The organism is Streptomyces sp. 7-21 (genome assembly GCF_016741785.1).
GTDB lineage: Bacteria > Actinomycetota > Actinomycetes > Streptomycetales > Streptomycetaceae > Streptomyces.
Genome location: NZ_JAERRL010000001.1, coordinates 1 through 114,295 on the forward strand (window position 1 = coordinate 1; position 114,295 = coordinate 114,295).

The 114,295-nt window shown below is 73.6% G+C and carries 93 protein-coding genes, 4 pseudogenes and 1 riboswitch (1 of these 98 cut by a window edge); of the genes and pseudogenes, 48 read left to right on the forward strand and 49 right to left on the reverse strand.

Annotated features, from left to right (window positions below):
* Positions 1-115 precede the first annotated feature (115 nt).
* From JK356_RS00005 to JK356_RS00015, 3 genes are all read left to right on the forward strand, one after another.
* Positions 116-1,120 carry a hypothetical protein gene (locus tag JK356_RS00005; RefSeq protein WP_201865303.1) on the forward strand — a complete coding sequence of 335 codons (1,005 nt, stop codon included), beginning with the start codon at positions 116-118 and terminating at the stop codon, positions 1,118-1,120.
* 82 nt (positions 1,121-1,202) lie between these two features.
* Positions 1,203-1,832, forward strand: coding sequence for a peptide deformylase (gene def, locus JK356_RS00010; protein WP_201865304.1), 630 nt, complete (start codon positions 1,203-1,205; stop codon positions 1,830-1,832).
* Positions 1,833-1,965: 133 nt separating this feature from the next.
* Positions 1,966-2,700, forward strand: a complete 735-nt coding sequence (locus JK356_RS00015; RefSeq protein ID WP_201865310.1) for a D-Ala-D-Ala carboxypeptidase family metallohydrolase — start codon at positions 1,966-1,968, stop codon at positions 2,698-2,700.
* A gap of 72 nt (positions 2,701-2,772) precedes the next feature.
* Here the strand turns inward: JK356_RS00015 and JK356_RS00020 are convergent, their stop codons facing one another.
* The 6 genes from JK356_RS00020 to JK356_RS00045 all read right to left on the reverse strand — a co-directional run bounded on the left by JK356_RS00020 (position 2,773) and on the right by JK356_RS00045 (position 10,323).
* Positions 2,773-3,729 (reverse strand): ribonucleotide-diphosphate reductase subunit beta, encoded by a 957-nt coding sequence (locus tag JK356_RS00020; protein WP_201865687.1) that lies wholly within the window; start codon positions 3,727-3,729, stop codon positions 2,773-2,775.
* A gap of 89 nt (positions 3,730-3,818) precedes the next feature.
* Positions 3,819-6,188 carry a ribonucleoside-diphosphate reductase subunit alpha gene (locus JK356_RS00025; protein ID WP_201865312.1) on the reverse strand — a complete coding sequence of 790 codons (2,370 nt, stop codon included), beginning with the start codon at positions 6,186-6,188 and terminating at the stop codon, positions 3,819-3,821.
* A 104-nt stretch (positions 6,189-6,292) separates the two neighbouring features.
* Positions 6,293-6,455, reverse strand: a riboswitch (cobalamin riboswitch).
* Positions 6,450-6,989 (reverse strand): N-acetyltransferase, encoded by a 540-nt coding sequence (locus JK356_RS00030; RefSeq protein ID WP_201865314.1) that lies wholly within the window; start codon positions 6,987-6,989, stop codon positions 6,450-6,452. It overlaps the preceding riboswitch by 6 nt.
* A 64-nt stretch (positions 6,990-7,053) precedes the next feature.
* On the reverse strand, positions 7,054-7,254 hold the full coding sequence (locus JK356_RS00035) for a YbdD/YjiX family protein (protein WP_201865316.1): 201 nt from the start codon (positions 7,252-7,254) through the stop codon (positions 7,054-7,056).
* On the reverse strand, positions 7,251-9,482 hold the full coding sequence (locus tag JK356_RS00040) for a carbon starvation CstA family protein (RefSeq protein WP_201865318.1): 2,232 nt from the start codon (positions 9,480-9,482) through the stop codon (positions 7,251-7,253). The genes JK356_RS00035 and JK356_RS00040 overlap by 4 nt, the downstream gene beginning before the upstream one ends.
* 46 nt (positions 9,483-9,528) lie before the next feature.
* Complete coding sequence (locus tag JK356_RS00045) at positions 9,529-10,323, reverse strand: GntR family transcriptional regulator (RefSeq protein WP_201865326.1); 795 nt, start codon at positions 10,321-10,323, stop codon at positions 9,529-9,531.
* Between the two features lie 245 nt (positions 10,324-10,568).
* Between JK356_RS00045 and JK356_RS00050 the strand changes: the two genes are divergently transcribed.
* From JK356_RS00050 to JK356_RS00070, 5 genes are all read left to right on the forward strand, one after another.
* Positions 10,569-11,849: an extracellular solute-binding protein gene (locus JK356_RS00050; RefSeq protein WP_201865333.1), complete on the forward strand. Its 1,281-nt coding sequence runs from the start codon at positions 10,569-10,571 to the stop codon at positions 11,847-11,849.
* Between the two features lie 3 nt (positions 11,850-11,852).
* Positions 11,853-12,833 carry a sugar ABC transporter permease gene (locus JK356_RS00055; protein WP_307815323.1) on the forward strand — a complete coding sequence of 327 codons (981 nt, stop codon included), beginning with the start codon at positions 11,853-11,855 and terminating at the stop codon, positions 12,831-12,833.
* On the forward strand, positions 12,830-13,648 hold the full coding sequence (locus JK356_RS00060; RefSeq protein ID WP_307815324.1) for a carbohydrate ABC transporter permease: 819 nt from the start codon (positions 12,830-12,832) through the stop codon (positions 13,646-13,648). Before JK356_RS00055 ends, JK356_RS00060 begins: the two co-directional genes overlap by 4 nt.
* A 35-nt stretch (positions 13,649-13,683) precedes the next feature.
* Positions 13,684-15,198: a glycoside hydrolase family 3 protein gene (locus tag JK356_RS00065; RefSeq protein ID WP_201865335.1), complete on the forward strand. Its 1,515-nt coding sequence runs from the start codon at positions 13,684-13,686 to the stop codon at positions 15,196-15,198.
* Positions 15,199-15,274: 76 nt separating this feature from the next.
* On the forward strand, positions 15,275-16,333 hold the full coding sequence (locus JK356_RS00070; RefSeq protein ID WP_201865336.1) for an SIS domain-containing protein: 1,059 nt from the start codon (positions 15,275-15,277) through the stop codon (positions 16,331-16,333).
* 21 nt (positions 16,334-16,354) lie between these two features.
* Here the strand turns inward: JK356_RS00070 and JK356_RS00075 are convergent, their stop codons facing one another.
* Entirely contained in the window at positions 16,355-17,110 is a 756-nt protein-coding gene (locus JK356_RS00075) for an SDR family oxidoreductase (protein ID WP_201865337.1), read from the reverse strand.
* 100 nt (positions 17,111-17,210) lie between these two features.
* Between JK356_RS00075 and JK356_RS00080 the strand changes: the two genes are divergently transcribed.
* On the forward strand, positions 17,211-17,813 hold the full coding sequence (locus JK356_RS00080; RefSeq protein WP_201865338.1) for a TetR/AcrR family transcriptional regulator: 603 nt from the start codon (positions 17,211-17,213) through the stop codon (positions 17,811-17,813).
* A 273-nt stretch (positions 17,814-18,086) separates the two neighbouring features.
* Positions 18,087-19,574 (forward strand): sensor histidine kinase, encoded by a 1,488-nt coding sequence (locus JK356_RS00085; protein ID WP_201865339.1) that lies wholly within the window; start codon positions 18,087-18,089, stop codon positions 19,572-19,574.
* Between the two features lie 158 nt (positions 19,575-19,732).
* Here JK356_RS00085 and JK356_RS00090 read toward each other — a convergent pair whose 3' ends face one another.
* Complete coding sequence (locus JK356_RS00090) at positions 19,733-19,990, reverse strand: WhiB family transcriptional regulator (RefSeq protein WP_059012246.1); 258 nt, start codon at positions 19,988-19,990, stop codon at positions 19,733-19,735.
* A gap of 332 nt (positions 19,991-20,322) precedes the next feature.
* The gene (locus JK356_RS00095) at positions 20,323-21,294 is read right to left on the reverse strand and encodes a diacylglycerol kinase family protein (protein ID WP_201865340.1); all 972 of its coding nucleotides are present in this window, start codon (positions 21,292-21,294) and stop codon (positions 20,323-20,325) included.
* Positions 21,295-21,378: 84 nt separating this feature from the next.
* Between JK356_RS00095 and JK356_RS00100 the strand changes: the two genes are divergently transcribed.
* Positions 21,379-21,864 carry a hypothetical protein gene (locus tag JK356_RS00100; protein ID WP_236670523.1) on the forward strand — a complete coding sequence of 162 codons (486 nt, stop codon included), beginning with the start codon at positions 21,379-21,381 and terminating at the stop codon, positions 21,862-21,864.
* 36 nt (positions 21,865-21,900) lie between these two features.
* Here JK356_RS00100 and JK356_RS00105 read toward each other — a convergent pair whose 3' ends face one another.
* Positions 21,901-22,821 carry an RNA polymerase sigma factor SigF gene (locus JK356_RS00105; RefSeq protein ID WP_374100574.1) on the reverse strand — a complete coding sequence of 307 codons (921 nt, stop codon included), beginning with the start codon at positions 22,819-22,821 and terminating at the stop codon, positions 21,901-21,903.
* The gene (locus JK356_RS00110) at positions 22,818-23,231 is read right to left on the reverse strand and encodes an anti-sigma regulatory factor (protein WP_201865341.1); all 414 of its coding nucleotides are present in this window, start codon (positions 23,229-23,231) and stop codon (positions 22,818-22,820) included. Before JK356_RS00110 ends, JK356_RS00105 begins: the two co-directional genes overlap by 4 nt.
* Before the next feature lie 507 nt (positions 23,232-23,738).
* Here JK356_RS00110 and JK356_RS00115 point away from each other — a divergent pair.
* Complete coding sequence (locus tag JK356_RS00115) at positions 23,739-26,039, forward strand: UvrD-helicase domain-containing protein (protein ID WP_201865343.1); 2,301 nt, start codon at positions 23,739-23,741, stop codon at positions 26,037-26,039.
* Between the two features lie 18 nt (positions 26,040-26,057).
* Here JK356_RS00115 and JK356_RS00120 read toward each other — a convergent pair whose 3' ends face one another.
* Positions 26,058-26,648, reverse strand: a complete 591-nt coding sequence (locus JK356_RS00120; protein ID WP_201865692.1) for a DedA family protein — start codon at positions 26,646-26,648, stop codon at positions 26,058-26,060.
* A 210-nt stretch (positions 26,649-26,858) separates the two neighbouring features.
* Between JK356_RS00120 and JK356_RS00125 the strand changes: the two genes are divergently transcribed.
* A complete protein-coding gene (locus JK356_RS00125; RefSeq protein WP_201865344.1) occupies positions 26,859-27,266 on the forward strand; it encodes a four-helix bundle copper-binding protein in 408 nt (135 codons plus the stop codon).
* 116 nt (positions 27,267-27,382) lie between these two features.
* Here the strand turns inward: JK356_RS00125 and sodN are convergent, their stop codons facing one another.
* The gene (gene sodN / locus JK356_RS00130; RefSeq protein WP_201865353.1) at positions 27,383-27,778 is read right to left on the reverse strand and encodes a superoxide dismutase, Ni; all 396 of its coding nucleotides are present in this window, start codon (positions 27,776-27,778) and stop codon (positions 27,383-27,385) included.
* A gap of 151 nt (positions 27,779-27,929) precedes the next feature.
* On the opposite strand from sodN, the gene sodX reads away from it, so the two are divergent.
* Positions 27,930-28,346 (forward strand): nickel-type superoxide dismutase maturation protease, encoded by a 417-nt coding sequence (gene sodX / locus JK356_RS00135; RefSeq protein WP_236670524.1) that lies wholly within the window; start codon positions 27,930-27,932, stop codon positions 28,344-28,346.
* Here sodX and JK356_RS00140 read toward each other — a convergent pair.
* Positions 28,253-28,879: an ABATE domain-containing protein gene (locus JK356_RS00140; RefSeq protein ID WP_201865357.1), complete on the reverse strand. Its 627-nt coding sequence runs from the start codon at positions 28,877-28,879 to the stop codon at positions 28,253-28,255. The genes sodX and JK356_RS00140 overlap by 94 nt on opposite strands.
* Positions 28,880-28,955: 76 nt before the next feature.
* On the opposite strand from JK356_RS00140, the gene JK356_RS00145 reads away from it, so the two are divergent.
* Positions 28,956-29,735, forward strand: coding sequence for a trans-aconitate 2-methyltransferase (locus JK356_RS00145; protein WP_201865359.1), 780 nt, complete (start codon positions 28,956-28,958; stop codon positions 29,733-29,735).
* A gap of 60 nt (positions 29,736-29,795) precedes the next feature.
* On the opposite strand, the gene JK356_RS00150 is transcribed toward JK356_RS00145, so the two are convergent.
* A complete protein-coding gene (locus JK356_RS00150; RefSeq protein WP_307815325.1) occupies positions 29,796-30,998 on the reverse strand; it encodes an NADP-dependent malic enzyme in 1,203 nt (400 codons plus the stop codon).
* 587 nt (positions 30,999-31,585) lie between these two features.
* Between JK356_RS00150 and JK356_RS00155 the strand changes: the two genes are divergently transcribed.
* From JK356_RS00155 to JK356_RS00165, 3 genes are all read left to right on the forward strand, one after another.
* Positions 31,586-32,524, forward strand: a complete 939-nt coding sequence (locus tag JK356_RS00155; protein WP_201865360.1) for an ABC transporter substrate-binding protein — start codon at positions 31,586-31,588, stop codon at positions 32,522-32,524.
* A gap of 93 nt (positions 32,525-32,617) precedes the next feature.
* Positions 32,618-33,601, forward strand: coding sequence for an amino acid ABC transporter permease (locus JK356_RS00160; RefSeq protein ID WP_201865362.1), 984 nt, complete (start codon positions 32,618-32,620; stop codon positions 33,599-33,601).
* Between the two features lie 11 nt (positions 33,602-33,612).
* Entirely contained in the window at positions 33,613-34,365 is a 753-nt protein-coding gene (locus JK356_RS00165; RefSeq protein ID WP_201865694.1) for an amino acid ABC transporter ATP-binding protein, read from the forward strand.
* 228 nt (positions 34,366-34,593) lie between these two features.
* Here the strand turns inward: JK356_RS00165 and JK356_RS00170 are convergent, their stop codons facing one another.
* Entirely contained in the window at positions 34,594-35,136 is a 543-nt protein-coding gene (locus JK356_RS00170; protein WP_201865364.1) for a GNAT family N-acetyltransferase, read from the reverse strand.
* 133 nt (positions 35,137-35,269) lie between these two features.
* On the opposite strand from JK356_RS00170, the gene JK356_RS00175 reads away from it, so the two are divergent.
* The gene (locus JK356_RS00175; protein WP_201865366.1) at positions 35,270-36,232 is read left to right on the forward strand and encodes a zinc-binding dehydrogenase; all 963 of its coding nucleotides are present in this window, start codon (positions 35,270-35,272) and stop codon (positions 36,230-36,232) included.
* Between the two features lie 38 nt (positions 36,233-36,270).
* On the opposite strand, the gene JK356_RS00180 is transcribed toward JK356_RS00175, so the two are convergent.
* Together JK356_RS00180 and JK356_RS00185 are read right to left on the reverse strand one after the other, a co-directional pair.
* Entirely contained in the window at positions 36,271-37,200 is a 930-nt protein-coding gene (locus tag JK356_RS00180; protein WP_201865368.1) for a PadR family transcriptional regulator, read from the reverse strand.
* Between the two features lie 445 nt (positions 37,201-37,645).
* Positions 37,646-37,825: a DUF6104 family protein gene (locus JK356_RS00185; RefSeq protein ID WP_201865370.1), complete on the reverse strand. Its 180-nt coding sequence runs from the start codon at positions 37,823-37,825 to the stop codon at positions 37,646-37,648.
* A 162-nt stretch (positions 37,826-37,987) separates the two neighbouring features.
* On the opposite strand from JK356_RS00185, the pseudogene JK356_RS00190 reads away from it, so the two are divergent.
* From JK356_RS00190 to fxsA, 5 genes and pseudogenes are all read left to right on the forward strand, one after another.
* Positions 37,988-38,377: pseudogene (locus tag JK356_RS00190) on the forward strand (CU044_2847 family protein); the annotation flags it as partial.
* Between the two features lie 56 nt (positions 38,378-38,433).
* A complete protein-coding gene (locus tag JK356_RS00195) occupies positions 38,434-40,599 on the forward strand; it encodes a trypsin-like peptidase domain-containing protein (protein WP_201865372.1) in 2,166 nt (721 codons plus the stop codon).
* 114 nt (positions 40,600-40,713) lie between these two features.
* The gene (locus tag JK356_RS00200) at positions 40,714-41,796 is read left to right on the forward strand and encodes a MoxR family ATPase (RefSeq protein ID WP_201865374.1); all 1,083 of its coding nucleotides are present in this window, start codon (positions 40,714-40,716) and stop codon (positions 41,794-41,796) included.
* Positions 41,797-41,802: 6 nt separating this feature from the next.
* Positions 41,803-45,108 carry an SAV_2336 N-terminal domain-related protein gene (locus JK356_RS00205; protein ID WP_201865376.1) on the forward strand — a complete coding sequence of 1,102 codons (3,306 nt, stop codon included), beginning with the start codon at positions 41,803-41,805 and terminating at the stop codon, positions 45,106-45,108.
* Between the two features lie 73 nt (positions 45,109-45,181).
* A complete protein-coding gene (gene fxsA, locus JK356_RS00210) occupies positions 45,182-45,415 on the forward strand; it encodes an FxSxx-COOH cyclophane-containing RiPP peptide (RefSeq protein WP_236670526.1) in 234 nt (77 codons plus the stop codon).
* A gap of 32 nt (positions 45,416-45,447) precedes the next feature.
* Here fxsA and JK356_RS22280 read toward each other — a convergent pair whose 3' ends face one another.
* Complete coding sequence (locus tag JK356_RS22280; protein WP_201865383.1) at positions 45,448-46,827, reverse strand: HEXXH motif-containing putative peptide modification protein; 1,380 nt, start codon at positions 46,825-46,827, stop codon at positions 45,448-45,450.
* The gene (locus JK356_RS00220; protein ID WP_307815326.1) at positions 46,824-47,960 is read right to left on the reverse strand and encodes an FxsB family cyclophane-forming radical SAM/SPASM peptide maturase; all 1,137 of its coding nucleotides are present in this window, start codon (positions 47,958-47,960) and stop codon (positions 46,824-46,826) included. The genes JK356_RS22280 and JK356_RS00220 overlap by 4 nt, the downstream gene beginning before the upstream one ends.
* A gap of 119 nt (positions 47,961-48,079) precedes the next feature.
* Here JK356_RS00220 and fxsT point away from each other — a divergent pair, with 119 nt between their 5' ends.
* The gene (fxsT, locus tag JK356_RS00225) at positions 48,080-51,148 is read left to right on the forward strand and encodes an FxSxx-COOH system tetratricopeptide repeat protein (RefSeq protein WP_201865385.1); all 3,069 of its coding nucleotides are present in this window, start codon (positions 48,080-48,082) and stop codon (positions 51,146-51,148) included.
* Between the two features lie 118 nt (positions 51,149-51,266).
* Here fxsT and JK356_RS00230 read toward each other — a convergent pair whose 3' ends face one another.
* The 6 genes from JK356_RS00230 to JK356_RS00255 form a co-directional block, all read right to left on the reverse strand.
* On the reverse strand, positions 51,267-55,106 hold the full coding sequence (locus tag JK356_RS00230) for a multifunctional oxoglutarate decarboxylase/oxoglutarate dehydrogenase thiamine pyrophosphate-binding subunit/dihydrolipoyllysine-residue succinyltransferase subunit (RefSeq protein ID WP_201865386.1): 3,840 nt from the start codon (positions 55,104-55,106) through the stop codon (positions 51,267-51,269).
* A gap of 278 nt (positions 55,107-55,384) precedes the next feature.
* Entirely contained in the window at positions 55,385-56,461 is a 1,077-nt protein-coding gene (locus JK356_RS00235) for a HAMP domain-containing sensor histidine kinase (RefSeq protein WP_201865387.1), read from the reverse strand.
* Between the two features lie 3 nt (positions 56,462-56,464).
* Positions 56,465-57,331 (reverse strand): response regulator transcription factor, encoded by an 867-nt coding sequence (locus JK356_RS00240; RefSeq protein WP_201865388.1) that lies wholly within the window; start codon positions 57,329-57,331, stop codon positions 56,465-56,467.
* Positions 57,332-57,455: 124 nt separating this feature from the next.
* Positions 57,456-58,196 (reverse strand): spermidine synthase, encoded by a 741-nt coding sequence (locus JK356_RS00245; RefSeq protein ID WP_236670527.1) that lies wholly within the window; start codon positions 58,194-58,196, stop codon positions 57,456-57,458.
* Between the two features lie 92 nt (positions 58,197-58,288).
* On the reverse strand, positions 58,289-59,161 hold the full coding sequence (locus JK356_RS00250; RefSeq protein ID WP_201865389.1) for a lysozyme: 873 nt from the start codon (positions 59,159-59,161) through the stop codon (positions 58,289-58,291).
* Between the two features lie 239 nt (positions 59,162-59,400).
* Positions 59,401-60,210 carry a protein phosphatase 2C domain-containing protein gene (locus tag JK356_RS00255; RefSeq protein ID WP_201865390.1) on the reverse strand — a complete coding sequence of 270 codons (810 nt, stop codon included), beginning with the start codon at positions 60,208-60,210 and terminating at the stop codon, positions 59,401-59,403.
* Positions 60,211-60,678: 468 nt separating this feature from the next.
* Between JK356_RS00255 and JK356_RS00260 the strand changes: the two genes are divergently transcribed.
* Both JK356_RS00260 and JK356_RS00265 read left to right on the forward strand, forming a co-directional pair.
* Positions 60,679-62,889 (forward strand): sensor histidine kinase, encoded by a 2,211-nt coding sequence (locus tag JK356_RS00260; protein WP_201865391.1) that lies wholly within the window; start codon positions 60,679-60,681, stop codon positions 62,887-62,889.
* A gap of 77 nt (positions 62,890-62,966) precedes the next feature.
* Positions 62,967-63,386, forward strand: a complete 420-nt coding sequence (locus JK356_RS00265) for a roadblock/LC7 domain-containing protein (RefSeq protein ID WP_236670554.1) — start codon at positions 62,967-62,969, stop codon at positions 63,384-63,386.
* 388 nt (positions 63,387-63,774) lie between these two features.
* On the opposite strand, the gene JK356_RS00270 is transcribed toward JK356_RS00265, so the two are convergent.
* Positions 63,775-64,524, reverse strand: a complete 750-nt coding sequence (locus JK356_RS00270; RefSeq protein ID WP_201865393.1) for a TetR/AcrR family transcriptional regulator — start codon at positions 64,522-64,524, stop codon at positions 63,775-63,777.
* A 771-nt stretch (positions 64,525-65,295) separates the two neighbouring features.
* Here JK356_RS00270 and JK356_RS00275 point away from each other — a divergent pair.
* Positions 65,296-66,306 carry a glycoside hydrolase family 5 protein gene (locus tag JK356_RS00275; RefSeq protein ID WP_201865394.1) on the forward strand — a complete coding sequence of 337 codons (1,011 nt, stop codon included), beginning with the start codon at positions 65,296-65,298 and terminating at the stop codon, positions 66,304-66,306.
* A gap of 99 nt (positions 66,307-66,405) precedes the next feature.
* Here the strand turns inward: JK356_RS00275 and JK356_RS00280 are convergent, their stop codons facing one another.
* Positions 66,406-67,494 carry a site-2 protease family protein gene (locus JK356_RS00280; protein ID WP_307815329.1) on the reverse strand — a complete coding sequence of 363 codons (1,089 nt, stop codon included), beginning with the start codon at positions 67,492-67,494 and terminating at the stop codon, positions 66,406-66,408.
* 113 nt (positions 67,495-67,607) lie between these two features.
* Between JK356_RS00280 and polX the strand changes: the two genes are divergently transcribed.
* The 3 genes from polX (at position 67,608) to JK356_RS00295 (ending at position 71,422) form a co-directional block, all read left to right on the forward strand.
* Positions 67,608-69,443: a DNA polymerase/3'-5' exonuclease PolX gene (gene polX, locus JK356_RS00285; RefSeq protein ID WP_201865396.1), complete on the forward strand. Its 1,836-nt coding sequence runs from the start codon at positions 67,608-67,610 to the stop codon at positions 69,441-69,443.
* A gap of 82 nt (positions 69,444-69,525) precedes the next feature.
* Positions 69,526-70,803 carry a phosphoribosyltransferase family protein gene (locus tag JK356_RS00290; RefSeq protein WP_201865697.1) on the forward strand — a complete coding sequence of 426 codons (1,278 nt, stop codon included), beginning with the start codon at positions 69,526-69,528 and terminating at the stop codon, positions 70,801-70,803.
* A 109-nt stretch (positions 70,804-70,912) separates the two neighbouring features.
* Positions 70,913-71,422 carry a hypothetical protein gene (locus JK356_RS00295; RefSeq protein WP_201865397.1) on the forward strand — a complete coding sequence of 170 codons (510 nt, stop codon included), beginning with the start codon at positions 70,913-70,915 and terminating at the stop codon, positions 71,420-71,422.
* 44 nt (positions 71,423-71,466) lie between these two features.
* Here the strand turns inward: JK356_RS00295 and JK356_RS00300 are convergent, their stop codons facing one another.
* The 7 genes from JK356_RS00300 to JK356_RS00330 all read right to left on the reverse strand — a co-directional run bounded on the left by JK356_RS00300 (position 71,467) and on the right by JK356_RS00330 (position 80,882).
* Entirely contained in the window at positions 71,467-72,726 is a 1,260-nt protein-coding gene (locus JK356_RS00300; protein WP_201865398.1) for an exo-alpha-sialidase, read from the reverse strand.
* Positions 72,723-74,294 (reverse strand): sulfatase-like hydrolase/transferase, encoded by a 1,572-nt coding sequence (locus tag JK356_RS00305; RefSeq protein WP_307815330.1) that lies wholly within the window; start codon positions 74,292-74,294, stop codon positions 72,723-72,725. Before JK356_RS00305 ends, JK356_RS00300 begins: the two co-directional genes overlap by 4 nt.
* Positions 74,291-75,274 carry a dihydrodipicolinate synthase family protein gene (locus JK356_RS00310; protein ID WP_201865399.1) on the reverse strand — a complete coding sequence of 328 codons (984 nt, stop codon included), beginning with the start codon at positions 75,272-75,274 and terminating at the stop codon, positions 74,291-74,293. The genes JK356_RS00305 and JK356_RS00310 overlap by 4 nt, the downstream gene beginning before the upstream one ends.
* Positions 75,275-75,310: 36 nt before the next feature.
* On the reverse strand, positions 75,311-76,834 hold the full coding sequence (locus tag JK356_RS00315) for an ABC transporter substrate-binding protein (protein ID WP_201865400.1): 1,524 nt from the start codon (positions 76,832-76,834) through the stop codon (positions 75,311-75,313).
* 90 nt (positions 76,835-76,924) lie between these two features.
* Complete coding sequence (locus JK356_RS00320) at positions 76,925-77,872, reverse strand: ABC transporter permease (RefSeq protein ID WP_201865401.1); 948 nt, start codon at positions 77,870-77,872, stop codon at positions 76,925-76,927.
* Positions 77,872-78,807, reverse strand: coding sequence for an ABC transporter permease (locus tag JK356_RS00325; RefSeq protein ID WP_307815331.1), 936 nt, complete (start codon positions 78,805-78,807; stop codon positions 77,872-77,874). The genes JK356_RS00320 and JK356_RS00325 overlap by 1 nt, the downstream gene beginning before the upstream one ends.
* A complete protein-coding gene (locus tag JK356_RS00330; RefSeq protein WP_201865402.1) occupies positions 78,804-80,882 on the reverse strand; it encodes an ABC transporter ATP-binding protein in 2,079 nt (692 codons plus the stop codon). The genes JK356_RS00325 and JK356_RS00330 overlap by 4 nt, the downstream gene beginning before the upstream one ends.
* An 81-nt stretch (positions 80,883-80,963) precedes the next feature.
* Here JK356_RS00330 and JK356_RS00335 point away from each other — a divergent pair, with 81 nt between their 5' ends.
* Positions 80,964-81,689: a FadR/GntR family transcriptional regulator gene (locus tag JK356_RS00335; RefSeq protein WP_307815332.1), complete on the forward strand. Its 726-nt coding sequence runs from the start codon at positions 80,964-80,966 to the stop codon at positions 81,687-81,689.
* Here the strand turns inward: JK356_RS00335 and JK356_RS00340 are convergent.
* Positions 81,670-82,716 (reverse strand): formylglycine-generating enzyme family protein, encoded by a 1,047-nt coding sequence (locus JK356_RS00340; RefSeq protein ID WP_201865403.1) that lies wholly within the window; start codon positions 82,714-82,716, stop codon positions 81,670-81,672. The two genes, JK356_RS00335 and JK356_RS00340, sit on opposite strands and share 20 nt — an antisense overlap.
* A 230-nt stretch (positions 82,717-82,946) precedes the next feature.
* Here JK356_RS00340 and JK356_RS00345 point away from each other — a divergent pair, with 230 nt between their 5' ends.
* The 4 genes from JK356_RS00345 to rhaS are packed head-to-tail and all read left to right on the forward strand — an operon-like array spanning position 82,947 to position 87,635.
* Positions 82,947-84,509, forward strand: coding sequence for a sugar ABC transporter ATP-binding protein (locus JK356_RS00345; protein WP_201865404.1), 1,563 nt, complete (start codon positions 82,947-82,949; stop codon positions 84,507-84,509).
* Positions 84,506-85,519, forward strand: coding sequence for an ABC transporter permease (locus JK356_RS00350; protein ID WP_201865405.1), 1,014 nt, complete (start codon positions 84,506-84,508; stop codon positions 85,517-85,519). The genes JK356_RS00345 and JK356_RS00350 overlap by 4 nt, the downstream gene beginning before the upstream one ends.
* Entirely contained in the window at positions 85,512-86,552 is a 1,041-nt protein-coding gene (locus JK356_RS00355) for an ABC transporter permease (RefSeq protein ID WP_201865406.1), read from the forward strand. Before JK356_RS00350 ends, JK356_RS00355 begins: the two co-directional genes overlap by 8 nt.
* Positions 86,553-86,555: 3 nt before the next feature.
* Positions 86,556-87,635 carry a rhamnose ABC transporter substrate-binding protein gene (rhaS, locus tag JK356_RS00360; protein WP_201865407.1) on the forward strand — a complete coding sequence of 360 codons (1,080 nt, stop codon included), beginning with the start codon at positions 86,556-86,558 and terminating at the stop codon, positions 87,633-87,635.
* Here rhaS and JK356_RS00365 read toward each other — a convergent pair.
* The 4 genes and pseudogenes from JK356_RS00365 to JK356_RS00380 all read right to left on the reverse strand — a co-directional run bounded on the left by JK356_RS00365 (position 87,623) and on the right by JK356_RS00380 (position 93,565).
* Positions 87,623-89,101, reverse strand: a complete 1,479-nt coding sequence (locus JK356_RS00365; protein ID WP_307815333.1) for a protein kinase — start codon at positions 89,099-89,101, stop codon at positions 87,623-87,625. The two genes, rhaS and JK356_RS00365, sit on opposite strands and share 13 nt — an antisense overlap.
* Positions 89,102-89,178: 77 nt before the next feature.
* The gene (locus JK356_RS00370; protein WP_236670530.1) at positions 89,179-90,558 is read right to left on the reverse strand and encodes an acetamidase/formamidase family protein; all 1,380 of its coding nucleotides are present in this window, start codon (positions 90,556-90,558) and stop codon (positions 89,179-89,181) included.
* Positions 90,559-90,737: 179 nt separating this feature from the next.
* Positions 90,738-91,592: pseudogene (locus JK356_RS00375) on the reverse strand (SAM-dependent methyltransferase).
* Positions 91,593-91,699: 107 nt separating this feature from the next.
* Positions 91,700-93,565: a transketolase gene (locus JK356_RS00380; protein ID WP_201865408.1), complete on the reverse strand. Its 1,866-nt coding sequence runs from the start codon at positions 93,563-93,565 to the stop codon at positions 91,700-91,702.
* Positions 93,566-93,687: 122 nt separating this feature from the next.
* Between JK356_RS00380 and JK356_RS00385 the strand changes: the two genes are divergently transcribed.
* The gene (locus JK356_RS00385; protein ID WP_201865409.1) at positions 93,688-94,419 is read left to right on the forward strand and encodes an ANTAR domain-containing response regulator; all 732 of its coding nucleotides are present in this window, start codon (positions 93,688-93,690) and stop codon (positions 94,417-94,419) included.
* Here JK356_RS00385 and JK356_RS00390 read toward each other — a convergent pair.
* Together JK356_RS00390 and JK356_RS00395 are read right to left on the reverse strand one after the other, a co-directional pair.
* On the reverse strand, positions 94,409-94,606 hold the full coding sequence (locus tag JK356_RS00390; RefSeq protein WP_201865410.1) for a DUF397 domain-containing protein: 198 nt from the start codon (positions 94,604-94,606) through the stop codon (positions 94,409-94,411). The genes JK356_RS00385 and JK356_RS00390 overlap by 11 nt on opposite strands.
* A 5-nt stretch (positions 94,607-94,611) precedes the next feature.
* On the reverse strand, positions 94,612-95,442 hold the full coding sequence (locus JK356_RS00395; RefSeq protein ID WP_201865411.1) for a helix-turn-helix transcriptional regulator: 831 nt from the start codon (positions 95,440-95,442) through the stop codon (positions 94,612-94,614).
* Positions 95,443-95,566: 124 nt separating this feature from the next.
* On the opposite strand from JK356_RS00395, the gene JK356_RS00400 reads away from it, so the two are divergent.
* Both JK356_RS00400 and JK356_RS00405 read left to right on the forward strand, forming a co-directional pair.
* Positions 95,567-95,791, forward strand: a complete 225-nt coding sequence (locus tag JK356_RS00400) for a hypothetical protein (RefSeq protein WP_201865412.1) — start codon at positions 95,567-95,569, stop codon at positions 95,789-95,791.
* Positions 95,788-95,943: a hypothetical protein gene (locus tag JK356_RS00405; RefSeq protein WP_201865413.1), complete on the forward strand. Its 156-nt coding sequence runs from the start codon at positions 95,788-95,790 to the stop codon at positions 95,941-95,943. The genes JK356_RS00400 and JK356_RS00405 overlap by 4 nt, the downstream gene beginning before the upstream one ends.
* Positions 95,944-96,154: 211 nt before the next feature.
* Here JK356_RS00405 and JK356_RS00410 read toward each other — a convergent pair whose 3' ends face one another.
* Both JK356_RS00410 and JK356_RS00415 read right to left on the reverse strand, forming a co-directional pair.
* Positions 96,155-97,174 (reverse strand): hypothetical protein, encoded by a 1,020-nt coding sequence (locus JK356_RS00410; protein ID WP_201865414.1) that lies wholly within the window; start codon positions 97,172-97,174, stop codon positions 96,155-96,157.
* Positions 97,175-97,274: 100 nt separating this feature from the next.
* Positions 97,275-98,339, reverse strand: a complete 1,065-nt coding sequence (locus tag JK356_RS00415; RefSeq protein ID WP_201865415.1) for a hypothetical protein — start codon at positions 98,337-98,339, stop codon at positions 97,275-97,277.
* Positions 98,340-98,589: 250 nt separating this feature from the next.
* Between JK356_RS00415 and JK356_RS00420 the strand changes: the two are divergent.
* Positions 98,590-99,690 (forward strand): annotated as a pseudogene (locus JK356_RS00420) (polysaccharide lyase family 1 protein); the annotation flags it as partial.
* Between the two features lie 88 nt (positions 99,691-99,778).
* Here the strand turns inward: JK356_RS00420 and JK356_RS00425 are convergent.
* From JK356_RS00425 to JK356_RS00435, 3 genes are all read right to left on the reverse strand, one after another.
* Positions 99,779-100,735 (reverse strand): NAD(P)-dependent oxidoreductase, encoded by a 957-nt coding sequence (locus JK356_RS00425; protein WP_201865417.1) that lies wholly within the window; start codon positions 100,733-100,735, stop codon positions 99,779-99,781.
* 371 nt (positions 100,736-101,106) lie between these two features.
* Complete coding sequence (locus JK356_RS00430) at positions 101,107-102,660, reverse strand: MFS transporter (RefSeq protein WP_307815334.1); 1,554 nt, start codon at positions 102,658-102,660, stop codon at positions 101,107-101,109.
* Between the two features lie 9 nt (positions 102,661-102,669).
* Positions 102,670-103,299 carry a TetR/AcrR family transcriptional regulator gene (locus JK356_RS00435; protein ID WP_201865418.1) on the reverse strand — a complete coding sequence of 210 codons (630 nt, stop codon included), beginning with the start codon at positions 103,297-103,299 and terminating at the stop codon, positions 102,670-102,672.
* 155 nt (positions 103,300-103,454) lie between these two features.
* Between JK356_RS00435 and JK356_RS00440 the strand changes: the two genes are divergently transcribed.
* The 4 genes from JK356_RS00440 to JK356_RS00455 all read left to right on the forward strand — a co-directional run bounded on the left by JK356_RS00440 (position 103,455) and on the right by JK356_RS00455 (position 108,209).
* Positions 103,455-104,345 carry a hypothetical protein gene (locus tag JK356_RS00440; RefSeq protein WP_201865419.1) on the forward strand — a complete coding sequence of 297 codons (891 nt, stop codon included), beginning with the start codon at positions 103,455-103,457 and terminating at the stop codon, positions 104,343-104,345.
* A 69-nt stretch (positions 104,346-104,414) separates the two neighbouring features.
* A complete protein-coding gene (locus JK356_RS00445) occupies positions 104,415-105,731 on the forward strand; it encodes an NAD(P)/FAD-dependent oxidoreductase (protein WP_201865420.1) in 1,317 nt (438 codons plus the stop codon).
* A gap of 105 nt (positions 105,732-105,836) precedes the next feature.
* On the forward strand, positions 105,837-106,937 hold the full coding sequence (tal, locus tag JK356_RS00450; RefSeq protein ID WP_201865421.1) for a transaldolase: 1,101 nt from the start codon (positions 105,837-105,839) through the stop codon (positions 106,935-106,937).
* Positions 106,938-107,045: 108 nt separating this feature from the next.
* Positions 107,046-108,209 (forward strand): PAS domain-containing protein, encoded by a 1,164-nt coding sequence (locus JK356_RS00455; RefSeq protein WP_201865422.1) that lies wholly within the window; start codon positions 107,046-107,048, stop codon positions 108,207-108,209.
* Here JK356_RS00455 and JK356_RS00460 read toward each other — a convergent pair.
* A pseudogene (locus JK356_RS00460) lies at positions 108,172-108,667 on the reverse strand (DUF6328 family protein). The gene JK356_RS00455 and the pseudogene JK356_RS00460 overlap by 38 nt on opposite strands.
* Positions 108,657-109,463 (reverse strand): SigB/SigF/SigG family RNA polymerase sigma factor, encoded by an 807-nt coding sequence (locus JK356_RS00465; protein WP_201865423.1) that lies wholly within the window; start codon positions 109,461-109,463, stop codon positions 108,657-108,659. Before JK356_RS00465 ends, JK356_RS00460 begins: the two are co-directional and overlap by 11 nt.
* Positions 109,464-109,654: 191 nt before the next feature.
* Between JK356_RS00465 and JK356_RS00470 the strand changes: the two genes are divergently transcribed.
* The 4 genes from JK356_RS00470 to JK356_RS00485 form a co-directional block, all read left to right on the forward strand.
* Positions 109,655-111,481, forward strand: coding sequence for a thiamine pyrophosphate-requiring protein (locus JK356_RS00470; protein ID WP_201865424.1), 1,827 nt, complete (start codon positions 109,655-109,657; stop codon positions 111,479-111,481).
* A gap of 62 nt (positions 111,482-111,543) precedes the next feature.
* The gene (locus tag JK356_RS00475; RefSeq protein ID WP_201865425.1) at positions 111,544-112,092 is read left to right on the forward strand and encodes a type 1 glutamine amidotransferase domain-containing protein; all 549 of its coding nucleotides are present in this window, start codon (positions 111,544-111,546) and stop codon (positions 112,090-112,092) included.
* A gap of 16 nt (positions 112,093-112,108) precedes the next feature.
* Entirely contained in the window at positions 112,109-113,584 is a 1,476-nt protein-coding gene (locus tag JK356_RS00480) for an MFS transporter (RefSeq protein ID WP_201865426.1), read from the forward strand.
* Positions 113,585-113,630: 46 nt separating this feature from the next.
* Positions 113,631-114,295 carry the 5' portion of a Vms1/Ankzf1 family peptidyl-tRNA hydrolase gene (locus JK356_RS00485; RefSeq protein ID WP_201865427.1) on the forward strand. The gene runs 496 nt beyond the window's last position, so the window shows 665 of its 1,161 coding nt (coding positions 1-665); its start codon is at positions 113,631-113,633; the stop codon falls past the right edge of the window.

Sequence of the window (114,295 nt, forward strand, 5' to 3'; positions counted from 1 at the left end):
ATGCTGTGAGCAGGGGACCGTACCCGCATGGTTGGATGCCCTGCGGGACGGACAGGAGAACCCTGACACGACCGTGGAAGCCTGAGCGCGTGAGTCGGGAAACGGACAGGACATCGTGAGGATCTTCGGCAGGATCCGGCAGCGGCCGTCCACGGACTGGCGGCTCGCTACCAACCGGGCCTTCACCCTCATCGACGACGGCCGCTACGAGGACGCGGGCGCGCTGCTGACCCGCGCCGCCGACCTGGAGCCCTGGCTGTCGCAGTCCTGGTTCAACCTCGCGCTGCTGCACAAGTTCCGCCACGACTGGGAGGCCGCCCGCATGGCCGGGCTGCGCGCCGTCGCCCTGCTGGAGAAGGACGCGGGCGCGCCCGACTGGTGGAACCTCGGGATCGCCGCCACCGCGCTCCAGGACTGGACGCTGGCGCGCCGCGCCTGGCAGGCGTACGGCCTCAACGTGCCCGGCGCCGCCTCCGCCGCCGCCGAGCCGCTGGGCATGAACCTGGGCGGCGCCGCCGTCCGGCTGTCGCCCGAGGGCGAGGCGGAGGTCGTCTGGGGCCGCCGGATCGACCCGGCACGCATCGAGGTGCAGAGCATCCCGCTGCCCTCCTCGGGCCGCCGCTGGGGCGAGGTCGTGCTCCACGACGGGGTACCGCGCGGGGAACGCACGACCGTCGCGGGCGGCCTCACCGGCGGCACGCCCTCGGTCTTCCCGGTCTTCGACGAGATTGAGCTGTGGGCGCCCAGCTCCGTGCCGACGTGGGTGGTGCTGATCGAGGCGGCCACGCCCGCCGACCGGGACGCCCTGGAACGCCTGGCGGCCGACGCCGGATACGCCGCCGAGGACTGGTCGGCCTCGGTGCGGCTGCTGTGCCGCTCCTGCTCCGAGAGCCGCATGCCGACGGAGGAGGGCGACGGCCTCGCACTGCACGACCCGCACGACCACAGCGTCCCCGGGCATCCGGGCCCGCTGGGGCACACCGGGGCGGGCGCGCTGTGGACGCCGGAGCGGGAGTGCGGCATCGCCGCGCCCGCCGCCCTGGTGCGCGGCCTGCTGGACGGCTGGGTGGCTGACAGCCCCGACACCCGGGAGTGGCGGGATCTGGAAGAGGTCTGCTGACGGCCCGGCCGGGCGGCTGCACGGGGGCCGTAAGCTGTACGGGTCCCCCTCAAGACCGTGACCGGAAGGCGAGCGGCCGACCATGGCGCAGCATGACACCGATGTCCCGCTCAGCGGCGAGTTCATTGACGACACCATCGACTGTGCGGAGCGTGAGCGCGCGCACCGGGAGCGTGGCACGGTCCGGCCGATCACCGTCGTCGGGCACCCGATGCTGCACCGTGAGTGCCGGGACGTCACGGAGTTCGACGACAAGCTGGCCGCGCTGATCGACGACATGTTCGCCAGCCAGCGCGCCGCCGAGGGCGTGGGCCTGGCCGCCAACCAGATCGGTGTGGACCTGAAGGTCTTCGTCTACGACTGCATGGACGACGACGGTGTCCGCCACGTCGGGGTGGTCTGCAACCCCGTGCTGGAGGAGCTGCCCGCCGAGTCGCGCGTGCTCGACGACAACAACGAGGGCTGCCTGTCCGTGCCGACGGCGTACGCCGAGCTGGCACGTCCCGACGTCGCGGTCGTCCGGGGCCAGGACGCCACGGGCAAGCCGATCCGGGTGCGCGGCACCGGCTACTTCGCCCGCTGCCTCCAGCACGAGACGGACCACCTGTACGGCTACCTGTACATCGACCGCCTCTCCAAGCGGGAGCGGAAGAAGGCGCTGAAGATGATGGCCGAGGGCACGCCGCGCTACGAGACGGTGCCCAACGACTGAAGCCGTGAGCCGCGCGGGCGGCGCCATTGGCATGGGCCGGTGGCGCCGCCCGCCGCGTCATTGACGCGCGTTGAACGATCCGACACGCTCGTTGGGACCAAGCTCTTCCCCGTAACTCCCCATCGGAGGAAGCATGTTCAGACGGCTGCTGCGCGTCGTTCTCACCGTGGCCATGGTCGCCTCCGCCTCGCTGGCGGTCACCGTCACCACCGCGGGCACCGCCCGCGCCGACGGCTGCTACACCTGGAACCGCACGCTCTCCCAGGGCGCGTCGGGCGAGGACGTCAGGCAGCTCCAGATCCGCGTGTCCGGTTATCCCGGCTACGGCAACGTCCTCGCCATCGACGGCGAGTACGGTCCGGCGACGGCCGCCGCCGTCACCCGCTTCCAGGAGGCGTACGGCCTCAGCGCGGACGGGATCGCCGGGCCGGAGACGTTCAACCAGATCTACGCGCTCCAGGACGACGACTGCACGCCGGTCCACTTCACGTACCCGGAGCTCAACACCTGCAACTCCGACTGGTCTGGCGGCGCGGTCTCGGCCGCCGCGGCGCGCGAGAACGCGCTGATCAACATGTGGAAGCTGGAGGCGCTCCGGCACGCCCTCGGCGACAGCCCCATCAACGTCAGCAGCGCCTTCCGCTCCTACTCGTGCAACAGCGCGGTCGGCGGGGCGAGCGACAGCCGGCACCTGTACGGCGCTGCCGTGGACCTCGTGGGCTCGCACTCGTTCTGCACGCTGGCGCTCCAGGCCCGCTACCACGGCTTCAACGGCATTCTGGGGCCGGGCTACCCGGGGCACGACGACCACACCCACGTGGACACCCGGGCCAGCCGCTACTGGTCGGCACCGACCTGCGGCATCTGACCGGCGCCCGCCTGCGGCCCGGGTGTCCCGGCGGCTCCGCACCGCCGGGACACCCGGGCCCGGCCTCCCGTGCTAGAACTCGTCGTCGAAGGAGACGCTGCCTTCGACCGCCACCTGGTAGGCGGAGGGGCGGCGTTCGAAGAAGTTCGTCAGCTCCTGCACGTCCTGGAGCTCCATGAACGGGAACGGGTTGGACGCGCCGAAGACCGGCTCAAGCCCGAGCCGCACCAGCCGCTGGTCGGCGACACACTCCAGGTACTGCCGCATCGACTCAGTGTTCATCCCCGGCAGGCCGTCGCCGCACAGGTCGCGCGCGAACTGGAGCTCGGCCGCCACCGCCTCCTTGACCATCCCGGTGATCTGGCGGCCCATCTCCGCGTCGAACAGGCCGGGCTCCTCCTCGCGGACGGTGTCCACCACGTGGAAGGCGAAGGCCATGTGGCAGCTCTCGTCGCGGAACACCCAGTTGGTGCCGGTCGCCAGGCCGTGCAGCAGGCCCCGGGAACGGAACCAGTACACGTAGGCGAACGCGCCGTAGAAGAACAGCCCCTCGATGCAGGCGGCGAAGCAGATCAGGTTCAGCAGGAAGCGGCGCCTGTCCTCCTTGGTGACCAGGGTGTCGATGTCCTCCACCGAGTCCATCCACCGGAAGCAGAACCGCGCCTTCTCTCGGATCGAGGGGATGTTCTCGATGGCGGCGAACGCCTCGGCGCGCTCGTCGTGATCGGGCAGGTAGGTGTCCAGCAGCGTCAGGTAGAACTGGACGTGGACCGCCTCCTCGAACAGCTGCCGCGACAGATAGAGCCTGGCCTCCGGGGAGTTGATGTGGCGGTAGAGCGTGAGGACCAGATTGTTGGCGACGATGGAGTCGCCGGTCGCGAAGAACGCTACGAGCCGGCTGATGAGGTGCTGCTCGCCGGGGGAGAGCTTCGCCAGGTCGGCCACGTCGGAGTGCAGGTCCACCTCCTCCACGGTCCAGGTGTTCTTGATGGCGTCGCGGTACCGCTCGTAGAACCCCGGGTAGCGCATCGGGCGGAGCGTCAGCTCGAAGCCGGGGTCGAGGAGGTTCCGTTCGCCGGCGGCGGGCGGCTGGGGCAGGGTCTGGGGCTGGGACGTGTTCACTGGCAGGCCTCGCAGATCTCGGGGTTCTCGAGCGAGCAGGCGGCCGCCTGCCCGGGTACGGGGGTGCTCGCGCCGTGGGGTGCGGCGGTGCGGGCCGCGGTGCCGCGTGCCGCGCGCGCGATCCGGGTCGCCGGGCGCGACCGCAGGTAGTAGGTGGTCTTCAGGCCGCTCCGCCAGGCGTAGGCGTACATCGAGCTGAGCTTTCCGATGGTCGGCGCGGCCAGGAAGAGGTTCAGCGACTGGCTCTGGTCCAGGAAGGGGGTGCGGGCCGCGGCCATGTCGATCAGCGCGCGCTGCGGGATCTCCCACGCCGTGCGGTACAGCTCGCGCAGCTCCTCGGGCAGGCCCGGCAGGCCGAGCACGGAACCGTTCGCCTCGCGCAGCGCCTCCCTGGTGCCCTCGTGCCACAGCCCGTGCCGCTTCAGGTCCTCCACCAGGTAGGTGTTGACCTGGAGGAACTCCCCGCTGAGCGTCTCGCGCTTGAACAGGTTCGACACCTGCGGCTCGATGCACTCGTACACGCCCGCGATCGCGGCGATGGTGGCCGTCGGTGCGATGGCGAGCAGCAGCGCGTTGCGCATGCCGGAGCGGGCGATCCGGGCGCGCAGCGCGGCCCAGCGGTCCGGCCAGCGGAACGTGACGTCCTGGTAGTGGTCCGGGTGCAGCACGCCGCGCGCCGTCCGCGTGTCCAGCCAGGCGGGGTGCGGGCCGTGGCGTTCGGCGAGGTGGGCGGAGGTCTCGTAGGCGGCGAGCATGAGGCGCTCGGCGATGGCGGTGGACAGCTCGCGGGCCTGCGGGGAGCCGAACGGCAGCCGCTTGCGGAAGAACACGTCCTGCAGGCCCATCACCCCCAGGCCCACCGGCCGCCAGCGGGAGTTGGAGGCGGCGGCCTGCCGGGTCGGGTAGTAGGTGAGGTCCACGGCCCGGTCGAGGAACAGCACGGCGGTGCGCACGGTGGCGTCCAGCCGCTCCCAGTCCATCTCGCCGTCGTCGCCCAGGTGGGCCGCGAGGTTGACGGAGCCGAGGTTGCACACCGCGGTCTCCCCGTCGTCGGAGACCTCGATGATCTCGGTGCACAGGTTGGAGGAGTGCACGACCGAGCCGGGCCTGGCGGTCTGGTTGGCGGTCCGGTTCGCGGTGTCCTTGAACGTCATCCAGCCGTTGCCGGTCTGCGCGAGCGTGCGCATCATCCGGGCGTACAGCTGCCGCGCGGGGACGGTCCGCACGGCCAGCCCGGCCGCCTCGGCGCGGCGGTAGGCAGCGTCGAACTCCTCGCCCCACAGGTCCGGCAGTTCGGGCACGTCGGCCGGTGAGAACAGCGACCACTCAGCGTCGGCTTCGACGCGGCGCATGAACTCGTCGGGGATCCAGTGCGCGAGGTTCAGGTTGTGGGTGCGGCGGGCGTCCTCCCCGGTGTTGTCCCGCAGCTCAAGGAACTCCTCGATGTCGGCGTGCCAGGTCTCCAGGTAGACGCAGGCCGCGCCCTTGCGCCGCCCGCCCTGGTTGACGGCGGCCACCGAGGCGTCCAGCGTCCGCAGGAACGGCACGATGCCGTTGGAGGTGCCGTTGGTGCCGCGGATCAGTGAGCCCCGGGCGCGCACCCGGGAGTACGGCAGGCCGATGCCGCCGGCGTGCTTCGACAGCCGCGCCACCTGGTGGTAGCGCTCGTAGATCGAGTCCAGGTCGTCCCGGGGGGAGTCCAGCAGGTAGCAGGACGACAGCTGGGGGTGGCGCGTGCCGGAGTTGAACAGCGTGGGGGAGGAGGGCAGGTAGGCCAGGCGGCTGGTGAGCCGGTACAGCTCGGCGACCTCTGCCAGCGCCGTCTCGTCCTCGCCGCCCGCCAGGCCGCAGGCGACGCGCAGCAGGAAGTACTGCGGGGTCTCGATGACCCGGCGCGTCACCGGGTGGCGCAGCAGGTACCGCGACTCGACGGTCCGCAGGCCGAAGTAGCCGAACCGGTCGTCGGCTCCCTCCCCGGCCGCCCGCTCGGCCAGGCCGTCCAGGGCGGCGGCATGCCGGCGGACGAACGCGGCGGTGGTGTCGGCGATCAGGCCCTCGCGGTGGCCCACGGCGATGGCGGACGTGAACGAGCCGGCGCCCTGTTCCGCCGCCTCCTCCCGGATCGCCAGCGTCAGCAGCCGCGCCGCCAGCCGTGAGTAGGCGGGTTCCTCGGCGATGAGCCCGGCCGCCGCCTCGGTGGCCAGCGCGCGCAGCTCCGCCGGCGTGGACCCGGCGTGGCGGCCGCGCAAGGCCGCCTCGGCCACCCGGCCCGGATCGGCGCCGGGCAGATCCGCGGCGAGGCCGTGCAGCGTCCGCAGCAGCCCGGCTGTCGCCGGCTCCGCGGGGGCTTGGGGTGCGGTGGTCACGGCAGTCGTTCTCCCTCGTGCTCCGTGGGGCGCCCCGTGGGCAGGGGCGACGGACGCAGGAGAGGAGAAGCGTGCGCGTCGGCGAGCCCAACCCACGAGGCCCGGACGTGGTCAACGCCACCGGCAGGCATTCGGACTCGCGACAAGCAGCACGGAACGGCTTATCGCACACCGTTGCGGGACAGTTCCGGACTCACACCGGATTCCCCTGGTCGGCAGCGAGTATGAGCATACATGTTGTGCCGCACAGGGGAAGAGGCCCTATATGTTGTGTCTCTGCTCGGAGGGGGGCGTGAGGTCGATCGCGAACGCCCGCAGCCTGATGCCGGGACGGGGCTCCCAGTCGCGCTGCGGCTCTCTGGCGAAGCCCAGCCGCTGGTAGAGCCGGTGCGCCGTTCGCATCTGCGAGAGGCTGGAGATCACCACCCGCCGGCACCCCAGCGCTGTGGCCCGGTCCAGGCACGCGCGCACCAGCGCCTCGCCGACGCCCCTGCCCCGCGCGGCGGGGGAGACGGCCAGCATCCGGAACTCGGCCTCGTGCGCCCCGGCCGCCACCTCGGTGAGCGCGCTGCCCGGCGGCGCGAACGTCACCGTCCCCAGCGGGGGCGCCCCGGGCGCCGCCGGACCGGCGGCCACCAGCACCTCGCCGTGGGCCGCGCGCCCCCGCGCGTCGCGCAGCTCCGCCAGGTACGGGTCCCGCTCGCCGTGCGTGAGCAGCCCGTCGCGCAGGTACACGGCCGCGGCCAGCTCCCCGGCGGCGTCCAGCTCGCCGGGGAGCGCGGTCCTGATCTCAGTGTCCATGCCGCCAGTGTGAGGGCACCCACTGACAGTCCGGCCCGGCGGCGGCTGCCGGACCGGCGCGCCTTCAGCAGCAGCCGCGGCGGGGAGCGGCGCCGTCGCCGTAGCGCTCGGCGACGCGCCGCCGCTCGAACTCGCGCCGGCTGAGCACCGGTGCGTGCGGGTCCTGGGTCCTGGCGCGCTCGACGTACCGCTCGTACGCCGTCTCGCCGGTGAACTCCCGCACGTACCACCACAGCCGGGCCAGCCGGCGCCGCACGGCCGTCATGTTCCGGCCCCCTCACGCCGGGCACCGCCCGGGGTTTCGCCGGGCACGCCGCCGCCGTGGCCGAGGCCGGCCGCGGCCAGCTCGGCCCGTTCCTCCTTGGTGGGGATGAGCCCCGCGGGCGCGATGATCCGGGACTCCACGCGCGGGGCCTCCGCCAGCTGCACGGAACCGGGGTCACGCAGCGCCTTGAGGCAGATCCGCGCGGCGTCCACGAAGACGACGAGCACCAGCAGCGCCAGCACGGCGCTGAGGACCGCGTCCAGCGTCGCGTTGTTGACGATCGTCTGCATGTCGTCCATGTCCTGGGCGGGGCCGATCACCTCGCCGGCGTCGATGCCCTCCTGGTACTGGTCGCGCTGCGCCAGGAAGCCGACGCGCGGGTCGCCGGAGAAGACCTTCTGCCAGCTCGCGGTGAGCGTCACGATCGCCACCCATGCCATCGGCACGGCGGTCACCCACGCGTACTTGGCGCGCCCCGACTTCACCAGCAGCACGGTGCACACGGCGAGCGCCACCGCACCCAGCAGCTGGTTGGAGATGCCGAACAGCGGATAGAGCGTGTTGATGCCGCCGAGCGGGTCGTTGACGCCGACCCAGAGCAGATAGCCCCACAGGCCCACGACCAGCCCGCTGGTCAGCAGGATGCCCGGCAGCCAGGTCGTGGACCGCAGCCGCGCCATGGAGCGGTGCGTGCTGGCCAGCGCGTCCTGGAGGATGAAGCGGCCCACCCGCGTCCCCGCGTCGATCGCCGTCAGGATGAACAGCGCCTCGAACATGATGGCGAAGTGGTACCAGAAGCCCATCATGGCGTCGCCGCCGAGGAAGTCGGCCAGGATGCCGGCGAGGCCGAGCGCCAGCGTGGGCGCGCCGCCGGTCCGCGACAGCAGCGACTCCTCCTCGACGGCCTCGGCCGCCTGGGACAGCTGCTCGGGCGTGAGGGTGAATCCCCAGGAGGTGATGGTCTCCGAGGCCGACTGCAGGGTGTCACCGATGACCGCGGACGGGGCGTTCATCGCGAAGTAGACGCCCGGTTCCAGGATGCAGGCGGCGGTGATCGCCATCATCGCGACCGAGGACTCCATCAGCATCGCGCCGTAGCCGATGGTGCGGACCTGCGTCTCCTTCTGGATCATCTTCGGCGTGGTGCCGGAGGAGATGAGCGCGTGGAAGCCGGACAGCGCGCCGCACGCGATGGTGATGAAGACGAACGGGAAGAGCGATCCGGCGAACACCGGCCCGTCGCCGCGCGAGGCGAAGTCGGTGACGGCCTCCATCCGCAGGTCAGGCAGCACCACCAGGATGGCCAGGGCCAGCAGCCCGATGGTGCCGATCTTCATGAACGTCGACAGGTAGTCGCGCGGCACGAGCAGCAGCCACACCGGCAGCACCGAGGCGGCGAAGCCGTAGACCACCAGCCAGATGACGAGCGTGTTCGGCGAGAGAGTGAAGGCGTCCGCCAGTGAGGAGTTGGCCACCCAGCGGCCCGCGACGATCGCGAGCAGCAGCAGCGCGGCGCCGATCACCGACACCTCCGCGACCCTGCCGGGCCGCAGGAAGCGCAGGTAGCCGCCCATGGCGAGCGCGATCGGGATCGTCATGCCGACCGAGAAGGTGCCCCAGGGCGACTCCGCCAGGGCATTCACCACCACGAGCGCCAGCACCGCCAGCAGGATGATCATGATCACGAAGATCGCGACCACCGCCGCGAAGCCGCCGACGGGGCCGATCTCCTCGCGCGCGATCTGCCCGAGCGACTTGCCGTCCCGGCGGGTGGAGAAGAAGAGCACCACCATGTCCTGGACCGCCCCGGCGAAGATGACGCCCGCGATGATCCAGATGGTGCCCGGCAGGTAGCCCATCTGCGCGGCCAGCACCGGCCCGACCAGCGGCCCGGCGCCGGAGATGCCGGCGAAGTGGTGGCCGAGCAGCACGCGCCGGTCGGTCGGGTGGAAGTCGAGGCCGTCGTTGAGGCGTTCGGCCGGGGTGGCCCGGTTGTGGTCGGCCCGCAGCACTCTGGTGGCGATGAAGCGTGCGTAGAACCGGTACCCGATCGCGTAGGAGCCGAGGGCGGCGGCCAGCATCCACGCCGCCGACACCTCCTCGCCGCGCGACAGCGCGAGCATCGCCCAGCCGCAGGCACCCACCAGAGCCACGGCCGTCCAGATGAGGAGGGAACGCAGTGACGCTCCCCGCAGCCGCTTTGCCGTTTCCACGCCAACTCCTGTCATTGTCGACCGTTCGCGCGCCGAATTTAGGCCATGAACGAAAGAATGACTACGGGGTCTGTGCGGGCGGGCGCTCCAGAGTGGCGACGAACTTGTACCGGTCGCCCCGGTAGACCGAGCGCACCCATTCCACCGGCTCGCCGTCCGCGTCACGGGAGTGCCGGGAGAGCATCAGCATCGGCAGGCCCACGTCGGTCCCGAGCAGCCCGGCCTCGCGCGGCGTCGCCAGGGAGGTCTCGATGGTCTCCTCGGCCCGTGCCAGGTGCACGCCGTACACCTCGGCGAGCGCCTCGTACAGCGACGTGTAGCGGACGAGGCTGCGCCGCAGGGCGGGGAAGCGGGCCTGCGAGAGATGGGTGGTCTCGATCGCCATCGGCTCGCCGCTGGCCAGGCGCAGCCGCTCGATCCGCAGCACGCGGCCGCCCTCGGGCAGGTCGAGCAGCTCGGCGAGGCGTTCGTCGGCGGTGATGTAGCCGATGTCGAGCAGCTGCGAGGTGGGCTCCAGGCCCTGGGCACGCATGTCCTCGGTGTACGAGGTCAGCTGGAGCGCCTGTGACACCTTGGGCTTGGCGACGAAGGTGCCCTTGCCCTGGATGCGCTCCAGCCGCCCCTCGACGACCAGTTCCTGCAGCGCCTGGCGCACGGTGGTGCGGGAGGTGTCGAACTCGGCGGCGAGCGACCGCTCGGGCGGCACGGGTGAACCGGGCGGCAGCGCCTCGGTCATCTCCTTCAGGTGCCGCTTGAGGCGGTAGTACTTCGGGACCCGTGCCGTCCGGCCCCGGTCGGCCGTGCTGTCGGTCGCAGGGCCCGTCACGCCCGCGGTCGAGCCCCCGTCCCTCGCCATGGCATGCCCTTCCCCGATGTCTCGCCGTTGCCGTCCCGTGGCGCGGCTCTTCGCATCTCGTGCCTCACATCGTGACACGCGGCGCAGCGACGGGCGCCCCGCAAAGGGTGACGGTCCGGTAACGGCGCGCGGGGCTGCCGCGTGGAGCGTTGACACCCGATGTGGTCTAGTCCAGTCTTCGGATTATCTGGTCTATACCAGTCGTGGCCCCGTTCCGTCCCCGCATGCCCCGACGAGGAGGCCATGTGAAGCGCAGGCTCGCCGCCCTGGCCGTGCTCGTCACGGCAGCCCTCCTTCCCGCCTCCCTCACCGGCTGCGGCGCCGCCTCCGGCGGCGGGCTGACCGTCTGGCTGATGGACGGCTCCGCGCCCGAGTCCTGGGTGACCGCGCTGAACGAAGCGTTCGAGCGCCGCCACGGCGTCGAGGTCACCGTCGAGATCCAGCAGTGGGACGGCATCCAGAACCGCCTCACCACCGCCCTGTCTGAGAACGACACGGTCGACGTGCTGGAGATCGGCAACACGCAGACCGCTGGCTTCGCGGCGGCGGGCGGCCTGGCCGGCCTGGACGGGGACGAGTGGTTCGCCCGGCAGCCGTGGAACGACGTGATGCTCTCCTCCGCCCGCCTCGGGGGCACCCAGTACGCCGCCCCCTGGTACGGCGCCAGCCGCGTCGTCGTCTACGACAAGAGCGTGTGGCAGGAGGCGGGCGCACAGGTGCCGCGCACCCGGAGCGAGTGGCTGCGCGCCCTGGAGCAGGTGCGCGACAACACCGATGCCGAGCCCCTCTACCTGCCCGGGCAGAGCTACTACGTGCTCGGCGGCTTCCTCGCGGACGAGGGCGGCCAGTTCGCCGCCCAGGCCCCGGGCGGCGGCGGGGAGAACGGCACCCCGGCCTGGCGCGGCGCGCTCGCCACCCCCGAGGGCGAGGCCGCCATGGACTTCTACCGTGAGCTCCAGTCGTTCTCCCGCGCCCCGGCCGACGCGGACGAGGCGTCACCGCAGCAGTCGACCGAGGTCATCCCCAACCGCGAGATCGCTTCGTGGATCGGGCTCGGCTGGGAGGTGCGCGCCGCGGCCGAGGCCCTGCGCGAGCGCGGCCGGGAGGCCGACTTCGGTTTCTTCCCGATCCCGGGCCCGACGGCCGACAAGCCCGGACACGTCTTCCTCGGCGGCTCCAACCTGGCCGTCTCCGCCCGCGCCGGCGAGCCGGAACTGGCGCGGGAGTGGATCCGGATGGCCACCTCCCGGGAGTGGGCGCGGCGGTTCGCCGACGAAAGCGGCGGGGGAGTGGTGCCGGGCCGCGACGACGCCCTGACCGAGCCCGAGCCAGGCAGCTTCGACGCCGCCATGGCCCGCGCCGCCGAATCCGGCTACCTGCCGCCGCTGACCATGGGCTGGGCCAACGTCGAGACCGAGCCCAACCCGGTCAAGGAGCTGATGACGCGGGCGCTGGGCGGCGAGAACTACGCCAACGCCGCCGCCGAGGCGGACGCCGAGATCACGACCCGGATCAACCGGGAGTAGGCCGTGGCTGTCGAGACCGGAAGCATCGGCGAACGGCCGGGCGGGGCCCGGCCCCGCCCGGCGGGCGCCGCGGCCCGGCTGCCGCGGCTGCGGCCGCCGGACGGCTGGCTGCCCTACCTGCTGCTGGCGCCGGCCGTGGCGGGGCTGCTCGGCGTGCTGGGGTATGCGCTGGTGCGCACCGTGGTGATGTCGTTCCAGGACTTCGGCCGGCGAGAACTGATCACCCGCACCACGCAGTGGACGGGGCTGTCGAACTACCGTCAGGTCCTGGGGGATGAGCGCTTCTGGGCCGCCACCGGACGCACCTTCGGCCTGGTCGCGGCGGGCGTGGTGGCGATCATGGTCCTCGGCACGCTGACGGGGCTGCTGCTCGCCCGGCTCGGCACGGTGATGCGGCTGGTGCTGTCCGCGAGCCTGGTCGCGGCCTGGGCCATGCCGGTCATCGCGACGACGACCGTGTTCCGCTGGCTGTTCGACACGCAGTTCGGCGTGGCCAACTGGGTCATGCGCACCCTCGGCTTCTCCGGTTACGAGCAGCACAACTGGTTCGCCTCCGGCACCTCCACCCTGGCCATCGCCGCGCTGCTCATCGTCTGGGGCTCCGTGCCCTTCGTGGCGCTGACGTTCTACGCCGGGCTCACCACGGTCAGCGCCGAGATCATCCAGGCCGCGCGGATGGACGGCGCCTCCGCCTGGCGGATCTTCTGGTCCGTGCTCGTGCCCATCCTGCGGCCCTTCTTCCTGCTGACGACCTTTCTGGAGACCATCTGGGTCTTCAAGGCGTTCGCGCAGATCTACGCACTCAACGGCGGCGGGCCGAACCGCGGCTCCGAGACGCTGCCGGTCATGTCGTACATCGAGGGCATGGGGCAGAACCAGTACGGCGCCGCCGGCGCCATCTCCGTGCTCACGCTGGTGATCCTGCTGGCCGTCACCGCCTGCTACTTCCGCATGGTCGTGGCGGCGGAGAAGGAGGAAGCGTGAAAGCCCGCGGCGCGGCGCTGACCGTGACGGCCCTGGCGCTGTCGGCGCTCTTCCTCTTCCCCGTGTACTGGATGCTCGCCACCTCCTTCAAACCGGACTCGCAGGTCCTCACGCCCGAGCCGGTGTTCTTCTTCTGGCCCACCACCGAGCACTACGCCACCGCCACCGGCGTCGACCTGTTCTGGCGGTACGCCGGCAACAGCCTGCTCGTCACCACCGGGGCCGTGCTGGTGGCGCTCGCCGTCGCGCTGGCCGCCGCGTTCGCCCTCGCCCGGATGCGGTTCCGCGGGCGGCGCGCCATGGTGCTGGCCGTGATGGCCGCGCAGATGGCGCCCTGGGAGATCCTCATCATCGCGACCTACCTGAACGCCCGTGACCTCAACGCCCTCAACAGCCTCACCACGCTCTCCCTCGTCTACGCCGTCATGGCGCTGCCCTTCACCATCTGGACTCTGCGTGGTTTCATCGCGGCGGTGCCCATGGAACTGGAGGAGTCGGCGATGATCGACGGCTGCGGGCGCGCCCAGGCTTTCCTCAGGGTGATCTTCCCGCTGCTGGCTCCGGGGCTGATGGCCACCTCCCTGTTCGGCTTCATCATGGCGTGGAACGAGTACGCCATGGTGCTCGTGCTCAACAAGGCACCCGACGCGGCCACCCTGCCGCTGTGGCTGAACCGCTTCCAGACCAACTTCGGCAACGACTGGGGCGCCACCATGGCGGCCAGCTCGCTGTTCACCGTCCCCGTTCTCCTCGTCTTCCTGCTTCTCCAGCGCCGGGTCGCCAGCGGGTTCACCGCGGGCGCCGTGAAGGGATAGACAACCGACAGTGAAGGGACAGCAAAGGGGTGGCTATGACCTCCGTGGAACGTGACGCCCTCGCCGTGCTCCAGCCGCCCTTCGCGGGCCCCACGGCCCCCAGCTGGCTGCTGCGGCTGCTTGAGGAGGGCCTGACCGGCGTCGGACTGTTCGGCTCGAACATCGAATCGCCCGAGCAGCTCGCCGCGCTCACCGCTGCTCTGCGCGAGGCGCGGCCGGAGGTGCTCATCGCCACCGACGAGGAGGGCGGCGACGTCACCCGCCTCGACGCGCAGACCGGCTCGGCCTACCCGGGCAACCACGCCCTCGGCGCCGTCGACGACCCGGACCTCACCCGCGCCGTCGCGGCCGCGATAGGCAGCCGGCTCGCCGCCTGCGGTGTCAACGTCGACTGGGCCCCCTGCGCCGACGTCAACAGCGACCCGCGCAACCCGGTCATCGGCGTCCGCTCCTTCGGCGACGACCCCGCCCTGGTGGCCCGGCACACCGCCGCCTACGTCGAAGGGCTCCAGTCCGCGGGCGTCGCCGCGTGCGTCAAGCACTTTCCCGGCCACGGCGACACCCACGTCGACTCCCACCTCGCCCTGCCGCGCGTGGACGTCACCCTCGACCAGCTCCGCCGGCGCGACCTCGTCCCCTTCGAAGCGGCCATCGCGGCGGGCACCCGCTGCGTGATGAGCGCCCACATCCTGCTCCCCGCGCTCGACCCCGCGCACCCGGCCACCCTCAGCCCGGCCGCGCTGGCCGGCCTGCTGCGCGCCCCCGCCGAGCAGGGCGGCCTCGGCTTCGACGGGCTGATCTACACGGACGCCATCGAGATGAAGGCCATCTCTGACACCCACGGCCTCGCCGGAGGCTGCGTCCTGGCCATCGCCGCGGGCGCCGACGCGCTGTGCGTCGGCGGCGAGCCGTGCGACGAGGAGCAGGTGCTGTACCTGCGCGACGCCCTGGTCGCAGCCGTCCGGGAGGGCCGGCTGAGCGAGGAGCGGCTCCACGACGCCGCCGAGCGCGTCCGCGCGCTGGGGGCCTGGGCCGCCGCGGCCCGGGCCACCGCCTCCCGTCCGCAGCCGCCCACGGACATTGGCCTGCAAGCCGCCCGCCGCGCCCTGCGCGTCATCCCCGGCACCGCGCCGTTCCGCCCCCTGACCACGCCGCCCTACGTCGCCGCGCTCACCCCGGGCGTCACCATGGCCGTCGGGCGGCGCACCCCGTGGGGGCTGGAGCCGGCGCTCAACCAGCTGCTCCCCGGCACCCGGGGCGGCTGCTACGGCCCTCACGACGTGGATGCCCCGGGCGGCGGCGCCGGGGCGACTGCCGCGCGGATCCTCGCGGACGCGGGGGAGCGCCCGGTTGTCGCCGTCGTCCGCGACGCGCACCGGCACCCGTGGATGCAGCGCATCCTGGCCGCGCTGCTTCAGGCGAGGCCGGCCACCGCCGTCGTGGAGATGGGTGTGCCGCACGGGAAGCCGGCCGGCGCACCGTACCTGGCCACCCACGGCGCCGCCCGCGTGTGCGGGCAGGCCGCCGCCGAGGCGCTCACCGGCCGGTGAGCGCCGCCCAGCGTGCGGTCACCACGGCCGACCACGCGCGGCGCACAGCGCACGCGAACCGACTCACGGAGGGGCGATGACGGAGACGACGACCGAGCCGGGCCACCTGATGGCGGGGGAGATGGCGCAGCAGCCCGAGGTGCTGCGGCGGCTGCTGCACGAGGGCGCGCCCCGCATCGCGCGTACCGCTGCGCACATCGCGGCCCGCGGCCCGCGATTCGTGCTCCTCACCGCCCGCGGCACCTCGGACAACGCCGCGCTGTACGGCAAGTACCTGCTGGAAATCCTGCTGGGACGGCCCTGCGGCCTCACCTCGATGTCCGTGACCACGGCCTACCAGGCCCGGCAGGACCTCACCGACTGCCTTGTCATCGCCGTCAGCCAGTCCGGCGGGTCGCCTGATCTGGTCGCCTCGACCACGGCGGCCCGCCGGGCCGGGGCGGTCACCCTGGCCGTGACCAACAACCCGGACTCGCCGCTGGCACAGGCGAGCGAGTACCACATCGACATCCTCGCGGGCCCGGAGCGGGCGCTGCCCGCCACCAAGACCTACACCGCCGAACTGCTGGCCCTGTACCTGCTCGCTGAGAGCCTGCGCGGGCGCGACGGGGGCACCGCCGCCGCCCCGCTGCCCGGCCTGGCCGAGCAGGTCCTGGCCCGCCACGACGAGGTGCGGCAGCTCGCGGGCCGCTACCGCTTCGCCGAGCGGATGGTCCTCACCTCGCGCGGCTTCGGCTACCCGACCGCCAAGGAGGCGGCGCTGAAGCTGATGGAGACCAGCTACATCCCGGCCCTGTCGTACTCCGGCGCCGACCTGCTGCACGGGCCGCTGGCGATGGTGGACAACGTCTCCCCGGTGATCGCGATCGTGACCGGCGGCAAGGGCGGCCAGGCACTGCAACCGGTGCTCGACCGGCTCAAGGAACGGGGCGCCGACCTGGTCGTCGTCGGCCCCCGGGCGGCCGTGTCCGCCGCCTCGGCGGGCTTCGTCCTGCCCACCGAAAGCCTGCCCGAGGAGCTCCAGCCCGTGCTGGAGATACTGCCGCTCCAGCGCCTGGCCTACGAGATCACCCTCGCCCGGGGCCAGGACCCGGACGCGCCCCGTGCCCTGGCCAAGGTCACCCGGACCAGCTGAGTGCCCGGCCGCCCCGCCGGCTCACAGGAACTGGCCTCCGCTGGTGTCGATCCACTGGCCGGTGACCCAGCGGGCGTCGTCCGACACCAGGGCCGCGACGACGCCCGCGATGTCGCCGGGCTGCCCGACCCTGCCGAGCGGCACCGTCTCGGCCATGTGCCGCTGGGCCTCCTCGGTGCGCAGCCACCCGGCGTTCATGTCCGTGTCCACTGCACCGGGAGCCACCGCGTTGACCGTGATGCCCCGGGGGCCCAGCTCCTTGGCCAGCGCCGCCGTGAGGGCGTCGAGCGCGCTCTTGGTCATGGTGTAGGCGACGACGTCGGTCTTCGCGCCGGGTGACCGGGTCAGCCCCGTCGAGAGGTTGACGATCCGGCCGCCGTCCCGCAGCCGCCCCAGCGCCTGCTGGATGAGGAAGAAGGGCGCCCGGGTGTTCACCGCGAACAGGCGGTCGAACTCCGCCAGGGGGGTCGTGGCGAACCCGGACGAGGCGCCGATGATGCCCGCGTTGTTCACCAGGATGTCCAGTCCGTCGGCGTGCGCGTCGAAGGCGGTCCACAGCGTTGCGGGCCCCTCCGGCAGCGCGAGGTCGGCGCGGACCGCGAAGGCGCTGCCCCCGGCCGCTTCGATCGCCGCGACCGTCTCCTTGGCGGCTGTCTCGTTCCGGCCGTAGTGGACCGCTACGCGCGCCCCGTCGCGCCCCAGCCGCTCGGCGATCGCTCGCCCGATGCCCCTGCTGCCTCCCGTGACCAGGGCGGTCTTGCCCACGAGCGTGCTCATGACGCCGCTCCACTTTTCTCTAGCGGGTGTTACAGAAAGAACGGTAACAGCTGTCCTGAGTATTCTGAAGCGGGCTTTACAAAAACTAGAATCGGTGCCCATGACCACGCAGAAGCCACGCGGCAGGCCGCGCTCGTTCGACCGCGAGGCGGCACTGGAGCAGGCCCTGCGGACGTTCTGGGAGCACGGCTACGACGGCACCTCCGTGGCCGATCTGACGCGTGCGATGGGCATCGGCCCGCCGAGTCTGTACGCCGCCTTCGGCGACAAGCGGACCCTCTTCGAGGAGGTGGTGGAGTCCTACGTCACGCGGTACGGCGTCTTCCTGCGCCGCGCCCTCGATGAGGAGCCGACCGCCCGCGCGGCCATGGCCCGGATCCTGCGCGAGGCCGCCGACGAGTACACCCGGCCGGGCCGCCCGCCCGGCTGCATGGTCATCTCCATCACGGGCAACAGCGCCGAGTCCTCCGAGGCCGCCGCTTCCCTGCTGCGGGCCAAGCGCGCCCGGAACACCGAGATGTTCACGGAGCGCATCCGCGCGGGCATCGCCGCCGGTGAGCTGCCCGCGGACACGGACGCCGCGGCGCTCGCCCGCCTGGTGTCGGCGGTCATGCAGGGGATGAGCCAGCAGGCCAGAGACGGCGCGAGCCGCGAGGAGCTGGAGACGACGGCCGAGCTGGCGATGCGGGCCTGGCCCGCCTGACCGGGCCGCCAGCGCACGGCAGCAGGCCCGGCACCCACGGGCCGCGGCGCCAGAGGGAGACCCTCAACCCCCTCGGCACCGCAGCCCGGAGCGATACGGATCCAGGGCGCCGTCAGGGCAGAGAGCGCGCCGGGACCCCGCTCTGCCCTCCTGTGCGGGGGAGGGCAGAAGTCTCGCGGCCGGGCCCCATTCTGGACTCCCCGCGCACCGTGTGTCCATGCTCCGCACGCTCTTCCCGCGCGGCGGCACCGTAAGCTCGCCAGTGTGCCCTCCATGAACGACCTCGTCCGCCAGCACACCCGGCTCAGCGAGCGGGACCTTGAGTGGCTCCACCTGCTCGTGTCCGAATGGCAGCTGCTCGCGGACCTCTCCTTCGCAGACCTCGTGCTGTGGCTGCCCACCAGCGACGGCAGCCGCTACGTGTCCGTCGCGCAGATGCGCCCCAACACCGGGCCGACCTCCTACCAGGACGACATGGTCGGCCACCTGGTGCCCCGCGGCCGGCGCCCGCTGCTGGACGCCGCTCTCGACGAGGGCAGGATCGTCCGTGAGGGAGACCCGGAGTGGCGCGAGGAGGTGCCGGTCCGGGTCGAGTCCATCCCGGTCCGGCGCGAGGGCCGGGTGCTCGGCGTCATCGCCCGGAACACCAACCTGCTGACCGTGCGGACCCCGAGCCGTCTGGAGCTCACCTACCTCCAGAGCGCCTCCGACCTGGCGCAGATGATCGCGGGCGGCACCTTCCCGTTTCCCGGCCAGCAGGTCGGCATGGACCGCGCGCCCCGCGTCGGCGACGGCTTCATCCGGCTCGACGCCGACGGCGTCGTCCAGTACGCCAGTCCGAACGCGCTCTCCGCGTACCACCGGCTGGGCCTGGCGACCGACCTGGTCGGCCTGCCGCTGGGCCCGACCACCGCGCGCCTGGCACCGACCCGGGGACCGGTGGACGAGTCGCTGGTGAAGCTGGCCAGCGGCTGGGCGCCCCGGGAGACGGAGATCGAAGGCGACGACTGCGTGGTCCAGTTGCGCGCCATCCCGCTCAAGCCCAAGGGCGAGCACATCGGTTCGCTGATACTGCTGCGCGACGTGACCGAACTGCGCCGCCGCGAGCGCGAGCTGATCACCAAGGACGCCACCATCCGGGAGATCCACCACCGGGTGAAGAACAACCTCCAGACCGTGGCCGCGCTGCTGCGCCTCCAGTCCCGCCGCATCGGCGCCAGCGGCGACGAGCGCGCCCGCGCCGCGCTGGACGAGGCCGTGCGGCGCGTCGGCTCGATCGCCATCGTCCACGAAACGCTGTCTCAGAACCTCGATGAGCGCGTGGAGTTCGACGACATCGCGGACCGGGTCATCGCCATGGTCGGCGAACTCTCCCCGGACGGCCGGGTGACGGGCCACCGCCTGGGCAAGTTCGGTGTGCTGGACGCGGAAACGGCGACGCCGCTGTCGATGGTGCTCACGGAGGTGCTGCAGAACGCGCTGGAACACGCCTTCGGGCCGGGCGAGCGCGGCCGGATCGAGGTCAGCGCCACGCGTACGCAGCCCCGGCGCGGCGAGCCCGGCCGCCTGCTTGTCACCGTCACCGACAACGGCCGTGGTCTGCCCGAGGGTTTCGACCCGCGCGCCGGCGGCAGCCTCGGCCTGCAGATCGTGCGCACCCTCGTGGAGGGCGAGCTCGGCGGCGGCTTCGACATGGTGCCCGCGCCCGAGGGCGGGACCCGCGTCGTCATCGACCTGCCGGTGGAGGCCGCCAAACGCTGAGCCCCGGCCGGGAGTGAGGAAACTCCTGGTCGGGGCTCAGCGGCTGTTGCGAACGCTTCGTTGGTGTGTGTCGCACCGTCGTTGGTGCTGCGTGCTGCGGCTCGGGGCAGCGGCGGGGTGGCGGCCGCCGGCGGGCGGAAGCCTGACGACGCCTGGTGTCAGGCGCTTGCCTTGCGCGCGCGGTTGCGAGCGGCACGGCGCTTCATCGCGCGGCGCTCGTCCTCACTCATCCCACCCCAGACGCCGGAGTCCTGGCCGGACTCCAGGGCCCACTGCAGGCACTGCTCCATCACGGGGCAGCGGCGGCAGACGGCCTTGGCTTCCTCGATCTGCAGCAGCGCAGGACCGGTGTTGCCGATGGGGAAGAACAGCTCGGGGTCTTCCTCGCGGCAAACGGCGCTGTGACGCCAGTCCATGTCTGCTCCATCTCCTGCACGTTGCAGTTACATTGCTTGTGAATGTGAACGCTTTCACGAATCCCCTCACAAAGAACGAGCTGCCGCTCAGGTGTCTGCTGGTGAGGACTCCTGCCGCGATCCGCGGGCTAGGGAGGGAATCCGGACTCTCAAGGGGGCCGATGAGTCGGCCGTCCCGATCGCCATGAAGAGGTTCGCAAACCTCGGCGGCGGATACAACCCCTTCCGGGAAGTTTTTTTTGATTCGTTGGTGTCGGTTAGCTCACAGCCCTACTTCCCTCGGGTGGGGCGTGGCCTAAACGTTCGACTGGAAGGACTTTTGGGGGTTCTGCTCACACAATCACACGCAGTGCACGGCGCTCACCTGTGAACGTCACACTTGTTCGCAGGCCAAGGTGGTCTCCATCAAGCTGAAACGGCAGTGGCGCCTGCGATTGCAAGGTGAACTCCGTTTCGTCGTGCAGGGACACCACGTTCCGGCCACGCGGGCCCCGCTGCGGGGTCGAGCGCACCAGCTGGGCCGCGTACCGTGCCGCCCCTCCCACGGAGAGTTTTGTGATGCCGAGCACGTCGAGCGCGGTGTCGAACGACGCCCCGGGCGCCGCGTACAGCGGCCGGTTGCCCAGGAACGACCACGGCGAGGTGTTGCACACTATCGACAGCGCCAGCCCTTCGATGGCCGGGTGTCCCGGCCGCTTCAGCGCGATCGTGCCGTGCGTCCGCCCATGGTGATCGGCGAGGAACTGCCGTACCACCTGCCGGACATACAGCGGATGCGTCGAGCGCTTGCCGCGCTCGCGCTGCGCCTCCACCCGGCCGACCACGCCGGCGTCGAAGCCCAGTCCCGCGCAGAACGTGAACCACCGCGCGGGGACCTCCGCGTCCAGGGTGCCGGGCGTCCCGCTCGCCAGGCCGAGGCCGATCGTCCGCGTGCGCCCGGCGCGCAGCGCGTCCAGCAGCGCACCGGTCGCCTCGACCGGCTCGTTCGGCAGCCCGAGCGCCCGGGCGAACACGTTCGTCGAGCCGCCCGGCACCACCGCGAGTCCCGGCAGGTGCTCGGGGTCGGGGCCGCGGTGCAGCAGTCCGTTGACGACCTCGTTGACCGTGCCGTCGCCCCCCAGCGCGATCACCAGGTCGGCCGACTTCTCCTCGGCCGCGCGCCGGGCCAGCTCCTTCCCGTGGCCCCGGTACCGGGTCTCCATCACCTCAAGGTCGAGGCCGTTGGCCAGGGCGCGGGTGATGACATCGCGGGTGCGCGGGCTCGTGGTGGTGGCGACCGGATTGACCACGAGGAGAGCGCGCATGCAGGGCAGCGTACCTACCGGTCCGCGCGGTCCGCCCGCCAGGGCCCGGTCAGGTCCGGCCATACCGGCCTATACCCTGGCGGGGTGACCCACGACAGCGCCGGAACGGACCGCCGCGCCGCCGCCCGCGACGACCACGCCGACCATGCCGACCATGCCGACCATGCCGGCGAGCGGCCGGGCCGGGTGACCGCCGCCGCCGTCCTGTGCGCGGTCCAGGGCGTGGTGGCGGCCGGACTCGGCATCGCCATGCTTCTGCTGCTGGCCTTCGGCGAGCCGGACGACACGATGCAGGCGCTCACCGGCGCGCTCACCGTCCTCGCCCTGGCGGCCCTGCCGCTGGCGGCCGGGCTCGGGCTGTGGCGGCTGCGCCGGTGGAGCCGCGGCCCCGCCGTCATCACGCAGCTGCTGCTGCTGCCGGTGGCGTGGACGATGGGCGGCGCGGGCGGCGCCTGGCCGGCCGCCGCCGTGGCGCTGGGAGCCTGCGCGCTCGCGGTGCTCGGCTGCCTGATGACCCCGGCCGCCGCCGAGGCGCTCGGGGCCGGGCCCCGCGAACCCGGCGACCGCTGACGGCGGGCCGCCGCGCCGCTGCGCGCTCGCCCGGCGTTACTCCTCGACGAGCAGCTTCTCCCGCAGCTGTGCCAGCGTGCGTGCCAGCAGCCGGGAGACGTGCATCTGCGAGATGCCGACCTCCTGCGCGATCTGCGACTGGGTCATGTTGCCGAAGAAGCGCAGCAGCAGGATCTTCTTCTCGCGCGGCGGCAGCTCCTCGAGCAGCGGCTTGAGCGACTCGCGGTACTCGACGCCCTCCAGCGCGTCGTCCTCGGCCCCGAGGGTGTCGGCGACGGCGGGCGACTCGTCGTCGGTGTCGGGCACGTCCAGCGAGAGGGTGCTGTAGGCGTTGGCGGACTCCAGGCCCTCGAGGACGTCCTCTTCCGAGATGTTCAGCCGCTGGGCCAGCTCGTGCACGGTCGGGGCGCGGCCGTGCTGCTGCGACAGCTCGGCGGTCGCGGTGCTCAGCGACAGCCGCAGCTCCTGGAGGCGGCGCGGGACGCGCACCGCCCAGCCCTTGTCGCGGAAGTGCCGCTTGATCTCACCGACCACGGTGGGGGTGGCGTAGGTGGAGAACTCGACGCCGCGGTCGGGGTCGAACCGGTCCACCGACTTGATCAGGCCGATCGTGGCCACCTGCGTCAGGTCGTCCAGCGGCTCGCCCCGGTTGCGGAAGCGGCGCGCCAGGTGCTCGACCAGCGGCAGGTGCATCCGGACGAGGGTGTCGCGCAGTTCGGCCCGCTCGGCCGAGCCGGCGGGCAGCGTGCGCAGTTCGTAGAACAGCTCGCGCGCCGCGCTCCGGTCCTGTGGGTCGGGCAGCGGCCGCCGCTGCGAGACCGGGTGGCCCGCCGCCGCCTCCTGCTGACCGGGAATGGCGGCACCGGCAGCGGCCTCCTGGCCCGCCGTCCGCGCCGCCTGTCTCACCTCGTTCACCTCGGCCCCCTCGTCCCGTAGTGGCCCCTCGGCGCCGGTCACAGTGCTCCGGGAGCCGCGCCGCGCTTCTTGTGCAGGCTGATGCTGACGGTCTTGTCCTCGCCGACGGCCGACTCCACCTCACCCGCGAGGGCGGTCAGCACCGTCCATGCGAAGGTGTCGCGCTCGGGGGCGTGGCCCTCCGTCGTGGGCGCGGAGACGGTCACCCGCAGCGAGTCGCCGACCAGAGAGAAGACGCACTCCAGCACGCTGTCGGGCCTGGCCTGCTGGAGGAGGATCGCGCACGCCTCGTCGACCGCGATGCGCAAGTCCTCGATCTCGTCGAGTGTGAAGTCGAGGCGGGCGGCGAGGCCGGCCGTCGCCGTACGCAGCACCGACAGATAGGCACCCGCTGCTGGCAGCCGGACCTCGACGAAGTCCTGCGATCCGGGTTCACCGGGGAATGCGGACACCCTCACCTCCACTGTGGCTCACACTGACCGAACGCTCGCTGGCACCGCCTCGGCACCCTGCGACATGTATGCCACGAACCGCTGGTACCCATGGCTCGCTTCGCGACGCTACCGCGATCCGCCGCACGCTGTCGCCTGGTCCGGAGTGCGGCCGACCGTCCCGGCAGCCCCGGCCTTATTACTTATCGTAATGCACGAACTGCTTACTGTGGCCAGGCTGGCGATGTCAATTCCCCCTTACGGGCCCCGAGTTCCTCCGGCGACGGTCACGCCGTAGCGCGCGACCGCATCGTACGCGGTGGCGCGCGCGGCCTCGCGCCCCGTGCCCCGCTGGCGGCCCGTCCCGCCTGCCTGTCCTGCCCGTCATGCCTGGAGGCGCCCGCAAAAAAATATCGCCGCTCACTGGCGGCGAATGTCATTGCTCGCTATATTCGGGCTTTTGCCGAACCCTTGTGACTTTGGCTTATATCTCAGGCTTGAAACTATTTTACCGAAGCGAGGATATGGGTGTCAAGCGGCGAGCTGGACGACGAACAGAAGTACCTCACGCGTCTCTACGCGCGCCTCGACGAGCTGCGCGAGCAGACCAGGAAGCGGCTCGGCACCGTGCTGGCGACGACCGGGCTCGGACCCCAGGGGATGGCCGAACGCGACGTAACCGCAGGTGAGTTGGCCCGTGAGCTGGCTCGCCTGGACGCGGCCGAGCAGGGGCTGTGCTTCGGGCGCCTCGACATGCGCGACGGCGAGCGGCGCCACATCGGACGCATCGGAATCCGCGGCGCGGAAACCGGGGAATTCCCGCTGCTCATTGACTGGCGTGCCCCCGCCGCGCGGCCGTTCTACACCGCCACCGCCGTCAGCCACGAAAACGTCAGGCGGCGCCGCCACCTCACGACGCGCGGCCGCACCGTCACCGCCGTCCAGGACGAGGAATTCGGGCCGCCGGAGCCGGCCGCCGGAGCCGGTCATCCGACCGCGGACTCGGCGCTGCTGGCCGCGCTGACCGCCGCGCGGACCGGGCGCATGACGGACATCGTCGCTACCATCCAGGCCGAGCAGGACGCGGTCATCCGCTCCCCGCACACCGGCGTGCTGGTCGTGCAGGGCGGCCCCGGGACCGGCAAGACGGCCGTCGCGCTGCACCGTGCCGCCTACCTGCTGTACACCCAGCGCGCGCGGCTGGAGCGGAGCGTCGTGCTGGTCGTCGGCCCCAGCGGCACCTTCCTGCGCTACATCGCCGACGTCCTGCCCTCGCTCGGCGAGACCGGCGCGCTCCTGGCCACCCTCGGCCAGCTGTACCCCGGCGTCGACGCCGACCGGCCGGAGGACCCGGCCATCGCCGAGATCAAGGGCCGCCTGGTGATGGCCGAGGTGGTGGCCGCGGCCGTCCGCGACCGCCAGCGGGTGCCGGCCGAGGGCGAGGCGCTGGCCGTCGAGTACGACGACGGCACGGTCTGGCTGGGCCGCGACGCCTGCGTGCGGGTCCGCGAGCGCGTGCGCGGGGCACGCCTGCCCCACAACCAGGCCCGGCCGCTGTTCCGCGCCCTGCTGACCGAGGAACTGGCCCGCGCCTACGCCGAGCAGCGCTTCGCCACCGACCTGTTCGACGGCAGCAGCCTGCTGACCGAGGCGGACATCGAGCTGATCACCGAGGAGATGCGCGCGGACCCCGGCGTGCGCGCCGCGGTCGAGGAGCTGTGGCCGCCGCTCAGCCCGCAGCGGCTGCTGGCCGACCTGTTCGCCTCCGAGGAGGCGCTGGCCAGCGCCGCGCCGGGGCTGACCGACGGCGAGCGGGCGCTGCTGCTGCGCGAGCCCGGCGCCGCCTGGACGGAGGCCGACGTGCCGCTGCTCGACGAGGCCGCCGAGCTGCTCGGCACCGACGACCGCGCCGCCCGCGCCGCCGCGGCGGCCGGGCACGCGGACCGCGTCGCGCGGGCGCAGGAGGCGCTCGACGTTGCCTACGGCTCGCGCATGACCGACTTCGACGACGGGGCCGACCCCGAGGAGCTGTCCGCGTACGACGTGCTGGACGCCGAGCGCCTCGCCGAGCGTCACGAGGAACGGGACCACCGGACGCCGGCGCAGCGGGCGGCCGCGGACCGCACGTGGGCGTTCGGCCACGTCGTCGTCGACGAGGCGCAGGAGCTGTCACCGATGGCCTGGCGGCTGCTGATGCGGCGCTGCCCCGCCCGGTCGATGACGATCGTGGGCGACCTGGCGCAGTCGGCCCGGCACGCCGGGACCGGTGAGGCTGAGCCGCCGTCGTGGCAGCGCGTGCTGGGCCCGCACGTGGGCGACCGGTGGCGCCTGGCGGAGCTGACCGTCAACTACCGGCTGCCGGCCGAGATCGCCAGCGTCGCCGCGGCCGTGCTGCGCCGCATCGACCCGTCGCGCACGGCGCCGGCCGCGGTGCGCGAGGCGGGGCGTCAGCCGTGGCGGCGCGAGGTGGCGCAGGCGGACCTGGCGCGAGAGGCGGCGCGGGCCGCCGCCGGTGAGGCCGCGGCGTACCCGGCGGGCCGCGTCGGCGTCATCGTCCCCGACGCGCTGCGCGAGGCCGTGGCGAAGGCGGTGGCGGAGGGCGAGGCGGCCCCGCAGGCCGACGTGCTCGGCGCGCGGGAGGCCAAGGGGCTGGAGTTCGACGCCGTGATCCTGGTGGACCCTGGCCTGCTGGTCGCCGAGCCGGCCGGCGGCCTGAGCGATCTGTACGTCGCACTGACCCGCCCGACCCAGAGCCTGGGCGTGCTCCACCCGCCGGGCCGCCTGCCCGAGCCCCTGGAAAGGCTGCGCCCCCGCGGCGCGGGGGCGTGAGGACGGGCGGGCGGACGGCTACCGGGCTCGGCGCTTGCCCGAGCCCGGCCGGGCCGCCCGGTAGGCGAAGAAGGCGAGCAGCGCGGCGGCGACGGCCACCAGCACGACCTTCGAGTACACGCCGACGACGTCGGTGACGCGCTCCCAGTTGTCACCGAGCTGGTAGCCGGCGACCACGAAGATGGTGTTCCAGATCAGGCTGCCCACCGTGGTGAGCAGCAGGAACACCGTGACCGGCATGCGTTCGACGCCGGCGGGGATGGAGATCAGGCTGCGGAAGATCGGGATCATCCGCCCGAAGAAGACCGCCTTGGTGCCGTGCCGGGCGAACCACTGCTCGGTCTTCTCGACGTCCTCAACCTTCACCAGCGGCAGCTTGTCCGCCAGCGCGAAGATCCGGTCCCGGCCCAGCAGCGCGCCCACCCAGTACAGGGCCAGCGCGCCCAGCACGGAGCCGAGCGTCGTGCAGACCAGCACGAAGTACAGGTTCATGTCCCCCTGGCTGGAGGTGAAGCCTGCCAGTGGCAGGATCACCTCGCTGGGCAGAGGCGGGAAGAGGTTCTCCAGGGCGATGGCCAGTCCGGCGCCGGGCGCGCCCAGCGCCTCCATCAGGTCGGTGGCCCAGCCGGCGATGCCCCCGGGGTCCTCTGACGCGGCGCCGATCAGCTCGGTGTCGTTGATCACGCACCCACGCTAGAACGAGGACCGCGGCGGGCCCATAGGGGCCCCCGGCTAGCGGCACTGCGGGAAACCGCACCCCGTCGCCGCGCTGGTTTGGGGGCGCCCGCGGCGGCCACCCGGGGAGCGGAGGTGATGGCCATGGCCACCGTGAAGGACATGCTGGACTCCAACCCCGCCGGGCTGGGGACCGTCGACCGGGACGCGCTCGCCCGCTGCATCGCGGAGTGCGAACGCTGCGCGCAGGCGTGCACCATGTGCGCCGACTCCTGTCTGTCCGAGGAGAACGTGGAGGATCTCGCCCGCTGCGTCCGCCTCGACCTCGACTGCGCCGACGTGTGCGACATCACGGCGCGGCTGCTGTCGCGGCACACCGGCCACGAGTCGCGGATCGCCCGCGCCCAGCTCCAGGCGTGCGCGGTCGCCTGTGCGACCTGCGCCGAGGAGTGCGAGCGGCACGCGGCGGCGCACGAGCACTGCCGCTTCTGCGCGGAGGCGTGCCGGGCCTGCGAGACCGCCTGCCGCGATCTGATCGCCAGCGGCATCTGAGCCCCCGCTCCCCGGGCGCCCGCGGCCGGACATGACGAGGCGGCGCCCGGTCCGCGGGGAACCGGGCGCCGCCTGCAAGGCCGTGGCAGGGCCGTGTGACCGCTCGTGAGGGGCCGTCAGGCCTTCTTGGTCTCCCAGAAGATGCGGTCGATCTCGGCGATGAGGTCGAGCGCCCGCTGGCCCGTCGCCGGGTCGGTGGAGCCCTTGGCGGCGCTGAGGGCCTTGAGCGTGTCGTTCACCAGCTCGTGGAGCTGCGGGTACTTCTCGAAGTGCGGCGGCTTGAAGTAGTCGCTCCACAGGACCGACACGTGGTGCTTGGCCAGCTCCGCGCGCTGCTCCTTGATGACGGTGGCGCGGGCGCGGAAGTGCGGGTCCTCGTTGGCCTGGTACTTCTCCTGGATCGCCTTGACGGATTCGGCCTCGATGCGGGCCTGGGCGGGGTCGTACACGCCGCACGGAAGGTCGCAGTGGGCGCTGACCTTGATCCGGGGGGCGAACAGGCGGGAAAGCATCAAAGCTGTCCTTCCTCGTGATCGTCTTCTCCCGCCCGACATTACTCCGTGCGGGGCCGCATTTCGCGGCAGACCCCGCCCCGCGAGCTGGAATTAGGTCCAAGGTCCAATGCTTGACTGGGGCCACGGACGGGAGGCACTGCGAATGAGGATGGCGCGCGCACCGCGGCTGGGACTGGGAGACGTCTACAACCCCTCGATGCTGCCCACACTGCGGCCGGGGGACCGGCTGCTGCTGTGGTACGGCGCGCGCGTGCGGCCGGGAGACGTCATCGTGCTGCGGCATCCGCTCCAGCACGACCTGCTGGTCGTCAAGCGGGCGGTGGAGCGGCGCGACGGCGGCTGGTGGGTGCAGGGGGACAACCCCTCAGTGACCAATGACAGCCGGGAGTTCGGGGTGGTCCCCGACGAACTGGTGCGTGCGCGGGCGGTGCTGCGGCTGCGGAGCCGGCCGCGCGGCGGCCCTGGCGGGCGTCACCGGCTGGTGCTGCTGGCGCGCTGGGCCTGGTCGTCGGTGCGGCCGCTCGGCTCGCGCTCCTGGCGCTCGCGGCGTTTGCGGGCGCGGTAGGCGGCGACGTTGGCGCGGGTGGCGCAGCGGTCCGAGCAGTAGCGCTTGGAGCGGTTGGTCGAGGTGTCGATGTAGACGTTCTGGCAGGGGAGTGCCTGGCAGACACCGAGGCGGTCCACGCCGAGGCCGGTGAGCTGGAACGCCAGGCCCATGCAGGCGATGGCCGCGTACCCGGCGGTGGCGCTGGAGGGGTGGTCGGCCAGGTGCAGGTGCCAGCGGGGGCGGCCGTGTTCGTCGAGGTAGTCGTGGCCGGAGATCTGCGGGCTCGCCGGGTACTCCAGCAGCAGGGCGTTCAGCAGGTCGACGGCACGCACCTCGTCGCCGGCCGCGGCGGCGGTGAAGACGGCGCGCAGCCGTCCTCGCACGCCCCGCAGGCGCGTCACATCGCCCTCGCTGGCGCGCCGGGCGACGTGCTGGGCCTCGCCGAAGAGGGCGCGCACCGCCTCGACGGAGGTCAGCGTGTCCTTGCCGCGCAGGGGTTCTTCCGTGTTCACCAGGCGAACGGCGAAGTCGGCGTAATAGGTGAGTTCCACTTGTGTTCCTTACGCGGGGGTGCCTATAGTCACCACCGTACTGGTAAGGGATGCAGGCGGCGAAAGGTCGTTACACATGGCGGCGGCAACAGACCGGACGGCGTACTGGCGCGCCTGGCAGGAGCGGTGGGACCGGCAGCAGGAGTGGTACCTGCCGGACCGCGAGGAACGGTTCCGGGTGATGCTCGACGCCGTCGAGGCGCTGACGGGGACCGAGCCCCGGGTGCTCGACCTCGCCTGCGGCACCGGCAGCATCACCGCCCGGCTGCTGCGCCGCCTCCCGGGCGCGGTGAGCACCGGCGCCGACCTCGACCCGGCGCTGCTGACGATCGCGCGCGGCACGTTCGAGGGCGACGACCGGGTCACGTTCGTCTCCGTGGACCTGACCGCCCCGGACTGGCCGGCGAAGCTGCCGTACGACCGCTACGACGCCGTGCTGACGGCCACCGCCCTGCACTGGCTGCCCACCGAGCCGCTGCGTGCGCTCTACCGGCAGCTCGCGGACCTGGTGCGGCCGGGCGGGGTGTTCGTCAACGCCGACCACATGCCGGACGACAGCACGCCCCGCATCAGCGCAGCGCACCGCGCCTTCACCGAGGCGCGGCAGCGGCGGCAGAAGGAGGCCGGGGCGCAGGACTGGGCCGACTGGTGGCAGGAGGCCGCCGCCGACCCGGTGCTGGCCGGCGCTGTGCGCGAGCGGCACGCGATCTACGGCGACCCGGCCCAGGGCGGCCACCCGCGGGGGGAGCCGCACCCGCCGTCGTGGCACGTCGCAGCGCTGCGCGACGCCGGGTTCGCCGAGGCGCGCGTGGCGTGGGCCTCGCTGACGGACGCCGCGGTGCTGGCGCTGCGGTGACCGCCCGCCCGCCTCTTCCCGCGTCCGCGGCGGCGCCCCGGACGCGGGAAGAAACCCGGCTCAGCGGCGGGCGAGTCCCTCGGCCCGGGCGGCAGCGGCGACGGCGGCCGTCACCGCGGGGGCGACCCGCTCGTCGAACGGCGACGGGATGATCCGCGACGGGCTCAGCTCGTCGGCCACGACCCCGGCCAGCGCCTCGGCCGCCGCCAGCTTCATGCCCTCGCTGATCTGGGTGGCGCGCACCTGGAGGGCACCGGCGAAGATGCCGGGGAACGCCAGCACGTTGTTGATCTGGTTGGGGAAGTCGCTGCGCCCGGTGGCGACCACGGCGGCGTGGCGGGCAGCCACGTCCGGGTGGATCTCCGGGTCCGGGTTGGCCATGGCGAAGATGAACGCGCCCGGCGCCATGGTGGCGACGGCCTCCTCCGGCACCGTTCCCCCGCTGACCCCGATGAAGACGTCCGCGCCGTCCAGGGCCTTGGCCAGCGGCCCGGAGCGCCCGGCCGGGTTGGTGAAGGCGGCGAGGCCGCGCTTGATGTCCGTGAGGTCCTCGCGGTCGCCGCACACGATTCCCTTGCGGTCGCACACGACGATGTCCTCGATGCCCGCGCCCCGCAGGATGCGCGCGATGGCCACGCCCGCGGCGCCCGCGCCGGAGATCACGACCCGCAGCGAGGCGAGGTCCCGGCCGGTCAGCCGGGCCGCGTTCCGCAGCGCCGCGAGCGTGACGACGGCGGTGCCGTGCTGGTCGTCGTGGAAGACCGGGATGTCCAGCCGCTCCTTGAGGCGGTCCTCGATCTCGAAGCAGCGCGGCGCGGAGATGTCCTCCAGGTTGATCCCGCCGAACGAGGGCGCCATGCGCGCCACGGTCTCCACGATCTCGTCCACGTCGCGGCAGTCCAGCGCGACGGGCACCGCGTCCACACCGCCGAACTGCTTGAAGAGGATGGCCTTCCCCTCCATGACCGGCAGCGACGCCTCCGGCCCGATATCACCGAGCCCGAGCACCGCGCTGCCGTCGGTGACCACGGCGACGACCTGCGACTTCCACGTGTAGTCGTGCACGAGATCCGGCTGTCCGGCGATCGCCTCGCAGACGCGTGCGACGCCGGGCGTGTAGGCCAGCGACAGATCGCCGGCGTCCCGCACCGGGACGGTGGCGCGGACGGCCATCTTGCCGCCGCGGTGGAGGGCGAAGGCCGGATCGAGTTCGGAGGGCGCCTCCGTCAGCTCGCCGGCCGGATTGATGATCTCCGAGGTCACGGTGAAACCCCTTACTGCGTGACTGTTGAGGGTGGCCGCTCCGCGGGTTCGCAGAACGGGCGGGTACCACGTCCGCCTCCGCCTGGGCGAGTGCTCGCCCAGAAGAAGCGCTGCGGACGCCGGACGCGCCGCACACACGTCCAGGTCCCCGGGTGAGGGGTGTACCGGTTGTCTACCTGATGCGCCGATCGCCGCACGAGTGCTTTAGGTGACAGTCCCCGCGCGTGATCTTGGTGGAGGACGACAATGACGTCCGGATCGCCCGGAGAGGAATACCCGGCGGATTCGGGACCTAAGGGGGCGTGACGCATCTCTCACGGTTGTCAAAGGCCGCAGAGAGTGCTGGGGAGTTCCTCGCCTTAGGCGATAACTGGCGGGTGTCCGTTATCCGATCTTGATGTACCGGAGAGGCGTAAGGGGCGGGGTGGATGGCAGGATGCCTCCGTTGAACCTCTTCGTTGAACGCGTGACAGTGTTGGTTCAAGGTTGGTTCTCACGTTCGTGCATTACCTGACCGCTGGACGAAACCGCGACACCCAACGACGTGTGCCCCGGCCGTCACGGCTGCCACACCCAGGAGGCCCCCGATGACCGCCCGCTCCCCCCGACGCTCCCGCCGCGCCGCGGCCGGAGCGCTGCTCGCCGCCGGCACGCTGCTGCTGAGCGCGTGCGGAGACCAGACCGATGACGCCCAGGGCGGCAGCGGAGGCGGGGCATCGGAGAACGGCGCCAGTGACGCACCCCTGTACGACCTCCTCCCCGAGGACGTCCAGCGCGCGGGCGAGATCACGGTCGGTTCCGATATCGCCTACCCGCCCATCGAGTTCATCGACGAGAACGACGAGATCGCCGGCATCGACCCCGACCTCGGCGCGGCTCTCGGCGAGGTGCTCGGCGTCGAGTTCACCTTCCAGAACGGCACGTTCGACGGCCTTGTTCTCGGCATGAACAACGGCCGCTACGACATCATCATGTCGGCGATGACCGACACCAAGGAGCGCCAGGAGGGCGCCGCCGGCGACGCCGAGGGCGGCGCCGACTTCGTCAACTACTTCCAGGCGGGCTCCGCCATCCTCGTCCCGGCCGGCAACCCCGGCGGCATCCAGGGCCTCGCGGACCTGTGCGGGCTCAGCGTCGCCGCGCAGCAGGGCACCGCGAACGAGGCGGTCATCGAAGAGGCGCAGGAGGACTGCGACGAGCCGATCGACCCCATCATCAACGACGTTGACTCCGACTCCATCACCGCCCTGCAGAACGGGCGCGCCGACGCCGTGGTCACCGACTACCCCGTGGCGCTCTACAACGAGCTGACCGCGGGCGGCGGCGGCCTCTTCGAGGTCGTCGGCGAGCAGATCGACGCCGCGCCCTACGGCATCGCCGTGCCGAAGGACCGGCCCGAGCTGCGCGACGCGATCCAGGCCGCGATGCAGGAGATCATGGACAACGGCACCTACGACGAGATCCTCGAGCGGTGGAGCGCCGAGAGCGGCGCCCTCGAGACGGCCACCATCAACGCGGGCACCTGACGACCCTGGTCCCCCTGGGGACACCGCCGCCCCAGGGGCCGCGCAGGACAGCTACCGCAGCAGCAGCCTCAGACGAACCCAGGACGACCACCCGTGTCACAGCCCGAAGAGCCACCTCACGCCCCGGCGGCAAGCCAGCAATCCGGTGACCGGCTCGCCAAGGGGACAGCCGCCGGCAGCGTGCCGCCCGAGGCGATCAAGGCGATCCCGGTGCGCCACTACGGGCGCTGGATCGGCGCCGCGGTCGTGCTGGCGCTGCTCGCCCTGCTGGCCTCGGCGTTCATCAACGCCGACATCAACTGGAACGTCGTCGGCGAGTACCTGACCTACGACACGATCATCGAGGGCGCGGGCAAGACCCTGTGGATCACCGTGGCGTCCATGGCGCTCGGCCTGGTCCTGGGCCTGATCCTCGCGGTGATGCGGTTGTCGGGGAACCCGGTGCTGGCCAGCGTCGCCTGGGGCTACACCTGGTTCTTCCGCGGCACGCCGGTGCTGGTGCAGCTGTTCCTGTGGTTCAACCTGTCGCTCATCTTCGAAACCGTGAACTTCGGTTTCTACAAGGACGAGATGAACGACTTCATGACGCCGTTCCTCGCCGCGCTGCTCGGCCTGGGGCTCAACGAGGCGGCGTACATGTCGGAGATCGCCCGCGCCGGCATCCTCTCCGTCGACCGGGGCCAGACCGAGGCCGCGCACGCCCTGGGCATGAACAGCGCGAAGACCATGCGCCGCATCGTGCTGCCGCAGGCCATGCGCGTGATCGTCCCGCCCACGGGCAACGAGTTCATCAACATGCTCAAGACGTCCTCGCTCGCCTACGCCATCCAGTACACGGAGCTGTTCTACGCGGGGAACGCGATCTCCGCCCGCAACCTGGCGGTCATGGAGATCCTCATCGTCGTCAGCGTCTGGTACCTGGTGCTGACGACCGTCTTCAGCATCGGCCAGTACTACCTGGAGCGGCACTTCGCCAAGGGCAGCGACCACGGCCAGCCCCCCACCCCGCTGCAGCGGATCAAGGCGCACGTCCTGTCGCTGCGCAACCCGAGCCAGGTCGGAGGCACGACGGTATGAGCGAGCGCCTGATGGTGAAGGCCGAGCGCGTCCACAAGTCGTTCGGCGCCACGCACGTGCTGAAAGGGATCGACCTCCAGGTCCGTGCCGGGGAGGTGTTCTGCATCGTCGGGCCCTCCGGCTCCGGCAAGTCCACCTTCCTGCGCTGCATCAACCACCTGGAGAAGATCAGCGCCGGGCGGCTGTGGGTCGACGGCGAACTCGTCGGTTACCGGCAGAAGGGCAACAAGCTCTACGAGATGCGCGAGCGCGAGGTCGCCGCGCAGCGCCGCGACATCGGCATGGTCTTCCAGCGCTTCCACCTCTTCCCTCACATGACGGCCGCCGAGAACGTCATGGAGGCACCCATCCAGGTCAAGGGCATGCGCAAGGCCGAGGCCCGGGAACGCGCCGAGGCGCTGCTGCGGCGGGTGGGCCTGGGCGACCGCGGCGACCACTACCCGTCGCAGCTCTCCGGCGGGCAGCAGCAGCGCGTGGCCATCGCCCGCGCGCTGGCCATGGAACCGAAGCTGATGCTCTTCGACGAGCCGACGTCCGCGCTCGACCCGGAGCTCGTCGGTGAGGTGCTGGACGTCATGCGCGGCCTGGCCGAGGACGGCATGACGATGATCGTCGTCACGCACGAGATGGGCTTCGCCCGCGAGGTCGGTGACTCGCTGGTCTTCATGGACCAGGGCGTCGTTGTCGAGTCCGGCGACCCGGCCGAAGTCCTCACGCGGCCACAGCACGAGCGGACGAAGGCCTTCCTGTCCAAGGTGCTGTGACCGCCCGCCGGTAGGCGCCCGGGCGGTCAGCCGGGGCCTGTCCCGGACGCTGTACACGGACGAGCTGTGCACCACCGACTACGATGAGGCCAACCGCGCCGCCGTCCGCGCGGTGGAGGCTGGCGAGCTGCGCCTGGCGGGCCCCGGGGCTGCACGGGCTGCGCAACTTTGTCGACCGGACCACCAAGGGGCTGCCGCTGCACGGCTGACCGGGCGCGGGCGGACCGGTCAGATGCCCAAACGGCGCGCCCACGCCTCGGCGGGCGGCCCGCCGCTGGCGGGCGTGAGCTGGCCGGACTTGGACCAGCCCCACGACTGGAACGCCGACCGGGCGGGGGAGTTGCCCGGGTCGAGCAGCGTCAGGGCGACCAGGGTGCCGCTGCGGGCCAGCAGTTCGCGCAGCAGCCGGCTGCCGATCTGGCGGCGCCGCTGGCGCGGCGCGACGAGCAGCCCGGCGACGACGAACATCCGGCTGGCACGGCTCAGTTCCCGCAGCTCGGTCGGCACGTCGGGGAAGGACGCCCACCACGCGCTGCCCTGGTCGGCGCGGAAGCCGTAGGCGCAGCCCACGGGCGCCGGGTCGCTGGCCAGCACCAGGTCGAAGCCGGGCTGCTGCACGTCGTGATCGACGAACCGGCGCAGGAACTCCTCGCGGTCGAGCACGCGGGCGCCGGGCGCCTCCGCCATCGCCTCCGTGTACAGGCCGGCGATGTCCTCGCGTTCGGTCTCGGCCTGCCAGCGGCTGAGCCGCCGGTAGAACACCGTTCCCATACCCCACCTCCCCGTTCCGTGCCGCCTCCCCGTGTTCCTGCCCGTTGCGGCTTGCTCGTGACACCTCCCCGCCCGCCGCCGGAACGCCTGGAACACCTGGCGCGCTCGCCTGGGCGGGGATAGCGTGAGGATCATGTTCGCCGCCTATGCCGCACGCATTGACCGCGACCAGCCGCTCAACGGGCTCGCTCTCGGCGAGCGCCCCGAGCCCAAGGCGCCGCCCAACTGGACCGTGGTCCAGGTCAAGGCGGCCTCGCTAAACCACCACGACCTGTGGTCGCTGCGGGGGGTGGGGCTCGGCGAGGACTCGCTGCCGATGATCCTCGGCTGCGACGCCGCCGGCGTGGACAGCGAGGGAAACGAGGTGGTCGTCCACGGCGTCATCGGTGCCACGGGCCACGGCGTCGGCCCCCGCGAGCGCCGCACCCTGCTCAGCGAGAAGTACCAGGGGACGTTCGCGGAGCGGGTCGCCGTGCCCCAGTGGAACGTGCTGCCCAAACCGCCCGAGCTGAGCTTCGCCGAGGCCGCGTGCATGCCCACGGCCTGGCTGACCGCCTACCGGATGCTCTTCACCAACGCCCAGGTCGGCCCGGGGGACTCGGTGCTCGTGCAGGGCGCGGGCGGGGGAGTGGCCACGGCCGCCGTCGTACTCGGCGCCGCAGCCGGGCTGCGGGTCTTCGTGACCAGCCGGGACGAGGCCAAGCGGAAGCGGGCGCTTGAACTGGGCGCGGAAGACGCCTTCGAGACCGGTGCCCGCCTGCCGCTGCGCGTGGACGCCGTCCTGGAGACGGTGGGCGCCGCCACCTGGAGCCACTCGGTGAAGTCGCTCAAGCCGGGCGGCACCCTCGTGATCGCGGGGGCCACCACGGGGCAGAACCCGCCGAGCGCCGAGCTGAACCGCATCTTCTTCCTGGAGCTGAAGGTCGTCGGCTCCACGATGGGCAGCAAGGAGGAGCTGGCCTCGCTGCTGAGCTTCTGCGCCGCCAAGGGGATCCGCCCCGTGATCGACCGCGAACTCCCCCTCGACCAGGCCCGCGAGGGCCTCGCTCTGATGGAACGCGGCGAGGTCTTCGGGAAGATCGTCCTGACGGTCTGACCTGGCTGCGGCGGGCCGTTGCCCGGCGGCCCGCCGTCTCAGCCGTGCGGCGGCAGGCGGAGCAGCGCGACGAGGCGCGCGGCGGACTCCGACAGCGTGCGCCGCGCCTCCCGCAGCTGCTCCTGCGTCACCCCGTGGTCGCGCGCGGCGTCCCGCACGTCGTCGCGGAACTTGTCCAGCAGCCGCTCCAGCTCGCGTGCCGGCTCGGTCACCGGCTCCTCCGGCTCGTGCGACCAGGCGGACGGCCGGGCCGGGGCGGCGCGGCCGCCGGCGTGCCCGAAGCCGCCGAACTCCTGGCTGAGCCCTTCCAGCCCTTCCCGGACCGCGCTGCGCCAGTCGCCCCGCGCGGCGTGCGGCTGGAGCCGCTCCCTGACCCGCCGCGCCGCCTGCTCGACGTGCGCGCGGGCCGCCGCCGCGTCCGCCGCGGCGCGCCGGGCGTCCTTGCGGGCGTCCCTCGCCTCCCGGCGGGCCCTGCGGGCCTCCTCCCGCCAGGAGGGGCCGGACCCGGTGCCGCTGGCCTGGGCGTGCGCCTCGGCCCGGGGCGCGGCGGCCGCCCGGCGGACCTCCTCGGGAAACTCGTGCGGGACCTCCTGCGGGACCCCTGACGGAAACGCACGCAGGTCAGGCGCCGCGCCGTGCCCGTCCTCGCGGATCCCGGCGGCCAGCGCCGCCAGCGAGTTGTGGATCTCCCGCTCCAGGGCGGTCAGTTCGCCGTCGCGCGCCGACAGCTCGGCACGGCCCGCGGCGGTCAGCGCGTAGACCTTGCGCCCGCCCTCCTCCCGGTGCGACACCAGGCCCTCGGCCTCCAGCTTGGCCAGCCGGGGGTAGACCGTCCCCGCCGAGGGGGCGTACAGGCCCTGGAAGCGCTCCTCCAGCAGCCGGATCACCTCGTAGCCGTGGCGCGGTGCCTGCCCGAGCAGCTTCAGCAAGTAGAGCCGGAGCCGGCCGTGACCGAAGACAGGGGGCATGTCAGGCGTCCTTACGCGAGGTAGCGGCGAACGCGTCCTCCGGGGCCCCGGACGACGCGGCAGGGCTAGCAGGGCCAGGGAGCCGGAGGCGGTGGTGCGCACCGCGCCGGAGCCCGGGCCGGGGCGGTACCGCTGACGGAAGCCGGGACGGCGGCCGCCTCACACTCCACAGCAGCGGAGGATAGGGCTCCGCTGATGGCCGGTGCCTGCGCCCGGGCGCTCGCGCTCCCCGGCTGACAGCCCGCTCACCGGAGCCGGGCCGCTCCGTGTGCCCCACAGGACCTCCCGCTGTCCCGGCCGCGTGCCGACGGGGTATCGCGTCTGCTGCGTCCGCACTGGTGCGACGCGATAGGCACTGTCACGATATATCTCGTCACGCAGAAGTCAAGACCGGATGCGGACCGTGACGGCGCGGGGCAGCGGAGCCCGTGCGGCTTTGCGGCCGTCAGTCGTCGTCATCGTCGTCGAGGCGGGCCAGCCACGTCGCGAGCCGCTCGACCGGCACCTCGAAGTCCGGGTTCAGGTCGACAAAGAGCCGCAGCTGCTCGGCCAGCCACCCCAGGGTGACCTCCTCCTCGCCGCGCCGCTGCGCGAGTTCCTCGATGCCCCGATCGGTGAAGTACACGACGTGCTCCGTAAGCAGACTCTGAGAGAAACGGACAACTCAAGGAGAACCGTAGAACGCCGCGGCCGGCCGGCCGCCCCCGGCCGCCCGGGACCGTGACCGTAGGCAGCTGTCGGCGACGACAGCTAACCTTCAGTCACACACCGGCGATGGGGGATCGTGATGAGCGGCGAAGTCACCAGGATCAGCCTGCCGGACGGCACGCCCGTGTGGGCCAGGATCTCTCACGCGGAAGGGCTGCCCGGGCATCCGCCGGAGCCTGGGGACGGGGCCGCGGAGCCTGGCGGCTCCAGCTATTCCAGCTACTCCAGCTACACCGACACTGGTTTCGGCGACCGCGTCGCCGCCCACGTGGACAGCCTGCGCGGCCTGATCACCGGCGTCGCCGGCTCCCTCGCCGACGGCCTGCGCGAAGCCCGGCCCGACGAGGTCAGCGTCACCTTCGGCATCGAGCTGACCGCCCGCTCCGGCAAGGTCATCGGACTGCTCGCCGACGGCGAGACCAAGGGCGCCCTGACGGTCACGCTCACCTGGCGCGGCGGTCCGCCCGACGACCTGAGGCAGGCGGAATGACATGGGCGGACAGCGGGGGCGCACGCCATGACAGCGTGGACCCCTTCGAGACCCTGGCGCCGCTCGCCGCCGCCGCGACCGTACGCATCGGTCCGCCGCACGAGGGGTATGACGTGGGCGAGCACGGCCCGCGGCCCTGGGGCAGCGGGTTCTTCGTGGCTCCGGGATGGGTGCTCACCTGCGCCCATGTGGCACTGAACGGTGCCCGTGGCGCAGGGCCGGCCGAGGGAGGGGAGCGGGAGGTGGGGCTCAGCTTCGGAGACGCCGAGCAGCCGGTGCGCACCCGCGGCGTGGTCGAGTGGGCGCAGCCTGGCTCTGGCCCCGCGAACGCCCCCTGGCCGGCTCCCGACCTGGCCCTCGTGCGCCTGCTGGAGCCGCACCCGCACGAGTGCGTCTGGCTCACCGAACGCACGGCGACGGCGTTCACCTCGGGCCAGGTCGCCTTCTTCGGCTGGGCGGAGGAGAGCGGCTGGATCGAGCCCGTCAGCGGCCGCTGCACGATCCTCGGCGTGCTCGGCAGCGATGGCCGCCTGAAGCTCGGCCACGAGGACGAGATCCCCGAAGGCGCCTCCGGCGGCCCCATCGTCGACCTGGAACGCGGCGAGGTCATCGGCGTGCTCAAGGCCCGCCGCAACCGCGGCCGCGACGGCGGCCTGGGCATGTCCGTCGTCCAGCTGCGGCGCCTGCCGCAGCCGTCCCGCCCGCCCGCCGACGAACGCGGCGACATCTACCACCGCGTCATGCACGCGCACGACCGGTACCACGCCGACCGCCACCAGGAGATGCCGGCGCCCGTCACCTGGACCGACGCGCAGAACGCGCTGGAGGTCACCCCCGGCGGCGTGCTGCTGCCGGGCCAGCGCACCGAGCTGCTGGGCCTGCTGGCCGAGCTGCCCCCGCCCGCCAGCACCCGCCAGCTGGGCGCCCTCATCGCCGAACTCCGCGGCCGCCCCCACACCGGCACCCTGCCCGCGCCCCGCGGCTGGCGCGACGCGCTGGGCATGCTCTACGACGGCGGCACCAGCCGGGCCGGCCTGGAGACCGTGCTCCGCTTCGCCATCTGGGCCGCCACCGCCGACCACCCCTACCCTCCGGCCGAGGGCGCCGAGGAGCGCCTGCGGGAGTGGGTGAGGGACACGGCGGTGCGCAGCCGCCTCGACAACTGGACCCGCAACCGCCTGTTCGACGAGCAGCACGCCAGGCAGCGTGCCCGCCGCGCCAGCCTGGCCGGCCTGCCCGGGCTGCCCGCGCCGCGCGACGGCGGCCTCGGCCTCAGTTTCGACGAGGTGCCCTACGCCGCCGGTGACGGGCCCGTGCCCCCCGCTGGCAGTGACGGGAAACTGGTGCCGCGCGCCGCCGCCGGGGAGGCGGAGCCCGAGCTGCCGCCCATGCCGCTCCACGTGCTGCTGGAGCTCACGCCGCACGGCTGGGAGCCCAGCCGCTACGACTGGCAGGTCTACGCCCCGCTGCCCACCGGCGAGCTGATCGCCGTGGACGGCGACAGCGGCGCCGAAGGCTTCGAACAGCCGCCGGAGCGGCTGCGCGCCGCGCTCGACGAGGCGTTCCGCCGCGCCGACGACGGCGACCAGCCCGTCATGCTGCTGGCCGCCCTGCCCTACTCGCTGCTCGGGCTCCCGCTGGAGGAGTGGCACGTCACCGGCGCGCCCGGCAGCCGCCTGGGCGACCAGCGGCCCGTCGTCTACCGCTGCTCCAACCCCGACCCCGCCGCGGCGGACGACGACGAGGAGCGGGCCGCCCGCCTGACCCGCTGGGAGCAGGTCCACGCCGGACCGCTCGTCCCCGGCATCCTCGACTGCGAGGACCACCAGACCCGCCCGCTGCCCGACCGCCAGCGGCTGGCCTCGCTTCCCGCGCACACGGTCCCCGTGCTGTGCCGCACCGGCGAGCCGGACGCCGATCCCGACGCGCTGTTCCAGGTCCTCAGCGGCGGCTACGGCGTCGTGCTGTGGCGCCGCGCCCCCCAGCGGCGCGAGCCCGGCTGCGCCGACTTCCACCGCGGCGTCCACCGCACCGTCGCGCAGGCCGGCCGGGCCGGCGCGCTCCCCGAGGAGCTGCGGCGGCTGCGGCTGGAGGTCACGGCAGGGCTCCCCGAGTCCTACTGGTCCCGGGACCTGGCCCTGCTGTACGCCGAGCCCGAACAGGCGTACGCCGACGCAGGCGACCTGCTGGAGGCACTGTGAAGACAACTGCCCTGACGGGGAATTACCTCTTCAACGCCGGGCACTGGGTCGATACGGTCAAGGCGCGGCCGGCGCCGCGCGCGGCGGTCAAGCGACGAGGAGCGAGGAGTGGCAGTGTCTGACAGCAACCCGGAGCCCCCCGAGGGCGCCTCCCCGGAGCAGACGGGCCGGGAATGGCTGATCTACCGCGGGGCGGGCGAGCCGCACGACGGCATCCTCAACCTCCCCAAGCCCCCGCCGTGGCGCGACTTCGACGGCCAGCCGCTGGTCGCCCCCGCTCCCGAGGCGGACAGCGCCTCCACGCGCCGGCTCGGCTCCTACCGGCACATGGCCGAGATGCACCGGCCCAGCCCGGAGGAGCTGGAGATCATCAACGCCGCGCTGTACCTGCGGCGGCCCCTGCTCGTCACGGGCAGCCCCGGCACGGGCAAGAGCACGCTCGCGCACGCCGTGGCCTACGAGCTGAAGCTGGGCCGCGTGCTGCACTGGCCCATCGTCAGCCGCACCACACTGGCCGACGGCCTCTACCACTACGACGCCATCGCCCGGCTCCAGGACACCCAGCTCGCCGCGAGCACCCGCGCCGCCACGGGCGCGCCCCCCGGCCAGGCACCGCCCGCCGCGCTGCCCGGCGGCATCGGCAGCTACCTGCGCCTCGGCCCGCTGGGCACCGCGCTGCTGCCGACCGCCAAGCCCCGCGTGCTGCTCATCGACGAGCTGGACAAGAGCGACATCGACCTTCCCAACGACCTGCTGAACGTGCTGGAGGAAGGCGAGTTCACCATCCCCGAGCTGGAGCGCATCGCCGAGCGCGAGCCGGAGGTGGAGGTCCTCACCGACGACGGCCAGAAGGTGACGGTCAGGGACGGCAGGATCCGCTGCCACGCCTTCCCGTTCGTCGTCCTCACCAGCAACGGTGAGCGGGACTTCCCCGCCCCGCTGCTGCGCCGCTGCATCCACCTGGAACTCGGCCGCCCCGACCACGAGCGCCTGGCCACCGTGGTCCGTGCCCACCTCGGAGAAGAGCTGGCCCGCGTCGGCGACGACCTGATCGCCCGCTTCCTGGAACGCTCCCGCACCGAACAGCTCGCGACCGACCAGCTGCTGAACGCCATCTACCTCACCCACATCGCCGAGCCGCTGACCCGCGACCGACTTGCCGACATGCTGATCCAGCGCCTCGACCGACCGAGGTGAGCCACGGTGTCCGAGTCCCACGCCACTCCGCCGCAGGGCCGCGGTGATCAACTCGCTGGCCTGATAAGCGCGCTGCGTGGCGCCGGGCTTGACCCGGACCGCGCCGGCCTCGCCGACGCGCTGTGGCTGGCCCAGTACGCCCGGCCGACCGCCATGTCCCCGGCCTCCCGCGCGGGCGGAAGCGCACCGGAGGGGGGCCGGCCGGCCGGGCCGGGCCGGGCCGGTGCCGCGGCGCCGGGCGGCGACCGGCCCGACCCCCCGGCCAGCCAGGAGTCCGGCGGGCCGCGCCCCGCGCCGGCGGCGCGGCCGCCGCACCCGGACGACCACACCATCGGCCTGTACGCCGACCAGGCGGACCCCGGCCTGCCCGCCGACGGCCCGCGCGTCGGCGTGCCCGAGGCCAGGGCCCTGCCGGGCCTGCTCGAACTGGAGCGCGCGCTGCGGCCGCTGAAGGGCTACCGCCCGCCAGCCCGTCCGCACCGCAGCAGCCGCCTGGACCTGGACGAGCGCGCCACCGCCGAGGACACGGCCCGCGCCGGCGGCCTGCTGCTGCCGGTGTTCCGCCGGGACCCGCGCGGCCAGGTGGAGCTCCAGCTGCTCATGGACGCCACCCCCGCGATGCGGGTGTGGCAGCGCATGCTGGGCGAACTCACCGAGGTCTTCGCGCGGATCGGCGCCTTCCGCGACATCCAGGTGCACTACCTGCACGAGTCGCCCGACGGCGCCCTCGCCATCAGCAGGCGCCTGGACCCGGGCGCCGCCCCGTTACGGCCCGCGCGCCAGCTCGCCGACCCCACCGGTCGGCGCCTGACGGTCCTCGTCAGCGACTGCACCGGCCCGCTGTGGCGGGACGGCGCCGCGCACCGGCTGCTCTACCGGCTCTCCCGCCACGCGCAGGTCGCCGTCGTGCAGCCGCTGCCGCAGCGGCTGTGGGCCCGCACCCGGCTGCCCGTCTCCTACGGCACGCTGCTGCGCGAGGAGGGGCCCGGTGCCTCGGCCCGGCTGCGCTTCCGGTCCGATGAGCCGCGCCGCCGGAACGACGCGCGCGGCGACGCCGTGCCCGTGCCCGTGATGCCGCCGACCCCGGCCGCGCTGGGCGCCTGGGCGGGTCTGCTGTCCGGCCCCGGCGCCGGCTCGGTGCGCGCCGCCGTCGGCTGGGTGCGCCCGGACCAGCCGGCCGCGGCCCCGGCGCGGCGGCCGGTGCCGCGCGGCCAGCGCCCCGCCGCCGCGCTGCTGGCCCGGTTCCGTGCCACGGCCTCGCCCGGCGCGGCCCAGCTCGCGGTCTATCTCGCGGCGGCCCCGCTGTACCTGCCGGTGATGCAGCTGGTGCAGCGCACCATGCTGCCCGACTCGGGCCCCGCCGAGCTGGCCGAGGTGATGCTCAGCGGCCTGCTGCGCCGCCGCGGCGGCGCGGGCGGTGACGACCAGTGGTACGAGTTCGCCGACGGCGTGCACGACGAGCTCCTCGCCGACCTCGGGCACGACGAGGCGCTGCTGGTGCTCAAGCACTGCTCCAGCTACGTCGAGCAGCGCTTCGGCAAGGGCGGCCCCAACTTCCCGGCGCTCGCCCTCGCCCAGCTCTCCGGCGAGCCGGCGCCCGCGGTCGGCCCCGCGGTCAGGGATGACGGGGAGCAGCAAGCGGCGCCGGACGAGCGCGTGCCGCAGCCGTTCGCCGAGGTCGCCGCCAAGGTGCTGCGCCGCTTCCTGCCCGACCTGACCGAGCAGGCCGAGGCCGCCGCGCGGTACGGGCCGCCGTCGCCTCCTCCCTCCGAGGCGGTCGGGCAGGCCCGCGAGCTGGCCCGCCGTTACGAGTCCGACGGCCGGGTGCGCCACCTGCTGGACGCCGTCGCGCTGATGCGTCACGCCGACCGCGCCTCGCGGCGCTGGGCGCCGGACCCGCAGCTGTGGACCGAACTGGCCGAGCTGCTGCTGCGGCTGTGGCGCGTGCAGCGCGAGGCGGGGCTGCTCACGGAGGCCGAGCAGGTGGCCCGCGCCGCCGCGGCGCACCCGGGCTCCGGGCACGCCAGGACCGTGCTGGCCAGGGTGCTGCGCGCCCAGGCGGGAGAGCGGCGGCTGGCGGGTGACCGGGCGGGCGCGCTCGAACTGCTGCGGCAGGCGGACCGGGAGTACGCCGCCGTCTACGCCACGCCCGGGCTCGCCTCGCAGGACGCGCTCGGCCCGGCCCTGGAGCGTGCCGACGCGCTCACTGAGCAGTGGCGGCTGGGCGGGGACACGGGACTGCTCCAGGAAGCCGCCGGCATGCTGGAGGCCGTCGCGGCCGCGTGGCCGGACGACGCCGCCCGGCCCTCCGCGCTGTCGCTCAAGCACGGCAGGACGCTGCTGCTGCTCGCCCAGCAGACCTCGCACGCGGGCGCCGGAACACTCGCCCAGCAGGCCGCCGTCTCCCTGGAGGCCGGCGCCCGCGCGCTGGCCGCGGAGTCCGCGACCGCGCCCGCGGTCGCCCGCGCCCTGCTGGACCTGGCCGATGCCCTGCTGCTGACGTGGCACGACTGGCCGCGGGCGGAGGAGGTTATTGAGCGGGCCCGTGCCCTGGCCGACAGCGACGCGCTGCGCGCCGGGTGCCTGGTGCGGCTGGGCAGGCTGCGGGTGCGGCGGTACGCCGCTGAGTCCGGTCCGGCCGAACTGGAGGCCGCGGCCGCCGCGTTCGACGAGGCCAGCGGCCTGTTCTCCAACGACCAGCCGGAGTACGGGGATCTGCTCCAGGAATGGGGCGCGGCGCTGCTGCGGCGGGCGGCGCTGCCGGGCGGCGGGCCGTTCGTGGGCGAGGCGGTGCGCGTGCTGCGGAACTGCCGCATGGAGACGTCGGCGGCCGACCCCCGCCTGCCGGACCGGCTGCTGATGCTCGGGCAGGCGCTCGTCGCGCGCTACCGGTTGGCCGGGGACCTGGTGGACCTGCGGGAAGCGGAGCATCTGTTCGACCGGGCGGCGCGCGGCGCCGGGAACGGGCACACCCGGGCGCGGGCCTGGTTCGAGCTGGGCGCTACGCACCGCGGCCTGTACCGGCACACGCGGGCGCCCGAACGGCTCGACCAGGCCGCCGCGTGCTATGGGCAGGCGGCTGCGCGGGCCCTCGAAGCGGAGCGGCGCGGCGAGCCCGGCGGGCCCGCGCTGGTGCGGCTCGCCGCTACGGCGCTGCACCAACGCGGCGTCGTCTACGAGGAGTCCCAGCGTCCGCTCGCGGCGGCCGAAGCGTACCGTGCCGCGCAGGCGCAGTGGCGCCGTCTGCCGGACGGGGACACCGCGGGCCAGGCCACGGCCCGCCGCCTGGGCGGCTTGCGCGGCGGGGGTTAGCGCGGCCCGGCCCGGGGTTTCTCGCGCGGGCCTGGCGGGAATCCCCGCTTGGCCCCATCGGCGAGGAGGAAGCATGACAACGCGCTCGCAGGACGTGGCCGGTGGCCGCGCCACCGAGCGGGGAGCCGCACCGGCCGCCCACCAGCCGCTGCCCGACCTGCTGCACCTCAGCCTGGCAGAGCTGCGGGAGCTGAGCCATCCCGTGCTGCGCGAGGTGCTGGCGGAGCTGCGGGAGCGAATAGCCCGCCCTGACGAGACCATGTGGGACTTCAACCAGGGGCCCGCGGCCCCGGATGACGACCGGTAACCAGACTGACCTGCGGCGTTGGGGCCCCACCGTCACGGGCGCCGGCCGTTGCGGGACGTCCGCGGCGCCCGGCCCGGACCTGGCGCGCTCGTCCCCGGTGCGGGGCCGGGCCAGGCGGCGCGCACCCGGGCGACGAACTCCGCCGCTTCGGCGCGGTGGCGGGCGGGCACCGGCGTCTCGCCGAGCCCGGCGTGGCGCTCCACCAGCGCGCCGACGAAGATCTGGCCGGCGTCGGTCAGCCGGTCCTCGTGGCGCACCTGCGGCAGCGCGGCATCCACCATGGCCCAGTAGCGGGCGTGCCGCTGCCACGCCTGCTCTCTCCCGGCGGCGTCCGCCGCCGCCAGGCGGTGCCAGAAGTCCGCCAGCTCCAGGTGCGCGTACACGCCGTGCAGCAGACCGTCGAACGGGCGCGGGTCGGGGCGCCACGGCGCCCAGAACCGCGCCCGGTCGTCCGCCTCGTGCAGCGGCGCGAGGTCGCTGAGCGCGCCGAGCTTGGCGTGCTGCACCTCGTGCGTCAGCGTCTCGGCCAGCGCCTGCGGCCCGGCTGGTCTGCGCATCATCACGGCGCCGAAGCTCTGCGGGCTGGTGCCCGCCTTGTGGTCGCCGGCGCGGCCCGCGCGCAGCGGCACCACGCACGTGAGCAGCCGCAGCGCCGCGTACCGCTGCGGCCCGGCCGCCCGCAGCAGCGGCAGCGCGCCGCGCCACAGCGCCGCCCAGCGGGCGTGCTCCGCGGCCACGTGTCCCTCCGGGCTAAGGGGCCGCTGCCGCTCGCCGGTCAGCGCGGGCGGCGCCGCGTGGTCCAGGTACACCGTCCCCGGCCCGCCCGGCAGGGGGCGCAGGGGCAGCCAGCGCGCGTCGTCGGCGCGCCACGCGCCGCTGCCGTCCGCGGACCGCACGAGGGTGACGGCCTCACCGTCGTCCCCGCGCAGCACCAGCCGCTCGCCGTCTCCCCGCGCCGTCACCGTGGCCGGGCGGCCCACCCACAGTCCGCCGAGCGCCGGCAGCGTCAGATACCCGCCCGCGACCGGCACCCGGGTGGTGAAGCGCAGCCCGGTCCTGGCCGCCGCCGCCACGGCCAGCCCGCCGAGCCCCGCGCGGGCCTCGGCGTCGGCACCGCGCCGCAGCCACGCCTCCAGCCACGGACCCACCAGCGGGTAGAACAGCGCCGGCCGGGCCCGCTCCGGGTCCGCGCGCTCCGCGGCCACGAGCAGGTCGGCGTGTTCCCGGGCCAGCGCCCCCGCCGTGCCGTCGCCGGCGGCCGGGAGGGCGTCGAAGAGCAGCCGGAGCAGCAGCAGCCGCTTCGTGTGCTGCGCCGCCGTGAGCGTCTCCAGGGTCGGGCGGTCGCTCTCCGCCTGCCCCAGCCGCCGCAGCTGTTCCGCCGTCAGCGCGGGGCCCGGAACCGCCGCGCTCACCTGGCCACCTCGTGCAGCGCGCCGGCGACGTGGCGGATCACCCGCTGGAGGTCGGCGCAGTAGACGGCCGGGTTACGGAAGCCACTCCCGGCGCGGTACCGGTGCGCGTAGTGCCCGCCACCGCACACGTCGACCACCGGGCAGCTGCGGCAGTCGTCCGCCAGCGCCTCGCGTCCCGCCTGCCGGGCGACCACGCCGGGGTGGCCCAGCGCCTCGTCGAAGGCGGAGCGGAACACGTTCAGGCCGGTGGCCGTCGCCCCCGGGTAGGCCGTCTTCAGCGCGTCGACCAGCTCGATGTCCCCGTTGGTCTCCACCACCACGGCCGTGAACGGCTGGAGCCCGAACACCTCGCCCGCCACCGGCAGCCCCAGCAGCGCGGCGATGCACTCCTCGAACAGCCGCACCGCCGCCCGGCGGTGGTCCGCGTGCCACCACCGTTCGAACACCGCGCACAGCCAGTCCCCGTACGGCGTGGGCGCCTCGGGGGGCGCGGGCAGGCCGGGCGGCGGTGAGGTCCAGTTGCCGTACGGCAGCAGGAAGTCGACGGCGGGCGGGCGGAGCGCGACGAGCGACTCGTACACGGCCACCGGGTCGCTCGCGACGTCCACGACGCACAGCACGCCCGCGTACGCCGTCCGGTGCTCCGGCTCGGACAGCAGCCGGGCGGCGCGCAGCACCCGCGGCCACGCCGGGCGTCCGGCGTGGTCCACGCGCTGGGTGTTGTGCGCCGCGAGGCCGCCGTCCAGGCTCAGCCCGATGCGGATGCCGTGCCCCGCCAGCTCCCGGAGCCCGGCCGCCGTCAGCAGCGTGCCGTTGGTCTGGAGCGAGGCGTACACCGCGCAGCCCGACGGCACCCGCGCCCGCACCTCGCGGACGAAGGCGCCCAGCACCCGCGGCGCCGTCAGCAGCGGCTCCCCGCCGTGCAGCACGACCGAGACCGCGCCCAGCCCGTGCGCGGCGGCGTGCTCACCGATCCGGCGGGCCGTCTGCCGCAGCATCGCGGGGGAGGCGCTCCGTGGCTGCCGCCGCCAGCCCTGGTCGGCGGCAAAGTACATGTAGCAGTACCGGCAGGCGAGGTTGCAGCGGCTGTTGACCTTGACGACGAACTGCCGGAACGGAACGGCCCGGTTCACTCCTGCTCCACCTTCCTCGACGGAATCCGGCACCTTTCCGGCACCGCCTGGCGCGCGTGCCGGCGCTCCCGCCGCGAGCACACCTCCCCTTTGACGGTTACCTCGTGCGGCGCGGGTGTATGTTCCCTGCAAGGGCTCTGACGGACCGTCGAGGGAGGTTCACGGCCGTGGAGGTACGCGAAACGCCTGGGGAGGGCGGGGCACAGCGGATCGCGATCAGCTACGCGGGCTACAACCGGCCCTGGGCGGCCTGGATCGCCGACCGGCTCGAGCGGTACGGCTGCCGCGTCACGTTCCAGCGGTGGGACGCTCCCATCGAGGTGCCCCTGGAGGAGCAGCTGCGCGACCTGCTGCTGCTGGAGGGCCGGATCCTCGTGGTCCTCAGCGACTGGTACTTCCGGCTCGGCCCTCACCCGGAAGAGGCCTGGAACCACGCCCTGCGCACCGTCGTGGCCCCCAACACGCACCGCTTCGCGGCGGTCTCCGTCACGGCCGAACCGCTGCCCCCCGCCACCGCCGCGTTCGGCGGCACCGCCGACCTGTGGGGCATCGGCGCCCGCGAGGCCGAGCGCCGCCTGCTGAGCCTGCTCGGCATCACGCCCGGCACTCACGCCACCCCGCCCGGCGGCGTGCGGACCGACCGCCGCGGCGCCGGGCCCCGCTTCCCGCACGAGCAGCCGCGGGTATGGGGCGGCGTGCCCCGCCGCAACATCCGCTTCACCGGCCGCGAAGACACGCTGCGCCGGATGTACGAGGCGCTCCAGCGCGCCGAGCCGGGCACCGGCGTCGTCACGCTGCTCGGCATGTCGGGCGTCGGCAAGACGCAGATCGCCGTCGAGTACGTGCACCGGTTCGGCTCGGAGTACGACATGGTCTGGTGGGTCCCCGCCGACCAGCGCGGCACCCTGCGGCAGCGGCTCGCCGAGCTGGCGCCTGCGCTCGACCTGCACACCGGCTCGGACTACGGGGCGCGGCTGCGCGCCGTGCGCGACGCCCTGCGCCGCGGCGAGCCGTACTCGCGCTGGCTGCTGGTGCTGGACGGCGCCGACGACCCGGAGAACATCGCCGGACTGCTGCCGCACGGTCCCGGCCACGTGCTGATCACCTCGCAGAACCGCAGCTGGGACCAGCACAACACCGTGGTCCTGGACGTGCCCGTCTACGACCGTGAGGAGTCCGTCGCCTTCGTCCGCCGCCGCGCCTCGCGCATCGGCCCCGGCGACGCCGACCGGCTCGCGGAGGCCCTCGGCGACCTGCCGCTCGCGCTCGACCAGACCGCGGGGTGGCTCAGCGACGCCGCCATCACGGTGCCCGAGTACGTGGAGCTGCTGCACGGCAGGCACGACCTGGAGTCCGGCCTGAAGGTCTCGGCCGACTTCCGGATGACGTACCAGACCGCGTTCGCGATACTCATCAACCGGCTGCGCGAGACCATGCCCGAAGCCGTCGAGCTGCTCCGGCTGGCCTCGTGCTTCGCCCCCGGGAACATCTCGGTCCAGCTGCTGCGCGGGGTGCCGGTGGACCACCTGCCCGAGGGCCTGCGCGGGCTGATGGAGGACCCGCTGCGGTGGAGCGCCGCCATCGCCCGGCTGGTGCAGTACTCCGTCATCCGGTGGGACGCCCCGGAGGCCGAGCCGGACGCCGACGCCGAGTCCGACGCCGGGCAGATCCACCTGCACCGCCTGGTCCACCAGACGGTGCGCTCCGGCATGTCGGAGGAGGACCTGGCCGTCTATTCCCGCGCCGTGCGCCGCGCCCTGGCCGCCGCCGACCCCCGGCGGCCCACGGACACCCGCCGCTGGCCGCGGTTTGCGCAGATCGTGCCGCACCTGGAGGTGTCCGGGGCGCTGCGCAGCACGCACCCGGACATCCACCAGCTCATCTTCAACTGCCTGCGCTACCTCTTCCTGGCGGGCGAGTACACCTCGGGCGTCCACCTCTCCGAACTCACCGAGCGCGCCTGGCGCGAGGTGCTCGGCGAGGACGACCCCAAGCTGTGGCGCCTGGGCGCCCAGCACGCCACGCTGCTGCGCGGCCTGGGCGAGTACGCCCGGTGCGAGCGGATCGACCGTGCCGTCGCGGAACGGCTGAGCGTGCTGCTCGGCGAGCACCACCTCGGCGTCCTCCACGCGCTCGACGGCCTCGGCGCCGATCTGCGGGGCCTGGCGCGGTACCAGGAGTCCCTGGAGGTGTCGCAGCGCGTGCTCGACGGCTACCTGGAGCTGGTCGGCCCCGACGACTCGCGGACCCTCAGCGCCCGCAACAACCTGGCCGTCTCGCTGCGGCTGCTCGGCCGGTACCGCGAGGCGCTGGACCTGGACCGGCTGACGCTGGCCCGCCGCCGGGAGCTGCTGCGGCCCCGCCACAACTACTCGCTCGCTTCGGAGAGCACCTACGGCCTGGACCTGCGGCTGCTGGGCCGCTACTCCGAGGCGGCCTCCGTGCTCGAACCGAGCGTGGAGACCCACCGGGTCGTCATGGGCCACGACAACCCGCAGACGCTGTCGGTGGAGTTCAACCTGGCGATGTGCCTGCACCGCTCCGGCGAGCCGGCCGAGGCCGAGCGGCGCATCGCCGACCTGGTGGAGCGGGCGTCCCGGGTGCTCGGCGACAGCTCGCCGGTGACCGTGCGGTTCCTCGCCGGGCAGGCGTTCATCCAGCGCGCCCAGGGCCACCTTGACCAGGCCCGCGCCACCGGGGAGCGGGTCACGGAGCACTACCGCGTCCGGCTCGGGCCGCAGCACCCGTACACCATCGGCACCAGCGCCAACCAGGCGCTGGTGCTGCGGGCCCTCGGCGAGCGGCAGCAGGCCGCGCTGCTCATCGAGGAGGCGCTGGCTGACATGACCAGTGCCCTGGGGCCCGACCATCCCTGGACGCTCGGCATCGCCCTGAACGCGGCGGCCAGCCGCAGCCTCGAGGACGACCTGGAGGGCGCGGTCGAGCTCAGCCGCGACACGGTGCGCCGGGCCGCCCGCACGCTGGGCCGCAGGCACCCGCTGTTCCTGTCCGCCCAGATCTCGCTGGCGCACGACCTGCGCGCCGTGCGGCGCAGCGAGGAAGCGGACAAGACGGAGGAGGAGGCGCTGTCCGGCCTGATCTCTACGCTCGGCTCGCAGCACTCGCACACCGTGAGCGCCCGCAACCGGAAGCGTCCCTACTGGGACTTCGAGCCGCTGGCCACCTGAGCCGGCGGCTGCCCGCTGTCACTGGCGCGGGCCGCATACCAGGGGGCCCGCCCCGGAGTGACGATCCCCGGGGCGGGCCCCTTTACCGCTGTCACGGCGCCGCACGCGGCGCGCCGCGTCAGATCGCGAACACCTCGTCGATCAGCTGCTGCTGCTCGATCTGGTGGCGCTTGGCCGAGCCGACCGCCGGCGAGGAGGACGCCGGACGCGACACCCGCCGCAGCCGGTCGGCGTTGGGCACCGGCTCCGAGCCGATAATCAGGTCCAGGTGGTCCACCAGGTTCAGCGCGATGAACGGCCACGCGCCCTGGTTGGCGGGCTCCTCCTGGGCCCAGACGTACTTCTCGGCGTTGCGGTACCGCGCCAGCTCCGCCTGGATCTCCTTGGTCGGCAGCGGGTACAGCCGCTCCAGGCGGATCAGCGCGGTGTCGGTGATGCCGCGCTTCTCCCGCTCGGCCGCCAGCTCGTAGTAGACCTTGCCGGAGCAGAACACGACCCGCCGCACGCCGGCCGGGTCCACGGTGGTGTCCCCGATCAGCGGGCGGAACCGGCCGCTGGTGAACTCCTCCGCCTTGGAGGTGGCTGCCTTCAGGCGCAGCATCCACTTCGGCGTGAACACCACGAGCGGCTTGTGGTGCGGGTTGTGCACCTGCCACCGCAGCAGGTGGAAGTAGTTCGACGGCAGGGTCGGCATCGCGACCGTCATGTTGTTCTGCGCGCACAGCTGGAGGAAGCGCTCGATGCGGGCCGAGGAGTGGTCCGGGCCCTGGCCCTCGTAGCCGTGCGGCAGCAGCAGCGTGACGCCGGAGGTCTGGCCCCACTTCTGCTCGGCCGAGGAGATGAACTCGTCGACGACGGTGGCCGCGCCGTTGGCGAAGTCGCCGAACTGCGCCTCCCACATCACCAGCGCGTTCGGGCGAGCCAGCGAGTAGCCGTACTCGAAGCCCATCGCCGCGAACTCGCTCAGCAGCGAGTCGTAGACGTTGAACCGCGCCTGGTTCTCGGTCAGGTACAGCAGCGGCGTGTACTCCTCGCCCGTCTTGCGGTCGATGATCACCGCGTGGCGCTGGCCGAACGTGCCGCGCCGGCTGTCCTGGCCCGCCAGCCGCACCGGCGTGCCCTCCATCAGCAGGGAGCCGATCGCCAGCAGCTCGCCCATGGCCCAGTCGATCGTGCCGTCCTCCACCATGGCGGCCCGCCGCTGGAGCTGCGGCAGCAGCCGCGGGTGCACGGTGATCCGCTCCGGGATGTTCACCTGCGAGGCGGCGATCCGCTTCAGGACCTCCTCGCTGACGGCCGTGTCGACCTCCACCGGGAACTCCGGCTGCGCCGGCGGCACCTCGGCCGGGGCGGGCGTGTCCGCGGCCTCGCGGACCTCCTTGAAGACCTTCTCCAGCTGGCCCTGGAAGTCCTGGAGCGCCTGCTCCGCCTCCTCCAGCGTGATGTCGCCGCGACCGATCAGCGACTCGGTGTACAGCTTGCGCACCGAGCGCTTCTTGTCGATCAGGTCGTACATCAGCGGCTGGGTGAACGACGGGTTGTCCGTCTCGTTGTGGCCGCGGCGGCGGTAGCAGACCAGGTCGATCACGACGTCCTTGTTGAACGCCTGCCGGTACTCGAACGCCAGGCGGCCGACCCGGCACACGGCCTCGGGGTCGTCGCCGTTGACGTGGAAGATCGGCGCCTCGATCATCCGGGCGACGTCGGTGCAGTACGTGGACGAGCGGGCCGCCGCCGCCGTCGCCGTGTAGCCGACCTGGTTGTTGATGACGATGTGGACCGTGCCGCCGGTGCGGTAGCCCCGCAGCTGCGACATGTTCAGCGTCTCGGAGACCACACCCTGGCCGGCGAAGGCGGCGTCGCCGTGGATGAGGATCGGCAGGACCGGGAAGTCCTTGCCGCCCTTGCCGATGTTGTCCTGCTTGGCGCGGGCCACGCCCTCGACGACCGGGTCGACGGCCTCGAGGTGGGAGGGGTTGGCCGTGAGCGACACCTTGATCTTCTGGCCGGACAGGCCGGTGAAGGTGCCCTCCGTGCCCAGGTGGTACTTCACGTCGCCCGAGCCGTGCATCGACTTCGGGTCGAGGTTGCCCTCGAACTCGCGGAAGATCTGGGCGTACGACTTGCCGACGACGTTGGCCAGCACGTTGAGCCGGCCGCGGTGCGCCATGCCGATGACGGCCTCGTCCAGCCGCGCCTCCGCCGCCTCGTCCAGCACGGAGTCCAGCAGCGGGATGAGGGTCTCGCCGCCCTCGAGGGAGAACCGCTTCTGGCCCACGTACTTGGTCTGGAGGAACGTCTCGAACGCCTCGGAGGCGTTCAGCCGCCGCAGGATGCGCAGCTGCTCTTCACGCTCGGGCGGGGTGTGCGGCCGCTCCACCCGGTCCTGGATCCACTTGCGCTCCTTCGGATCCTGGATGTGCATGTACTCGATGCCGGTGGTGCGGCAGTACGAGTCGCGCAGCACGCCCAGGATGTCGCGCAGCTTCAGCCGGGACTTGCCGGCGAAGCCCCCGACCGCGAACTCGCGCTCCAGGTCCCACAGCGTCAGGCCGTGCTCGGTGATGTCCAGGTCCGGGTGCTTGCGCTGCCGGTACTCGAGCGGGTCGGTGTCGGCCATCAGGTGGCCGCGCACGCGGTAGGCGTGGATCAGGTCGAAGACCCGGGCCGCCTTGGTGACCTCGTCGTCGTGGTTGACGTCGATGTCGCGGTGCCAGCGGATCGGCTCGTACGGGATCCGCAGCGCCTCGAAGATGTCGTCGTAGAAGCCCTGCTCGCCCAGGAGCAGCTGGCTCATCAGGCGCAGGAACTCGCCGGAGGCGGCGCCCTGGATCACGCGGTGGTCGTAGGTCGAGGTCAGGGTCATGACCTTGGAGATGCCCAGGCGGTTGAGCGTCTCCTGCGAGGTGCCCTGGAACTCGGCCGGGTACTCCATGGCGCCGACGCCCAGGATCAGGCTCTGGCCGGGCATCAGGCGCGGCACCGAGTGGACGGTGCCCAGACCCCCGGGGTTGGTCAGGGAGACGGTCACGCCCGAGAAGTCGTCCATGGTCAGCTTGCCGGCGCGGGCACGGCGGACGATGTCCTCGTACGCCTGCCAGAACTCGAAGAAGGTCAGCGTCTCGGCCTTCTTGATGCCGGCCACGACCAGCTGGCGGTCGCCGTTCTCCTTGACCAGGTCGATCGCCAGGCCAAGGTTCACGTGCGGCGGCTTGACCAGGGTCGGCTTGCCGTCCTTTTCCGCGTAGGAGTAGTTCATCGACGGCATGGCCTTGATCGCCTGCACCATGGCGTAGCCGATGAGGTGCGTGAACGAGACCTTGCCGCCGCGGGCGCGCTTGAGGTGGTTGTTGATGACGATGCGGTTGTCGAACAGCAGCTTCACCGGGACGGCGCGCACGGACGTCGCCGTGGGCATCTCCCGGGAGGCGTTCATGTTCTTCGCCACCGCGGCCGACGGGCCGCGCAGGGTGACGAGCTCCGGGCCCTCCGCCTGCTGCTCGGCCCCGGCCTTCGCGGCGGGCTTCGCGGCGGGCTTCGCGGCGGCCTTCGGCTCGGCCTTGGCCGCGGGCTTCGCCGCCGGCGCGGCAGCCGGGGCGGACGGCTTCGCGGGCTCGGCGGGCTTCGCCGGTGCCGAGGGCTTCGCAGCGGCCTTCGGCTCCGCCGCGGCGGGCTTGGCGGCAGGGGCCGGGGCGCTCGCCTGGCCGCTGGCCTCCGTCTTCTTCTGCCCGTCCTCGGAGGCCTGCGCCTGGCCACCCGGCTTGTAGTCGGCGAAGAAGTCCCACCAGGCCCGGTCCACCGAGTGGGGGTCCTTCAGGTACTGCTGGTAGATCTCGTCGACGAGCCACTCATTGGCGCCGAAACCGGCGGCAGGGCTCTTCTTCTCGGTCTTCTCGGTCCCTTGGTCCGGTTCCGTGCTGGGTCCGGCGCTTGAGGTGTTCTGGGACTGTGGCGACACGGCGGCAACCGCCCTCTTCCGCTTCGCAAGGACTGGTGGACAGCGGAAATCAAGGCTACGCCTCCCCGGCCCGAAGGCGCAGTCCTCGCCGGGTAGACGTCACCTAGATCACATTCCGCGGATGGTTTCGGGTCCCGGTCGTCCGGGAACTGCATCAGGTTCAGTGTAAAACAGCAACGAAATGGTAAAGAGCGGAGTGGGCTGCCGGTGGTCCGGCCGCGGCTGCCGATGCGGGCCGGACACCACGCGCTTCAGACGGTGACGTCACCGAGCGTACGTCACTCGTGCGTTTCGCCGTTACCCGGCAAAGTGAGGCGTATCCGGCAGCCGCGGCTGGACTCGGCGACGGCGATGGTCCCGCCGTGGAGGTCGACGGCCCACCGCGCGATGGCCAGCCCGAGTCCGGTGCCGCCGTCGCGCGCCCCCGCGGTCGTCGCCCGGCCGAACCGTTCGAACACCAGCTCGCGCTGGGCGTGCGGGATGCCGGGGCCCTCGTCGAGCACCTCCAGCACCAGCCCGCCGGGAGACTGGCCGGGCCGGGCGCGGACCGTCACCTCGCCGTCGAGCGGGCTGTGCTTGATCGCGTTGTCGACGAGGTTGGTGACGACCTGGTCCAGCCGCTCGGGGTCCGCGTAGGCCTGGAGCCCGCCCGGCGAGACGTCCAGCCGCAGCCGGACGTCGGTGCGCGCGTGCCCCCGCCGCATGGCGACGGCGGCGTCGCCGATGACCGCCGACAGGTACGGCTTGACCGGGAAGACGCGCGGATGCAGGGGCACCACGCCGTTCTCCAGCCGCGACAGGTCCAGCAGCTGGTCCACGAGCCTGCCGAGCCGCTCCGTCTGCCGCAGCGCCGTCGCCATGGTCTCCGGATCGGCGTCGGAGACCCCGTCCACCACGTTCTCCAGCACGGCGCGCAGCCCGGCTATGGGCGTGCGCAGCTCGTGCGAGACGTTGGCTACCAGCTCCTTGCGGTGCCGGTCCACCTGCTGGAGGTCGGCGGCCATGCGGTTGAAGGCGAGGGCGAGATCGCCCAGCTCGTCGCGGCGGGCCACGCGCACCCGGCGGTCATAGTTGCCGCGCGCCATGGCCCGCGCCGCGGACGTCATCTCCAGCACGGGGGTGGCCAGGCTCTGGGCCACGAACTGCGTGACAAGCAGCGAGGCGATGATCGCGAGGATGGCGATCACCTGGAGTTCGATGGCGGAACGGTAGGCCATGAGGACCAGCACGGTGGTGATGACGACGGAGATCACCACGAGCCAGCCGAGGGCGGCCTTGACCGAGCGGTAGGGATCGAGCGGGCGCACCAGCGCCCAGGCCCTCCCCCACAGGGGGTGCCTGACCAGTGCGCGCACGCGTTAGACCTCGCCGTTGACCGGACCGAGCCCGCCGTCGCCCGCGTAGCCGGGCGGCGTTTCCAGGGCGTATCCCACGCCGTGGACGGTGCGGATGCGCTCGGCGCCGATCTTGCGCCGCAGCGCCTTGACGTGGCTGTCGACGGTGCGGGTCCCGGAAGCGTCGGCCCAGTCCCAGACCTCGGCGAGGAGCTGCTCGCGGGTGAGGACGGCGCGGGGGGAGCGCGCCAGGCACATCAGCAGGTCGAACTCGGTGGGGGTGAGGTGGATGTCCTTGCCGGCGGCGCGGACGCGGCGCTGGGTGCGGTCGATCTCCAGGTCGCCCAGGCGGACGCTGCCCGGGCGCGGGGTGGTGGCCGCCACGGCGGCGCGCTCGACGCGGCGCAGCAGCACGTGCGACCGGGCGACGAGTTCGCGCATGGAGAAAGGCTTCGTCATGTAGTCGTCCGCGCCGACGCCGAGCCCCACCAGCATGTCGGTCTCGTCGTCACGCGCCGTGAGCATCAGCACGGGAACCGGGCGCTGGGCCTGGACCCTGCGGCAGACCTCGAGGCCGTCGAAGCCCGGCAGCATCACGTCGAGGATGAGCAGGTCCGGGTGGTAGGCCGCGGCCGTCTCCACGGCAGCCGGGCCGTCCGCGGCCGTTTGCACGAGGAATCCCTCGGCGCGGAGCCTGGCCGAGATGGCCTCCACGATCGTCGGGTCGTCCTCGACGACGAGCACCCGCCGCTGTGCGCCCGGGGTGGCCGCGGTGGTGCTGTGGTGGTGACCCGTCCTGTCCTGGGCGGTGGGCTCCGGCTGGCCCGCCGCGTCCGAGGCCTCGCCCGCGTGGTTCCTGTCGTTCTGTGCCCTGGTTTCTGTCTGGTTCATCTGTCCCGCCCCCGGGAGATTCCGGCGCCAGTCGGCTGGGTCTGGCGTGTCGAAGGTGTGTGGAACTGCTCGAATGTGCTGATGAGCACTGAGAAGCAGCGTAGAGCGCGAAGTCTCGCGGAGGCTATGAGGACCGGTTGGCGAGATCGTGGCTGGCGAGAAAGAGCACGTCGGGGACGCCCCGGTCGACAGGGACTTCTCTGGTGTGAACCCCGACGAATCCGGCATCCCTGAGTTTCGACTCAAAGGCGGTGGAAGGGTTCGCCGACCAGATCACCAGCACGCCGGACGGCGTCAGGCGCTCCCGGCACGCGGCCAGCCCGGCGGGAGAGTACAGGCTGTCGTTGTCCTCGGTCACGGTCCAGTCCGGGCCGTTGTCGATGTCCAGGCAGAGCGCGTCGTAGCGCTCGCCGGTGGTGCGCAGGTGGGTGAGCAGGTCGGCGTGGACCAGGCGGGTGCGCGGATCGGCCAGGGCCTGCGCCGTGAGGTGGGTCAGCGGCCCGTCGCGGTGCCAGCCGAGGATGGCCTCCTCACGCTCCACGACGGTGATGCGGCCCCAGCGCGGCTCGGCAGCCGCCGCGTTGAGGGAGAAGCCGACGCCGAGGCCGCCGATGAGGACGCTGGGGGAGGGGCGGTCTCCCAGCGCGGCGAGCGCCTCGGTCACCAGCAGCCGTTCCGAGCGGCCGTCGGACGTGTCCATGAGGAAGCAGCCGTTGGCGATGATCTGGAGCAGCTCGCCGTGGCGGCGCAGCACCACCTCGCCGTGGGGGCCCTCCCGGCGGTCGAGGACGACCGGCTCGCCGGGCGCGGCCTGGGCGGCGTGCGGCGGGTGCGGCAGGTGGGGGGAGAAAGCGGAGGGCGCCATGCGCTCCATCCTCGCGCATGGCGCCCTGGTGCCGCCGGGGCCTCCCGGCGGGGACAGCTGTGGGTGCAGCCGTTCGTTCCCGTCGCTTGTGGTCAGTCGTTGTTGGCGAGCGCCTGGAGCCGGTCGCTCGCGCCGTTGAAGAGGTTGTGGTCGCCCACGATCGGCCCGGAGGAGGTGTACTGCCAGAAGGTGTAGTAGCTCCAGCCGGCCGGGAGCGTGCCGGGGGAGGAGGCGTACTCCGCGATCCACAGCGGGTGGTGGTTGGCGAAGCCGGAGTAGTTGCCGGTGCACTCCGCCCACCAGTCGTCCGTGGTGTAGATCACCGCCCAGCGGCCGGTGCGTTCGTAGTACCGGGTGAGGAAGTCGTCGATCCAGTCGACCATCTCGGCGTCGCTCAGGCCGTAGCAGGCGGAGCCGTACGGGTTGTACTCGATGTCCAGCACGCCCGGCAGCGTTTTGCCGTCGCGGGACCAGCCGCCGCCGTTGTCGGCGAAGTAGTCGGCCTGCGCGATGCCGCTGGAGGAGTTGGGCAGGGCGAAGTGGTAGGCGCCCCGGATCATGCCGATGTCGTAGGAGCCGTTGTACTGCTGGGTGAAGTAGGGGTTCTTGTACGAGGTGCCCTCGGTGGCCTTGACGTACGCCCACCTCACGCCGCTGTCCCACAGCGCCGGCCAGTCGACATTGCCCTGCCAGCTGGAGACGTCGACGCCCTCCACCGTGGCGCGCGGCGAGCCCTGCGGGGGCCGCGTCACGGTCAGCGGGTCGCTGGTCTCCTCGTAGTAGGGAACCGTCACGCCCATGTACGCCTCGCCCGGCGAGATCGGCAGCGGCCCCGTATCGTCGGCACGCGCGGTGCCGGGCAGGGTCAGGACGGCGGCGAGCGCCGCGCAGGCCGAGGCGAGCAGGGCGCTCAGAGTCCGGTGTCGTGGCTTGGGAGCGCTCGGTGCGGTTCGGTTCATGGGCATGGCAGCCTTTCGAGCCTGGGTGGGGGGGATGAGGTAGCCAGCTCGTCGGCAAGTCACATAGTGTGAACATGCCACTCGCGACTGTAAGGGGCGCGGAGGGTGGGGCGAAGCACGCTTCGGCGCCCCGGTGCGCCGTCCGGGTGATGCCGGACGAGACGCGCGGGCAACTGGTATGCGGCGAGTCACGCTTGAGCCAGCCAGGCCGGAAACGCCGCGCTTTGCCTGGGATTTGACCGCCGTCAGGGCGCGTCGTCCGGCTCCACCAGCACGGCGGTGGCGTCGTCGTGCGCCTTGCCCCGGGGGAACGCCGCGCCCCGCGGGTCGTCCCGCTCCGCCGCCCTGACCTGCTCGACCACGGCCGCCGGCCCCGGCCCGGACAGCACCCGGAACAGCGCGTCCCAGTCGCCGAGCCCGAAGACGTCCACCCACCGCCCGGCCCCGTCCGTCAGCCCGGCCAGCGCCCGCACGTCCCGCGCCGCCACCGTGCCCGTCACGGCCCGCGCGGCCACGGCCGGATCCGCCGCTGCCGTGAAGAAGCCGCCCTCGGCGTTCCGCATGCCCTCCACGAACGCCACCCGCTCCGCTGCCGTCGGCAGCCGCCGCGCCGCCGGCCGCAGCTGCGCGAGCCGCGGGTCGGTCACCACCCGCACCGGCCCCGCGGGCGGGGCCAGCAGCAGCACCGCGTCGCACAGCACCAGGTACTCCACGGCCGCGCCGTCCCACCGGGCGCAGGCCACCGTGGCCTGGGGCGTGCGCGGGTGAGAAAGGTCACACGTCGCGCGGTGCGCGTCCGCCGTCTCCGCGATGGCCTCCGCCAGGCAGTCGGCCAGCGGCGGCGCTTCCGGCCCCGCCGCGCGCCCCAGCAGCGCCTGGCCCAGCCGCCCCGCGAACCAGGCCACGCCGTGACGGCAGCCCGCGCCGTCGGGCGTCCCGGTGACCCCGTCGAGCACCGCCATCACGCCGCCGCCCCGGGCGAGCGGAGCGATGGCGGCGAAGTCCTCGTTGGGCACGCCCGGATCCCCGGGCTCGCTGACGGCACGTACGCGCATGACCCACAGTCTGCGCCACCCCGTCACGTATCGGTAATGTGGCGGTACTTGACGGCGATTGGCGGTGCTAGACGGGCATTCGCGCGGTTCGCCGGAAGACCATCAGCCCTGATCAGGAGCCATGGCGAAAGTTGATCTTGCCAGGAGCCGCGGCGGAGCGCCACTCGGCAACGGCCGAGCGGAGCGGGGGATTCCGCATGCCGCTTGTCCGTCGCGTTGTGGTGATGTTCACTCCTTCGGGTGGCCGGTCAGGAGAGACCGCCTCCGGTCCCCGCGGCGCTGGCATCGTCGGTGCCAGAGCGCGGGCCCGACGGATGGACCGATCAGCGCCCGGTGGGCCGGACTTCACGGCCGGCCCTCCCGTCGGCGGCCAGGACGAGAATGCGAGCACAGCTGCGGATGACGACACTGGGTGAATCCGCCGAACCCCCTCCTGGGGACTCCGACACGTCCGGGGACCAGCGGCCCGTGCGACGCGCCGTTCCCGGCCCGCGCTCCCGCGCGGCGCGGCGCCGCCGTGCCCGCGTGCGCACGCGCCTGCTGGTCGCCGTGCTCCTCACCGGTGCCGCCGTGCTCGCCGCCGGGATCCCCAGCGTCCAGGCGGCGCTGAGCCAGCTCGACCGCTCCCAGCGCGAGCTGGCGGACGCCCGCCTCGGCCTGCGCGCCGTCCACCTCTCCCAGACCCTGGCCGACGAGCGGGACGCCCTGGTGATCGCCGCCGTGGGCGGCCAGGGCGCGCCCGGTGCCGAACTCACCGACGAGGACCGTGCCCTGGCCGATCAGCGGACCGCCGAGCTGGCCGACGACGCCCCGCCCGCGGTACGCGAACGCCTGGACGGCCTGGGCCACGCCCGCGAACGGGCGCTGAACGGCGAGGCCACGGCCGCCGAGACCTACGCCGCCTACACCGGCGCCATCCGCGCGCTCGGCGGCCTCATCCGGGGCGGCTTCCCCGTCGGCCCGGTGCCCGAACTCGCCAGCGCCGCCGACGCGTCGGCCGCCGCCCGCGCCCTGCTCGTCGCCGCGCTCTCCGGCGGCGGGCCCCAGCCCGAACTGACCGGGCTCGCCCTGCGCGAGGCGGCCCGGGAGGACACCGCACTCGACAGCTTCGCCGCCACGGCGAGCCGAGCCGAGCGTGAGGCGTACGCCAGCGCCGTGCGCGGCCCCGCCGTCGAGGAGGCCGAGGAGTACCTGCGCCAGCTCACCGCCGCGCCCGAACTGACGGCACAGGCACAGGAGCTGCCCGAGCGGCCGGTCGCCGAGGCGCTCACCGCCCGCACCGAGCAGCAGCGCGGTGTGCTGATGACGCTGGCCGCCGAACGCGCGCAGGCCGTCGACGACGCGCACCAGGGTGACCTCGTCTCCCTGTGCCTGCGAACCGCGCTGGTCCTCGCCGCGCTGCTGCTCGCGCTGGGCGTGAGCGTCCGCACCGCGCGCTCGCTGACCCGCCCGCTGGCCGCCATCCGCCTGGGCAGCCGCCGCGTCGCCGCCGACCCCGAGCGGCAGCAGCCCGTGAAGTACACCGGCAGGAACGACGAGTTCGCCGAGGTCGTGGCCTCCGTCAACGCGCTGCACGCGCGCGCCGTCGAGCTGCACCGGCAGGCCAGCGAGACCGCCAAGAGCACCGGCGGGCTGCGCGCCGAGCGCGACCGGCTGCTGGCCGAACAGCGGGAGCTGACCAACCGGATGACGGCCCTGCACGGCGCCGTACACGGCATGTTCGCCCGCCACGCGCAGCGCCTGCTGGCGCTGACGGCCGAGCAGCTGGCCGTCATCGAGGACCTCGAGAAGAACGAGACGGACCCCGACCACCTGTCCGTGCTCTTCACCCTCGACCACCTCGCCGCCCGGATGCGGCGCCACGGCGAGAACCTGCTGCTGCTCGCGGGCGCCGGGCCCGCCGGGCGGCCGGGCAACCGCACTCCGCTGATCGACGTGCTGCGCGCCGCCGTCAGCGAGATCGAGCACTACGAGCTGGTCGAGATCGCGCCGCCGCCGCCCGCCGTGGACGTCATCGGCCCGGCCGCCCGCGACGTCAGCCACCTGCTGGCGGAACTGCTGGATAACGCCGCGCAGTTCTCGCCCGACGGCGCCCGGGTGCGGCTGACCGGCCGCTGGCTCGGCGAGGAGCTGGCGGTCACCGTCGCCGACGAGGGCGCGGATCTGCCCCCGGCGCGCCTGGCCGAGCTGAACGCGCGGCTGGCCGACCCCGTGACCCCGCCCGCCTCGGACCAGGACAGCGGCTCCGGCATGGGCCTGTACACGGTCGCGCGCCTGGCGGCCCGTCACGGCCTGCGCTGCTGGCTCGCGCCCCGCCCCGGCGGCGGCACGCTGGCCGAAGTCGCCCTGCCCGCGACGCTGCTGCGCCACCCCGAGCCCGAGCCGCCGGTGACAGCCACGCCCGTGCAGGGCGTGCCGCTGCCTGAGGACACCGGTGCCCACCGGGCGCCGCCGCCGGAGCACGCCCGCGCCGACGAGGAACCGAGCGAAACCGAACGGACCAGCAGCGGACTGCCGCTTCGGGCCCGCCGCCCCGTCCCCGCGCCCGCACCCGAGCCTGGCCCTGCGCCCACCCCCGCGGGCGGGGTCAGCGCCGAAGAACTGCGCAGGAGACTGGGAGGCTTCCAGCGCGGCGCCCGTGAGGGGCACCGCGCCGCAGGGGAGGAGACACCGTCATGAACCACGTCCATGCCCACCTCGGCGGCCAGGGACAGCCGCACCTGGCCCCGGGCGACCCGGCCCGTGACCTGCGGTGGATGCTCAACCGGCTGGTCGCCGAGGTGCCCGGCCTGGTCTCCGTCGCCGTCGTCTCCGCGGACGGGCTGCCGCTGCTGTCCACGGAGCCCTCCCACCACCCGGGCGGCGGCGGGACGGGACCGCGCGGTGCGGCCGCCGACCTGGCCACCGTCGTCTCCGGGCTCGGCAGCCTGACAACGGGTGCGTCGAGCCTGATGGACGGCGGCGCCGTGCGGCAGACGCTGGTCGCCATGGACGCGGGCAACCTGCTGGTGATGTCGATCAGTGACGGCTCGCTGCTCGGCGTCTACACGCTGCCGGACGCCGACATGTCCACGGTCGCCTACCACATGGCGCTGTTCGTCGGCCGCGCCGGGCACCTGCTCACGCCGCGCCTGCGCGCCGAGCTGCGCCAGGCGGCCACCGGCTCCCTGGCCTGAGAGGGCCTGAGAGCGGGCCCGCGCGGGCGGCGCGGGCCGAGGAGCTGGCCGGGGACATCGCCGCCCACCTGCCCGGGACGGTGGTGCGGGCCGCCGACGGCCTGGCCGGGGCGGCCCGGCTGCTGGCAGAAGGAGCTGGGCGCCACGCTGGCGCCCGCACACGCGCCGTGATCCGGCGGCTGGTGGAGCTGCTGCGGGAGCGTGCGGGATGCTGAGGGCCGCCCGGGACGTGCGGGCGCGCTGCTTGCCGTCCTTCTCGCCTCGGGAGTGCCGGTCCCCGGCGCCGCTGCTGCGGGCGGCGTTGGTGCTTCAGGCGGCGGTTGCCGCGCGGCTGTGGGCGGCGGCGCGGGGCGGTGGCGCCGGACCGTGCGGGATCGGGCTGGCCCGGTCAGCTCCGCAGCGGACCCGTCGGCGTGATCGCCGCCAGCGTGCGCTTTGCGAGCGCCGCTACGCGGCCGCCCGGCGGTTCCTGCGCCGCGGCCCGCGCCAGCACCCGGGCCGTCTCGGCGTCCCGGCCGGCGGTGACGACCAGCTGCGCCACGAGCTGGTCGAGCAGCCAGTTGCGCAGCTCGCGCTGCGGCGGCTTGCGGCCCTCGTCCAGCCAGATCAGCGAGGCCGCCTCGACACCAGCGATCCAGGTGCGCACCGTCATCCGCAGCTGGGGACCGTGCTCGCCCTCGTCATGCTCGCCCGCGCCGAGGTGGAGCAGCACCTGCGCGGCCGCCGCGCGGCGCACCTGGTCGACGATGGCGGTGGTGCGCGAGGTCTCCACCACGCTGCCGCCCTTGAGCAGCGCCCGGAAGCCCTCGTCGTGCTCGGCGACGAACGACAGGTAGCGGTCGAGCACGTTCGCCAGCCGGGAGCTGAGCGGCCCGGCCTCGGGCTCGGCGAAGCACAGCTCCAGCTCCGCCGCAGCGCTGCTGAGCGCCGCCTCGTAGAGCTGCTGCTTCCCGCCCGGGAAGTACCGGTACACCAGCGGGCGGGAGACGCCCGCCTCGCGGGCCACGTCGTCCAGGGAGACCAGCTCCGGCGGGCGCCGCGCGAAGACCCGCTGCGCCGTGGCGATGAGCTGACCATGGCGCTCGGACACGCTGAGCCTGCGGTACGCGGGACCGGGCGCGGCGGTGCGGCTGTTCATGGGGCAAGCCTAGTGCGTGGGCAAGGCTCCAGGTGGGAGTGTGATGGCGGTCGGGTGAGCAGCCCGGAACTGCGCGAGGGCGCTCGCGGGGCCGCGTGCAACGGCTGCGCCGCCGTGCCGCGTTGCGCGAACCAGGGCGCTCCTGTGCGCGTCGCCGTGCGCCAGTACGCACCGCTTCGCACCGGTGCGACCCTCTCCTGCGGGCTGGATCCCGCCTTTGCCGGCTGCCCGTCAATTCGCGGGCGCAACGGGGGAAACCGCCCGCCGCCCGCCCGTGGCGAGCGGGACATTCGGGCACGGACGGGCGCCCGTGCCGCCGCCGTGACCATCGCGCACGCGAAGGTCCGTGGCGCGGCGCCCCCGGCCGCCGGTGCCCCTGTCCGTGCCGTGGACATGCCCGGGTGTGAGGGGGGCTGCTGACGGCCGTGTCATGCCGATGGTCGTACCGGCGGCGTGGCCGTGTCCTGCCGGTGTCCCGGCGTCCGCGCGTGCGTGCGGCGGTCCGCTCCGGGCCGTGCGCGCCGCCGTCCCGTCCCGTCAGCGTCCCACCAAGGAGTTTCGTCGACGTACGGCAGTTCGAGCGCGCGGCCCCTGCGGTGCCGGCGGCGGCGCGGCTCTTGACATGGCTTCGTCAGAAATGGCGTGATGGGGCACGCCCTGGGAGCGCTCCCAGCCCCGCCTGGGACGAGGGCAAGGATGCTCAACGGTCCTTCGGTACCTCCCCACACCCGGGGTCCCGGCGGGACGGGGCTCCGCAAGGAGAAGAACCACATGAGAACGAACACGCGCATCGGCGCCGCGCTCGCAGCCGGGCTCGCCTCAGCCGCCGTGCTCGCCACGGTCTCCGCCGCCCACGGCCAGGAGGCGGACACCGCCCAGGCCGCGGGGCTCCACGTCAGCGACGGCCGCCTGGTGGAGGCCAACGGCAACGACTTCGTCATCCGGGGCGTCAGCCACGCCCACACCTGGTACCCCGGCGAGACGCAGTCGCTCGCCGACATCAAGGCGCTGGGCGCCAACACCGTCCGCGTCGTGCTCTCCAACGGCCAGCTGTGGCACCGCAACGACGCCTCCGACGTCGCCAGCGTCGTCAGCGACTGCGAGGCGAACCGCCTGATCTGCGTGCTGGAGGTGCACGACACCACCGGCTACGGCGAGCAGCCGGGCGCCTCCTCCCTCGACCAGGCCGCCGACTACTGGATCGACATCCAGGACGCGATCAACGGCCACGAGGACACGGTCATCGTCAACATCGGCAACGAGCCCTACGGCAACACCGGCGCCTCGGGCTGGACCGCCGACACCCAGGCGGCGATCGCCAGGCTCCGCGACGCCGGCCTCCAGCACACCCTGATGGTGGACGCGCCGAACTGGGGCCAGGACTGGGAAGGCATCATGCGCGACAACGCGCAGGCCGTCTATGACAGCGACCCGGCGGGCAACACCGTCTTCTCGGTCCACATGTACGGCGTGTACGACACAGCGGCGGAGATCACGGACTACATGAACGCGTTCGTGACCGCCGGCCTGCCGCTCGTCGTCGGCGAGTTCGGCCACAACCACTCCGACGGTGACCCGGACGAGGACACCATCATGGCCACCGCCCAGCAGCTGGGCCTGGGCTACCTCGGCTGGTCCTGGTCCGGCAACTCGGCCGAGGTCGGCTACCTCGACATGGTGACCGGCTTCGACCCCGCGCAGCTCACCGAGTGGGGCGAGCGCATCTTCCACGGCCCCGACGGTATCGCGGAGACCGCCGAGGAGGCGACGGTCTACCAGTGACCCAGGTGACCGGCCCGTGAGCGCACCGGCCCGCGGGGCGGCGCGCGCCGCCCCGCGGGCCGCCCCGGCGCGGCCGCCGCGTCAGGCCGGGCCGCCGTGTCAGGCCGGGCCGCCGCGCCAGCGCAGCACGCGGCTGATGTCGGACGGCGAGACGATCCCCGCCACGCGGCCCCCGTCGACCACCACCGCGCGGTGCTCCGCGCCGCTGCCCAGCCGCGGCAGCAGGTCGGCCACCGGCTCGCCGGGCTCCGCCGTCACCACCCGCGCCAGGGGCGCCATGACCTGGCCGACGGTCGTGCGGGCGCGTTCCGGGCCCGGCACCCGCGCCGCCTCCTCGACGGTGACCAGCCCGACCGGGCCGCCGTCCGCGCCCGTCACCGGGAACGCCGTGTGCCGGCGGGCGGGCGGCCGCTCGGTCACCAGCGCGTCCACCGGCAGCCGCGCGTCGACTGTCTCCGGGTCGGGCGTCATCGTCTCCCGCACCGCGACCCCGGCGAGCAGCTGCCGCAGCCGTGCCTGCCGCCCCTCCTCGGTCGCGGCCACTACCAGGAACCAGCCGATCAGCGCCAGCCACAGCCCGCCGAACGCCGCGGTCCACACGAACGCCCACAGCCCCAGCGCCACCAGCGCCCAGCCGAAGCCGCGGCCCACCGCCGAGGCGCGCGCGGTCGCCCGGAGCCGGTCGCCGGTGCGCCACCACAGCAAGGCGCGCAGCAGCCGCCCGCCGTCCAGCGGCGAGGCCGGAACGACGTTGAACAGCGCCAGCAGCACGTTGATGAGCGACAGCCACACCACCGACTCCACCGCCAGGCCCCCGGCCCCGGCCGCCGCCATCAGCCACGCCGCCGCGAAGAACCCCACGCCCAGCAGCAGGCTCACCAGCGGCCCGGAGCCGGAGATCCGCAGCTCCGCCGCCGGGCTCGGCGCCTCGTCCCGCAGCCGCGTCGCCCCGCCCAGCAGCCACAGCACGACGTCGTCGACGGGCACCCCGTCGCGCCGCGCCGCCACCGCGTGCGCCAGCTCGTGCGCCAGCAGCGAGGCGAGGAACACCACCGCGGCGGCGACCCCGGCGGCGGCGTACGCCGGCCACGGGCGGCCCGGATGGGCCTCCGGCAGCCGGCCGCCCGCCAGCCCCAGAGCGATGAGCGCGAACACCGCGAGCACGCTCCAGTGCACGCCGACCCGCACGCCCGCGATCCTGCGGAGCGGACCGCCGAGAGAGAACGTCGCACGCACGGCCGGCGGGTACCCCCCGCCCCGCTCGCCATGCGGGGCGCCGGGACGCTTCCTACAGTGGCCGTATGGCCCGGCCGAACGACGAGGTCGAGGCGCTGCTGCGGGAGTACGCCGACCTGCTCCAGATCACGGGCGGCGAGGCGTTCAAGGCACGCGCCTATGAGAAGGCCGCCCGCGCCATCGGCGGTTACCACACCGACATCTCCCGGCTCGACGCCAAGCAGCTGCGCGCCATCCCGGGCGTCGGCGCGTCGATCGCCGACAAGGTCACCGAGTACCTCACCACCGGGCGCATGCCCGCCCTGGAGGAGCGCCGCGCCGCCATCCCGCCCGGGGTGCGCGAGCTGACCAGCATTCCGGCGCTCGGCCCCAAGCGCGCCATGCTCCTGTACGAGAAGCTGGGCATCGCCTCGCTCGACCAGCTCGTGGCGGCCATCCGCGCCGGGAAGCTGCGCGGCCTGAAGGGCTTCGGCCCCAAGACCGAGGAGAAGCTGCTGCACGGCGTGGAACTCGCCCGGCAGGCGGGCGGCCGGATCCTGCTCGACGCCGCGATGGACGTCGCCGAGGAGACCGTCGCCGCGCTCGCCCGCGCCACCGGCTGCGACCGCTGCTGCTACGCGGGGTCCCTGCGCCGCATGAAGGAGACCATCGGCGACATCGACCTGCTCGTCGCCGCCGAGGACTCCGGGCCCGTCATGGACGCCTTCACCCGGCTGCCGCAGGCCGCCGAGACCATCGTGCGCGGTGAGAAGAAGACGTCGGTGCGCACCGCCCAGGGGCTCCAGCTGGACCTGCGGGTGCTGCCGCCCGCGTCCTGGGGCGCCGGGCTCCAGTACTTCACCGGCTCGCGGGCCCACAACATCGCCACCCGCACCATCGCCGGCCGCAAGGGGCTGAAGCTGTCGGAGTACGGCCTGGCCGACGCCGAGAGCGGCCAGCTGATCGCCTCGGACAGCGAGGAGGAGGTGTACGAGCGGCTCAGCCTGCCGTGGATCCCGCCGACGCTGCGCGAGGACCGGGGCGAGATCGCCGCCGCCCTCGCGGGTGAGCTGCCCAGCCTGGTCACGGAGTCCGACCTGCGGGGCGACCTGCACACGCACACCGACCTGACGGACGGCGTGTCGTCGCTGGAGGACATGGTCCGTGAGGCCGCCGCGCGCGGGTACGCCTACTACGCCGTCACCGACCACGCGCCGCAGCTGGCCATGCAGCGGATGACGGACGAGAAGGCGCTGGCGCAGCGGGAGCGGGTCCGCGCGCTGGACCGGGCCCACGGGCGCGGCCGGGGCATGCGGGTGCTGCACGGCACCGAGCTGAACATCGGCCCGGACGGCGACGTCGACTGGCCGGGGGAGTTCCTGGCGGGCTTCGACCTGTGTGTCGCCTCGGTCCACTCCCACTTCGACCTGGACCGGGCGGCCCAGACCCGGCGCCTGATCCGCGCCTGCGAGAACCCGTACGTCTCGGTCCTCGGCCACCCGACGACCCGGAAGATCGGCAGGCGTCCCGGCATCGAAGCGGACTTCGACGCCGTGTTCGCCGCCTGCGCCCGCACCGGCACCGCGCTGGAGGTCAACTCGCACCCGGACCGGCTGGACCTGAACGACGAGCACATCCTGCGGGCCCGCGAGCACGGCGTCGTCTTCGCCATCGACAGCGACGCCCACGCCGTCACGCACCTGGCGCACGTCCGCTACGGCGTGGGCACCGCCCAGCGCGGCTGGCTGACCGCCGACGACGTCCTCAACACCTGGCCGTGGCAGCGGGTGCGCCGCTTTCTGGCCGCCAAGCGGCCGCGCAGCGGCGGGCGGGCATTATGCCGCCGCGCGCCGCGCCTGACAGGCCGGGCGGGCGGCGGTTCCATGGAAGGCGGATGCCCGCCGGGCACGGCCGGGGGCTGAGGCGGAAACCTGAAGGCACGCCGGGAACCACCGCCGGGAACCATGCCGGGAACATGTCAGGAAAGGGGTGCGGCCCATGCCAGTGGTGTTCGCTGACCGCGTCGAGGCCGGGCGGCGGCTCGCCGCCGAGCTGACCCGGCTGCGGGAGCGCGAGACGGTGGTGCTGGGGCTGCCGAGGGGCGGGGTGCCGGTCGCGGCGGAGGTGGCGCGGGCGCTGCGGGCGCCGCTGGACGTGGCGGTGGTGCGCAAGCTGGGCGTGCCGTACCAGCCCGAGCTGGCGATGGGCGCGATCGCGGAGGACGGCGCGCGCGTGATCAACGACGCCGTGGTGACGCAGGCACGGGTCGACGAGCACGACCTGGTGGACGTGGAGGAGGCCGAGCGCACCGAGCTGGAGCGCCGGGCGCGCGCCTACCGGGGGAGCCGGGAGCGGGTGGACGTGCGGGGCAGGACGGTGGTGGTCGTGGACGACGGCATCGCCACCGGCGCCACGGCCCGCGCCGCCTGCCGCTCGGCGCGGGCGCGGGGCGCCGAGCAGGTGGTGCTGGCGGTGCCGGTCGCGCCCCGGGGCTGGGAGGCGCGGGTGGGGGCCGACGCCGACGATCTGGTGTGCCTGGCGGCGCCCGAGGACTTCATGGCGGTGGGGCAGTTCTACCTGGACTTCGCCCCGACCACGGACGAGGAGGTCGTCGGGCTGCTTGAGCGCGCCCGGGGCGGTGAGGTGCGGATCCCCGCCGGTGGCGTGGAGCTGGGCGGTGAGCTGACGCTGCCGCGGGGACCGGAGGACACCGCGGGCGTCGTGGTCTTCGCGCACGGCAGCGGCAGCGGGCGTCACAGCCCGCGGAACCACTTCGTCGCCGAGGCGCTGAACGCCGCAGGGCTCGGCACGCTGCTGTTTGACCTGCTCACCGAGGAGGAGGCCGCCGACCGCGAGCTGGTCTTCGACGTGGGGCTGCTGGCGGGCCGGCTGGATGAGGTGACCGGCTGGCTGCGCGGGCGGCTCGGCGACGGGCCGCGCGTCGGCTACTTCGGTGCCAGCACCGGTGCCGCCGCCGCGCTGCGGGCGGCGGCGGGCGCGGGGGAGAGCATCGCGGCGGTCGTCTCGCGCGGTGGCCGGCCGGACCTGGCGGGCGAGGGCATGCTGGGCGCCGTCACGGCGCCGGTGCTGCTGGTCGTCGGCGAGCTGGATGAGCCGGTGCGGGGGTACAACGAGGCCGCGCTGCGGGAGCTGGGGGGCACCTCCCGGCTGGCGGTCGTGCCCGGGGCCACGCATCTGTTCGAGGAGCCGGGGGCGCTGTCGGAGGTGGCCGAACTCGCGCGCGACTGGTTTACGGCCCACCTGGCCGGGGCCGGCCGGTAACGGGCGCTTCCCGCTGCCCTGCCCTCGCGCCGTGACTGTCAGTGGCGGGTGGCAGGATAAGCCGCGACCGACAGGAAACGTGCCTGATGTGAAGGGGAGTGGACGGTTCATGAGGGCGGCTGCGCGGATGGCCGCGGCGATCGCGGGGGGCGTGCTTGTCGTCGGCGGGCTCGCCGGATGCGGCGGCGATGACGACGGCGGGCAGGAGGAGCAGACCCAGGAACAGTCCCAGCAGGAGTCGCCGGAGCAGGAGCAGGAAGAGCAGGAAGAGCAGGAAGAGCAGGAGGAAGCCGCCGGGGACGACGGCGCTGACGGCGCGGCGGACGGCGGTGCTGACGCGGCCGGCTCCATCGACGGCACGTGGGAGCCGATCAATGACAGCCCCATCGAGACGCTCACCATCAGCGGCGAAGAGGTGGAGACCACCGGCACCCTCGCCTGCCCCGGCACGCTGAGCACCGAGAACGGCGAGACGCGCCTGGAGCTGGACTGCGAGACACCGGACGAGAGCCGGTCGGCGGGTACCGTCGAGCTGGATCCCGACGGTACCCACCTGATCATCACGTGGGACGGCCCCGAGTGGGGCGGGATGATAGACAGCCTCACCCGCGCTGGCTGAGGCGCGGTCAGGCCGGCGGCGCTCTGCCGTTGCGTGTCGTTACGTCAGGCGCCGCCGAGCAGCTGCGCGGGGACGCGGGCGAAGGTGATCCGCTGGTGGTAGGGCTCGTCGTCGGAGCCGTTCTCGTAGAGCACGCCGACCGTGCCGGAGCCCGGTCCTTCGTCGAGCGCGACGAGGTCGGAGTAGCCGGCCGGGCCCTGGTGCACCACCGGCCCGGTGGTCCACGTGGCGCCGTCGTCCGTACTGACGGACAGGGTCATGTCGGTGCGTGAGGTGGCGCTCCCGGGCGCGGAGAAGACCAGCGGCCGCCGCGGGTCCACCTCCTCGGGGAGCGCCACGACCGAGCCCTGCACGACGGGTGCGGTCAGGCCGGTCACCTCCTGGTAGGGATGGTCGAAGGTCTCGCCGCCGTCCGGGCTGGTCGTCGCGGCACGGGTGCCGGGGCTGACGCCGTGCTGGTCGCGGGCGTTGAAGTACACGGTGCCGTCGGCCAGCTCGGCGGCCTGGCTCTCGTTGGGGTTGATGAAGCCGGTCAGCGGGGTGTCGACGCCGCCGAGATGCCAGGTCTGGCCGCCGTCGTCGCTGTAGAGGGCGTGCGCGCCGAACAGGCTGTTGTCCAGGCAGTCGATGCCCGAGCCCTCGGGCGGGGCGATGGAGTGGTTGCCGGGGATGACGATGCGTCCGGCCAGCTCGCCCTGGGTGAGCTGGATGGCGTGGCCCGGTCCGCCCACGAAGTGGCGCCAGTTGCCGGGCTTGACCTGGGCGGTGATCTCCCGGGGCGCCGACCAGGTCGCGCCGCTGTCGTCGCTGTGGAGGATGAACGAGCGGCGCGTCTGCGTCTCGTCCGCGTAGCCGCAGCGGACGTCCTCGGTGGTGACGTCGCCGCTGGTGTGCGTGGTGTTGAGCAGCAGGCGGCCGGTGGTGCGGTCGACGACCGGCACCGGGTTGCCGACCTTGTTCGGCCCGTCGTCCAGCACCACCGTCAGCGGGCCCCAGGTCCGGCCGCCGTCGCGGGACCGCTTCATCACCAGGTCGATGTCGCCGTCGTCGCCGGGCCCGTTGACCCGGCCCTCGGCGAAGGCCAGCAGGCTGCCGTCCGGCGCCTGCACCACGGCCGGGACCCGGAAGGTGTGGTAGCCGCCCTCGCCCTTGGTGAACACCGTGGCGTAGGCGGTCTGCAGGCTGGCCGGGCCGGCCGGGCGGGCACCGCCCGGCGCGGCGAACGCGGGAGTTAAGGGCAGCAGCAGGGCCGCGCACGCCACGGCCAGCGCCACCGGCGTCAGGCGGTTGTGTCCTCGGCTCATGCGGGTGGTTCCTCCGGCTCTCTGCGCTGGACGGCGGTGGCTGCCACGGACCGGGCAACCGCCGCCTGGAAGTAGGCCCGGTGCGCGGCGCGCCGGGCGGGGACGGGCGGGGGCACGTTGGGCGCGTCCACGCGGGGCGCCTCCTCGTCGAGATAGGTGGGCACGGGGGTGTCGAACATGGCCCACCGGGCGAGGGCGGACCGCAGCCGCGCCGCCGCTTCGGCCCCGGCCGGGTCCGCGAGCCGGTTGTCCAGCTCGTGCGGATCGGCCACCAGGTCGAACAGCGCGTCGGGCGCCTCGTGCCCGGAGCCGTCGGCCGGGACGTCCCCGTACAGCAGCAGTTTGTGGGTGCGGCTGCGCGCCATCAGCTCGTGCCGCCCGAACGTGCGGTTCTCGGCGAACACGACGTCACGGGCCGGGCCCGGGCCGGTAAGGTCCAGCCCGGGCAGCCACGCCGGGGACGGTACGCCGCAGACGCTGGCGATCGTCGGCGCCACGTCGGTCAGCGACACCAGGTCACCGGACGGACCAGTGCCCGGCCCCCGCCCGGCCGGGTATTTCACCAGCAGCGGCACCCGCACCAGCGGGTCGTACATCGGCCCGTTCTTCAGCAGCAGGTGGTGGAAGCCCAGGTACTCGCCGTGGTCCGAGGTGAACACCACGAGCGTGTCCTGGTACAGGCCGCGCTCCCGCAGCAGCCGCAGCATCCGGCCCACGTGGTGGTCGAGCTGGGTGATCGTCGCGTAGTACCCGGCCATCACGCGCCGCAGCGCCGCCTCGGTCAGCGTCTCGTACGGGAAGTAGGCGTGCCGCTGGTGCGGCAGGTCGGCCGGCGGGATGGCGTCGGTCCATCCCGGCAGCACCGTCAGCGCCGCCGGGTCGTACCGCTCGTCCCACGGCGCCGGCGGGTCGAACGGGTGGTGCGGCTTGATGAACGACACGTGCAGCAGGTTCCCGCCGGCCTCGTCCCACCGTTCCAGCTCGGCCAGCGCCCGCTCCGCGATCCACGTCGTGGAGTGCCACTCCTCCGGCAGGTCCGAGCGGCCCGCGCCGAAGTCGCGCCAGTACGCGGCGGGCGCGCTGGCCCGGGCCCACTCCTCCTGGTCGGTCAGGTCCGCCACCGGCGCCAGCCCGGCCTCGCGCAGCTCCCGGTGGTAGTCGTCCTCCCAGCGCCCCGAGCCGTGCTGCTCCGCCAGCGTCATCCGCGCATAGCCCACGTCCAGGTACGCGGGCGTGAAGTGCATCTTGCCGACCGCCGCCGTCCGGTACCCGGCCTGCCGCAGCGCGCGGGGGAATGTCCAGGTGGCGGGCGGCAGCGTGCAGTGGTTGGTCCAGCCGCCGTGCTGGTGCGGGTACAGGCCCGTCAGCAGCGAGTACCGCGACGGCGTGCACACCGGCAGCGGGCAGAACGCCTCCGTGTACCGCACCCCGTCGGCCGCCAGCTGGTCCAGGTGCGGCGTCGAGACGTCGGGGTGCCCGGCCGCGCCCAGGCAGTCCCACCGGAACTGGTCGGCCTGGACCAGCAGCACGCTGGGCCGCCGCCGGCCCGTCTCCCGGCCGCCCGTCACGCCGGTCCCTCCTCACCGCTGCGCTGGCTCTCCGGACTGCCCTGTCCGCCGTGCCGGTCCAGCAGTCCCAGCCACGCCAGGTCGGCCCGCAGCCCGTCCAGCCGGGAGGCGTCCAGCGCGGGCAGCGGCGGGCGGCACGGCCCGCAGTCCACCCCGGCCAGCGCCGCGGCCGCCTTGAACCCGGCCAGCTCGCCGCCGTAGCCGGATGCCGCGTCGATCGCGGCCTGCGCCCGCAGCTGGCAGCGGCGCGCCTCCTCCCACTCGCCGCGCTCGACGTGACGGATCATCCGCAGGTACAGCGGGGCCGCGAAGTTGTACACCGAGCCGATCGCGGCCCGCGCCCCCACCCCGATCGCCGCGAGCAGCAGCCGGGCGTTGCCCACGTACATCTCGTACTTGCCCTCGGCCAGCTCCAGGCAGCGCTGGAAGTCGGCCAGGTCGCCGTGCGCGAACTTCAGGCCCGCGAACGACGGCACCCGCTCCCGGGCCGCCGCCAGCACCTCGCTCGCCGGGATCGTCACGCCCGTCACCGCCGGGATGTGGTAGTAGATGAACGGCAGCCCGGGCGCCGCCTCGGACAGCCGCGCCAGGAAGTCCGCGAGCTCGCCGGCGTCCCGGGGCCGGTGGAAGTACGGCGGCACCGCCGAGATCGCCCGCGCCCCGGCCGCCGCCGCGTGGGCGGCCAGCTCCCGCGCCTCGCCCAGGCTGGTGTGCCCCACGTGGGCGATGACGTCCAGCTCCCGCCCGGCGGCCGCCTGGCACCACCGTTCCAGCAGCGCCCGCCGCTCCGCACCGGTCAGCGAGGCGCCCTCGCCGGCGGTGCCGCCGACGTACACCGCCGGGCATCCCCAGGCGGCGACGGCCTCGGCCTGCGCGTCCACGGTGTCCAGGTTGAGCGAGCCGTCCGGCCTGAACGGCGTGAAGACGGCCGTGAGCAGGCTCATCACCGGGCTGGCTGTCGAATAGTCCAACGCGTCCATGCGGGCCTTTCTGCCATGGGGTCGGGGAAGAGGGGGTCAGCCGCGGCGCAGGCCGGTCCACCGGACGTAGTCGCGCCGGTCGAAGCTGAGTCCGGTGACGTCCGGGTCGAGCGCGTTCAGCGACGGGGAGGTCGCCAGCCCGACGGCCCACGCCTCGTCGACGAGCACCTCGTTGAGCCGGGCGTAGGCGTCCCGCTGGGCCTCGGGGGTCACGGCGGTGGCCGCGGCCCGCACCGCCTCGGTGTAGGCGGCCGGGACGTCCGCGCCCAGCATCACGTTGTCCTCGGTAGGAAGCATCTGCCGGCCGCGCGCCACAAGCGAGGGGCTCTGGAGGTTGTTCGGCTGCGCGGCGACGGCGCACTGGAGCTCGCTGGCGAACAGCCGTTCCAGGAAGGTCGTCTGCTCCATCGGGTCGATGGTCAGGCGGAAGCCGATCCGCTCGAAGTCGTGCTGGAGGATCTGGAGGATCTCCACCGCGCCCGGCTCGTCGCCGACCCCGGCCGTCGCCTCCATGGGGCCGCCCGCCTCCCGCAGCATGGCCTCGGCCGCGTCCAGGTCGAATGACTGCCGCCGCAGGTACGAGGCGTCGAAGGCGGGGGAGTCCGGCGTGAACGCCGTGTACACGGGCTCGCCGAGGCCGAAGCCGACCTGCTCGATGATGCGCTCGCGGTCCACCGCCCGCGCCAGGGCCTGCCGCAGCCGCTTGTTGTCGAACGGCGGCAGGGTGGCGTTCATGAAGAACAGGTTCATGTGGCCGGGCCCTTCGACCACGGTGAAGTGCTCGCGCAGCCGCGCGTCGTGGCGCAGCGCCACGTACAGCGCGCCGTCCACGTCGCCCGACTCCAGGGCGCTGACCAGCGAGTCCTCATCCCGGAAGAAGCGGACCTCCACCTGGTCGAGGCGGGGCCGCTCGCCGGGCCACACGTCCGGGTTGCGGGTGAGGACCAGCCGCTCGTCGCGCTCGAAGGTCTCCAGGCGGTAGGGGCCGGAGCCGGCGGGCTCGTTGGCCAGCGACGCGGCGTCGTTCCGGTCGGCGGGCACCAGCGGGAAGGCGTACATCCAGTCCAGGACCAGCTCCTCGGGCGTGGGGCCGGTGAAGTCCAGCCGCACCCGGTGCCGGTCCAGCGCGGTGGCCGACGCGATGAACGCCGAGGGCTGCGCCATGGTGAACGCCTGCGCGGGGTCCTTGGCCCGTTCCACGCCGGCGACCACGTCCGCGGCGGTGATGTCGCGGCCCGAGTGGAACGTGCCCGGCCGCAGCGTGATCGTCACCGACCGGTGGTCGTCGGCGAACTCCCAGCTCTCCGCCCCCGACGGCCTCGGCTCGTAACCGCCGCCGTAGGAGATCAGGTAGGTGTAGAACGCGTGGATGTGCAGGCCCGTGTTGGTCTGGTACGGGTCGAACTGCATGATCTGCGTGGTGCCGAGCCTGACCCGGTCACCGGCGCTCGGCGTGCCGGAGCCGCACCCGGCCAGCAGCGGCAGGCCGAGCGCGGTCCCCGCCCCCGCGGCGCCCGCGGCTCGCAGGAACGAGCGCCGGGCGAGCCGGACGTGTGCCATGTCGGACTCCTGTTCTGGTGTTCTCGCGTGGTCCGCGCGGGCCGGCGCGGCCTGGCGGCGGCCCGGCCGTCCCGTGGCGTGGCGCGGCCGTCAGGCGAGGCGGATGCGCGGATCGAGGTAGGCGTACAGCAGGTCGACGAGCAGGTTGAGGCAGAGGAACGCGGTGACGGCGAAGAGCACGCCGCCCTGCACGACGGCGTAGTCCCGTTCGCCGATCGAGGTGTAGAGCAGCCGCCCGAGCCCCGGGTAGTTGAAGACGGCCTCGATGACGACCGTCCCGCCGAGGAAGCCGCCGAGCTGGAGCCCGACCACGGTGACGGCCGGCAGCGAGGCGTTCCGCAGCGCGTGGCGGCGGATCACGTCCCGCTCGGGCACGCCCTTGGCCCGGGCGGTGCGGATGTAGTCCCGGCCCATCACCTCGCGCAGCGAGGTGGCCAGGAAGCGGGCGACGATGCTGGAGGCGTGCGCGGCGATGGCGGCGGCCGGCAGGATGGACGCCTCCAGCGCCCCGGCCGGGTCGGCGGCGAGCGGCACGTAGTCGCTGGCCGCGGGCAGCGCCCCCATCCGCACCGCGAACAGGATGATCAGCAGCAGCCCGAGCCAGAACGCGGGGATGGCCAGCCCCGCCGTCAGGTACGCCTGCACCGCCCGGCCCGCCAGCGAGCGCGGCCACAGCCCGGTGACGATCCCGGCGGGCACGGCGATCAGCAGCGTCAGCGCCATGGCCAGCAGCGCGAGCTGGGCGGTCGCCGGGATCGCGTCGCTGAGCGCGGACGTGACCGGTTCGGCCGAGAAGTAGGAGACGCCGAGGTCGCCGGTGACGGCGTTGCGGAGCCAGATGACGTACTGCTCGACGACCGACCGGTCCAGGCCGAGCCGTTCGCGGGTCGCCGCCATCTCGCTGGGGGTGGCGTCCGGGCCGGCCAGCGTGGTCGCCGGGTCGCCGGGCAGCGCGTAGACGAACGCCCAGACCGCGACCGAGCCGAGGAAGAGCACGACGGCGAACTGGAGCAGCCGCCGTACCACGTACGCGTACATCAGAGGGTGCCCTCCCTCGCGCCGCTGGAGACCTCGGAGCCGACGGCCAGTTGCAGGCCGCGCCCGACCCGGTCAAGGCAGAAGACGGTGAACGCCAGGCACAGCCCGGGGAAGACGCCGAACCACGGGCTGAGGTACATGTACGACCGTGCCTCCTGGAGCATCGCGCCCCACGACGGTGCGGGCGGCGGGGCGCCGAGCCCCAGCAGGCTGAGCCCCGCCTCGATGACGATGGCAAGCGAGGCCGTCACGATGAGCTGGACGACGATGGGGCCGAGGATGTTCGGCAGGACGGTGCGGACCATGGTGTCCGGCGCGGAGGCGCCCATGCCGCGCGAGGCGACGACGAAGTCGCGTTCGCGGATCTCCAGCGTGGCCGCCCGCGTGAGCCGCCCGAACTCGGGGACGGCGCCGATGCCGATGGCCAGGATGAGGTTGAAGCGGCCCGGCCCGAGCAGGGCGATCAGCACCAGTGCCAGCAGGATCCCGGGCACGGCCAGCAGCAGGTCGAGCAGGCGCATCGCCACCGTGTCCACCCAGCGGCCCAGGTAGCCGGCGAGCAGGCCGAGCGGCACGCCGCCGAGCGCGCCGAGCGCGGCGGCGCCGAAGCCGACGACGAGGGAGGCGCGGGCGCCGTACACCAGCCGGGAGGCGATGTCGCGGCCGAGTTCGTCGGTGCCCAGCGGGTGCGCCCCCGAGGGGCCGAGCAGGGCCTCGGCGTCCTGGGCGTTGGGGCCGTACGGCGTGATCAGGGGCGCGGCGAGCGCCGCCAGCACCAGCAGCAGCAGGCCGGCCGCCCCGGCCACCGCCGAGCGGGACCGGGTGAACCGGCGCACCACCGCGGGGGTGCGCCGGCCGTCCGGCGCCGGCGGGAGGGCCTGGGGCCCGGGGCCCGTGGCGTCGTCGGCGGGGGAGGCGGGGGACGGTGCGCTCACGACCGGACCTCCTCGGCGATGTGGCAGGCCACCTGCCGCCCGTCCACCTGCTGCAGCACGGGTTCCTCCTCGGCACAGCGCCCCACCGCCAGCTCGCAGCGGGTGCGGAAGCGGCACCCCGACGGCGGGTCGGTGGGGCTCGGCACGTCCCCGCCGAGCGGCGCGCGCCGCCGCCGTTCCCGCCCGGCGGGGTCGGGGATCGGCACGGACGCCAGCAGCGCCCGCGTGTAGGGGTGGCGCGGCCGGGTGTACAGCCGCTCCGCGTCGCCGTGTTCGACGATGCGGCCCAGGTACATCACGGCGACCTCGTCGGCCACGTGCCGCACCACCGACAGGTCGTGGCTGACGAACAGGTAGGCCATGCCCGACTCGCGCTGGAGATCGGCCAGCAGGTTGAGGACCTGCGCCTGCACGGACACGTCCAGCGCGGAGACCGGCTCGTCCAGGATCAGCAGCTGGGGCTGGAGCGCGAGCGCCCGCGCGATGGCCACGCGCTGCCGCTGCCCGCCGGAGAACTCGGCCGGGTAGCGGCTGACGTGCTCCGGGAGCAGCCCGACCCGGTCGAACAGCTCCCGCACGCGGGCGCGCCGGGCCTGCCGGGAGTAGCCGCCCGCCAGCCGCAGCGGCTCGGCGACGTTGTCCCCGACGGTCAGCCGGGGGTTCAGCGAGGCGAACGGGTCCTGGTACACCATCTGCACCCGCCGCCGGATGCGCCGCAGTTCGGCCCGGCCGGCCGCTACCACGTCCCGGCCTTCGACCGTGAGCGATCCCTCGGTGGGGTCGGTCAGCCGCAGCACCATGCGCGCCAGGGTCGACTTGCCGCAGCCGGACTCGCCGACCAGGCCGAGCGTGCGGCCCGCCGGGATCTGGAGGGACACGCCGTCCACCGCCCGGACCCAGGAGGAGGCGCGCGCGAAGACACCGGAGCGGACGGGGTACAGCTTGTGCAGCTTCTCGGCCCGCAGCACGGTGACCGGCTCGGCGGGCGGGGCGGGGGCGGGCTGGCTGGGGGCGGGGTCCGGCGGGGCCAGCACCCGTGCCGCCTCCTGGGGGAAGTGGCAGGCGGAGCTGCCGGTCCCGGCGGCGCGCGGCTCCGGCCTGACGGTGCGGCACTCCTGCCGTCCCCGGCCCACGGGGCAGCGCGGCTCGAACGGGCAGCCCGGCGGCAGCCGCAGCGGGTCGGGCGGCTGGCCCGGGATCGGGATCAGCCGGTCCTGACGCGCGTCGAGCCGGGGAAGCGAGGACAGCAGCGCCGCCGTGTAGGGGTGGCGGGGCCGGGCGAACAGCTCGTGCACCGTGCCCGTCTCGACCACGCGGCCGCCGTACATCACGCACACCCGGTCGGCCGTCTCGGCGACCACGCCCAGGTCGTGGGTGATCATCACGGTCGCCGCGCCGGTTTCCCGGGCCGCCAGCCGCAGCACGTCGAGGATCTGGGCCTGCACGCTGACGTCGAGGGCGGTGGTGGGCTCGTCGGCGATGAGGACGCGGGGCTGGTTGGCGATGGCCATGGCGATGACCGCCCGCTGGCACATCCCGCCGGAGAACTGGTGCGGGTAGGCGTCGTAGCGGCCCTCGGGGTGGGGGACGCCGACCGTCCGCAGCAGCTCGATGGTGCGGGCGCGGGCGGCGCGCGCGGACAGCGTGCGGTCGTGTACCCGCAGCGTCTCGGCGATCTGGTCGCCCACCTTCTGCACGGGGTTGAGCGCCGAGACCGGGTCCTGGAAGACCATCGCGATCTCGCGCCCGAGGACGCGCCGCACCTCGGGCCCGGGCAGGGCCAGCAGGTCGGTGCCGCCCTCGCCGCCGAGGAGCGCCTGGCCGCTGACGCGTCGCACGTTTGACGCGCCCAGCAGGCCGAGCGCGGCCAGCACGGTCACGCTCTTACCGGAGCCGGTCTCGCCGACGACTCCCAGGGTCTCGCCGGGGTGGACGTCGTAGCTGACGTCGTCGGCCGCGCGGACCACACCCGCCGGGGTGGTGAACTCGACCGTCACGTTTCTCAGGCTCAGCGCCGCTGCTGCTGCCAACCGGGTCTCCCCGCGGGTGTCGCGGACCCCTTCGGATCTGATCATCCGATGAGCATCCTGACAGATATCCTACAGATTTTGGACCGTAGGATGAGCACGGCGCACTGTCAAGAAGTCAGGTAACCGGTGGACCAGAACACGAACGCACACGGGGGCAAGGCGGCACTCCCGCGCCTGGCGGCGCCCGCCCCGCTGCACAAGACCGTGCAGGACGAGATCCGGAACTACATCCTCAGCGAGGGGCTGCGCGCGGGTGACCCGCTGCTGCCCGAGGCCGAACTCGCCCGCCGCTTCGGGGTCAGCCGCAACTCGGTCCGCGAGGCGGTCAAGGCCCTGGAGTCGACCGGCGTGCTGGAGACCAGGCGCGGCAGCGGCGTCTATGTCAAGGACTTCTCCTTCGCGCCGCTGCTGGACCACCTCCCCTACGGTCTGATGCGCGGGCCCCGCGCGCTGCGGGACCTCGTGGCCCTGCGCAAGACCCTGGAGTCCGGCCTGATCGCCGACGCCATGAGCGCGCTGACGCCCCGGTCAGCGGCCGAGCTGCACGCGGTGCTCGACACGATGCTGGCGCGCGCCGAGCGCGGGGAGGACATAACCGACCAGGACCGGGAGTTCCACCGGCTGCTCTTCGCCGACCTCGGCAACGAGATGCTGCTCCAGCTCTTCGACCTGTTCTGGCTGGCCTACCACCGCGCCGCGCCCACGGTCCCGCGCCGGGCGCCCGTGGAGATCCACCGCTCGCACGCCGCGATCCTTGAGGGGGTCCTCAGCGGCGATCCCGAGCGCGCCCGGGATGCGGTGCGGGCGCACTACGTCGGCATCGAGGAGCGCATCAACGAGTCGCTGGCGTGAGGGACCGGGCGCAGCGGAAGCCCATGTTGCCCCCTGAGGAGTCGGGGGTGTTCCGGCTGCGAGCGGCGACGCGGTAGCGGTTGCAGTACGACTCGTGGCACATGTATGAGCCGCCGCGTATCACCCGGGCCTCGCCGCGCGGCGGGCCCGCCGGGTTCCGGCGCGGGCCGGTGACGTGCCAGTCGGGGCTGAACCAGTCGGCGCACCACTCCCAGACGTTCCCCGCGACGTTGTACAGGCCGAAGCCGTTGGGCTCGAAGGCGTCCACGGGGGCGGTGCCGAGGTAGCCGTCCTCGCCGGTGTTCTTGAACGGGAAGCGGCCCTGCCAGATGTTGCAGCGGTGCTCGCCGCCGGGCGTCAGCTCGTCGCCCCAGGGGTAGCGCGCCTGGGACAGCCCGCCGCGCGCCGCGTACTCCCACTCGGCCTCGGTGGGCAGCCGCAGGCCGCCGCCCGCCCACTCGCAGAACGCCGCGGCGTCTGCCCACGACACGTGCACCACGGGGTGGTCCCAGCGGTCGTCGATGCCGGAGCCGGGGCCCTCCGGCTCCCGCCAGGTGGCCCCCGGCACGCCGCACCACCAGGGGGTGTCGGCCGGGCGGCGCGACCGCTTGCGGTGCTCGGCGGTGACGAAGCCGGCATAGACGTACGACCAGCCGAACCGCTCGGCGTCCGTGACGTATCCGGTGTCCTCGACGAAGGCGGCGAACCGGCGGTTTGACACCGCGTAGGCGTCGATCTCGAAGGGGTCGACCCACACCTCGCGGACGGGGCCCTCGCCGTCGTCCGGGAAGCCGGCGGCCTCGTCGGTGCCCATCAGGAAGGAGCCGCCGGGCAGCCGCACCATCCGGCCGGACTCGGCTTCGCTCCAGGCCGCCTCGCCGCGGGCCGCCTCGCTCCGGGCCGCCGCCGGGGCCTCGCCGGACGCCGGAGCCGCGGCGGTCCCGGCCGTCTCGCTGGTCCCGGACGCCGCCCGCCCGGGAGCGCAGCAGCTGCCCGGGGCCTGCCGGGGCTGGAGGATCTCACCCATGCCACCGAGCCTAAGCCGTGGCACTGACAGCCGGCCGCGTCCCCCGCGCTTCGCGGTGCGAGCGGCCCGGCGGTTTCGGGCGCGGGCGCGGCGGGGGAGGAAAAACCCGCAGGAACCAGGTTGCCGACAGCGTATTGACACCCCCACAAATCCCTACATATGGTGTAGATCACACGCCTTGAATCGTTTCATAGCCGTGTTCATCGCGTTGTGCACCCCAAGGGAGGGCCATGCCCGCTGTCCCGGCTCAACCGCCTCCCCGCCCGTTCCTCCGACTCGACGCCGTCAGCAAGTCCTTCGGTCCCGTCGCCGCCGTCCGCGGCGTCACCCTCGAGCTGTACCCCGCGGAGGTGCACGCCCTCGTCGGCGAGAACGGCGCCGGGAAGTCCACCCTGGTGAAGCTGCTCTCCGGCGTGCACCAGCCCGACTCCGGCCGGATCGAGGTCGACGGCGCGCCCGCCGAGTTCGCCACCCCGGCCGACGCGCGGGCGGCGGGCATCGCGGTGATCTACCAGGAACCCGTGCTCTTCCCCGACCTGACGGTCGCGGAGAACGTCTTCATGGGCCGTCACCCCACCCGGAGCCTTGGGCGCATCGACCGCGCCGCCATGCACGCCGGGGCCGCCCGCCTCTTCGGGCGGCTCGGCGTGCCGCTCGACCCGCGCCGCCTCGCCCGCGGCCTGTCCATCGCCGACCAGCAGCTGGTGGAGATCGCGAAGGCGCTGTCCGCCGACGCCCGCCTGCTTGTCATGGACGAGCCCACGGCGGCGCTGTCCGGCGTGGAGGTGGAGCGCCTGTTCTCCGTGGTCCGCGCGCTGCGCGACCAGGGCGCGGCGGTGCTGTTCATCTCGCACCGCTTCGAGGAGATCTTCGCCCTCAGCCAGCGCGTCACCGTCCTGCGCGACGGCCAGCGGGTCTCCACCGGCCCGGCCAGCGCGCTCACCACCGAGACGCTGGTGCGCCGCATGGTCGGCCGCGAGGTCTCCGCCCTCTACTCCGGCTCTGGCCGCCGCGCCGGCGGCCCCGGCCCGGCGGCCGAGCCGGTGCTGCGGGTGCGGTCCCTCACCCGCCACGGCGCCTTCCGCGACGTCAGCTTCGACCTGCGCCCCGGCGAGATCACCGCCCTGGCCGGGCTCGTGGGCGCGGGCCGCAGCGAAGTGGTGCGCGCCGTCTTCGGCGTGGACCGGTACGACGAGGGCGAGGTGCTGGTGCGCGGCGAACCGCTGCCGCCCGGCTCACCCGCCGCCGCCATGGCGGCCGGGCTGGCACTCGTGCCCGAGGACCGGCGCCAGCAGGGCCTGGTGATGGCGATGTCCGTGGAACGCAACGCCACGCTCACCCGCCTGCGCGCCCTGACCCGGCGCGGCCTGCTCTCCCGCCGCCGGGAACGGGCCGCGGCCCGGGAGTGGACCGAGCGGCTCAGCGTCCGCCTGGGCCGCCTGACCGACCCGGTCGCCACGCTCTCCGGCGGCAACCAGCAGAAGATCGTGCTCGCCAAGTGGCTGGCGGCCTCGCCCGCCGTGCTCCTCGTCGATGAGCCGACCCGCGGCATCGACGTCGGTACCAAGGCCGAGGTCCACCGCATCATGGCGGACCTGGCCGGCAAGGGCATGGCCGTGCTCATGGTCTCCTCCGAGCTGCCGGAGGTGCTCGGCATGGCCGACCGCGTGCTCGTGATGCACGAGGGCCGCCTCACCGCCGAACTCCCCCGCGGCGAGGCGACGGAGGAGACGGTGATGCTCGCCGCCACCGGCCAGCGGCCAGCCGCGCGCCAGCGGAAGGGGGCCCGATGACCACCGCGCGACCCGGCAGCGGCGCCGCCCCGGTCACCTCCCGGCTGCGGCGCGTGCGCGAACTGGGCGTCCTGGCCGCGCTGGTGGCGCTGACCGCCGCGACCGCCGCCGCCAACTCCCGTTTCCTGTCCCAGCAGTCACTGCGCGACCTGATGCTGAGCGCGGCGGTCCTCGTGGTGCTCGCCGTCGGCCAGACCGTCGTCATCATCAGCCGCAACATCGACCTGTCCGTCGGCTCGGTCCTCGGCCTGTCCGCCTTCGGCACCGCGACGCTGCTCACCGAGGCGCCCGGCACCCCGCTGCCCGTCGCCGTGCTGGCGGGCATGGCGATCGGCGCCGCCTGCGGCGTGCTCAACGGCGCGCTCGTCGCCAGCGCGCGCGTCCCCGCGCTCGTCATCACGCTCGGCACGCTGTACGTCTTCCGCGGCGTCGCCCACTCCTTTGCCGCGGGCGACCAGATCAACGCCGCCGACATGCCCCGGGCGTTCCTGGCGATGGGCACCGACCGGGTGCTGGGCATCCCGTGGCTGGCGGTGATCGCCGCCGTTGCGCTGGCGCTCGTCGCCGTCTTCCTGCGGGACTACCGGAGCGGCCGGGAGCTGTACGCGATCGGCTCCGAGCCGGCGGCGGCGCGGCTGGCGGGCATCCCCGTCGGGCGGCGCGTGCTGACGGCATTCATCGTCAGCGGCACACTCGCCGGGCTCGCGGGGGTGCTGTACGCGGCGCGGTTCGGCACGGTGGACGCCACCGTGGGCCAGGGCATGGAGCTGGAGGTGGTCGCCGCCGCCGTGGTCGGCGGGGTCGCCATCTTCGGCGGCAGCGGCACGGCCGCCGGCGCCGCCCTCGGTGCCCTGCTGCTCACCACGATCGACAGCTCGCTGGCGGTGCTGCGCGTCAACCCGTTCTGGCAGCAGGCCGTCGTCGGCGCGCTGATCCTCGCCGCCATCGCCCTGGACCGCCTGCTCGCGGTCCGCTCCGGCCCGCGAAGGGGGACGACGAACCGTGCCTGACACCTCCCGCCCCGCCGCCACGTCCGAACGCCCCGCCGCACGTCCCGCCCGGCGCCGCACCGGGAGCCCGCTGGCCCGCTGGGACACCGCCATCGGCCTGGCGCTCGCCCTCGTCGTCCTCGGCTCATGCCTGCTCGTGGACGGCTTCGCCAGCACCCAGAACATCCGCTTCCTGCTGCTGGACGCGGTCGCGATCGCGCTGCTGGCGCTCCCCATGACGATGATCGTCGTCACCGGCGAGATCGACCTGTCGGTCGCCTCCGTCCTCGGCCTGTGCAGCGCCGTGATGGGCCAGCTGTGGCTCAGCGGCTGGCCGCTGGAGCTGATCGTGCCCGCCGTCATCGTGCTGGGCGCGCTGCTCGGCGCGGTCAACGGCCTGTGCGTCACCGGGTTCGGGCTGCCCTCCCTCGCCGTCACCATCGGCACGCTGGCCGCCTACCGGGGCCTGGCGTACGTGGTGCTCGGCGACCGGGCCGTCGCCGACTTCCCGTTCGACTGGACCGACGCCGCCAGCGCCACCATCGCGGGCACCGCCCTGCCGTGGGCCATGGCCGGCGCGCTGCTGCTGGCCGCCGGCTTCGGCGTCGTGCTGCACGCCACGCCGTTCGGCCGCGCGCTGTACGCCATCGGCGCCAACGCGCAGGCGGCGGCGTTCTCCGGCATCGCCGTGCGCCGCTCGGCGTTCTGGCTGTTCGTCACCTCCGGCGCGGTGGCGGGCCTGGCGGGCGTGTACTGGACGCTGCGCTACGCCAGTGCCCGCGCCGACAACGGCGAAGGGCTCGAACTCGCCGTCGTGGCGGCCGTGCTGCTCGGCGGCGTGTCCATCTTCGGCGGCAGGGGCACGCTGCCCGGCGTGCTCGCGGGCGTCCTGCTGCTGGGCACCCTGCGCAACGCCCTCCAGCTGGCCGACGTTCCCGCCGAGCGGCTCGACGTGGTCACCGGCGTCCTGCTGATCGCCTCCGTCGTCGTCCCCCACGCCTGCGCCCAGGCCCGCTCCCGCCTGCGCCGACCAGCCCCCAACGCGAAGGAGTAGCCGATGCCCGCACGCACCTCAGCCCTGCGCGGTGCCGCGCTCGCCGCCACCCTGCTGTCCGCCCTGGCGCTGGCCGCCTGCGGGGGAACCACGCGGGGCGGCAACGACAGCGGGGCGCGCAGCGACCGCCCGGCCGGCGAGGCCGACCCCGACGCCCCCATCGAGGAGGGCCTGTCGGTGGCCTTCCTGCCCAAGCAGGTCAACAACCCGTACTTCTCGGTCGCCAGCGCCGGAGGACGGGCCGCCACCGAGGAGTTCGGCGGCGATTTCGAGGAGACCGGGCCCACCGAGGCCGGCGCCTCCTCGCAGGTCAGCTACATCAACGTGCTGGCGCAGCAGCAGACCGACGTCATCGTCACCGCCGCCAACGACCCGAACGCCGTGTGCGGCGCGCTGCGGTCGGCGAGCCAGTCCGGCGCCGCCATCGTCACCTTCGACTCCGACGCCAGCCCCGACTGCCGCGACGTGTTCGTCAACCAGGCCACGCCGCAGGCGATCGCGGAGACCCAGATCGCCGCCATCGCCGAACAGATCGGCGGCTCCGGCCAGATCGCGATCCTGTCGGCCACGCCCAACGCCACCAACCAGAACACCTGGATCGAGCTGATGCGCGAGGAGCTGGAGAAGCCCGAGTACCAGGACATCGAGCTGGTGACGGTCGCCTACGGCAACGACGACGACCAGAAGTCGTTCCAGGAGACCCAGGGCCTGCTGCGCGCCTATCCCGGCCTGGCGGGCATCATCTCGCCGACGACCGTGGGCCTGGCCGCCTCCGCCCGGTACCTGTCGGGCTCCGAGTACCAGGGCGAGGTGGCGCTGACGGGCCTGGGCACGCCCAACCAGATGCGGGAGTACGTCCACGACGGCACCGTCGAGTCGTTCGCGCTGTGGGACCCCGAGCAGCTGGGCTACCTCGCCGCCTACGCGGGAGCCGCGCTGGCCTCCGGCCAGATCACCGGCGCCGAGGGCGAGACGTTCACGGCGGGCGAGCTGGGCGAGTACACCATCGGCGAGGACGGCGAGATCGTGCTGGGGCCGCCGACCGTCTTCGACGCCTCCAATATCGACGACTACGACTTCTGAGCCTGGTTGTGCGGCGGCTGCCCGCCGCCCGGCACCGCGTCGACGGTCGACCTGGCGTGCAGGTCCACCAGCGTGCGGGCGGCGGGCGGCAGCCAGTCAGCGGTGCGGTCCGGCGCGAACGCGTCCCGCAGCTCGGCGGGCGACGGCCGGGCCGCCGGATCGTGCTCCAGGCAGCGGGAGATGAGCGGCGCCAGCGCCGACGGCAGCTGCCGCAGCGCGGCCGAGCGCTCCTCGCCGTCCTCGAACGGCGCCACGCCCGCCGCGTGGCAGACCACCATGCCGAACGCGTAGACGTCGCAGGCGGGCGTCACCGGCGCGCCCGTGAGCTGCTCGGGGGCCAGGAACCCGGGCGTGCCCACGACGTGGTGCGTCTGGGTCAGCGCCGTGCCGTCCAGGGGACGGGCGATGCCGAAGTCGATGACGCGCGGCCCGGTAGCCGAGACGATGATGTTGCTGGGCTTCAGATCGCGGTGGATGATGCCGCAGGCGTGGATGCCGACCAGCGCCCGCCCGACCCCGGCCGTGAGCGCGAGCAGCGAGCGCACCGGCAGCGGGCCGTGCCGCTCCAGCAGCTCCCGCAGCGTCGGCCCGGGGATGAACTCCGTGGCCAGCCACGGCGGATCGCCCTCCGGGTCGGCGCCGACGACGGTGGCGGTGTACTCGCCGCCGACGCGGCGCGCCGCCTCCGCCTCGCGGGCGAACCGGCGCCGGAAGGCGGGGTCCGCGGCGAACCGCTCCTGCACCACCTTCAGCGCCACCAGCCCGCCCTCGGCCGAGGCCGCGAGGTACACCGTGCCCATGCCGCCCTCGCCGAGCCGGGCGCGCGGCGTGAACGGGCCGATCCGCTCGGGGTCGCCGTCGCGCAGCGGCGCGGTGCCCGGCACGTCGGCGGCGGCGGTCTCCGCGCGCCGCGGCTGCCGGGCCGCTCCGTCCCCGGTGCCGCTCGCGACGCGCGGCGGCTGGTCCGGTTCGATGCGCTTGGTCTCCACGCGGGTGATCCGCATGCCGCACGGTTCGGCCATCGCCGTGAGCGCGGCCAGCAGCGCCGCGTCCAGCTCCTCGTACGCGCCCAGCGCCTCGGCCTGCGTCATGCGCCTCGCCGTCCGCTGGAGCGTGGTGTGCACCATGTGCTCCCGCTGCTGCGTGTACTCGTACCAGCGGGATGCCGCGGCCAGCGGATCGGCGACCCGCTCGTAGACCAGGACCTCAACCAGCACCCGCCCCTGGTCCCGCGTCACCACCGGGTGCGGCGGGAAGGCGGCGGTCTCCTCCCGCAAGGGGAAGCGGTAGGCGAGGCGCTCGGCGACCGGCAGCCGCAGCCGCACCCCCGGTTCCAGTGCCCGGGCGAGCCTGCCGAACCGCCGCGTGACGTAGACGAACCCCTGCGGCACGATCGTGACGGAGCGAGCCAGCAGGACCAGCGCGGCCAGCGCGGTCACGGCGGTGGCCAAGAGCGATACGGTCACACGTTCCCCCTGCGTCCGCTGTCCAGGGCGGTATGACCGGTCTGCCAGCCGAGCCCGTGCCCTTCAGACCCGTGCGGTCAGCGCCAGTGCCCGCGCGGGAAATGGGACTTGGGGATGCGGGCATGCACGCCGACGGTCCGGTCCACCACCTGCGAGACGTGGAAGTCTACGGCCGCCGACAGATACGCGTAAGCGGTGGCCCGGTCCATGCCCGTGTCGTGCTGGAGGAAGTCCAGCGCGTTGACCACGGCCCGGCGCATCGCCACGTCCAGGTCGCTGCCCTGCCCGTGCGCGCCGCCGTCCGGGTCGGACAGGCCGACCGGCAGCCACGCGTCACCGGTCTCGCCGAACGGGTAGCTGAACGCCACCCGCGGCGCGTCACCGGAGCCCGGCTTGCAGACGGTCAGGCGGAACGTGGCGCGCAGCGAACCCTCCAGCGCGGTGAGCGCCACCTCGCCGTCCCCCATGGCGAAGTGCGGGTCACCGGCGTAGAACAGCGCCCCCTCCGCGCGCACCGGCAGGTACAGGGCGGAGCCGTCGCCCAGCAGCGCGATGTCGAGGTTGCCGCCGCCCAGCGTCGGCGGGATCGAGTTCAGCTCGGGCGCGTTGACGGCCGGGGCCTCGGCGAACGCCACCCCCATCGTGCCCATGTGCGGGTTGAGGGGGAACGCCACCCGGCCCTGCCCGCCGAGCGGCAGCACCGCCTCGCCGCGCTCGACCGGCGTGAACACCGAGACGTTGCCGTACCGCAGCGGGTCGCCGGTGGCGCGGCCGTCGGTGCCGACCGGCGGCATGACCTCGCCGGGCGTGATCCCGTCCGGTGCCGAGCCGTCTGCCTGCCGCGCCAGCGCGCCCTTGCCGTGACGGCTGGAGATCACGCCGTACGGCACGCGCGGCAGCAGCGACAGCGGCTCGATCCGCAGCACGTCGCCGGGCTCGGCGCCCTCCACGAACACCGGGCCCGTGATGACGTGCGGGCCGTCGGCGTCGAAGTCCCGCGTGTGGCCCGCGTACGCGCGCGCGATCGCCACGGCGTCCTGCAGCACGTCCGCGCGGTCCACGCCGTGCCCGGTGAAGTACGCCTCCGGGTCGCGGCCCTGGTCCTCCAGCAGGCCCTCGTGGGAGACCGAGTCGACGGTGACGGTCTCGCCGGACCGCACCCGCAGCACCGGCTCGGCGCCGAGCGCGGGGACGTAGCCCCAGCGCACCTGGTCCGGCAGCGAGGGCAGGTAGTGCGTGCCGTGGATGGGGCCGCGGTGCGGCTGGAGCACCTGGCGCGGCCCGTGCCCCGGGCGCGGCGGTGCTGCCGGGGCCGCCTGGGCAGAGGGCGCCCCCGCCGTGAGGCCCGCGCCCGCCGCCGCCGTCACCGCCGTGGCCGCCGTCAGGAAGCCGCGCCGCCCGAACCGCGTCAGCAGCGCGTCCCGTATCCGTCCGGCCTCGTGCGCCGCGTCGTCCATGGCTCACCCTCCTGGCTGTGGTGCGTGTCGCAGGCCGGGCCTGGCCCGGCCGGACCGTCACATTAGGTGAGGGAAGCGCGGTACGGATCGGCGGAAACCCAAGGTACCCGGGACTTTTACGGCCCGGAAATGTCACGCTCCGTGGCGGCGGGAGGGCGGCGTGGCCCACCGGCGGGCCGTCACGGCTTGAAGCCGACGCCCGCCCAGAGGCCGACCTCCGCGTCGCTGACCGTCTCCTGGCCCGCGATCGACCGCAGCCGCACGTCCGTCTCGTTGGGACGCCAGCGGTGGGCGACCTCGATGCCCGGCTCGGCCAGCTCCAGCCCTGCGAAGAACCGCTCGATCTCCTCGCGCGTCCTGAGCTGCACCGCCGTGCCGCCCGCCTCGTACACCTCGACGACCCGCGACATCACCGCCATGTCGAAGTCGCCGGTGCCGTGGGTGAGCGCGAGCGCCGAACCGGAAGGCAGCGCGTCCATCAGCCGCTTGACGATGCCGTAGGCGCCCATCTCATCGGTGATGAAGTGCAGCAGCGCGTTCAGGCTCAGCGCCACCGGCCGGGTCAGGTCGAGGGTGTCGCGCAGCTCCTGCGAGCCGAGGATCGCCTCCGGGTCGGTGGCGTCGGCCTCGATGTAGGCGGTGCGCCCCTCGGGCGTGCTCGTCAGCAGGGCCTGGGCGTGGGCGAGCACGATCGGGTCGTTGTCGACGTACACCACCCGGGCCTCGGGGGCGACGCGCTGCGCCACCTCGTGCAGGTTCGGGCTGGTCGGGATGCCCGTACCGATGTCGAGCCACTGGCGGATACCGTGCTCGGCCAGCATCCGCGTCGCCCGGTGCATGAAGGCGCGGTTCTCCCGTGCGGTCACGAAGACCGACGGGTACACCTAAACCACCTTGACGGCCGCGTCGCGGTCTGACCGGTAGTTGTCCTTGCCGCCCAGGAAGAAGTCGTACATCCGGGCCGAGTGCGGCCGCTCCAGGTGCAGGTCGCGGTAGGGCGCGGCGTCGTCGGTGCCGGGCTGCGTGTCGTCCATACCTCGGATCCTAGACCCGGGCGCAACCCCGCCTCTGTCTCAACTAGGGCCGCACGCAGTTCTTTTGACCGGACGGCACGCCTCCGGGCGGGGCAAGGACCCGGCGGTCACACGGGGGTAGGCCGCGGCGAGGCCGCCAGCGCCCGCCGCACCGCCTCCACGATCGACCCGGCGTCGATGCCCGCCTCCCGCAGCTGCTCCTCAGGCGTGGCCGACCCGGGCATCGTCGTCACCCCGAGCCGCACCAGCCGGGGCACCGGCCGGCCGTCCGTGAACGCGTCCAGCACGGCATCGCCGAGGCCGCCCTCGGGCCGGTGGTCCTCCACGGTCACCAGGCAGCCCGTGTCCTCAGCCGCCTGGTGCAGCGTCGGCGCGTCCACCGGCTTGACCGAGTACAGGTCGATCACGCGCGCCCGCACCTCCTCGTGCTCCAGCGTCTCGGCCGCCGCCAGCGCCTCGGGCACGGTGACCCCGGCCGCGATGATCGTCACCTCGTCCCGGTCGGTCGCCCGCAGCACCTTGCTGCCGCCGATCGGGAACCGCTCGTCCGGCCCGTAGATCACCGGCGTCTTGCCGCGCGAGGTCCGCAGGTACCGCACGCCCGTGGCGTCCGCCATCGCCGCCACCAGGTACGCCGTCTGGTTGGCGTCGCACGGGTACAGCACCGTGCTGTCGTGCACCGACCGGAACATCGCCAGGTCCTCAAGCCCCATCTGCGACGGGCCGTCCTGCCCGATCGCCACGCCCGCGTGCGAGCCCGACAGGCAGATGTCCGCCCGCGAGACGGCCGCCATCCGCACGAAGTCGTGCGCCCGCGTCAGGAACGCCGCGAACGTCGAGGCGAACGGCACCCAGCCCAGCGCCTGGAGCCCGACCGCCGCTGCCACCATCTGCTGTTCGGCGATGTAGCACTCGAAGAACCGGTCCGGGTGCGCCGTCGCGAAGAACTCCGCCCGCGTCGAGTCGCTCACCTCCCCGTCCAGCGCCACGACGTCCTTCCGCGCGTCGCCCAGCGCCGTCAGCGCCTGCCCGTACGCGTCGCGCGTCGCCGCTTGCTCCCCCGGGGCGAAGTGCGGCAGCGCCACCTGCACCGGCTCGTGCCGCGGCGGGGCCGCCGTGGCGGGCGGGGGCGTGACGTCCACCCGCACCCCGCGGTCGCCGCCCAGCTCGTCGACGGCCTCCCGCTCGTCGGGCACCGGCTTGCCGTGCTTGCCTTCCAGGTTCTCCACCGCCGCCACGCCGCGGCCCTTCTTCGTCCGCGCGATGATCGCGGTGGGCCGGTCGGCCACGGAGATGGCCTCCGCGTACGCCTGGTCGATGGCGGCCAGGTCGTGCCCGTCGATCTCCACGGTGTGCCAGCCGTGCGCCCGCGCGCGCCGCGCGTACGCGCCGACGTCCCAGCCGAAGCGCGTCGGGCCGCGCTGTCCCAGCCGGTTGACGTCGATGATCGCGGTGAGCGTGGCCAGCTTCTCGTAGGAGGCGTGCTCGAACGCCTCCCACATCGACCCCTCCGCCATCTCGCTGTCGCCGCACAGCACCCACACCCGGTACGGCACGGGGCCGAGCCGCTGGCCCGCGAGTGCGAGCCCCACGCCCACGGGCAGACCCTGGCCCAGGGATCCGGTCGCCACGTCCACCCAGGGCAGCCGGGGCGTGGGGTGACCTTCGAGCCTGCTGCCCAGCTCGCGGAAGCCGAGCAGCTCCTCGTCCGAGATCGCGCCCGCCGCCTTGCAGAAGGCGTACAGCAGCGGCGAGGCGTGGCCCTTGGAGAACACCAGCCGGTCGTTCCCCGGATGGCCGGGCCAGTTGAAGTCGTACCGCAGGTACCGCGCGGCCAGCACCGCCATCAGGTCGGCGGCCGACAGCGACGACGTGGCGTGGCCGGAGCCCGCCGTGGAGGAGGCGCGGACGGAGTCCACCCGCAGCTGCTGCGCCAGCTCAGCGATGTACTGATCGGTCTGGGCGGTGGTCATGCGGTTCCTCCCGGAGATCGGCACCTGCGTCAGCGGCGTGCGCGCGCCGAGTACCCCCGGCACCGGGCTTCACGCGTGGGTGGGCGGGTTTCTCCCGGGAATGTCCGGGCAGGCGAAGCCGCATGCCTGAGCTGTCACGCCGTGCGCTGCCGGACGCGGCGGCACCGGCCAGGACGCTCGTCGCCCTCGCCGAGCAGGCCGCGGCCTGCGTGCCCGCGACCTGCGGTGCCGTCGCCACCATGACGCTGGACGCGTCCGGGGCGGGCGCCGGGCCGGACCCCGCCGAGCCGCCGCCCGCCGGGGTGACGCACCCCGACCTCGCCCCGCTGCTGCACGTGCAGTGGGAGCGCGACGAGGGCCCCATCCCCGCCGCCGTCCGCACCGGGGAGCCCGCGGGCGCCGACGACCTGCTCCGCGACGACCGCTGGCCCGCCTACCGCGCCGTCGCGCTCGACGCCGGGGTCCGCTCGTGCGCGACCCTGCCGTTCCGGTACGACGGGGTGACCGTCACCGTCACGCTCTGCGGCTTCCGCCCCGGCGCGGTCACCGGCGGCGCCCGGCGCGCCGCCGCGCTGATCGGGGAACTCGCCGCGCGCGGCCTCGCCAGCGACCAGCGGTACGAGCGGGCGCTGACGGAGGTGGACCAGCTGGACGCCGCGATGCGCACGCGGCCGGTGGTGGACCAGGCGTGCGGCATCCTGATGCACCTGACCGGCTGCGACGCCGGTGAGGCGTTCACTCTGCTGCGGCGCCAGTCGCAGCGGCGCAACCGCAAGCTGGCGGACGTTGCCGCCGAGCTGGTCGAAACGCGGGGGCAGCTGGCGGGCGGTGAGACCGCCGGACTCAGTGCTTGAGGTGCTCCACGAACGCCTGCCACGCGCCGGTGGTGACGAGGAGGGCAGGACCGGGGTTCTTCGAGTCACGGACGGGGACGGTGCCGGGGATGCCGTCGGCCACCTCAACGCAGTTGTTGGCTCCCCCGTTGCTGTAGCTGCTCTTGCGCCACGCCGCGTCGCTCAGGTGGTGCCGGGAGGAATGCATGATCACTAGCCGTCCTTCGACAGGGATTTGATGAACTCGTAGGAGTCCGACGGTGACAGTGCCAAGTCTCGTACCTGATCGTAGGACAGCTTGAGCATTTCGACCTCTGCCGGTTCCTCGAGGACTTCGCCTGATTTCCCGCTTTCCAGGTATGCCGCGATGGCTCCTTCGGGCAACCACAGGAGGGTCAGCGTGCCGCCCAGCAGGTCGTGGATGCCCGCAGAGAAGGGAACTACTTGTACTGTCACGTGCGGTAGTCGTGCGTCTGCGAGCAACTGTTCCAGCTGCCGGTGCCAGGCGACTGGGTCGCGTAGTGGGCGGCGCAGTGCGGCCTCGTCCAGAATGACCCTGAGATGGACGTGGCGGTCGCCGTTGCACAGTATCGAGCGGCGGCTCATGCGACCGACGAGCTGCTCCTCCAGGCGCCCTTCCTCGTCAGGGCGGTGCGGTGTGGACCAGAGCTGTTCCCGCGCGTACTCCTCGGTCTGCAAAAGCCCAGGAATCGTCTGCGGCACATACATCTGGATGACGTTGGCCTCCGACTCCAGCTCCATGAACCGCTGGTACCGGCCGAGGTAGACGTCTTCTTTGGCGAGGTGCCAGAGGTTCTGGAGCGTCCGCTTGGCGCCGTACACGGCGTCAAGCCGCTTGGCCGTCTCCAGGTCGCCGAGGCGTTCGCCGCGCTCCAGCTTGCTGAGGTACGAGCGGTCGTACGTGGAGCGTTCCGAGAGGTCGCCCAGTGACATGCCGGACTCCTCGCGGAGCTGAAGCAGCTCCTCCATGTATTTGCGGCGGGCGGGGGCGACCCGTTTCTGCTCGGACTTGCGAGGGGCCATCGGCCATCCCTTCTCGAACCGGCGTTTGAGGCCATCACGACCGGCCACACGGAGCCCCTGGCGAGGAGCTTCCGGTGCCTGAAACCTAGTAATTACGTGATGACGGACCGGAAAGGGAGAGCCGATGGCGACGCCCACTCATTCGTGTGACTGGTACGACCCGGCGGAGGCCGTACGGGACATCCTGTGTACCGAGCTGTCCCGTCTGGGGATTTCGGCACCCGTGTACGTGGCGACCGTCGCCATGCGGAAGTCGGTCGTGATTACCCCGCTGGGCGTCGGCGACGCGCGGCGGCTGGCGCTGGCTCTGCGGGCGGCTGGCACCGACGGGAGTGAACGGCGGCCGTGAGCGGGCAGGAGGCGTCTCAGCAGGGAGCGCAGAACGCGGCGGTGCCGCAGCCGGGCCGTCGGGAGCCCGGCAGTACGGACGACCTGAGCGAGAAGGTCCGGCGGAAGAACCACGAGAGCGCCACCATCGCGGAGCTGCGGGGCGGGCGGTGAGCCGACTGGCGGTGTCAGTACTCCGTCCAGCGGCGGCTGGAAAAGACCACGGCGGTGTAGTACTGGGCTGCTGTCGGGTAATCGGCGTCTGTGAGGTTGAGCCGCTGGTAGGCCGTGCGGTGATTCTCGTGGGCTTCTGGCCACTTGCCCTGTGCGGCGAGACAGTTCCCGAGAGCGAAGTATGTTGCATGCTCCAGCCGGTGGAGGTGCTTCATCCGCTCTGTCGAGCGGATCCGGGGAGCAGGACACTCCAGTTGGTCGAAAGCAGTGCAGGCTCCTGCTGCGAGGCACGGCCCGCCGTGCTCTCGGCGACCGCGGAATGTTCCAGCCGTCCGGGCCGCTTCGTCGACGTCCTGCGTTCCTGGGCGATGAGGTCCTGCAAGAGCCGCAGCGCCTGCTGGGCCAGCCGCTCGGCGCGGTCCGCTGCTCCTCCCGAGACCAGGAATTCGACCAGGACTGACCATGCAGAGACGCGGTATATGTTGATTTCGGCCTGGAGGTGATCCGTGACCTGGACTGGGGCCAGCGTCAGCACGTCGGTCAGCTGGGAGTCCTTCGTCTCCAGGTGGTACTCGAACAGGCGGAGCGCGGCCACGGTTTCGCCGGCATCCAGACACTCGAAGGCGCCCGCCTCGGCGAACGCGGAGGCTCTGGGATGCCTGTCGCCCAGGTATGTACGGGCCTCGGCGACCGTGCGTTCGTACAGTTCCGCCATGTCACGCAGGCGGAACGCCTTGCGGTAGCGGTCCGCCAGCCGGCGGGCCGCGGTGAGGGTCTGCTCGCTGGCGGGGCCTGTGTGGTGTCTGGCCCGTTCCAGCCGTCGCCGCGCCCTGGTGATGGCCCTGTGGTGGCGTGATGCCACGGCTTCGGCCGCGCGTTCTGTGGCGGCGCGCAGCCGCCGGTACGGTTCGCTGTCCGTGCCGAGGGACTGGTGAGCGAGCCGGAGAGCCAGGCCCAGTACGGGGCGCATGTGGCGGTACCGTCCGCTGCGCAGCATGACGGCCGCGTAGGCGGTCATGGCATCGACGGTGACCTCGTCACAGTAGGACAGCGACTTAAGTGCTTCGCCGATGGCGATCGTGGCGAGCCACCGCTGATTCCGGGACGGCCGCGCGTCCCTGTCCTCGTCCTCGCGCAGCGCCGCCACTCTCCCCGAGACCCTCTCCCGGACGCGGGCGTAGGCCGCGTAGGGGTACCACTCGTCGAAGACGCTCATGCCCGGTTCGCTCACGTGCCCCTCCCGCTTGCTTGTCCCCGTGCGCTTCCCATGAACCCACGTCTGCAGGGGACCGGTCCCGGGCGGCGGGCGGGCGGTGAGCGGACCGGCGGTGTCAGTACTCCGTCCAGCGGCGGCCGGAGAAGAGCACGGTGGTGAAGTAGCGGACCGCCAGCGGGTTCCTGGCGTCGGCGGGGTTGAGCCGCTGGTAGGCCGTGCGGTAACTGTCGTGTGCCTCAGGCCACTTGTCCTGTGCGGCGAGGCAGTTCCCGAGGGCGAAGTGCGCCTGGTGTTCCAGCTCGCCGAGCCATGCCATCTGCTCCCCGGCCCCCGCTTCGGCGACCAGCTCCGGCACGAGCCGCAGCAGCCGCCGGGCCTGCCGCTCGGCGCGGTCCACCGTGCCCTCGGCGAGCAGGAACTCGGTCAGGGCCAGCCACATCTGGGCGCGTTCCAGCCGGGCATCGACCGAGCCGGGGTGCCGCGACAGCTCCTCGGCCAGCCGGGAGTCCTCCGTCTCGTAGTGGTACTCGAACAGGCGGAGAGCCGCGGCGGTCTCCCCCGTTGCCAGGCACGCGAAGGCGCCCTCCAGGGCGAACCCGGAGGACCGGGGGTGGTCGTCGCCCAGGCGTGCGCGGGCCTCGGCGACCGTGCGTTCGTACAGTTCCGCCATGTCACGCAGGCGGAACGCCTTGCGGTAGCGGGCCGCCAGCCGGCGGGCGGCGGTCATGGCTTCCTGGCTTGCGGGGCCCGCACCGCGCTCGGCTTGCTCCAGCCGCCGCTGCGCCGCGGTGACGGCCCTGTCGTGGCGGGGCGCCACCTCCTCAGCCGCGCGCGTGCCGCAGGCCCGCAGCAGCCGGGACTGCTCGCAGTCCGTGCCGAGGGACTGGCGGGCGACCGTAACCGCCGGACCCAGGTGGCGGCGCACGCGGCGGTACCGTCCGCTGAGCAGCATCACCCGCACGTAGGCGGTGCGCATGCCGACGGCGATCTCGTCCCGCGGCGCCAGGAACCGGCCGGACTCGCTCCCGGCGCGCGTGGCGATCCGCCGCTGCCGCCGGGACGGCCGCGCGTCGTCGTCCTCGCGCAGCGCGGTGACCGCCGCCGCGACCCGCCGCCGGACGCGGGCGTAGGTCTCGTTGGCGGGCCGCCCGTCGAAGACGCTCATGTCCGGTCCGGTCATGTGCTGCTCCCTGCTCGCTTGTCCGTTCCCGCGGCACATGAACGCACACTGGGCGGGGACCGGTCCCGGGCGGCGGGTGGCTGGCTCGTTATTGTCCATGCGGTGCGCTGAACAGTGCTCTTCTCCGCCCGTACGCTCACAGGGCCTGGCCGGACCGGGGGACCCGCGGGCCTGGCACCCCCACCCGTACGCAGCGAGGCAGCGCCGGGAGCCGCTTGTGCCGTGCGCCGCCCGCGCAGGAGGAGACGAGATGAAGCGATCTGTGGCATGGCGGCTGCCGGGAGCCGTGGCCGCGCTGGCCGTCGTGGCGGCCACGGGCGTGGCGCTGTCGCTGCCGGAGACGGCGTCGGCGGCGGGCAGCGCCACCGGCTTCGCGGCCGAGAACGGCGGGACGACCGGCGGCGCGGGCGGCGAGACGGTCCGGGCCACCACCGGTACCGAGATCCACCAGGCGCTGTGCAGCCGTGAGAGCACGGACACGCCCCTGATCATCGAGGTCGAGGGCACCATCAATCACGGCAACACCTCGGATGTGGACGGCGACAGCTGCGACACCGACGACGACCGGATCGAGCTGAAGGGCATCAGCAACGTCTCGATCATCGGGGTCGGCAGCGGCGCCACCTTCGACCAGATCGGCATCCACATCCGGGATTCCAGCAACATCATCATCCAGAACGTGACGATCCAGAACGTCAAGAAGTCCGGCTCGCCCACCTCCAACGGCGGTGACGCCATCGGCATGGAGAGCGACGTCCGGAACGTCTGGGTGGATCACACCACGCTGATCGCGTCGGGCGGCGAGGACGAGGGCTACGACGGCCTGTTCGACCTGAAGAACAACACCCAGTACGTGACGCTGTCGTACAGCGTCCTGCGGGACTCCGGCCGGGGCGGGCTCATCGGCTCCAGCGAGAGCGACCGGTCCAACGGGTATGTGACGTTCCATCACAATCTGTACCAGAACATCGACTCCCGCACTCCGCTGCTGCGCGGCGGCGTCGCCCACATGTACAACAACTACTACGCGGACGTGCACGAGTCCGGTATCAACTCCCGTGCCGGCGGCCAGGCGAAGGTGGAGAACAACTACTTCCAGGACTCCAGGAACGTCCTGGGCACCTTCTACACCGACGAGCCCGGGTACTGGGAGGTCAGCGGCAACATCTTCGACAACGTGACCTGGTCCGAGCCCGGCGACGAGACCAGCCCGGCGGGCCCCGACCCGGAGTCGACCACCAGCGTGAGCATTCCGTACTCCTACGAGCTGGACGACGCCGAGTGCGTCCCGGCCATCGTGGCCCGGACGGCGGGCGCGGGTACCGGCCTGGCGGAGTCCGACGGCTCCTGCTAGGCGGCGTGTGCACGGCACGCGGCTGACCTGGCCGGGCCCGGTGGGGGCCCGGCCAGGGGCCGGGGGCGCGGTCAGCCGCCGGGCTTCAGTACGCGTTGCCCGCGCGGAGCCAGGCGAGGTAGTCGGCGACCGCCCGCTCGGTGTCGTACGCGGGCGCGAAGCCGGTGTCCGCCCGCAGGCGGCTGATGTCGAGGTACCGGGCGGGGGCGGTGCCGCCGGTGGGCAGGTCGACGCGGGCGCCGGGGACGTGCCGCTTCAGGGCGGCGATGATCTCGGCGTTGCTGGTGGCGCGGCCCGACGCGACGTTGTACGTGCGGTGGTTGAGGTGCCCGGCGGTCTGGAGCAGCGCGATGGCGCGGCCCGCGTCCTTGGCGTAGCACAGGTCGAGCGCGTCCTCGGCGTAGGCGGGCCCGGGGAGCGGGCTGAGGTCCGGCTCCCGGCCCCGCGCGGCGGCCTGCACCAGCTCGGGGGCGGCGAAGAAGATCGGTCCGTGCGGGTCCAGCGGCCCCCAGATGCCGGAGATGCGGAGGTTGAGGATCTCTATGCCGGTGGCGTCGGCGAGGTGGCCGTTGAGCAGTTCGCCGATCTTCTTGAAGGCCGGGATGGGGTGCGGCGAGGACAGCTGCACCGGCATGTCCTCGGTGAGCCGCCCCTCGGCGCGGAAACCGTAGACGCCGATCGTGCTCGCCACGCTCACGCGGCCAACGCCCCACTGCCGGGCGGCTTCGATGACGTTGAACAGCCCTCCGAGTGCCCGGCGGGCCGCATCGACGGGCTGCTCGACGGGCTGGTCCGGGCCGGGCGGCCAGGGCATGGAACCCGCCAGGTGCACGATGCCGGTGATCGTGTGGCGGGTGCCGATGGTGAGCAGCGCGTCCAGGTCGGTGATGTCGGCGCGCTCCACCGCGACCGGTGCGGCGAAGCGGCCGGGCGGCACCTCGGCCCGGCGCCGCTGCACCAGGACGCAGTCTTCGCCCGCGTCCTGCAGGGCCCGCACGGTGTGGGTGCCGATGAAGCCCAGTCCTCCGGTGACCAGAATCATGCCGCGTCGCTCCCTCATGGGTGGTAGGTGTGACGCCGGGTCCGCCAGAAAGCGGAGCGACGTTCCGCATGCACTGTACCGGAGCGTCGCTCCGCTTTGTCAACGGGCGCGGGCGCCGTCCAGGTCGCGCCTGCCGGGGCGCGCGGCGGGACAGATCACCGGAATCGAGCGGGCATCGCGCGCGTCCGCTCGCGGCCCGCAACCGGGAGCGGTGCATTGACGGCCCGCGGTGGGAGGTGACGCCGTTGAGGGAGCCGGGGCGGCATGACGCTGAGTCTGTTTTTTCGTGATGCTGAGGCGCCACGCCGCTGATGGACGGCGGCTGGACCGCCCAGTGACGCGGCCACCCCCGGGAGCCGGCCCCGCCCGGCTCAGTGCGCGCCCGACGTCGGCCTCACATCCCGGGGCGTCCAGCGCCAGGCGACGGCCGCGGCGAGCAGCGTCAGCGCGGCACCCGCCGCGATCGCCGGGGTCATGGCCCGCGTGAACGCCTCGGCGGCGTCCGCCAGCAGCCGCTGGCCCGCCGGTCCCGCCAGCTCCCCGGCCCGGTGCGCCGCGTCGCCGATGGAGTCACCGGTGGCGCCGGGGTGGCCCCGGTACAGCGCGGCGGCCAGGCTGCCGAGGACCGCGACGCCCAGCGCCGTGCCCAGCTCGTAGGAGGTCTCGTCGATGGCCGCCGCCCCGCCGACGTGCTCCCGGGGCGTGACGGCCATCAGCGTCACCGAGGCGGTCGTCGTCGCCACGCCCGCGCCCAGGCCGGACGCAGCCAGCGAGGCCGCCACGGCCGGGTAGCCCAGCGGGCCCGCCTGCTGGAGCACCCAGGGCAGCGCCAGTCCGGCGCTGGTCAGCACCAGGCCGCAGCCGAGCACGTGCCGCACCGCCCAGGCGTGCATCAGCCTCGGAGTGACGGCGGAGCTGACGATCAGCGCGACCGGCATCGGCAGCAGCCGGATCCCGGCCTCGAGCGGCGAGTAGCCCTGGGCGTACTGGAACCACTGCGTGACCAGGTACATCGCCGCGCCCAGCGCGACCATCGCCAGCACGATCGCGGCGACCGCGACGGTGAAGGCCAGGTCGCCGAAGAGCCGCACCGCAAGCAGCGGCCGGACGCCCGTACCGCCCTGCCCGAGCCGCAGCTGACGGCGCGTGAACACGGTCAGCGTCACGGCCGCGGCCAGCAGCAGCGCCCACACCGCCGGGGCGCCCGGGCCGTGCTCGCCCAGCAGCTTGATGCCCGCCACCAGGGCCACCATGCCCGTGACCGACTGCGCGACGCCCGGCCAGTCCCAGCGGCCCGGGAGCGGTGCCCGTGACTCCGGCAGCAGCCACCGGCCGAGGACGACGACCGCCAGCGCCACCGGCACGTTCAGCAGGAACGCCGAGTGCCAGCCCTGCCTTACCACCAGCAGCCCGCCGACCACCGGGCCCAGCGCCATCCCGCCGCCGATGACGGCGGTCCACACGGCGTACGCGAAGGCCCGCTCCCGGGCATCGGTGAACACGTGCCGCAGCAGCGACAGCGTGGCGGGCATGATCGCCGCGCCGCCGACGCCGAGGAACGCCCGCGCGGCGATCACCTGCCAGGCGGCGGTGGCGAAGACGGCGGCCAGCGACGCCGCCGCGAACACCGCGAAGCCGGTGAGCAGCAGGCGCCTGCGGCCCAGCCGGTCGCCGAGCGCCCCGGCGGTCACCAGCAGCCCGGCCAGCGCGAGCGCGTAGGCGTCGACGATCCACAGCTGCTCGACGGCGCTGGGCTGGAGGTCGTCGACCAGGGAGGGGAAGGCGACGTTGAGGATGGTGGTGTCCATCCCGATGAGCAGCAGGCTGCCGCAGAGGATCGCCAGGATCACCCAGCGGCGGTCGTGGACGCGCCGCTGTTCTTCCGTGACGGCGGTGCCGGTGGTGCGGGGGGTGCGGGTGCTCACGGTGCTTTCTCAGGAGTGCGGGGGCTGGTTGCCGGTGCGGTAGGTGAGGGTGACGAGCCGGCGCACCTCGCGGTGGCCGAAGTGGCCCTCGCGGACGCCGTAGGAGGCGGCTTCGAGCAGTCCCCACAGGCTGTGCCAGAGCCAGGCCGGAGGCATGTCCGAGCGGAGCCGGCCGAGCCGCTGGCCCTGGGCGAGGAGCCGCAGGGCCCGCTCGTCCTGCTCCGCGACGGCGGCGGTCAGCCCCGGGTCCGCCTGGAGCTGCGGCTCGTGGCTGGCGAAGCCGTAGAGGTGGATCGCGGGAGCGAGCCCTTCGATGAGCCGCTCCAGCGCGGCATCGAACTCCTCCGGGCCCGCGCCGTCGGGCAGGCGGGCGTCCGCGAGCAGCCGGTCGAGGACCTCGACGGCCCGCTGGCCGACCGCGCGCAGCAGCGCCTCGCGGGTGGGCCAGCGCCGGTGCAGCGTCGCGCGGCTGACCCCGGCGGCCTTCGCGATCTCGGCGAGCGAAGCGCTGCGGTTGCCCGCCAGGTGCTGGGCGGCGGCATCGAGGAGGCGGCATCGCTCGGCAGCATCTGCATCAGATCCCCTTCTCGTGAGACAGGAATGTATCAGCGACGGCGGGGATGCCGGACCGCTCGGCACGGACCGGGCGCCGGTCCGCACGGGGCAGGCGGACGGGCGCGGCGGCTGCCCTGGCGGGCAGGCACGTGCTGCCCCGAAGACCAGCACCATCCGGCCTCCCCGGCTCGCCCGCCGCCGTGAGAGGGTCCCGGGCGGAGAGCGGGAAGGGGCGGCTGATGAGGCAGCGGATACGCGAAGGGGATCGGCCGCCGGTTCCCGGCGCGGCCCCGCGCGTCGCTGGGCGCGGGGCCGCCGCTCCGGGCGTGCCGCACGCCGCCGCCGGGCCGGTCCTCACGCCCGCCGGCGTGCGCGCGCTCCAGCAGCACGCCGGGAACGCGGCCACCGCCGCGGCCGTCGCCCAGCGGCGCGGCGCGCCGGCCGCCGTCCAGCGCATGCCTGACCGGTGGGACCCGCGCGCCCAGGCCATCCGGAACATGGAGGCGCGCGGCTGGATCTACGACCCCGAGACCCAGGGCTTCACCCGCGCGCCCGAACCCGGCGACGAGGCGGGACCGGCCGAGCAGGCCCCGCCGGCACCGGCGGTCCCGCAGGCGGCGGGCGGCGGCGGGGGCCTGGAGCTGCCCCCCAGCGACGGCGGCACCATGACGCTCGCGCTGCACGCGCACAAGGAGGTCAGCTTCGACGACCCGCAGTACTTTGCCGACGGCCGGGTCGGCCACTCGTGGGTGACGTTCTACCGCGACGGCCGGTACCACTTCTCCGTCGGCTTCTACCCCGCCGGGCCCGTGGAATCGGTGTTCCGGAGCGTGCCGGGGCGCGTCATCAAGGACAAGGACCAGCCCCAGCAGGCCACCTCCTCCATGTCCGTCGAGCTGACCGAGGAGCAGTACCAGCGCGCCCTGGCCTACATCCGCAAGCACGAGCGCAGCGACTACCACGTCGGCCAGTACAACTGCACCGACTTCGCCCGGGGCGTGTACCGGGCCGCCACCGGCAAGAGCGCGCCGGGCGGCACCCTGCTGATGCCGGACAATCCCAACGACCTCCACGCCGGGATCAAGAAGCACAACCGCAAGCAGCGGGAGCGCGAACTCCAGGGCGCCTGACGCGGGCCGCCGTGTGACGCCGGGCACCGCGGGTACTCGCCGTCCGCCGTCGCACTGTGGAGGTGGAACGTGAGCAGGTCGCGCGTCGTCATCGTGGGCGCCGGGTTCGCCGGCTACCAGGCCGCCAGGACCCTCTCCCGCAGAGCGGGCAAACAGACCGAGGTCGTGGTGCTGAACCCCACCGACTACTTCCTCTACCTGCCGCTGCTGCCGCAGGTCGCCGCCGGCATCCTCGAGGCCCGCCGGGTCACGGTGTCGCTCACCGGCACGCTGCCGCGCGTCCGGCTCGTCATCGGCGAGGCCACCGGCGTCGACCTCGACGCGGGGCGCGTGCGGTACACCGACCCCGAGTGCGGCGAGCGCTCCCTGGGCTACGACACGCTCGTGCTGTCCGTCGGCAGCGTCAACCGGCTGCTGCCCATCCCCGGCGTCGCCGAGCACGCCACCGGCTTCCGGGGCCTGCCCGAGGCGCTGTACCTGCGCGACCACATGGTGCGGCAGCTCGAGCTCGCCGCCCAGGCCGACGACGAGGACGAGCGCCGCGACCGGTCCACCTTCGTCGTCGTCGGCGCCGGCTACACCGGCACCGAGGTGGCCGCCCACGGCCAGCTGTTCACCGCCTCGGTCGCCGCGCGCCACCGGGGCCCGCGGCCGGTGCCGCAGCCGCGCTGGCTGCTGCTGGACATCGCGCCCCGGGTGCTGCCCGAGCTGGACGAGCGGCTGTCGCGCACCGCCGACCGGGTGCTGCGGCGCCGGGGCGTGGACGTGCGCCCCGGCACCTCCGTGAAGGAGGCCATGGCCGAGGGGGTGCTGCTGGACACCGGCGAGTATGTCGGCACCCGCAGCCTGATCTGGTGCGTGGGCGTGCGGCCCGACCCGCTGGTCAGCGGGCTCGGCCTGCCGGTCGAGCGCGGCCGCCTCGTCGTGGACCGCCACCTGACGGTGCCGGACCACCCCGAGGTGTTCGCGTGCGGGGACGCCGCCGCCGTGCCGGACGTGACGCGGCCGGGCCAGTTCACGCCCATGACCGCGCAGCACGCCTGGCGGCAGGGCCGCACCGCCGCCGTGAACGTCGCCGCCCGCTACGGCATCGGCCAGCCGCAGGCCTACGAGCACCACGACAAGGGCTTCGCCGTGGACCTCGGCGGGTTCTCCGCCGCCGCCAACCCGCTGCACGTGCCGCTGTCCGGGCCGCTGGCCGGGCTCGTCACCCGCGGCTACCACCTGTCGGTGCTGCCGGGCAACCGGGTGCGCGTCGCGGCCGACTGGGCGCTGGAGGCGCTGCTGCCCCGGCAGGCCGTGCAGCTGGGCATGGTCGGCGCCGAGGCCGTGCCGCTGGACACCGACGCCCCTGAGCTGGCCCGGCGCGGCGGCCGGGCGGCGTAGCACGGGCGCGCGGCGCTGGCGCCCCGCCGATTCGGTGCGCGGCGGGCGGGTACCCGGCGGCCATCGCGAAAAGGCTGGTGCCGAGTCGGGAGCACAGGTGAACCAATGACGCAGAGCGAAAACACGCGGAGACTTGCCGACGAGGGCGTCGCCATCTGGCTCGACGACCTCAGCCGCGACCTGCTGGCCAGCGGCGGCCTCGACCGGCTCGTGCGCGAGAAGGGCGTGGTGGGCGTCACCAGCAACCCCACGATCTTCGCCAAGGCGGTGCGGGCCGGCGACGCCTACGACGGGCAGCTGGCCGATCTGGCGCGCCGCGGCGTCGGCGCCGAGGAGGCGGCGCGGCTGCTGACGGCGTACGACGTGCGCTGGGGGTGCGACCTGCTGCGCCCGGTGTACGAGGAGACCGACCGGCTCGACGGCCGGGTGTCGCTGGAGTGCGACCCGCGCGTCGCGCACGACACCGAGGCGACCCTCGCCGAGGCCCGCACCCTGTGGTGGCTGGTGGACCGGCCCAACATGTACGTGAAGATCCCCGCCACCCCCGAGGGGCTGCCCGCGATCAGCGCGGCGCTCGCCGAGGGCATCAGCGTCAACGTCACGCTGATTTTCTCCCTCGAGCGGTACCAGCAGGTCATCGAGGCCCACATGACGGGCCTGGAGCGCGCCCGCGAGCAGGGGCGCGACCTGTCCTCGCTGGGCTCCGTGGCGTCGTTCTTCGTCAGCCGGGTCGACGCCGAGGCCGACCGCAGGCTGGACAAGCTCGGCACCCCCGAGGCGCAGGTGCTGCGCGGCCGGACCGCGATCGCCAACGCCCGCCTGGCCTACCAGCTGTTCGAGCGGGCGCTGGCCACCGAGCGGTGGCAGTCGCTGGCGTCGGCGGGGGCCCGGCCGCAGCGGCCGCTGTGGGCGTCCACCGGCGTGAAGGACCCGTCCTATCCGGACACCCGGTACGTCGACGAGCTGGTCGCGCCCGGCGTGGTCAGCACGATGCCGGGGCCGACGCTGGAGGCCGTGGCCGACCATGCCCGCCTGCTGGGCGACACGGTGCGCGGCGGCTACGAGGAGGCGCAGCAGACGCTCGACGACCTGGCCGCCGCCGGCGTGTCCTACGACGACGTGGTGCGGGTGCTGGAGAGCGACGGCGTCGACCGCTTCGCCGCCTCCTGGCAGGAGTTCCTCCAGACCATCGGCGGGAAGCTGTGAACCGGGTGCCGCCGCCCGGCGTCCCGCCGGCGTTCACGCCCATGGAGAAGCCTTGAGGAACTCGTCCTCACCCCGCCCCGCGGGTCCCGGGCGTCGTACTGTTCGGGTATGGCCGATACCGAACGGATCGGCGCGGAGCTTGGCGGCTTCCGTGAGCGGGTGGCAGAGCTGCGGGCGGCACGCGCCCTGCCCACGGGAGACCGTGCGGCCACCCTCGACAGCGCGCTCATGGAGCTGGAGTACGTCGCCGGCGTGCTGTGGCCCCGCCTCGAACGCCTGGAGGCGGCCCACCGCTCCCGCTCCGGTCCGGGACCGGACGGAGGACGGGAGCGGCAGCTGCTGAAGACCGTCTTCCAGCGCCTGCCCGCCGCCGTCGTCGTCACCGACGCCGAGGGGGTGGTGCGGCGCCTGAACCACGCGGCCACCCGGCTGCTCGGCCTGCGCGCCGGCTACGCCACTGGCCGCCCGCTGTCCGCGTCGTTCCGTCACGACGCCCGCGCCGTGCTGCGCAGCCACCTCGCGGCCGTGGCGCGCGGTGAGGGCGACCGCAGCCTCGTCGCCCACCTCCACCAGGCCGGCCGCACGGGCGTGACGCTGACCGCCGTGCGGCCGTCCGGCGAGCGCCGCAGCGCCGTGCTGTGCGTGCTGAGCGCCACCCGCGCCGCCGTGCCCGCGCCCCGCCGGCCCGGCCCGGAACGCCGGCCGGACCCACCGGGCGATGCCGCCCGCCACACCGCGCTGCTGGACCTGCTGGACGACCTGACCACGGCGCTGCTGCGCGGCCCCGGCCACGGCGACGGGCCGGTGCTCGCCCGCGCCGCCGCGGTTCTGGCGGGCCGGTTCGCCGACTGGGTCATCGCCGACGTGACGCCGCCCGGCGGGCCGGCGCGCCGCGCCCTGGTGCTGCCGCCGCCGGGGGAGGAGTCCGCTGCCGCCGCCGTCGCCGCCCAGGACCCGGGCCGGGCCCCGCTCATCGGCGAGGCGGCCGGCACGGCGGCGTGCGTGCTGCGGGTGCGGCCCGAGGACCCGGGCGCGCTGGGGGAGACCGGCGCGGGCGCGCCGCTGCTCGCCCTCGTCGAGGGCACGTCCGTGCTGTGCGTGCCGCTGCCGGCCCCCGCCGGGAGCGGCGGCGTCCTGGGCGTGCTCACCCTCGTCCGCGCCGGGGACCGCGAGCCGTTCGCGCTCGCCGAGGCGGCCGTGATGGACCGGGCCTCGCGCCACCTCGCGCTCGCGCTCACGGCGGAGGAGGACGGCCGTCACCCCGCCGTCTGAGCAGGCGCGGCATCACGCCCCACAGCCCCAGGCACAGCAGCAGCGCCCCCGCCGCCGCCGCGATCCCGGCCGGGCGGGAGTAGATGACGTCCACCACCAGCAGCAGCGACCCCGAACGAGAGCGCCAGCACCGCGAGCCCCGCGCTCACCAGCCGCGAGGAGACCTCCACGAGCAGCCGCTTGGCACCCCGCCGGAACAGCGCCCGGTGCAGCGCGGCCGGCGCGGTGAACAGCACCGTCGCCGTGACCGCGAGCACCAGCGTCACCAGGTAGGTCGCGCGCTGCACGCCGTCGAGTTCCCCGAACCGCTCGGTGAACGCCAGCGTCAGCAGGAACGCGAAGAGGATCTGCACCCCCGTCTGCGTCACCCGCAGCTCCTGGAGCAGCTCCTGGAAGTTCCGGTCGTCACGCTCCCGGAGCGTCTCCCGGCGCGTGCCGTGCCCGTCGTCAGGCGGCACGGCCGGCTTCCACCCGCTGCCGGACCCGCGCGCAGGTGCGGCTCAGCAGCCGCGACACGTGCATCTGTGACACCCCGAGCTCCCCAGCGATCTGACGCTGCGTCAGACCGCAGAAGAACCGCAGGTACAGGATCCGCCGCTCCCGCTCCGGCAGCTCCCGCAGGCCGTCCCGGACCGACTCCCGGTCCACCACCCGGTCGTAGGCCGGCTCCGGACTGCCGAGGGTGTCCAGCAGCGAGTAGCCGCTGCCGGAGCCGGACAGCCCGGCGTCCAGCGACAGCACGCGGTAGCTGCGCAGCGCCGACAGGCCGGTCCTCACCTCCCCGGCCGTCAGGCCGGTGTGCGCGGCGATCTCGGCGACGCCGGGGCCGCGTTCGTCCAGCGACCGCGTCAGCTCGTGCCGGGCCGCGCGCACCCGGTTCCGCAGCTCCTGCACCCGGCGCGGCACGTGCACGTCCCACATGTGGTCGCGGAAGTGGCGCTTGATCTCACCCGTGATCGTCGGCACCGCGTAGCTCTCGAACGCCGGGCCCGCCGACGGGTCGTAGCGGCGCACCGCCTTCACCAGGCCCACGTGGGCGACCTGTTCCAGGTCCGCCAGGTCCTCGCCGCGGTTACGGAACTGCCGCGCGATGCGCGCGGACACCGGCATCCAGGCGCGCACGATCTCGTCGCGCAGCGCGTCCCGTCCGGTGCCCGCCGGCATGACGGCCAGGCGGCGGAACGCCGCCGCGGTGTCCGGCGCGTCGCGGTGCCGGTGCGTTCGCCGGGCGGTCCTTGCGGGTGCTGCTGGCATGGGAAACCACGCTCCCTTCTCGGTGACCGGATGTCTCACCGCGGGAGCCGGCCCCGGCGCGGCACGCGCCAGCGGGGAGCCACCGCTCCCGCGGACGTGCCTGCGATCCGAAGCACACGAGTCCGTGTGCCCGTGACGCCGCCCGGCAAACCCCAGGTTTCCGCGCCCCTGGCCAGGTAACCCGTGGCGCCATGACTGAGAAGGTGGCTGACTTCGTCCTCGCCCGGCTCCGCGACTGGGACGTCGAGCAGGTCTTCGGCTACCCGGGTGACGGCATCAACGGACTGCTCGCCGCCTGGGAACGCGCCGGCGACCGGCCCCGCTTCGTCCAGGCGCGCCACGAGGAGATGAGCGCGTTCGAGGCCGTCGGCTACGCCAAGTTCACCGGCCGGGTCGGTGTGTGCGCGGCGACGTCGGGCCCCGGCGCGATCCACCTGCTGAACGGCCTGTACGACGCCAAGCTCGACCACGTGCCGGTCGTCGCGCTCGTCGGCCAGACCGCCCGCTCCGCGATGGGCGGCTCCTACCAGCAGGAGGTCGACCTGCCCGCGCTGTTCAAGGACGTCGCCTCCGACTTCCTCCAGACGGTGACCGTCCCCGAGCAGCTGCCGAACGTCCTGGACCGCGCGCTGCGCACCGCCTACGCGCGGCAGGCACCCACCGCCGTGATCATCCCGGCCGACGTGCAGGCGCTGGACTACGAGCCGCCGGGCCACGCCTTCACTATGGTCCCCTCCAGCCTCGACCACAGCGAGTGGACCACCGAGCCCTCGCGCGAGGCGCTGCGCCGCGCCGCCGACGTGCTCAACGCCGGCGAGCGCGTCGCCCTCCTCGTCGGCCAGGGCGCGGCCGGCGCCCGGCAGGAGGTCACCGAGACCGCCGAGGTGCTCGGCGCCGGGGGCGCCAAGGCGCTGCTCGGCCTGGACGTGCTCAGCGACGAGATCCCCTACGTCACCGGCGCGATCGGGCTGCTCGGCACCCGCCCCTCCTACGAGCTGATGCGGGACTGCGACACGCTGCTGACCATCGGCTCCAGCTTCCCCTACAGCCAGTACCTGCCGGACTTCGGCGACGTGCGGGCGGTGCAGATCGACCGCGACCCGCACATGATCGGCATGCGCTACCCGTTCGAGGTCAACCTCGTCGGCGACGCCCGCGACACGCTGCGCCGCCTGCTGCCGGCGCTGCGGCGCAAGCGGCGCCGCGACTGGCAGGAGGCCGTCATCGCCAACGTCGAGCGCTGGCGCGAGGCGGTGGCGCGGCGCGCCCGGGTGGCGGCCGACCCGGTCAACCCCGAGCTGGTCGCCCGCGCACTCGATCCGCTGCTGCCCGAGGACGTGATCCTCACCGCCGACTCCGGCTCCGTCGCCAACTGGTACGCCCGCCACCTGACGATGCGCGGCCGGATGCGCGGCTCGCTCTCCGGCACGCTCGCCACGATGGGCTGCGGCGTGCCGTACGCCATTGGCGCCAAGTTCGCCCACCCCGAGCGGCCCGTGGTGGCGCTGGTCGGCGACGGCGCCATGCAGATGAACGGGCTCGCCGAGCTGATCACCATCGCCAAGTACCGCCACGAGTGGCAGGACCCGCGGCTGGTGGTGGCCGTGTGGAACAACCAGGACCTCAACCAGGTCACCTGGGAGATGCGGGCGATGAGCGGCTCCCCGCAGTTCCTGCCCTCCCAGCGCCTGCCCGACGTGCGGTACGCCGCGTTTGCGCGCACGCTGGGGCTGACGGGCATCCGCGTCGAGACACCCGGGGAGGTGACGCCCGCCTGGGAGCGCGCCCTGTCCGCCGACGGGCCCGCCGTCGTGGAGTTCGTCACCGACCCGGCGGTGCCGCCGATACCGCCGCACGTCACCTGGGAGCAGATGGAGGCGGCCGCCGCCTCGCTGCTGAAGGGCGACAGCGACCGCGGCGCCGTGGTCCGGCAGGGCCTGAAGGCCAAGGCACAGGAGTTCCTGCCCCGCCGGGGCCGCCGCCGCAAGCACGGCGGCGGGGCTGGCGGCGGGGACTGACGCCGCGCCGCGCCGGCCGCGCACCGCAGCCCGCACCCACCCGCAACCGGAGGGAAGCCGTCATGCGCATCGCGTTCCTCATGGCACACGAGGGAGTCGAGCAGATCGAGTTCACCCGGCCCTGGGAGGCGCTGTCCCAGACCGGGGAGACCCCGCAGGTCATCTCCACCAGGCCCGGCAGCGTCCAGGCGTTCAACCACCTGGACAAGGCGGGCACGTTCCCCGTCGACCAGACCGCCGCCGAGGCGTCGCCGGACGACTTCGACGCCCTGGTGCTGCCCGGCGGCGTCGCCAACCCCGACGCGCTGCGGATGGACGCCGACGCCGTGGCGTTCGCCCGCTCCTTCTTCGAGGCGGGCAAGCCCGTCGCCGCGATCTGCCACGCGCCGTGGACCCTGATCGAGGCCGACGTCGTCCGCGGCCGCACCCTGACGTCCTGGCCCAGCCTGGCCACCGACCTGCGCAACGCCGGCGCCACCTGGGTCGATGAGCCCGTCGTGGTCTGCGACGCGCAGCCCGCCACGCTGGTCACCAGCCGCAAGCCGGATGACCTGCCGCAGTTCATCGAGGGGATGACCCGGGTCTTCACGGCCTATAACCCCGCCGCCTGACGGAACGGCACCGGCGATGAGCACCCCGCACGCCGCTGACGGCGAGGAACTGATCACCACGGACGTCCCCGCCCGGCTCGACCGCCTCCCCTGGTCGCGCTGGCACTGGATGATCGTCGTGGGCCTCGGCACCGTGTGGATCCTCGACGGCCTGGAGGTGACGCTCGTCGGCAATATCGCCAGCCGCCTCGCCGAGGAGGACAGCGGCCTCGACATCACTACCGGCGAGGTCACCGGCATCGCCGCCGCCTCGTACGTGGCGGGCGCCTGCTCCGGAGCGCTGTTCTTCGGCTGGCTCACCGACCGGTTCGGCCGCAAGAAACTGTTCCTGATCACCCTGGCCGTCTACCTGGGCGCCACCGCCCTGACGGCCCTGGCGTTCTCCTCCTGGTGGTTCTTCCTCTTCCGGTTCCTCACCGGCTTCGGCATCGGCGGCGAGTACGCGGCGATCAACTCGGCCATCGACGAGCTGATCCCGGCCCGGTACCGGGGGCGGATCGACCTCATCATCAACGGCAGCTACTGGCTCGGCGCCGTCTTCGGCGCCCTGCTGTCCGTGCTGCTGCTCAACACCTCGCTCTTTCCCCCCGAACTCGGCTGGCGGCTGACGTTCGCCCTCGGCGTCGTGCTCGGCCTGGTGATCCTGCTGGTGCGGCGCAACGTGCCCGAGTCGCCCCGGTGGATGTTCATCCACGGCCGGGGCCACGAGGCCGAGGCGCTGGTCGCGGGCGTCGAGCGGAGCGTCACCGAGGAGACCGGCCGCCCGCTGCCGGAGCCGCGCGGCAGCATCACCATCAGCCCGCGCGAGTCCATCGGCTTCGTCACCATCGCCCGCACCGTCTTCCGCAGCTACCCCCGCCGCACCACCCTGGGGCTGTCGCTGTTCATCGGGCAGGCGTTCCTGTACAACGCCATCACGTTCGGCTACGGCGCGATCCTGACGACGTTCTTCGACACCGCCTCCGACCACACCGGTTACTACTTCGCCGTCATCGCCGTCGGCAACTTCCTCGGCCCGGTGCTGCTGGGCCGCTTCTTCGACACCGTCGGGCGGCGGCCCATGATCTCCGGCACCTACCTGGCCAGCGGTGTCCTCCTCTTCGGCACCGCCGCGCTCTTCGACGGCGGGCACCTGTCGGCCGTCACCCTCACCGCCTGCTGGTGCGCCGTGCTGTTCTTCGCCTCCGCCGGGGCCAGCAGCGCCTACCTCACCGTCAGCGAGATCTTCCCGATGGAGACCCGGGCGCTGGCGATCGCGTTCTTCTACGCCGTCGGCACCGCCGTCGGCGGCATCACCGGCCCGCTGGTCTTCGCGGACCTCACCGAAAGCGGCGTCGTCTCCGACACCGTGCTGGCGTTCCAGCTCGGCGCCGGCGTGATGACGGCCGCCGGGCTCGTGGCGGTGTTCCTGGCGCTGCCCGCCGAGCAGCGCTCCCTGGAGTCTCTCGCCAGCCCGCTGTCGGCCCGCCGCCGCGGCCCGCACCGTGTCTGACGTCCCCCGCCGGGTACCCGGCGGGGGAGCTAGCAGGAGGGACTCAATGGATCTCGCGTTTCTCGACCCGCTGCTGCACCGCCCGGGCCCGTGGGCCTCGGCGTACGCGGACACCGCGCACGACACGGAGGACGCCGCGCGCCAGCAGGAGCTGATCGCCCGCGACGCCCGCGACCGGCTCGCCGCGCAGGGCGCGGACCCGGCCACCTGCGAGGCGGTGCGGGAGTCGCTCGCCGCGCTGGAGCCGTCCGGCGCGCCCGGCCACGCCGTCTTCGCCACCGGCGGCGAGGCCGTGCTTCAGGTGCCGCTCGCCGCCGCCCCGCCGCCCGGCCTGGACACCTGGGCGCCGCTGCCGCACGTGGGGCCGCTCGCCGCGCTCGCCAGCCAGCGGCCGCCGTGCCTGGTGGCCTACGTCGACCGGCAGGGCGCCGACCTGGAGCTGCGCGGCCGCTCCGGCAGGCCCGGCCACGCCGGGCAGGTGACCGGCCAGACCTGGCCTCTGCACCGCACCGCCTCCGCCGACTGGTCAGAGCGCCACTTCCAGCTCGCCGTCGAGAACACCTGGGAGGAGAACGCCACCCGCATCGCCGAGACCCTCGCCGAGGAGGCGGCGCGCGCCGGCGCCGAGGTGCTGGTGCTGGCCGGCGACCCCCGCGAGCGCCGCGCCGTCTTCGACCGGCTGCCGCCCGAACTCCAGCAGGTCACCGTCGA

Bases quoted from the DNA above. Each gene is read 5' to 3' on its own strand.
- def (WP_201865304.1), top strand. From the start codon at position 1,203: ATGGCGCAGCATGACACCGATGTCCCGCTCAGCGGCGAGTTCATTGAC.
- JK356_RS00015 (WP_201865310.1), top strand. From the start codon at position 1,966: ATGTTCAGACGGCTGCTGCGCGTCGTTCTCACCGTGGCCATGGTCGCC.
- JK356_RS00020 (WP_201865687.1), bottom strand. From the start codon at position 3,729: ATGCGCTACCCGGGGTTCTACGAGCGGTACCGCGACGCCATCAAGAAC.
- JK356_RS00030 (WP_201865314.1), bottom strand. From the start codon at position 6,989: ATGGACACTGAGATCAGGACCGCGCTCCCCGGCGAGCTGGACGCCGCC.
- JK356_RS00035 (WP_201865316.1), bottom strand. From the start codon at position 7,254: ATGACGGCCGTGCGGCGCCGGCTGGCCCGGCTGTGGTGGTACGTGCGG.
- JK356_RS00040 (WP_201865318.1), bottom strand. From the start codon at position 9,482: ATGACAGGAGTTGGCGTGGAAACGGCAAAGCGGCTGCGGGGAGCGTCA.
- JK356_RS00045 (WP_201865326.1), bottom strand. From the start codon at position 10,323: ATGGCGAGGGACGGGGGCTCGACCGCGGGCGTGACGGGCCCTGCGACC.
- JK356_RS00065 (WP_201865335.1), top strand. From the start codon at position 13,684: ATGACCTCCGTGGAACGTGACGCCCTCGCCGTGCTCCAGCCGCCCTTC.
- JK356_RS00070 (WP_201865336.1), top strand. From the start codon at position 15,275: ATGACGGAGACGACGACCGAGCCGGGCCACCTGATGGCGGGGGAGATG.
- JK356_RS00075 (WP_201865337.1), bottom strand. From the start codon at position 17,110: ATGAGCACGCTCGTGGGCAAGACCGCCCTGGTCACGGGAGGCAGCAGG.
- JK356_RS00080 (WP_201865338.1), top strand. From the start codon at position 17,211: ATGACCACGCAGAAGCCACGCGGCAGGCCGCGCTCGTTCGACCGCGAG.
- JK356_RS00085 (WP_201865339.1), top strand. From the start codon at position 18,087: ATGAACGACCTCGTCCGCCAGCACACCCGGCTCAGCGAGCGGGACCTT.
- JK356_RS00090 (WP_059012246.1), bottom strand. From the start codon at position 19,990: ATGGACTGGCGTCACAGCGCCGTTTGCCGCGAGGAAGACCCCGAGCTG.
- JK356_RS00095 (WP_201865340.1), bottom strand. From the start codon at position 21,294: ATGCGCGCTCTCCTCGTGGTCAATCCGGTCGCCACCACCACGAGCCCG.
- JK356_RS00120 (WP_201865692.1), bottom strand. From the start codon at position 26,648: ATGGAGGCGCTGGGCGCGCCCGGCGCCGGACTGGCCATCGCCCTGGAG.
- JK356_RS00125 (WP_201865344.1), top strand. From the start codon at position 26,859: ATGGCCACCGTGAAGGACATGCTGGACTCCAACCCCGCCGGGCTGGGG.
- sodN (WP_201865353.1), bottom strand. From the start codon at position 27,778: ATGCTTTCCCGCCTGTTCGCCCCCCGGATCAAGGTCAGCGCCCACTGC.
- sodX (WP_236670524.1), top strand. From the start codon at position 27,930: ATGGCGCGCGCACCGCGGCTGGGACTGGGAGACGTCTACAACCCCTCG.
- JK356_RS00145 (WP_201865359.1), top strand. From the start codon at position 28,956: ATGGCGGCGGCAACAGACCGGACGGCGTACTGGCGCGCCTGGCAGGAG.
- JK356_RS00155 (WP_201865360.1), top strand. From the start codon at position 31,586: ATGACCGCCCGCTCCCCCCGACGCTCCCGCCGCGCCGCGGCCGGAGCG.
- JK356_RS00165 (WP_201865694.1), top strand. From the start codon at position 33,613: ATGGTGAAGGCCGAGCGCGTCCACAAGTCGTTCGGCGCCACGCACGTG.
- JK356_RS00170 (WP_201865364.1), bottom strand. From the start codon at position 35,136: ATGGGAACGGTGTTCTACCGGCGGCTCAGCCGCTGGCAGGCCGAGACC.
- JK356_RS00175 (WP_201865366.1), top strand. From the start codon at position 35,270: ATGTTCGCCGCCTATGCCGCACGCATTGACCGCGACCAGCCGCTCAAC.
- JK356_RS00180 (WP_201865368.1), bottom strand. From the start codon at position 37,200: ATGCCCCCTGTCTTCGGTCACGGCCGGCTCCGGCTCTACTTGCTGAAG.
- fxsA (WP_236670526.1), top strand. From the start codon at position 45,182: ATGACAACGCGCTCGCAGGACGTGGCCGGTGGCCGCGCCACCGAGCGG.
- fxsT (WP_201865385.1), top strand. From the start codon at position 48,080: ATGTTCCCTGCAAGGGCTCTGACGGACCGTCGAGGGAGGTTCACGGCC.
- JK356_RS00240 (WP_201865388.1), bottom strand. From the start codon at position 57,331: ATGAACCAGACAGAAACCAGGGCACAGAACGACAGGAACCACGCGGGC.
- JK356_RS00245 (WP_236670527.1), bottom strand. From the start codon at position 58,196: ATGGCGCCCTCCGCTTTCTCCCCCCACCTGCCGCACCCGCCGCACGCC.
- JK356_RS00250 (WP_201865389.1), bottom strand. From the start codon at position 59,161: ATGCCCATGAACCGAACCGCACCGAGCGCTCCCAAGCCACGACACCGG.
- JK356_RS00255 (WP_201865390.1), bottom strand. From the start codon at position 60,210: ATGCGCGTACGTGCCGTCAGCGAGCCCGGGGATCCGGGCGTGCCCAAC.
- JK356_RS00265 (WP_236670554.1), top strand. From the start codon at position 62,967: ATGCTCAACCGGCTGGTCGCCGAGGTGCCCGGCCTGGTCTCCGTCGCC.
- JK356_RS00270 (WP_201865393.1), bottom strand. From the start codon at position 64,524: ATGAACAGCCGCACCGCCGCGCCCGGTCCCGCGTACCGCAGGCTCAGC.
- JK356_RS00275 (WP_201865394.1), top strand. From the start codon at position 65,296: ATGAGAACGAACACGCGCATCGGCGCCGCGCTCGCAGCCGGGCTCGCC.
- polX (WP_201865396.1), top strand. From the start codon at position 67,608: ATGGCCCGGCCGAACGACGAGGTCGAGGCGCTGCTGCGGGAGTACGCC.
- JK356_RS00295 (WP_201865397.1), top strand. From the start codon at position 70,913: ATGAGGGCGGCTGCGCGGATGGCCGCGGCGATCGCGGGGGGCGTGCTT.
- JK356_RS00300 (WP_201865398.1), bottom strand. From the start codon at position 72,726: ATGAGCCGAGGACACAACCGCCTGACGCCGGTGGCGCTGGCCGTGGCG.
- JK356_RS00310 (WP_201865399.1), bottom strand. From the start codon at position 75,274: ATGGACGCGTTGGACTATTCGACAGCCAGCCCGGTGATGAGCCTGCTC.
- JK356_RS00315 (WP_201865400.1), bottom strand. From the start codon at position 76,834: ATGGCACACGTCCGGCTCGCCCGGCGCTCGTTCCTGCGAGCCGCGGGC.
- JK356_RS00320 (WP_201865401.1), bottom strand. From the start codon at position 77,872: ATGTACGCGTACGTGGTACGGCGGCTGCTCCAGTTCGCCGTCGTGCTC.
- JK356_RS00330 (WP_201865402.1), bottom strand. From the start codon at position 80,882: ATGATCAGATCCGAAGGGGTCCGCGACACCCGCGGGGAGACCCGGTTG.
- JK356_RS00340 (WP_201865403.1), bottom strand. From the start codon at position 82,716: ATGGGTGAGATCCTCCAGCCCCGGCAGGCCCCGGGCAGCTGCTGCGCT.
- JK356_RS00345 (WP_201865404.1), top strand. From the start codon at position 82,947: ATGCCCGCTGTCCCGGCTCAACCGCCTCCCCGCCCGTTCCTCCGACTC.
- JK356_RS00350 (WP_201865405.1), top strand. From the start codon at position 84,506: ATGACCACCGCGCGACCCGGCAGCGGCGCCGCCCCGGTCACCTCCCGG.
- rhaS (WP_201865407.1), top strand. From the start codon at position 86,556: ATGCCCGCACGCACCTCAGCCCTGCGCGGTGCCGCGCTCGCCGCCACC.
- JK356_RS00370 (WP_236670530.1), bottom strand. From the start codon at position 90,558: ATGGACGACGCGGCGCACGAGGCCGGACGGATACGGGACGCGCTGCTG.
- JK356_RS00380 (WP_201865408.1), bottom strand. From the start codon at position 93,565: ATGACCACCGCCCAGACCGATCAGTACATCGCTGAGCTGGCGCAGCAG.
- JK356_RS00385 (WP_201865409.1), top strand. From the start codon at position 93,688: ATGCCTGAGCTGTCACGCCGTGCGCTGCCGGACGCGGCGGCACCGGCC.
- JK356_RS00390 (WP_201865410.1), bottom strand. From the start codon at position 94,606: ATGCATTCCTCCCGGCACCACCTGAGCGACGCGGCGTGGCGCAAGAGC.
- JK356_RS00395 (WP_201865411.1), bottom strand. From the start codon at position 95,442: ATGGCCCCTCGCAAGTCCGAGCAGAAACGGGTCGCCCCCGCCCGCCGC.
- JK356_RS00400 (WP_201865412.1), top strand. From the start codon at position 95,567: ATGGCGACGCCCACTCATTCGTGTGACTGGTACGACCCGGCGGAGGCC.
- JK356_RS00415 (WP_201865415.1), bottom strand. From the start codon at position 98,339: ATGACCGGACCGGACATGAGCGTCTTCGACGGGCGGCCCGCCAACGAG.
- JK356_RS00425 (WP_201865417.1), bottom strand. From the start codon at position 100,735: ATGATTCTGGTCACCGGAGGACTGGGCTTCATCGGCACCCACACCGTG.
- JK356_RS00440 (WP_201865419.1), top strand. From the start codon at position 103,455: ATGAGGCAGCGGATACGCGAAGGGGATCGGCCGCCGGTTCCCGGCGCG.
- tal (WP_201865421.1), top strand. From the start codon at position 105,837: ATGACGCAGAGCGAAAACACGCGGAGACTTGCCGACGAGGGCGTCGCC.
- JK356_RS00455 (WP_201865422.1), top strand. From the start codon at position 107,046: ATGGCCGATACCGAACGGATCGGCGCGGAGCTTGGCGGCTTCCGTGAG.
- JK356_RS00465 (WP_201865423.1), bottom strand. From the start codon at position 109,463: ATGCCAGCAGCACCCGCAAGGACCGCCCGGCGAACGCACCGGCACCGC.
- JK356_RS00470 (WP_201865424.1), top strand. From the start codon at position 109,655: ATGACTGAGAAGGTGGCTGACTTCGTCCTCGCCCGGCTCCGCGACTGG.
- JK356_RS00475 (WP_201865425.1), top strand. From the start codon at position 111,544: ATGCGCATCGCGTTCCTCATGGCACACGAGGGAGTCGAGCAGATCGAG.
- JK356_RS00480 (WP_201865426.1), top strand. From the start codon at position 112,109: ATGAGCACCCCGCACGCCGCTGACGGCGAGGAACTGATCACCACGGAC.